The 91,374-nt window shown below is 55.8% G+C and carries 90 protein-coding genes; 29 read left to right on the top strand and 61 right to left on the bottom strand.

What is annotated here, in order from left to right:
- Window positions 1-165 precede the first annotated feature (165 nt).
- From VGM55_RS02305 to yfbV, 3 genes are all read right to left on the bottom strand, one after another.
- Window positions 166-861, bottom strand: a complete 696-nt coding sequence (locus tag VGM55_RS02305) for a sugar phosphatase (protein ID WP_331634462.1) — start codon at window positions 859-861, stop codon at window positions 166-168.
- Window positions 839-1,333, bottom strand: a complete 495-nt coding sequence (locus VGM55_RS02300) for a YfbU family protein (RefSeq protein WP_038480843.1) — start codon at window positions 1,331-1,333, stop codon at window positions 839-841. The genes VGM55_RS02305 and VGM55_RS02300 overlap by 23 nt, the downstream gene beginning before the upstream one ends.
- A 95-nt stretch (window positions 1,334-1,428) precedes the next feature.
- Window positions 1,429-1,884, bottom strand: coding sequence for a terminus macrodomain insulation protein YfbV (gene yfbV / locus VGM55_RS02295; protein ID WP_038480841.1), 456 nt, complete (start codon window positions 1,882-1,884; stop codon window positions 1,429-1,431).
- A gap of 337 nt (window positions 1,885-2,221) precedes the next feature.
- Between yfbV and ackA the strand changes: the two genes are divergently transcribed.
- Entirely contained in the window at window positions 2,222-3,424 is a 1,203-nt protein-coding gene (gene ackA / locus VGM55_RS02290) for an acetate kinase (RefSeq protein WP_331634461.1), read from the top strand.
- Window positions 3,425-3,509: 85 nt separating this feature from the next.
- Window positions 3,510-5,651: a phosphate acetyltransferase gene (pta, locus tag VGM55_RS02285; protein WP_331634459.1), complete on the top strand. Its 2,142-nt coding sequence runs from the start codon at window positions 3,510-3,512 to the stop codon at window positions 5,649-5,651.
- A gap of 57 nt (window positions 5,652-5,708) precedes the next feature.
- Here the strand turns inward: pta and VGM55_RS02280 are convergent, their stop codons facing one another.
- The 5 genes from VGM55_RS02280 to VGM55_RS02260 form a co-directional block, all read right to left on the bottom strand.
- Window positions 5,709-6,662 carry a transketolase family protein gene (locus VGM55_RS02280; protein ID WP_154188128.1) on the bottom strand — a complete coding sequence of 318 codons (954 nt, stop codon included), beginning with the start codon at window positions 6,660-6,662 and terminating at the stop codon, window positions 5,709-5,711.
- Window positions 6,655-7,488: a transketolase gene (locus tag VGM55_RS02275; protein WP_331634458.1), complete on the bottom strand. Its 834-nt coding sequence runs from the start codon at window positions 7,486-7,488 to the stop codon at window positions 6,655-6,657. The genes VGM55_RS02280 and VGM55_RS02275 overlap by 8 nt, the downstream gene beginning before the upstream one ends.
- Window positions 7,488-8,879 (bottom strand): PTS ascorbate transporter subunit IIC, encoded by a 1,392-nt coding sequence (locus tag VGM55_RS02270; protein WP_154188130.1) that lies wholly within the window; start codon window positions 8,877-8,879, stop codon window positions 7,488-7,490. The genes VGM55_RS02275 and VGM55_RS02270 overlap by 1 nt, the downstream gene beginning before the upstream one ends.
- Before the next feature lie 21 nt (window positions 8,880-8,900).
- Window positions 8,901-9,173 (bottom strand): PTS sugar transporter subunit IIB, encoded by a 273-nt coding sequence (locus VGM55_RS02265; RefSeq protein ID WP_038480825.1) that lies wholly within the window; start codon window positions 9,171-9,173, stop codon window positions 8,901-8,903.
- 84 nt (window positions 9,174-9,257) lie between these two features.
- Window positions 9,258-9,701, bottom strand: a complete 444-nt coding sequence (locus VGM55_RS02260) for a PTS sugar transporter subunit IIA (RefSeq protein WP_331634457.1) — start codon at window positions 9,699-9,701, stop codon at window positions 9,258-9,260.
- 256 nt (window positions 9,702-9,957) lie between these two features.
- Between VGM55_RS02260 and VGM55_RS02255 the strand changes: the two genes are divergently transcribed.
- On the top strand, window positions 9,958-10,965 hold the full coding sequence (locus VGM55_RS02255; RefSeq protein WP_331634456.1) for a LacI family DNA-binding transcriptional regulator: 1,008 nt from the start codon (window positions 9,958-9,960) through the stop codon (window positions 10,963-10,965).
- Window positions 10,966-11,021: 56 nt separating this feature from the next.
- Here VGM55_RS02255 and yfcD read toward each other — a convergent pair whose 3' ends face one another.
- From yfcD to yfcF, 3 genes are read right to left on the bottom strand one after another with little or no spacing between them, the layout of a single operon-like run.
- On the bottom strand, window positions 11,022-11,570 hold the full coding sequence (yfcD, locus tag VGM55_RS02250; protein WP_061274940.1) for an NUDIX hydrolase YfcD: 549 nt from the start codon (window positions 11,568-11,570) through the stop codon (window positions 11,022-11,024).
- 58 nt (window positions 11,571-11,628) lie between these two features.
- Window positions 11,629-12,180, bottom strand: a complete 552-nt coding sequence (gene yfcE, locus VGM55_RS02245) for a phosphodiesterase (RefSeq protein WP_154188132.1) — start codon at window positions 12,178-12,180, stop codon at window positions 11,629-11,631.
- A gap of 57 nt (window positions 12,181-12,237) precedes the next feature.
- Window positions 12,238-12,882 (bottom strand): glutathione transferase, encoded by a 645-nt coding sequence (yfcF, locus tag VGM55_RS02240; RefSeq protein ID WP_331634466.1) that lies wholly within the window; start codon window positions 12,880-12,882, stop codon window positions 12,238-12,240.
- A gap of 152 nt (window positions 12,883-13,034) precedes the next feature.
- Between yfcF and yfcG the strand changes: the two genes are divergently transcribed.
- From yfcG to VGM55_RS02225, 3 genes are all read left to right on the top strand, one after another.
- Entirely contained in the window at window positions 13,035-13,664 is a 630-nt protein-coding gene (gene yfcG, locus VGM55_RS02235; protein ID WP_154188133.1) for a GSH-dependent disulfide bond oxidoreductase, read from the top strand.
- 77 nt (window positions 13,665-13,741) lie between these two features.
- Complete coding sequence (gene folX, locus VGM55_RS02230) at window positions 13,742-14,101, top strand: dihydroneopterin triphosphate 2'-epimerase (protein ID WP_331634465.1); 360 nt, start codon at window positions 13,742-13,744, stop codon at window positions 14,099-14,101.
- 23 nt (window positions 14,102-14,124) lie between these two features.
- Window positions 14,125-15,018 carry a TIGR01777 family oxidoreductase gene (locus VGM55_RS02225; protein ID WP_331634454.1) on the top strand — a complete coding sequence of 298 codons (894 nt, stop codon included), beginning with the start codon at window positions 14,125-14,127 and terminating at the stop codon, window positions 15,016-15,018.
- Between the two features lie 36 nt (window positions 15,019-15,054).
- Here the strand turns inward: VGM55_RS02225 and VGM55_RS02220 are convergent, their stop codons facing one another.
- The 3 genes from VGM55_RS02220 to dalD all read right to left on the bottom strand — a co-directional run bounded on the left by VGM55_RS02220 (window position 15,055) and on the right by dalD (window position 19,264).
- Window positions 15,055-16,332: an MFS transporter gene (locus VGM55_RS02220; protein ID WP_331634453.1), complete on the bottom strand. Its 1,278-nt coding sequence runs from the start codon at window positions 16,330-16,332 to the stop codon at window positions 15,055-15,057.
- Window positions 16,333-16,393: 61 nt separating this feature from the next.
- Window positions 16,394-17,860 (bottom strand): xylulokinase, encoded by a 1,467-nt coding sequence (xylB, locus tag VGM55_RS02215; RefSeq protein WP_331634452.1) that lies wholly within the window; start codon window positions 17,858-17,860, stop codon window positions 16,394-16,396.
- A gap of 9 nt (window positions 17,861-17,869) precedes the next feature.
- Window positions 17,870-19,264, bottom strand: a complete 1,395-nt coding sequence (gene dalD, locus VGM55_RS02210) for a D-arabinitol 4-dehydrogenase (RefSeq protein WP_331634451.1) — start codon at window positions 19,262-19,264, stop codon at window positions 17,870-17,872.
- A gap of 195 nt (window positions 19,265-19,459) precedes the next feature.
- On the opposite strand from dalD, the gene VGM55_RS02205 reads away from it, so the two are divergent.
- Complete coding sequence (locus tag VGM55_RS02205) at window positions 19,460-20,410, top strand: sugar-binding transcriptional regulator (protein WP_154188799.1); 951 nt, start codon at window positions 19,460-19,462, stop codon at window positions 20,408-20,410.
- Window positions 20,411-20,519: 109 nt separating this feature from the next.
- Here the strand turns inward: VGM55_RS02205 and hisP are convergent, their stop codons facing one another.
- The 15 genes from hisP to pdxB form a co-directional block, all read right to left on the bottom strand.
- On the bottom strand, window positions 20,520-21,293 hold the full coding sequence (gene hisP, locus VGM55_RS02200; protein WP_331634449.1) for a histidine ABC transporter ATP-binding protein HisP: 774 nt from the start codon (window positions 21,291-21,293) through the stop codon (window positions 20,520-20,522).
- Window positions 21,294-21,303: 10 nt separating this feature from the next.
- Complete coding sequence (locus VGM55_RS02195) at window positions 21,304-22,017, bottom strand: ABC transporter permease (RefSeq protein ID WP_038480783.1); 714 nt, start codon at window positions 22,015-22,017, stop codon at window positions 21,304-21,306.
- Complete coding sequence (locus tag VGM55_RS02190; protein WP_038480779.1) at window positions 22,014-22,700, bottom strand: histidine ABC transporter permease HisQ; 687 nt, start codon at window positions 22,698-22,700, stop codon at window positions 22,014-22,016. Before VGM55_RS02190 ends, VGM55_RS02195 begins: the two co-directional genes overlap by 4 nt.
- A 77-nt stretch (window positions 22,701-22,777) precedes the next feature.
- Window positions 22,778-23,560, bottom strand: a complete 783-nt coding sequence (hisJ, locus tag VGM55_RS02185) for a histidine ABC transporter substrate-binding protein HisJ (RefSeq protein ID WP_331634448.1) — start codon at window positions 23,558-23,560, stop codon at window positions 22,778-22,780.
- A 193-nt stretch (window positions 23,561-23,753) separates the two neighbouring features.
- A complete protein-coding gene (gene argT, locus VGM55_RS02180; RefSeq protein WP_331634447.1) occupies window positions 23,754-24,536 on the bottom strand; it encodes a lysine/arginine/ornithine ABC transporter substrate-binding protein ArgT in 783 nt (260 codons plus the stop codon).
- Between the two features lie 291 nt (window positions 24,537-24,827).
- A complete protein-coding gene (locus tag VGM55_RS02175; protein ID WP_154188795.1) occupies window positions 24,828-25,397 on the bottom strand; it encodes a UbiX family flavin prenyltransferase in 570 nt (189 codons plus the stop codon).
- A gap of 124 nt (window positions 25,398-25,521) precedes the next feature.
- Window positions 25,522-27,039 carry an amidophosphoribosyltransferase gene (gene purF, locus VGM55_RS02170; RefSeq protein ID WP_154188794.1) on the bottom strand — a complete coding sequence of 506 codons (1,518 nt, stop codon included), beginning with the start codon at window positions 27,037-27,039 and terminating at the stop codon, window positions 25,522-25,524.
- Window positions 27,040-27,077: 38 nt separating this feature from the next.
- Window positions 27,078-27,563, bottom strand: coding sequence for a colicin V production protein (gene cvpA / locus VGM55_RS02165; protein WP_039295575.1), 486 nt, complete (start codon window positions 27,561-27,563; stop codon window positions 27,078-27,080).
- Window positions 27,564-27,861: 298 nt separating this feature from the next.
- Entirely contained in the window at window positions 27,862-28,578 is a 717-nt protein-coding gene (gene dedD, locus VGM55_RS02160) for a cell division protein DedD (RefSeq protein WP_331634446.1), read from the bottom strand.
- On the bottom strand, window positions 28,568-29,836 hold the full coding sequence (folC, locus tag VGM55_RS02155; protein WP_331634445.1) for a bifunctional tetrahydrofolate synthase/dihydrofolate synthase: 1,269 nt from the start codon (window positions 29,834-29,836) through the stop codon (window positions 28,568-28,570). Before folC ends, dedD begins: the two co-directional genes overlap by 11 nt.
- A gap of 65 nt (window positions 29,837-29,901) precedes the next feature.
- Window positions 29,902-30,822: an acetyl-CoA carboxylase, carboxyltransferase subunit beta gene (gene accD, locus VGM55_RS02150; RefSeq protein WP_331634444.1), complete on the bottom strand. Its 921-nt coding sequence runs from the start codon at window positions 30,820-30,822 to the stop codon at window positions 29,902-29,904.
- A gap of 138 nt (window positions 30,823-30,960) precedes the next feature.
- Entirely contained in the window at window positions 30,961-31,620 is a 660-nt protein-coding gene (locus VGM55_RS02145) for a DedA family protein (protein ID WP_154188790.1), read from the bottom strand.
- Between the two features lie 25 nt (window positions 31,621-31,645).
- On the bottom strand, window positions 31,646-32,461 hold the full coding sequence (gene truA, locus VGM55_RS02140) for a tRNA pseudouridine(38-40) synthase TruA (protein ID WP_331634442.1): 816 nt from the start codon (window positions 32,459-32,461) through the stop codon (window positions 31,646-31,648).
- Window positions 32,461-33,474 carry an aspartate-semialdehyde dehydrogenase gene (locus tag VGM55_RS02135; protein WP_331634441.1) on the bottom strand — a complete coding sequence of 338 codons (1,014 nt, stop codon included), beginning with the start codon at window positions 33,472-33,474 and terminating at the stop codon, window positions 32,461-32,463. The genes truA and VGM55_RS02135 overlap by 1 nt, the downstream gene beginning before the upstream one ends.
- Window positions 33,475-33,543: 69 nt before the next feature.
- Entirely contained in the window at window positions 33,544-34,680 is a 1,137-nt protein-coding gene (gene pdxB / locus VGM55_RS02130; RefSeq protein WP_331634440.1) for a 4-phosphoerythronate dehydrogenase PdxB, read from the bottom strand.
- Window positions 34,681-34,998: 318 nt separating this feature from the next.
- Here pdxB and flk point away from each other — a divergent pair, with 318 nt between their 5' ends.
- Entirely contained in the window at window positions 34,999-36,003 is a 1,005-nt protein-coding gene (gene flk / locus VGM55_RS02125) for a flagella biosynthesis regulator Flk (protein ID WP_154188786.1), read from the top strand.
- 715 nt (window positions 36,004-36,718) lie between these two features.
- Here the strand turns inward: flk and ggt are convergent.
- On the bottom strand, window positions 36,719-38,461 hold the full coding sequence (ggt, locus tag VGM55_RS02120; protein WP_331634439.1) for a gamma-glutamyltransferase: 1,743 nt from the start codon (window positions 38,459-38,461) through the stop codon (window positions 36,719-36,721).
- Window positions 38,462-38,583: 122 nt separating this feature from the next.
- Here ggt and VGM55_RS02115 point away from each other — a divergent pair, with 122 nt between their 5' ends.
- Window positions 38,584-38,949 carry a DUF2756 family protein gene (locus VGM55_RS02115; RefSeq protein ID WP_154187506.1) on the top strand — a complete coding sequence of 122 codons (366 nt, stop codon included), beginning with the start codon at window positions 38,584-38,586 and terminating at the stop codon, window positions 38,947-38,949.
- A gap of 4 nt (window positions 38,950-38,953) precedes the next feature.
- On the opposite strand, the gene ugpQ is transcribed toward VGM55_RS02115, so the two are convergent.
- The 11 genes from ugpQ to livK form a co-directional block, all read right to left on the bottom strand.
- On the bottom strand, window positions 38,954-39,694 hold the full coding sequence (gene ugpQ / locus VGM55_RS02110) for a glycerophosphodiester phosphodiesterase (RefSeq protein ID WP_154187505.1): 741 nt from the start codon (window positions 39,692-39,694) through the stop codon (window positions 38,954-38,956).
- Window positions 39,691-40,761: a sn-glycerol-3-phosphate import ATP-binding protein UgpC gene (locus VGM55_RS02105; protein WP_154187504.1), complete on the bottom strand. Its 1,071-nt coding sequence runs from the start codon at window positions 40,759-40,761 to the stop codon at window positions 39,691-39,693. Before VGM55_RS02105 ends, ugpQ begins: the two co-directional genes overlap by 4 nt.
- Before the next feature lie 9 nt (window positions 40,762-40,770).
- Window positions 40,771-41,616 (bottom strand): sn-glycerol-3-phosphate ABC transporter permease UgpE, encoded by an 846-nt coding sequence (gene ugpE / locus VGM55_RS02100; protein WP_154187503.1) that lies wholly within the window; start codon window positions 41,614-41,616, stop codon window positions 40,771-40,773.
- Window positions 41,613-42,500, bottom strand: coding sequence for a sn-glycerol-3-phosphate ABC transporter permease UgpA (gene ugpA / locus VGM55_RS02095; RefSeq protein ID WP_154187502.1), 888 nt, complete (start codon window positions 42,498-42,500; stop codon window positions 41,613-41,615). The genes ugpE and ugpA overlap by 4 nt, the downstream gene beginning before the upstream one ends.
- A 117-nt stretch (window positions 42,501-42,617) precedes the next feature.
- Window positions 42,618-43,934, bottom strand: coding sequence for a sn-glycerol-3-phosphate ABC transporter substrate-binding protein UgpB (gene ugpB, locus VGM55_RS02090; protein ID WP_038477935.1), 1,317 nt, complete (start codon window positions 43,932-43,934; stop codon window positions 42,618-42,620).
- Between the two features lie 301 nt (window positions 43,935-44,235).
- Window positions 44,236-44,481, bottom strand: a complete 246-nt coding sequence (locus VGM55_RS02085; protein WP_331634438.1) for a hypothetical protein — start codon at window positions 44,479-44,481, stop codon at window positions 44,236-44,238.
- A 420-nt stretch (window positions 44,482-44,901) separates the two neighbouring features.
- The gene (gene livF, locus VGM55_RS02080; RefSeq protein WP_331634437.1) at window positions 44,902-45,615 is read right to left on the bottom strand and encodes a high-affinity branched-chain amino acid ABC transporter ATP-binding protein LivF; all 714 of its coding nucleotides are present in this window, start codon (window positions 45,613-45,615) and stop codon (window positions 44,902-44,904) included.
- A 1-nt stretch (window position 45,616) separates the two neighbouring features.
- Entirely contained in the window at window positions 45,617-46,384 is a 768-nt protein-coding gene (gene livG, locus VGM55_RS02075; RefSeq protein WP_154187500.1) for a high-affinity branched-chain amino acid ABC transporter ATP-binding protein LivG, read from the bottom strand.
- Complete coding sequence (locus tag VGM55_RS02070) at window positions 46,381-47,661, bottom strand: high-affinity branched-chain amino acid ABC transporter permease LivM (RefSeq protein ID WP_331634436.1); 1,281 nt, start codon at window positions 47,659-47,661, stop codon at window positions 46,381-46,383. The genes livG and VGM55_RS02070 overlap by 4 nt, the downstream gene beginning before the upstream one ends.
- Window positions 47,658-48,584 carry a high-affinity branched-chain amino acid ABC transporter permease LivH gene (livH, locus tag VGM55_RS02065; RefSeq protein ID WP_154187498.1) on the bottom strand — a complete coding sequence of 309 codons (927 nt, stop codon included), beginning with the start codon at window positions 48,582-48,584 and terminating at the stop codon, window positions 47,658-47,660. The genes VGM55_RS02070 and livH overlap by 4 nt, the downstream gene beginning before the upstream one ends.
- Window positions 48,585-48,754: 170 nt before the next feature.
- On the bottom strand, window positions 48,755-49,864 hold the full coding sequence (gene livK / locus VGM55_RS02060) for a high-affinity branched-chain amino acid ABC transporter substrate-binding protein LivK (protein ID WP_154187497.1): 1,110 nt from the start codon (window positions 49,862-49,864) through the stop codon (window positions 48,755-48,757).
- 398 nt (window positions 49,865-50,262) lie between these two features.
- On the opposite strand from livK, the gene panM reads away from it, so the two are divergent.
- Window positions 50,263-50,643 carry an aspartate 1-decarboxylase autocleavage activator PanM gene (gene panM, locus VGM55_RS02055; RefSeq protein ID WP_331634435.1) on the top strand — a complete coding sequence of 127 codons (381 nt, stop codon included), beginning with the start codon at window positions 50,263-50,265 and terminating at the stop codon, window positions 50,641-50,643.
- A gap of 78 nt (window positions 50,644-50,721) precedes the next feature.
- Here panM and VGM55_RS02050 read toward each other — a convergent pair whose 3' ends face one another.
- From VGM55_RS02050 to VGM55_RS02040, 3 genes are all read right to left on the bottom strand, one after another.
- Window positions 50,722-51,825: a branched-chain amino acid ABC transporter substrate-binding protein gene (locus VGM55_RS02050; RefSeq protein WP_331634433.1), complete on the bottom strand. Its 1,104-nt coding sequence runs from the start codon at window positions 51,823-51,825 to the stop codon at window positions 50,722-50,724.
- Window positions 51,826-52,082: 257 nt separating this feature from the next.
- Window positions 52,083-53,327 carry an aromatic amino acid transport family protein gene (locus tag VGM55_RS02045; RefSeq protein WP_154187495.1) on the bottom strand — a complete coding sequence of 415 codons (1,245 nt, stop codon included), beginning with the start codon at window positions 53,325-53,327 and terminating at the stop codon, window positions 52,083-52,085.
- Window positions 53,328-53,459: 132 nt separating this feature from the next.
- Window positions 53,460-54,725 carry a 4-aminobutyrate--2-oxoglutarate transaminase gene (locus VGM55_RS02040; protein WP_331634432.1) on the bottom strand — a complete coding sequence of 422 codons (1,266 nt, stop codon included), beginning with the start codon at window positions 54,723-54,725 and terminating at the stop codon, window positions 53,460-53,462.
- A gap of 118 nt (window positions 54,726-54,843) precedes the next feature.
- Here VGM55_RS02040 and VGM55_RS02035 point away from each other — a divergent pair, with 118 nt between their 5' ends.
- Window positions 54,844-56,334, top strand: coding sequence for a PLP-dependent aminotransferase family protein (locus VGM55_RS02035; RefSeq protein WP_154187494.1), 1,491 nt, complete (start codon window positions 54,844-54,846; stop codon window positions 56,332-56,334).
- 61 nt (window positions 56,335-56,395) lie between these two features.
- On the opposite strand, the gene rpoH is transcribed toward VGM55_RS02035, so the two are convergent.
- From rpoH to ftsY, 4 genes are all read right to left on the bottom strand, one after another.
- The gene (gene rpoH, locus VGM55_RS02030; RefSeq protein WP_016538584.1) at window positions 56,396-57,250 is read right to left on the bottom strand and encodes an RNA polymerase sigma factor RpoH; all 855 of its coding nucleotides are present in this window, start codon (window positions 57,248-57,250) and stop codon (window positions 56,396-56,398) included.
- A gap of 258 nt (window positions 57,251-57,508) precedes the next feature.
- Window positions 57,509-58,564, bottom strand: coding sequence for a permease-like cell division protein FtsX (gene ftsX / locus VGM55_RS02025; protein ID WP_061277671.1), 1,056 nt, complete (start codon window positions 58,562-58,564; stop codon window positions 57,509-57,511).
- Window positions 58,557-59,225: a cell division ATP-binding protein FtsE gene (gene ftsE / locus VGM55_RS02020; protein ID WP_061277672.1), complete on the bottom strand. Its 669-nt coding sequence runs from the start codon at window positions 59,223-59,225 to the stop codon at window positions 58,557-58,559. Before ftsE ends, ftsX begins: the two co-directional genes overlap by 8 nt.
- 2 nt (window positions 59,226-59,227) lie before the next feature.
- Entirely contained in the window at window positions 59,228-60,862 is a 1,635-nt protein-coding gene (gene ftsY / locus VGM55_RS02015; protein ID WP_331634431.1) for a signal recognition particle-docking protein FtsY, read from the bottom strand.
- Window positions 60,863-61,043: 181 nt separating this feature from the next.
- Here ftsY and rsmD point away from each other — a divergent pair, with 181 nt between their 5' ends.
- Both rsmD and VGM55_RS02005 read left to right on the top strand, forming a co-directional pair.
- Window positions 61,044-61,631, top strand: coding sequence for a 16S rRNA (guanine(966)-N(2))-methyltransferase (gene rsmD / locus VGM55_RS02010; protein ID WP_331634429.1), 588 nt, complete (start codon window positions 61,044-61,046; stop codon window positions 61,629-61,631).
- 5 nt (window positions 61,632-61,636) lie between these two features.
- Window positions 61,637-61,906, top strand: a complete 270-nt coding sequence (locus VGM55_RS02005) for a DUF1145 family protein (protein ID WP_331634464.1) — start codon at window positions 61,637-61,639, stop codon at window positions 61,904-61,906.
- Here VGM55_RS02005 and VGM55_RS02000 read toward each other — a convergent pair.
- Window positions 61,894-62,265, bottom strand: a complete 372-nt coding sequence (locus VGM55_RS02000) for a DUF2500 domain-containing protein (RefSeq protein WP_154187490.1) — start codon at window positions 62,263-62,265, stop codon at window positions 61,894-61,896. The genes VGM55_RS02005 and VGM55_RS02000 overlap by 13 nt on opposite strands.
- 121 nt (window positions 62,266-62,386) lie before the next feature.
- On the opposite strand from VGM55_RS02000, the gene VGM55_RS01995 reads away from it, so the two are divergent.
- Window positions 62,387-63,013 carry a lysoplasmalogenase gene (locus VGM55_RS01995; protein WP_154187489.1) on the top strand — a complete coding sequence of 209 codons (627 nt, stop codon included), beginning with the start codon at window positions 62,387-62,389 and terminating at the stop codon, window positions 63,011-63,013.
- A gap of 2 nt (window positions 63,014-63,015) precedes the next feature.
- On the opposite strand, the gene VGM55_RS01990 is transcribed toward VGM55_RS01995, so the two are convergent.
- The 3 genes from VGM55_RS01990 to VGM55_RS01980 all read right to left on the bottom strand — a co-directional run bounded on the left by VGM55_RS01990 (window position 63,016) and on the right by VGM55_RS01980 (window position 66,723).
- A complete protein-coding gene (locus tag VGM55_RS01990; protein WP_331634428.1) occupies window positions 63,016-64,386 on the bottom strand; it encodes a PTS transporter subunit EIIC in 1,371 nt (456 codons plus the stop codon).
- Between the two features lie 56 nt (window positions 64,387-64,442).
- Window positions 64,443-65,513, bottom strand: a complete 1,071-nt coding sequence (locus VGM55_RS01985; protein WP_154187487.1) for an SIS domain-containing protein — start codon at window positions 65,511-65,513, stop codon at window positions 64,443-64,445.
- A 163-nt stretch (window positions 65,514-65,676) separates the two neighbouring features.
- Entirely contained in the window at window positions 65,677-66,723 is a 1,047-nt protein-coding gene (locus VGM55_RS01980; protein ID WP_154187486.1) for a LacI family DNA-binding transcriptional regulator, read from the bottom strand.
- Between the two features lie 154 nt (window positions 66,724-66,877).
- Between VGM55_RS01980 and zntA the strand changes: the two genes are divergently transcribed.
- The gene (gene zntA / locus VGM55_RS01975; protein WP_414648181.1) at window positions 66,878-69,121 is read left to right on the top strand and encodes a Zn(II)/Cd(II)/Pb(II) translocating P-type ATPase ZntA; all 2,244 of its coding nucleotides are present in this window, start codon (window positions 66,878-66,880) and stop codon (window positions 69,119-69,121) included.
- Window positions 69,122-69,158: 37 nt separating this feature from the next.
- Here the strand turns inward: zntA and tusA are convergent, their stop codons facing one another.
- Entirely contained in the window at window positions 69,159-69,404 is a 246-nt protein-coding gene (tusA, locus tag VGM55_RS01970; RefSeq protein ID WP_008458604.1) for a sulfurtransferase TusA, read from the bottom strand.
- A gap of 174 nt (window positions 69,405-69,578) precedes the next feature.
- On the opposite strand from tusA, the gene VGM55_RS01965 reads away from it, so the two are divergent.
- The 3 genes from VGM55_RS01965 (at window position 69,579) to VGM55_RS01955 (ending at window position 72,055) form a co-directional block, all read left to right on the top strand.
- Complete coding sequence (locus tag VGM55_RS01965; protein WP_016538599.1) at window positions 69,579-70,244, top strand: 7-cyano-7-deazaguanine/7-aminomethyl-7-deazaguanine transporter; 666 nt, start codon at window positions 69,579-69,581, stop codon at window positions 70,242-70,244.
- Between the two features lie 72 nt (window positions 70,245-70,316).
- Entirely contained in the window at window positions 70,317-70,874 is a 558-nt protein-coding gene (locus tag VGM55_RS01960; RefSeq protein ID WP_154187484.1) for a DcrB family lipoprotein, read from the top strand.
- Window positions 70,875-71,005: 131 nt separating this feature from the next.
- A complete protein-coding gene (locus tag VGM55_RS01955) occupies window positions 71,006-72,055 on the top strand; it encodes an AI-2E family transporter (protein WP_331634426.1) in 1,050 nt (349 codons plus the stop codon).
- A gap of 3 nt (window positions 72,056-72,058) precedes the next feature.
- On the opposite strand, the gene VGM55_RS01950 is transcribed toward VGM55_RS01955, so the two are convergent.
- A complete protein-coding gene (locus VGM55_RS01950) occupies window positions 72,059-72,565 on the bottom strand; it encodes a phenolic acid decarboxylase (RefSeq protein ID WP_154187482.1) in 507 nt (168 codons plus the stop codon).
- A gap of 97 nt (window positions 72,566-72,662) precedes the next feature.
- On the opposite strand from VGM55_RS01950, the gene VGM55_RS01945 reads away from it, so the two are divergent.
- On the top strand, window positions 72,663-73,520 hold the full coding sequence (locus VGM55_RS01945) for a LysR family transcriptional regulator (protein ID WP_154187481.1): 858 nt from the start codon (window positions 72,663-72,665) through the stop codon (window positions 73,518-73,520).
- Here the strand turns inward: VGM55_RS01945 and VGM55_RS01940 are convergent.
- Window positions 73,517-74,158 carry an FMN-binding negative transcriptional regulator gene (locus VGM55_RS01940; RefSeq protein WP_331634425.1) on the bottom strand — a complete coding sequence of 214 codons (642 nt, stop codon included), beginning with the start codon at window positions 74,156-74,158 and terminating at the stop codon, window positions 73,517-73,519. The genes VGM55_RS01945 and VGM55_RS01940 overlap by 4 nt on opposite strands.
- A gap of 96 nt (window positions 74,159-74,254) precedes the next feature.
- On the opposite strand from VGM55_RS01940, the gene VGM55_RS01935 reads away from it, so the two are divergent.
- Both VGM55_RS01935 and VGM55_RS01930 read left to right on the top strand, forming a co-directional pair.
- Entirely contained in the window at window positions 74,255-75,742 is a 1,488-nt protein-coding gene (locus VGM55_RS01935) for a PLP-dependent aminotransferase family protein (RefSeq protein ID WP_154187529.1), read from the top strand.
- A 19-nt stretch (window positions 75,743-75,761) separates the two neighbouring features.
- The gene (locus VGM55_RS01930) at window positions 75,762-76,367 is read left to right on the top strand and encodes an ATP-dependent Clp protease proteolytic subunit (RefSeq protein ID WP_154187479.1); all 606 of its coding nucleotides are present in this window, start codon (window positions 75,762-75,764) and stop codon (window positions 76,365-76,367) included.
- Between the two features lie 35 nt (window positions 76,368-76,402).
- Here VGM55_RS01930 and VGM55_RS01925 read toward each other — a convergent pair whose 3' ends face one another.
- Window positions 76,403-77,305, bottom strand: a complete 903-nt coding sequence (locus tag VGM55_RS01925; RefSeq protein WP_154187478.1) for a DMT family transporter — start codon at window positions 77,303-77,305, stop codon at window positions 76,403-76,405.
- A 234-nt stretch (window positions 77,306-77,539) separates the two neighbouring features.
- Here VGM55_RS01925 and VGM55_RS01920 point away from each other — a divergent pair, with 234 nt between their 5' ends.
- The 6 genes from VGM55_RS01920 to VGM55_RS01895 all read left to right on the top strand — a co-directional run bounded on the left by VGM55_RS01920 (window position 77,540) and on the right by VGM55_RS01895 (window position 84,205).
- A complete protein-coding gene (locus tag VGM55_RS01920) occupies window positions 77,540-80,092 on the top strand; it encodes a TonB-dependent receptor (RefSeq protein WP_154187477.1) in 2,553 nt (850 codons plus the stop codon).
- A gap of 157 nt (window positions 80,093-80,249) precedes the next feature.
- The gene (locus VGM55_RS01915) at window positions 80,250-80,762 is read left to right on the top strand and encodes a sigma-70 family RNA polymerase sigma factor (protein WP_414648179.1); all 513 of its coding nucleotides are present in this window, start codon (window positions 80,250-80,252) and stop codon (window positions 80,760-80,762) included.
- On the top strand, window positions 80,759-81,745 hold the full coding sequence (locus tag VGM55_RS01910; protein WP_331634423.1) for a FecR domain-containing protein: 987 nt from the start codon (window positions 80,759-80,761) through the stop codon (window positions 81,743-81,745). The genes VGM55_RS01915 and VGM55_RS01910 overlap by 4 nt, the downstream gene beginning before the upstream one ends.
- Window positions 81,746-81,883: 138 nt before the next feature.
- Window positions 81,884-82,681, top strand: coding sequence for an energy transducer TonB (locus VGM55_RS01905; protein WP_154187474.1), 798 nt, complete (start codon window positions 81,884-81,886; stop codon window positions 82,679-82,681).
- Between the two features lie 170 nt (window positions 82,682-82,851).
- On the top strand, window positions 82,852-83,370 hold the full coding sequence (locus VGM55_RS01900) for a phosphoribosyltransferase (RefSeq protein WP_331634422.1): 519 nt from the start codon (window positions 82,852-82,854) through the stop codon (window positions 83,368-83,370).
- A 34-nt stretch (window positions 83,371-83,404) separates the two neighbouring features.
- Window positions 83,405-84,205, top strand: a complete 801-nt coding sequence (locus VGM55_RS01895; protein ID WP_154187473.1) for an HAD-IIB family hydrolase — start codon at window positions 83,405-83,407, stop codon at window positions 84,203-84,205.
- Between the two features lie 36 nt (window positions 84,206-84,241).
- On the opposite strand, the gene VGM55_RS01890 is transcribed toward VGM55_RS01895, so the two are convergent.
- The 3 genes from VGM55_RS01890 to VGM55_RS01880 form a co-directional block, all read right to left on the bottom strand.
- Entirely contained in the window at window positions 84,242-85,006 is a 765-nt protein-coding gene (locus VGM55_RS01890) for a DeoR/GlpR family DNA-binding transcription regulator (protein ID WP_331634421.1), read from the bottom strand.
- Window positions 85,007-85,182: 176 nt separating this feature from the next.
- Window positions 85,183-86,571, bottom strand: a complete 1,389-nt coding sequence (locus tag VGM55_RS01885; RefSeq protein WP_331634419.1) for a hypothetical protein — start codon at window positions 86,569-86,571, stop codon at window positions 85,183-85,185.
- A gap of 233 nt (window positions 86,572-86,804) precedes the next feature.
- Window positions 86,805-87,995, bottom strand: coding sequence for an NAD(P)/FAD-dependent oxidoreductase (locus VGM55_RS01880; protein ID WP_331634417.1), 1,191 nt, complete (start codon window positions 87,993-87,995; stop codon window positions 86,805-86,807).
- A gap of 229 nt (window positions 87,996-88,224) precedes the next feature.
- On the opposite strand from VGM55_RS01880, the gene pitA reads away from it, so the two are divergent.
- Complete coding sequence (gene pitA / locus VGM55_RS01875) at window positions 88,225-89,721, top strand: inorganic phosphate transporter PitA (protein WP_154187471.1); 1,497 nt, start codon at window positions 88,225-88,227, stop codon at window positions 89,719-89,721.
- 77 nt (window positions 89,722-89,798) lie between these two features.
- On the opposite strand, the gene uspB is transcribed toward pitA, so the two are convergent.
- A complete protein-coding gene (gene uspB, locus VGM55_RS01870; RefSeq protein WP_016538621.1) occupies window positions 89,799-90,134 on the bottom strand; it encodes a universal stress protein UspB in 336 nt (111 codons plus the stop codon).
- Window positions 90,135-90,500: 366 nt separating this feature from the next.
- Here uspB and uspA point away from each other — a divergent pair, with 366 nt between their 5' ends.
- Complete coding sequence (uspA, locus tag VGM55_RS01865) at window positions 90,501-90,938, top strand: universal stress protein UspA (protein WP_008458645.1); 438 nt, start codon at window positions 90,501-90,503, stop codon at window positions 90,936-90,938.
- A 201-nt stretch (window positions 90,939-91,139) separates the two neighbouring features.
- Here uspA and VGM55_RS01860 read toward each other — a convergent pair.
- Window positions 91,140-91,374 (bottom strand): hypothetical protein (locus VGM55_RS01860; RefSeq protein ID WP_331634414.1); only part of this gene is annotated, 235 nt, incomplete at its 5' end.

Here is a 91,374-nt window from a genome sequence, read left to right as displayed (position 1 = left end):
GACGTTAGCGGAGAATGTCTTAAGACACTCCCCGCTAATTTTAAAGCAAACGGTGCTGAGCACCGTTCTTAATCACCTCGCCAAAACCTACCGAAATATGGTGTTGGTTTATTAGCGCTGATTTATGGGGATCCCTCAGCGCAAATGCGGGGTTAAATCATGGGATTAGTGTTTTCTTAGCACTTCGACCGTGCCGTCCGGCGATTTCTGGACCAGCAGTTCGGTAAGGGAGGTGAGGACGTAATCCACGTGTTCAAGCCGTGGCGTATCCGCCGGCGCGTTAACCGCAATCACGTGGCAGCCTGCAGCAAGTCCGGAAAGCACGCCGGCGGGCGCATCTTCAACGACCACGCATTCTTCCGGCTCAAGCCCGAGCAGCTGAGCCCCAAGCAAATAGGCATCAGGTTCAGGTTTGCCGCGGGCCACTCGCTCAGCCGTAACAAACACTTCCGGCTCGGGTAAGCCACCCGCCCGGCGACGAGCGGACGCTACCGGCACAGAGCCTGAAGTGACGATAGCCCACGGAATACCCGCTTCGTTCAAGTGAGCCAGCAACTCAGCCGCACCGGGCAGAGCAACAATGCCATCGGTATCTTCGGACTCCAGCTTCTCCAGGCGCAGGAACTCCTGCTGGATCTCTTCCTCGGACGCCCCGGCCATAAAGTGGCGCAGTGAGGTAATCGCCTGCTTGCCGTGGATGAAGCCCAAGACTTCTTCCGGGGAAATATTAAAACGCTTTGCCCAGTTCACCCACGCGCGCTCGACGGCAGGAAGGGAGTCAACCAGCGTACCATCCAAATCAAACAAGAAACCTTTACACTTCACTACGCGTCTCTCCTCAGGCGTTAATAATCTGCGCAATCTCGTTGGCGCTTAAGTGATACTGACGCGGGCAGGCATGCCACACCTTCAGCATTCGTTGATATTTGTCCCACATTGGGGTTTGGGCGTTAAAGCCGTGGGTGCCGGCATCGAAATGGGTATAGCGGCCTTCAATATTCACCATAAAGCGAACATAGCCGAGGAAGCGTGCTTCGGTGGCGGCATCAAAGCCCATAAAGGTGACGCGGCGTTCGTCGATGTCCTGGCTGTCTTTCAGGTTGGTCCAGGAAACATGCAGCGCGTGATACATCTCCATGATGTCGATAACGATACGACAGGTCTCTTCTTTCAGTTCGCCAAACTCGCGATCCAGCTCGCGCATTTGCAGGCCATAGCCGCGTTCGATGATGGTTTGCAGGCGACGATAGCGCTCGGCGTTGTCCGGGTCCATCATCGTCATCATCTTATACTGGTTGGATAAAATCAGACGTTGCGCGTTAGTCATTTCCATTTCCTGACTCCTTTGGTGCATGGAAAAATCCAGGTTATGACAGAGATAACCTGTAAGAAAGTATGCCTTCCTTTATATGCGCAACCGTAGGGTAATTACAAATCATCCAGGAAAGTTTTATCCAGCTGTTTGAACGCGCGCTTCAGCACGTCCGCCAGCGCCTGGTAGTCCGGCTTGCCTTCAACCGGGGCCAGCGCCTGCCCTGCTTCCTGCAGTTTCATACGAACTTCATAAAACCACTGTAATGTTGACGGCGGTAATGGCGTGACCGAGCGTTTGCCGAGCCACCACAGCCCTTGCATTGGCAGGCTGCAGGCAAAGAGTGCCGTTGCTACCGCAGGGCCAAGCTGGCCGCCCAGCGCGATTTGCCAGGTCAGCGTAAACACCGCCAGCGGCGGCATAAAACGTATAGCGTACCGAGTGGCACGAATCACGCGGTTTTCAATAAATACCGGTGACAGGCGCTTATCCAGCGGCCACGTCTTTGAGTAATGCTGCCCACGTCCGAACAGGCTAAACCAGCTAACATGGCTATTCTGGGGTGTCGACATGGCTCATACCTCAACTCTACATATAAAAAATAAAATAATTTTGCAACTCAGCAACTCTAAATGACATCGTTCAAAAAATTTTGTCTTTACGAGCCTCTATCTGCTACCCTGTGCCGGCCTTGATGGCCGTAGTGGGGAAACCACACGCTGTCAAACATTCTTTTACATCGCCGTGACCTGCAGCTTCGGTAATATGGCGTAAACTCTGAGTAATTTTATTCGCCATGCCAAAAAACGTTCCTGGCATGACGTTAATCATAAATGTCCGCGTCATCATGCGCTACGCTGATAGACCAACTGACGTTTTTTTAGCCACGTATTTAAAATAGGTACTTCCATGTCGAGTAAGCTAGTACTGGTTCTGAACTGCGGTAGCTCATCACTGAAATTCGCAATTATCGATGCTGTAAACGGTGAAGAGTACCTTTCTGGTTTAGCAGAGTGTTTCCACCTTCCTGAAGCCCGCATCAAGTGGAAGCTGGACGGCGCTAAACAAGAAGCGGCTCTGGGTGCAGGTGCCGCTCACAGCGAAGCTCTTAACTTCATCGTTAATAAGATTCTGGCAGAAAAACCAGAATTGTCCGCTCAGTTGACCGCTATCGGTCACCGTATCGTACACGGCGGTGAAAAATACACCAGTTCCGTTGTTATCGATGATTCCGTAATTCAGGGTATCAAAGATTCAGCCTCTTTTGCACCGCTGCATAACCCGGCTCACCTGATCGGTATCGCTGAAGCACTGAAATCCTTCCCTAACCTGGCTGATAAAAACGTTGCCGTGTTTGACACCGCGTTCCATCAGACCATGCCGGAAGAATCTTTCCTCTACGCGCTGCCATACAAACTGTACAAAGAGCACGGCGTTCGTCGCTACGGCGCACACGGCACCAGCCACTTCTACGTGACTCAGGAAGCCGCAAAAATGCTGAACAAGCCGGTTGATGAACTGAACATCATCACCTGCCATCTGGGCAACGGCGGTTCCGTTTCTGCAATCCGTAACGGCAAATGCGTTGATACTTCCATGGGTCTGACCCCGCTGGAAGGTCTGGTCATGGGTACCCGCTCCGGCGACATCGACCCGGCTATCATCTTCCACCTGCACGATGCCCTGGGCATGAGCGTGGAAGACATCAACAAAATGCTGACCAAAGAGTCCGGCCTGCTGGGTCTGACCGAAGTCACCAGCGACTGCCGCTATGTTGAAGACAACTACGCGACTAAAGAAGACGCTAAACGTGCGATGGACGTTTACTGCCACCGCCTGACGAAATACATCGGCTCCTACACCGCGCTGATGGAAGGTCGTCTGGACGCAGTCGTGTTCACCGGCGGTATCGGTGAAAACGCCGCGATGGTGCGCGAGCTGTCCCTGGGCAAACTGGGCGTACTGGGCTTCGACGTTGATCACGAGCGCAACCTGGCTGCACGTTTCGGCAAGTCTGGCTTCATCAACAAGGAAGGCACTCGCCCGGCGGTGGTTATCACCACCAATGAAGAGCTGGTCATCGCTCAGGATGCATCCCGCCTGACCGCCTGATTCCCTCACCGCCAGCCTTAGCTGGCGGTGTTGTTTTCTGAGTCGAGTGAGCATACCTGCTCGCGAAAACGAAAGAGGTTATACCGTGTCCCGTACTATTATGCTGATCCCTACCGGAACCAGCGTCGGCCTTACCAGCGTAAGCCTTGGCGTTATCCGTGCTATGGAACAAAAAGGCGTTCGTCTGAGCGTCTTCAAACCTATCGCCCAGCCGCGTACCGGTGGCGATAGCCCGGACCAGACTACCAGCATCATTCGTGCTAACTCCACCATCCCGGCCGCCGAGCCGCTGAACATGGGCCACGTAGAGTCCCTGCTGTCCAGCAATCAGCAGGACGTGCTGATGGAAGAGATTATCGCCAACTACCACGCCACCAGCAAAGATGCTGAAGTCGTGCTGGTTGAAGGCCTGGTGCCGACCCGCAAACACCAGTTTGCTCAGGCGCTGAACTACGAAATCGCCAAAACCCTGAACGCGGAAATCGTCTTCGTAATGTCTCTGGGCAATGACTCTCCGGAGCAGCTGAAAGAGCGTATCGAACTGACCCGCAGCAGCTTCGGCGGCAGCAAAAACACCAACATCACCGGCGTTATCATTAACAAACTGAACGCCCCGGTTGATGAGCAAGGCCGCACCCGCCCTGACCTGTCCGAGATCTTCGACGACTCCAGCAAAGCGAGCATCGCGAACATCGATCCTAAGCAGCTGTTTGCCGACAGCCCGCTGCCGGTTCTGGGCTGCGTGCCGTGGAGCTTCGAACTGATTGCTACCCGCGCAATCGACATGGCTCGCCACCTGAACGCGACCGTCATTAACGAAGGTGACATCAACACTCGCCGCGTGAAGTCCGTGACCTTCTGTGCGCGCAGCATTCCGCACATGCTGGAACACTTCCGCCCTGGCTCCCTGCTGGTCACCTCTGCAGACCGCCCGGACGTGCTGGTTGCTGCCTGCCTGGCCGCAATGAACGGCGTGGAAATCGGCGCTATCCTGCTGACCGGCGGTTACGAAATGGACCCACGCATCAGCAAGCTGTGCGAGCGTGCTTTCGCCACCGGCCTGCCGCTGTTCATGGTTGACACCAACACCTGGCAGACCTCTCTGAGCCTGCAAAGCTTCAACCTGGAAGTCCCAACCGACGACCATCAGCGTATCGAAAAAGTGCAGGAATATGTGGCAAGCCACATCGATGCTAACTGGATCGAATCCCTGACCGCGACCTCCGAGCGCAGCCGTCGCCTGTCTCCTCCAGCGTTCCGCTACCAGCTGACCGAACTGGCTCGTAAAGCCGGTAAACACGTTGTGCTGCCGGAAGGCGACGAACCGCGTACCGTTAAAGCCGCCGCTATCTGCGCTGAACGTGGTATCGCGACCTGTGTGCTGCTGGGTAACCCGGATGAAATCACCCGTGTTGCTGCGGCGCAGGGCGTTGAGCTGGGCGCAGGCATCGAAATCGTCGATCCAGAAGTGGTTCGCGAAAGCTACGTTGCCCGTCTGGTTGAGCTGCGTAAGAGCAAAGGCATGACCGAAGCCGTTGCCCGCGAACAGCTGGAAGACAACGTTGTGCTGGGCACCCTGATGCTTGAGCAGGACGAAGTTGACGGCCTGGTTTCCGGCGCAGTTCACACCACCGCCAACACCATCCGTCCACCGCTGCAGCTGATCAAAACCGCACCGGGCAGTTCTCTGGTGTCTTCCGTGTTCTTCATGCTGCTGCCTGAACAGGTTTACGTTTACGGCGACTGTGCGATCAACCCGGATCCAACCGCAGAACAGCTGGCAGAGATCGCGATTCAGTCCGCTGACTCCGCTGCCGCTTTCGGTATCGACCCGCGCGTTGCAATGCTCTCCTACTCCACCGGTAACTCCGGCGCAGGTAGCGACGTTGAGAAAGTGCGTGAAGCGACCCGTATCGCGCAGGAAAAACGCCCTGACCTGGTCATCGACGGTCCACTGCAGTATGACGCTGCGGTCATGGCTGACGTTGCTAAGTCTAAGGCACCAAACTCCCCTGTTGCGGGCCGTGCGACCGTGTTCATCTTCCCTGACCTGAACACCGGTAACACCACCTATAAAGCGGTACAGCGTTCTGCAGACCTGATCTCCATCGGGCCAATGCTGCAGGGTATGCGCAAGCCGGTTAACGACCTGTCCCGTGGCGCGCTGGTTGACGACATCGTCTACACCATCGCTCTGACCGCGATTCAGTCCGCTCAGCAGGCGTAAGCCAGCTGAGACGCAAAAAGGCAGCCACCTGGCTGCCTTTTTTATTGCTTTAACCCGCTACAGCAGTTCTTTAGCCGCCTTCACGATAGCTTCCGCCGTCAGGCCGTACTCCTGCTGCAGAAAATCCTGCGTCCCCACCTGGCCATAACGCTCCTTCACGCCAATCCGACGCATCGGTACCGGACAGGTTTCCACCAACACCTCGGCCACCGCTGACCCCAGCCCGTTGTGGATACTGTGGTTTTCGCAGGTGACGATGCGGCCCGTTTTCTCCGCGTAATTCTTCACCAGCATGCGGTCGATAGGCTTGAGGGTGAACATGTCGATCACCGCCGCGCTGACGCCCTCCTGCTCAAGCTGTTGAGCCGCTTTTAGCGCTTCTGCAACCATAATTCCGTTGGCTATCAGCGTGACATCCGTGCCTTCACGCAGCACGTTGCCTTTGCCGATGGTGAAGGTCGAATCTTCCTCATAAACGGTAGCCGCCTGCTTGCGAATAGTGCGTACCCAATAGAAGCCTTCGAGATCGATCAGCTGACGTAGAATGTCTTTAAACATCACCGCGTCGGTCACCTCCAGCACGATGGAGTGCGCCAGCCCACGCACAATGCCCATATCTTCGAACGACATATGGGTCCCGCCGTTGTGGCAGGCCGTGACCCCGGCGTCAGAAGCGATAACCTTGACGTTATTGCGCTGGTAATCCAGCGACATAAACAGCTGGTCAAAGCAGCGGCGGCTGGCGAAGGCGGTAAAAGTATGAACAAACGGCTTACGTCCGGTTAGAGACAGGCCTGCCGCCACGCCAATCACGTTGGCTTCCATGATGCCGCAGTTAATCACGTGCTGCGGGTTATCTCGCTGTACGCCGTCCATCGCCATCGAACTCATCAGGTCAGCTTCAAGCGCGATAATGCCGCTCTCTGCATTGATCTGTTGCTGAACAAAACCGGCGTAGACCTTACGCATTTCAACGGCGTCCTGAGCGCCGGACTGGCTTACCTTAATCATGTGCCGCCTCCAGTTGCGCGATGGCCTGCTCCAGCGCCTGTTTTGACTGCTCCGTCAGGCGGAGATGGTGGGAGTTACCCAGCTGTTCAAGATACGGAACGCCCTGCCCCTTCACGCTGTCGAGGATCACCAGCAGAGGACGCTGCTCGCCGCTGCAAACCGGCTTCACCGCCGCCAGCAAGCCAGCAACGTCATCGCCTTTCACCTGCACAACGTCAAAACCGAAGGCGCTAAACTTCTCTTCCAGATCGAATGCACAGATGATTTCGTCCAGCTCGCCGTCCAGCTGCTGCTTGTTCCAGTCGACAAAAACCGTCAGGTTATTGAGGCGGTGATGAGCAATAAACTGGAAAGCCTCCCAGCACTGCCCCTCGTTCAGCTCGCCGTCGCCGACGATGCTGAATACCCGGTTACGGCGCTGCGCCAGCTTGTGGGACAGCGCAATACCGGCGGCGATCGAAATCCCCTGCCCCAGCGAACCGGTAGTGGCGTCCACGCCGCGAGTTTTCAGGCGATCGGGGTGGCTCGGCAGGCTGGTTCCATTCTCATTCAGAGTGGCCAACTGCTCGACCGGGAAATATCCCTTAAGCGCCAGCGTGCTGTATAGCGCCGGTCCAGCATGCCCTTTCGACAGCACAAAGTAATCGCGCTCAGCCCAGTCAGGGTCGCCCGGATCGATATTCATCACATCGCCGTACAGTACCGCCAGCGTTTCAACCACCGACATGCTGCCGCCGTAGTGACCGAACCCCAGCTGGGTGAGCGCCTTCAGCGTCTCCACCCGGATATCGCGCGCAAACCGCGTGACGTCTGCCAGTTCATTCATTATTTAGCCCCCGTATTGTCTTCAGTGTGTACGGCAGGAGTGCCTTTTCCTTTGCCCAGATAGTTGAACCCGACCAGTACCGCAAACACGGCGACCACTACTGCGGTAATCGCCGCAGGTGACAGGAAGCGTGCCAGGTTGCCGAGGATAATCCCCACCACGCCGAAATCAGCGTCGGAGAAGGTTGTGTTGGCGAAGCCCAGCGCCCCCAGCACAGGCAGCAGCAAGACAGGCAGGAAGGTAATCAGCAGTCCGTTGGCAAAAGCCCCCACCATTGCCCCGCGACGACCGCCGGTAGCGTTACCAAACACGCCGGCGGTAGCCCCGGTAAAGAAGTGAGGCACTACGCCCGGCAAAATCAGCACCAGCTTCATCTGCCCCAGCAGGAACAGGCCGACCAGGCCACCGAGGAAACTGAACAGGAAGCCCACCAGCACGGCATTCGGCGCGTAAGGGTAAACCACCGGGCAGTCAAGCGCCGGGCGAGCATTAGGCACCAGCTTCTCGGAGAAACCGGTAAATGCCGGGACGATTTCCGCCAGAATCAAGCGCACACCCTGCAGGATGATGAACACCCCGGCCGCAAAGGTAATCGCCTGAATAATGGAGTAAACCAGGAAGTTCTGGCCGCCGCTGAGCTTCTCTTCTACATAAACCTGGCCCGCACAAATCGCGAGGATCATGTAAATAATTATCATGGTCAGGGAGATGGAGATTGAGCTGTCACGCAGGAAGCTGAGGTTCTTCGGCAGATTCATCTCTTCCGTTGAACGCGAGCCTTTCCCGCACTTGCTGCCGATCCAGCCGGACAGGACGTAGCCCAGCGTGCCGAAGTGGCCAAAGCCGATATCATCGGTACCGGTGATACGACGCATGTAGCGCTGAGCAATCGCCGGGAAGAACGCCATAATCAGGCCAAGGATCAGCGACCCGGTAAACACCAGCGCCACGCCTTCAAAGCCTGCCACGGTCAGGATGACGCTTATCATGCACGCCATGTAGAACGTGTGGTGCCCGGTCAGGAAGATGTACTTCAGGCGGGTAAAGCGAGCCACAATGATGTTCGCCACCATCCCGAAGGCCATAATCAGCGCCGTGGATGCCCCGTATTTTTCCAGCGCGATGGAAACAATCGCTTCATTATTAGGAATAATGCCCTGGATATTAAAGGCGTGCTCAAACATACCGCCCAGTGGATTCAAAGACCCTACTAATACGGTGGCACCGCCGCCCAGAACAATAAAGCCTAATACGGTTTTAATTGAGCCTTTGACCACATCAGAAAATGATTTCTTTTGTGCCACCAGGCCAATTAATGCTATCAACCCGACGAGAATGGCCGGGACCTTTAGAATATCAACAATAAAATTCAGCGTACCAAGGATAAACATATCCGCCTCCGCTAATTATGATTAACGGCCAGCAAAATAAGCGCTCAGCTTATTTTCCAGCTCATTGATATCGATGATGTTGTTGATAACCACCAGCTGACTGTCCGGCAGGCTTGCGCTGGCGGCAATGTCTTTCGCCATCACAAATACATCAGCCGCACCCGGCGTGGCGGAAGATAAATCAGAATGTTCCACTTCTGCTTCAATATTGAGTTTTTTAAGCACCTTTTTAATGTTCATTTCGACCATAAAGCTACTACCCAGGCCGGAACCGCAGATTGCCATTATCTTCATCGTATTTACCTTATATTTTTAGTAGAGTACGAGCGCATCGCATTTTTCAATGCAACGTAAAACCTATGGTGTTAAATTAAAAAACTAGAATCGATTAATTATTTTTTGTATTTCCTCCAGGTTATTGGCCTGATGCAATAACGCCATATCTTCGTCGCTGGAAAATAGCTCAGCGAGCGCGGAAATCATTTCAATGTGGCTGTGGCTGTCCGGGGCCGCCAGCATAATAATGACGTCCACCGGGTCGTTATCCTCAGAATGAAAGCTAACGCCCTGCTTCAGCTTTAACAGAGACAGCCCAAGCCCGGTGGCGCCTTCTTCCGGCCGCGCGTGAGGCATCGCCAGGCCCGGCGCCAGCACATAATAAGGCCCCAGCTTTTGATGCTGTTGCATGATGGCCGTCAGGTAATGCGGGGCAATAATCCCCGCACTCAGCAGCGGCTGGGCGCTAATTTCCAGCGCCTGCTGCCAGCTAGCGGCGTTGTCGTGAAGCTGGATAGTCCCCTGATGCAGCCATTGGTTAAGCACGATACCCTCTCAAAATCGACGTTGATGATGGGCAAACTTTATTCAACGGCCTCGGGTTTAACTGTGACTAGCATCACAAAGATAGCGCTACCAATAACTATCACTCGGTTTTGTGATAGCGCTATCAAATTGCAATCATTGTGTTAAATCGCATTAAGGCGCACGATTTCAGGCGTATACTTGAGCGATATTTCCCCTTCTTTTTCAGGGGCCAACGTCAGCCTGGCGTTTTTCAGGCCGAGAATCAGGAATCATAATGTCCATAACCCGAAAGCGGCGAAGTACCGGTAAGGTGACGCTTGCAGATGTGGCTCAGCTCGCGGGAGTCGGTACCATGACCGTTTCGCGAGCGCTAAGAACCCCGGAGCAGGTTTCCGACAAATTACGCGAAAAAATCGAAGCGGCGGTTTCCGAACTGGGCTACATGCCCAACCTGGCGGCAAGCGCGCTGGCCTCAGCCTCCTCGTACACCATTGCGATGGTGGTCCCAAGCCTGGCGGAATCCGGCTGCAGTGAAATGTTTGCCGGCCTGCAGCAGGTACTGCAGCCTGCGGGGTATCAGATAGTGCTTGCGGAGTCTCAGCATCGGCTGGAGCAGGAGGAAAAGCTGCTGGCGTCTAATATTGCCGCGGCGATACTACTGAGCGTTGAGCACAGCGACACGGTGCGAGGCTGGCTGAAGCACGCCAGCATTCCTGTGCTGGAAATAGGCGCCACCCGCGCCGACCCGCTGGACATGAACATCGGTATTGATAACGTCGCGGCGATGTTTGAACTGACGGAAATGCTCATCCACCGCGGGTATCAGAACATCGGGCTGTTGTGCGCGAACCAGGAACAGTGGATTTTCCAGCAGCACCTTCAGGGCTGGTACAAAGCGATGCTGCGCCACCATATGTCACCCAACAGGGTGATCAACGCCGCCGCCCCGCCGAATTTCTCCACCGGGGCAGCACAGTTACCCGAATTTTTGCTGGCCTGGCCGGAGCTGGACGCGCTGGTCTGCGTGTCGGATGAGCTGGCCTGCGGCGCGCTGTACGAATGCCAGCGCAGGCGCATCAAAGTCCCTGACGACTTAGCCATCGTCGGGTTTGGCGACAGCGACGTAAGCCGCGTGTGTCAACCCGCGCTGACGACCATTGCGGTACCACATCGTAAGATTGGGATTGAAGCAGGAAGAGCGTTGCTGGCAAGAATTAACGAAGAAGAATGGGATCGGAGCCCGACTATCGCGTCCTCGCTGTGTATGCGGGACAGTTGCTGATTTTCCCTCACCCTGGTCCCCTCCTTGCAGGAAGAGGATCGGGGTGAGGGTAAAAATTACTCGCTCTCTTCGCTTTGCGTTTGTGACTCATTTTTGGCGTTGCGGGTCATCCACAGCGCCAGCGCTTTCAGCGAATCAGGGGTAAATTCGTCGCAGCGCGCGGTGATCTCTTCCGGGGACATCCAGCTCACTTCGCTGACTTCTTCTTCCTGCAGCGCGAAAGGCCCGTGGGAAACGCAGCTAAAAAGCCCACCCCAAACGCGGCAGCTATCATCTTCGAAGTAGAACTGACCGTGTTCCGCGAACGGTACGCCGGCAATGCCAAGTTCCTCTTCCGCCTCGCGGCGAGCCGACTCGAGCATCTGTTCATCCGCCTGCACTACGCCGCCTGCGGTGGCATCCAGCATGCCTGGCATGAAGTCTTTAATTTCGGTGCGACGCTGCACCAGAATTTTGCCCATACCATCGTGAACGACAATATAGGTCGCGCGATGACGCAGCCGCTGCGCACGCATTTGCTCGCGGCTTGCCTGTGCGATGACCTCATTGTCCTCATTAACAATATCTACCCATTCCGTGCCGACAAAATGACTCTGTTCCACCATCGGGGAAACCTTATTCAGGGGCGCTCTTACGGCGCGTTATTGGATTAACCTGTCAACGTTACGGGGTAATACGCACCTGCGCAATAACCCCATGACTCTCGAGCGTGCGAACGGTCAGAACGCCATCATCCAGCATCCCGTAACTGGCCTCAAAACCGCCCTTCGGTATGCTGACAGAGCCTGGATTAAACAAATAGATCTGTTCGTGCTTTTCTGCAACCGGAAGATGCGTATGGCCGAAAATCAGAACATCGCCAGCGGACAGCGGCGGCAACTGCCCCGGATGATAGAGATGCCCGTGGGTCAGAAAAAGCCGCTGCTGTGCCAGCAAAACCTGCTGCCAGGGCGCGGTGATGGGAAACTGCAGCAGCATCTGGTCCACTTCGCTGTCGCAGTTTCCACGCACCGCAATAATTTTATCGGCAACGCTATTCAGGCTCTGCGCTACCGCTGAAGGATTGTAGCCTTCAGGGAGCGCATTTCGCGGGCCGTGATTCAGTAAATCGCCCAGAATGACCAGCCATTTCGCGCCGCTGTGCGCAAAGCGTTCCAGCACTTTTTCCGTGGCGGGTAGCGAACCGTGAAGGTCCGAGGCAAACATCAGTTTCATTTATCCCTGGCTCCTGTAATGACAAGCAGCCAATGATATCGAATTATCAGCCCGCTATCAGCCTACGTTTTTTGCCGATAGCGCCAGCCAAAGCTGGACGGAAGCACGCTGCCACTGGAAACTCGCATATTCTTTCAAGCGTTCAGACACTTCGTCACCATTAAGAATCAAACGGTTGAGCATCAGCGCCAGATCGGTATCGGCAATTGACCACTCACCAAATAAGTTCTGCTGCCCTTCAGGGAGCAAGCGTTCTGCGGTGGCGATTAACTTCTCTGCGGCCTGTTGGCCTGCGGGGCTTAGCGCGGGTTTCTTCTCGCCGGCAAAGACAACGGCCGTGGAGCGCTCTTCACGGATGGGCATTAAGTCACTGCGCAGCCACGCCTGCACCTGCCGCGCCCGGGCGCGTTTTTCAATGTTATGAGGATAAATGCGTTCCCACGTCGGCGGGGCAAAACGCTCCTCCAGATACTCAGCAATGGCGGAGGATTCACTGAGCACAAAATCCCCTACGGCCAGCACAGGCACGCGACGAGTGAGTTCGAAACCTTTCCAGCCCGGTTTTAAATTCTGGCCGCTGGCAAGATCGACCGTTTGCAGCGAAAAGGCGAGCCCCTTCTCTTTCAGCGCAACAAAAACCGAAAGCGCATAGGGGCTGAAACACTGGCTATCGGTCCACAATGTAATGGCAGGCTGGCTCATCATATCCTCATTTATTCGCGCGTCAGGTTATTGAACATAGAGCGAAAAAAACCTTTTGTCATCCGCTTAAAACGCACCATTCCGGTGCAGCATGAGCAAAAACGCCTATACTCGAAGCGTTTGTTAAAAATGTGCTAACCACTGGAGTGACCATGATCGATCTTTATTATGCGCCGACCCCAAATGGCCATAAAATTACCCTGTTTCTCGAAGAAGCCGGTCTCGATTACAAAATCCACCGTATCGATATCGGTAAAGGCGACCAGTTCCGCCCGGCTTTCCTGACTATCTCACCGAATAACAAAATTCCAGCCATCGTCGATAACAAACCGGCTGATGGAGGGGAACCCCTGAGCCTCTTTGAGTCCGGTGAGATCCTGCTTTATCTGGCCGATAAAACCGGGCTGCTGCTCAGCAAAGAACTCCGCGCTCGTCATGCAACGCTTCAGTGGCTGTTTTGGCAGGTCGGCGGCTTTGGGCCGATGTTGGGTCAGAACCACCATTTCAACCACTTTGCTCCTCAGCCTGTCCCTTATGCTATTGAGCGCTATCAGGTCGAAACCCAACGCCTTTACGGCGTACTCAATAAACAGCTTGAGAAAGCCCCGTGGCTTGGCGGCCACGATTACAGCATTGCGGATATCGCGACTTATCCCTGGGTGGTGTCCCATGAGCGCCAGCGCGTTGACCTGGCCAATTTCCCGGCGGTGCGAAACTGGTTTGAACGGATCCGCACCCGACCTGCTACCGTGAAGGCTTATCAGCAGGCAGAGAAGGCGTAATCCCCGGTTCAGGTTTTTTCCCGCGCTGGTGTATCCTGTGGCGGGAAAAGACTAATAAGGAACCTGCAATGTCATCCATGCAACCAGACGCCATTATTCGCATTAAAAACCTGCGCCTACGGACTTTTATTGGTATCAAAGAAGAAGAGATCGCCAACCGGCAGGACATCGTGATTAACGTCGCCCTCCACTATCCTGCAGGCAAAGCAAGGGAGAGTGAGGACATCAACGACGCGCTGAACTACCGCACCGTCACCAAAGAGATCATCCAGCTGGTTGAGAATAACCGCTTCTCGCTGCTGGAAAAATTAACTCAGGATGTGCTGAATATCGCATGCGCTCACCCGTGGGTGACATATGCTGAAGTAGAAATCGATAAACTTCACGCGCTCCGCTACGCCGACTCGGTATCCATGACCCTGAGCTGGCGGCGGTAAGCGCTTCCTGGTGGGAGGAATGTATGGAGATCCTGATTACCGGCGGCAGCGGATTAATTGGCCGCCACCTGATATCTCGCCTGCTTGAGCTTAACCATCGAGTGTCGGTCGTGACGCGTTCGCCGGAAAAGACCGGCAAGCGGCTGGACAAGCGCGTGGCGCTGCTCAAAGGGCTCGACGGTTTACAGAATCTCGACGCCTTTGACGCAGTCATAAACCTGGCCGGTGAACCGATAGCCGATAAACGCTGGAGCGAGGAACAAAAGCAGCGTCTGTGCCAGAGCCGCTGGCAAATTACCGAGCGGCTGGTCGAACTGTTTAAGGCCAGCCAGCAGCCTCCCAAAACATTTATTTCCGGCTCAGCCACCGGCTACTATGGCGACCTTGGCGAAGTGGTCGTCACCGAAGATGAACCGCCCCACAACGAATTTACCCACAAGCTTTGTGCCCGCTGGGAGCAAACTGCCTGCGGCGCGCAAAGTGAAAAGACGCGAGTTTGCCTGTTACGCACCGGCGTTGTTTTAGCTCCCAAAGGCGGAATTCTGGCCAAAATGCTGCCGTTGTTCCGGCTTGGGCTCGGTGGCCCCATCGGCAATGGCAGGCAGTATCTGGCGTGGATCCACATCGACGATATGGTCAACGGCATTCTCTGGCTGCTGGATAACGACCTGCGCGGGCCGTTTAATATGGTTTCCCCTTACCCGGTGCGCAACGAGCAGTTTTCCCATGCCCTGGGTCATGCCCTTAAGCGCCCGGCTATTCTTCGTGCCCCGGCCACGGCCATTCGTCTGCTAATGGGGGAGTCTTCCGTGTTAGTGCTTGGCGGGCAGCGGGCGCTGCCTAAACGCCTGGAAGAGTCAGGTTTTGGCTTCCGTTGGTTCGACTTAGACGAAGCGCTGGCGGACGTGATTCGCTAACAAAAAAGCCGGGGTTGTCGCCCGGCTTACTCTTTTCTATTGCTCTACGGTGCTCATCTTTCGCGCGCCAGCTTTACCCTTCACCCGCTTCGGCTGCGGGACTTTGATAATAAACGTCAGCACGCCCGCAAACAGATACAGCCCGCTATACGCCCAGACCACGCCCACAATATCGAAGAACGGCAGGATCAGCGAGGCGATAGCCGGCGCCACAAAGTTGCTCATTCCCGCCGACAAGTTATAAATGGAAATGGCTGCTCCGCGATGATGCGGCTCCAGAGTCGGAAATACCGCCGTCATCGGCACAAACGCCGCGACAAAAGTGCCAAGCATCACAGCCGGGATCAGCGCGACCCAGAAGTTATGCCCCACCCACACCGGCAGGTAATAAAACGTCAGGCTGGAAATCGCCATGCCTAAACAGCCAAACCAGCGCACCTGGCGGATCCAACCGATGTACTCCCCCATAATTCCCCAAAAGATATTGGTGAAAATGGTGACAAAGAAGAACACCGCCCAAATCTGCAGCCATTCAGAAATCGTGAAGCCGAGACGGTCAACAAACAGCAGCGGCATCACTATCGCGAAGCCAAACAGAGACAGCGTGTTGATAATGCGGATCAGGCAGGCATAAAACACGTCACGGTTGCTGAACAGGATGGTCACCGCCCGCGACATCTCCGTCATTTTCTCGCGCAGCGGCAGATTGACCCGCGAGCGGTCAACCGGCACATTACGCAGGCTGAAGAAGGCAATAAGCCCGCCGCCCGTTACCCAGGCAATGGCCATCCACAGCGTGCCCGTTTCGCCAAATGCCGGGATAGTCAGGCTTGGCAGATAGCTCCCCACCACGCCGATACCGATAGAGTACATAGCCCAGAACCATCCGGTCGCCGCCGCCAGCCTCTCACGCGGTACCACCTGCACCAGCATCAACATGAAGGAGTAGATAAACAGCGGATAGGCCAGACCGCGAATGCCGTAGAACAGCAGCATCAGCGGGTAGTTACGCATCCCGAGGCCGAGCGTCATAAACAATGCATGCATGACTACCCAGGTTACAAAGCCAATCAGCATCGCCTTTTGCGGGGTGATTAACTCGGCTACGACGCCAGATGCCCAGGCCGCCAGCCCCGCCGCAAGGCCATACAGGGTAAACACCATCGCCGATTGCGCGGGCGTAAAGCCCATGTCGGTAATGTGCTTAGACAAGAACGCCATCTCGAAACCATCGCCGCTCATAAAGATGGCAATGGCGATAAATCCCCACAGCAGATGTTTAGGTAAACCAAACCAGTAGCGTGTAGATTGCATAACACTCTTCCTCGTTCACGGGTACAGGGGTTCCCGGCGACAAAAGCCGCCGGGCAGGCAGTTAAGACAGCAGCTTACGAGCGGCTTTTTGTTGTTGGTAAAGCAGGTGGAATACGGATAAGCGCTGGTGCAGCACGCTCTGAGCGGCTTTGCACGGCGTGAAGCGCTGCTGGACGGAAGGCTTGCGGCAAACCACCTCCTCCACGCCACCATCGGCCAGCCAGCCAAGACGAGCTGCGCCGAGCGCGCCGGAAGAGCTGGCCGGATGTGTCACAATCGGCACATCCAGCACGTCAGCAATCAGCTGCGCCCAGATGGCGCTGCGCGCCCCTCCGCCGGTCAGGCTGCATTGGGTAATCTGGCTGCGGGACGTCTCCAGCACCGCCATGCCATCCGCCAGGCCAAAGGTCACGCCCTCAATCACCGAATACCCCAGCAAGGCACGGCTGGTTTCATGGTTTAGCGCAAAGAAACTCCCCATGGCGTGAGCATCGTTGTGCGGCGTGCGCTCCCCTGACAGATAAGGCAGGAAAACAGGCGCATGCTTTTTCTGCTCGTCGCTGAGCCCTGCCATCTCCTCCATGAGCTGGCTTTCAGTGACCGACAGCAGATTGCACACCCAGCGCAGACAGCTGGCGGCGCTGAGCATCACGCTCATTTGGTGCCAGCGCTGAGGTAAAGCGTGGCAAAAGGCATGCACACCGGATTCAGGCCGGGTTTGCAGCTCGTCGTTAACCACGAAGATAACGCCGGACGTGCCGAGCGAAATAAACGCGTCGCCGTTATTGACCGCGCCAACGCCTACCGCTGAGGTGGCATTGTCGCCGCCGCCGCCGGCGATTTTGACGCCGGAGCTAAGCCCCCACTCGGTCGCCAGAGCGGAACGTAAAACAGCGCTGACTTCGCTGCCCTCCACCAGCCGCGGCATCTGGCTGCGGGTTAGCCCGGTAGCCGCCAGCAGTTTGTCTGACCAGTCGCGCTTTGCCACGTCGAGCCACAGCGTTCCGGCGGCGTCTGACGGGTCAGAGACAAACTCATCGCTCAGCCGCCAGCGCAGGTAATCTTTCGGCAGCAGAATCTTATCCACGCGGGAAAAGATTTCCGGTTCATGCTCCGCCACCCAGCGTAGCTTCGGGGCGGTAAAACCGGGCATCACCAGGTTGCCGCTGATGGTCAGAAATTCCGGATGCAACTCAGTCAGTTGTACGCACTGATCTGCACTGCGTGTGTCGTTCCACAATATGCAAGGGCGCAAAACCTGGCCCTGTTTATCCAGCAGCACCGCGCCGTGCATCTGTCCGGACAGGCCAATAGCGCGGACCTGCGCCCAGGCATCGGGTCTTTGCTGGCGCAGAGTAGAAACCACCTGCTGCGTCGCCTGCCACCAGGCCTCAGGATCCTGTTCAGCCCAGTGCGGATGCGGGCGCTGAACGGTTAATGCCGCATGGGCCGAAGCCAGAATTTCGCCCTGCCCGTCGATGAGCAAAGCCTTTAGTTCAGACGTGCCAATATCAATCCCGAGATACATAGCGCCCCCTTAAGCCGTCGCCAGCGGCTGCTGCACAGAGGCGATCCACGCTTCCAGCCGAGTGACCGTCCGCGCCATCAGCTCATGGAAAGCTGAGGAATGGGCGAGTTCGGCAAACAAGGTTTCATCGCTGACAAAGGTCTTGAGCGGCTCAGGAGAAGCGAATAAGGCGCGAATAGCATCGTCCTGCATTACGCCGTCCTGGTACTGGTAAGGCAGTTGGCCCTGCGCCCAACGCTGCAGAAACAGGAAGAACAGGGCGGGCAGAACCGCCGTTGCCGCAGGTTCCTCACCTCGCTGGTAGCACTCAATCAACGTTGGCGTGATAAAACCGGGGATCTTGGACAGGCCGTCGGCCGCCACGCGCTGGTTGGTATCTTTTATATACGGATTGCTAAAGCGGGCCAGCACAACGTCGCGATACCCGGCCAGGTCCAGCGGGCTGGGTGACAGCGAAGGAATGACATCTTCCGTGACGTAATCCCACGCCATCTGCTTAATCGGCTGCTGCACGGTGCTTTCATCGATGTAGCTCAGGCCGGTGAGCGTCCCCGCCCAGGCAATGCAGCTGTGGCTGGCGTTCAGAATGCGGATTTTTGCCTCTTCATACGGCAGCACGGATTTCACCATTTCGACACCAACGTTCTCTAACGCCGGACGGCCGTTAATAAAATCATCCTCAATAACCCACTGGATAAAGGACTCTCCCATCACCGGCACTTTGTCGTCGAACCCGGTAGCCGCTTTCACCCGCGGGGCAATATCCGCCGTAGGGCGTGGCGTAATGCGGTCAACCATGGTGTTAGGCGAAACGGTATGGGTGGTCACCCAGTCAAACAAAGCGAGGTCGCCCTTTGCCTTCAGGAACGACAGGAAACCGTGGCGGAAGCGTTCGCCGTTGTGGCGCAGGTTATCGCAGTTAAGCAGCGTTACCGGCTCGCCGCCGTTGCTCATACGATGATGCAAAATGCGGCTCAGCGCGCCGTACAGCGTAGTAATGCTTCCGGCGAGATCGGCTTTGACATCCGCCTGATTAACGTCCAGCTCATGCTGCGGGGTGAGGTAGTACCCGGCTTCGGTCACGGTGAAGGCAATCACGCGGGTCGACGTTTTGGCGCCCTCTTCAACCAGGGCAGTAATCTCTTTATCCCACGGCAGTACTTTGCGGATAGAAGAGATCTTTTCGTAGGCACGCTCGCCTTCCGGGGTAACGGTTTCCAGCACGTATTCGCCGTGCTGCGCCGCCAGTTGGCTCAGCAACTCGCCGGCATCATTACGGATGTTGCCCAGCGAAATACTCCAGCCGTCATCGCCCTGCTTGATCAGTTGATTGAGATACCACGCCTGATGAGCACGGTGGAAAGAACCTGCGCCAATATGCATCCATACCGATTTCGTCGTCATGATTCACCTCATAATTAAGCATTTGTCATTTTAAAGGGCATTTGCCCGTTTGTTATAGTCTAGTTGCGGCCAGCCCCGACTTTCTGAGATCAAACTCACACTGACAACATTTGCCCATAAAAATGACTTTTGCCCAATGACCAACGAAGCACGCGCGGGGTAGAATGCGCTGCAATAGAGCCATAAGGTGCCGCCATGAGCAGAGAAGAGAAAAAGCAAGAACAAGCCGCGCGCGTCGCCTGGATGTATTACGTGGCGGGCATGACGCAGCAGGATATCGCCCGTGAGCTGGGGATTTCTCGCCAGGTCGCCCAGCGGCTGGTTTCTTCCGCCCGCGAGCAGGGTATGGTGACGGTGAAAATCGCCCATCCGGTTGCCCGCTGCCTGAAGCTGGCGCAGCAGGTCCGGGAACGTTTCGGTCTGGAAATCTGCCGCGTGGTGCCCTCGGAAGGGCTGGACGATGAGGCCATCCAGCAGATGCTGGCGGTGGAAGGCGCCGAAGTGATGTCGCAGTTTATCGCCGACGAGCAGCCTCAGGTCTTCGGCATTGGCTCCGGCAAAACGCTGCGCTCAATCATCGACGTCCTGCCGTGGGTCGAACGCCCGCAGCACCACTGCGTATCGATGATTGGCGCGATTGCGCGTGATGACTCGGGGACGCGCTATGACATGCCGCTAAAAATGGCGGAGAAAATGCAGGGTAAATACTTTTTCATCCCCGCCCCGCTGTATGCCGATAGCGAAGAAGACCGCGACATGTGGTGCCGCCACAAAGTGTACCAGCGCGTGACCGACCGGGCGCTGGCGGCCAACGTCGCGTTTCTCGGCGTTGGCGAAGTGGACATCGGCTGCCCGCTAAATGCCGAAGGATTTATTACCGACGAGCAGGTCAACATGCTGCACGGCCAGGGCGTTGCCGGTGAAATGCTGGGACATTTCTTTAACCACGACGGCCAGCGCGTCTACAGCGAACTGGATGCCCTGCTGACCAGCGTGCCGCTGCAAAGCGACAACCCGCGTAAGATCATCGCCTTTTCCGGCGGAGAGCGTAAGTTTGCTGCTATCAAGGCGGCATTGACCGGCCGCTGGATGTCAGGCCTGGTGACGGATGAGAGTACGGCGGTGAGGTTGTTGGGCGAGGAGTGATGCATTCTTCACCCTCACCCCGGCCCTCTCCCAAAGGGAGAGGGGGGAAACAGCTGACGTGGAATCATGTTTATGCCCTCTCCCTCTGGGAGAGGGTTAGGGTGAGGGATTACTTCAGCGAACCCGAAAGGAACTGCTGCAGGCGAGCGCTTTTCGGGCTGCCGAACAGCTCGGATGGTGGCCCTTCTTCTTCAATGCGGCCCTGATGCAGGAAGATAACGTGGCTGGACACGTGACGGGCAAAATCCATCTCGTGCGTCACAACGACCATCGTTTTCCCCTCTTCTGCCAGCTTCTGCATAATGCGCAGCACTTCTCCCACAAGCTCTGGGTCAAGCGCCGAGGTAGGCTCATCAAACAGCAGCACTTCTGGCTCCATCGCCAGCGCACGGGCGATGGAAACACGCTGCTGCTGACCACCGGACAGATGCACCGGGTATTTAACGTACTGGCGTTCGTCGATGCCGACTTTTGCCAGGTACTTAATCGCCCGCTCTTTCGATTCCTGCTTGCTCAGCCCCAGCACCTGAATAGGCGCTTCCATCACGTTTTCCAGCACCGTCATGTGGCTCCACAGGTTAAAGTGTTGGAACACCATCGTCAGCCGCGTGCGCAGCAGGCGCAGCTGGTTTTTATCGGCCACTTTGAGCTGGCCGTCTTTATCCCGCACCAGATTGATGTTCTGGTTGCTGACCACAATCGTGCCTTCGCTCGGTTTTTCGAGAAAGTTAATGCAGCGCAAAAAGGTACTTTTGCCCGAGCCAGACGAACCGATGATGCTGATGACATCTCCGGCGTTAGCCTTCAGTGACACCCCTTTGAGCACTTCATGTTCGCCGTAGCGTTTGTGCAGATCCGTTACGTTTAATTTATTTTCAGCCATCAGAAGTCACTCAGTGCGAAGCGGGTTTAACGTGCTGCAGCCAGCGTTTTTCCGCTTTACGGAACAGGCTTATCAGCACATAAGAGATAATCAAATACAGCACGGCCGCGATGCCAAACGCGGTAAACGGCTGGTAGGTTGCGGAGTTAATATCACGGGCAATCTTGAGCAGATCCGGCACCGTGGCGGTAAACGCCAGCGCCGTGGAGTGCAGCATCAGGATCACCTCGTTGCTGTAGGCTGGCAGCGCAATACGCAGTGCGGAAGGCAGAATAATGCAGCGGTACATTTTTACTTTTGAGAAGCCGTAGGCGCGCGCCGCTTCAATGTCACCATGCGGCACCGAGCGAATGGCTCCGGCAAAAATCTCCGTGGTATAAGCACAGGTGTTCAGCGTCAGCGCCAGCACGGTACAGTTGAGGCCGCTGCGGAAGAAGGCATTCAGCAATTCAGTGCCTTTGACTATCTCCAGCGTGTACATCCCCGAGTAGAAAACCAGCAGCTGTACGTAGAGCGGCGTACCGCGAAAAATGTAGGTAAAGAGCCAGATCGGGAACGCGATAAATTTGTTACTGGAGACGCGCCCGATGGCGAGGAACAGCGCCAGAATCCCGCCCATCACCACCGACAAAATCAGCAGCCACAGCGTGATCGCCACGCCCGTAAAGCGGTAACCGTCGGTCCACAGCAGGGACTGCCAGTAATCGTGAATAATATCAATCATAGCTCCGCCCTCTTCACGCCAACGGAATAGCGACGTTCAAGCCAGAGCAGCACCCCGTTTGAAACCGTAGTAAAGACCAGATAGATAATCCCGGCGACAATGGCGAAGTAGAACGGCTGCCAGGTGCTTTTCCCGGCGAGCTGCGTGGCCTTCACCACATCTTCGAGGCCGAGCAGGGAAACCAGCGCGGTTGCCTTGAGAATAACCTGCCAGTTGTTACCGATCCCCGGCAGCGCGTAGCGCATCATGGCCGGAAACAGAATACGGCGGAAGGTTTGGGAGCCGGTAAAGCCAAACGCGGTTGCCGCCTCAATATGGCCTTTCGGCACCGCCAGAAATGCACCGCGGAAGGTTTCGGTAAAATAAGCGCCGTAGATAAAGCCGAGGGTGATAATGCCCGCCACCATCGGGTCGATATCAAACTGCGCCATGCCCAGCGCATCGGTAATGCTGTTGAGCAGCATCTGCAGCCCGTAGAAAATTAACAGCATCAGCACCAGGTCCGGCACCCCGCGAATCAGCGTGGTGTAGCCCTCAAACAGTAATGCGAGCGGGCGGTTTTTGGACAGTTTTGCGCCTGCGCCGGCAAGCCCAATCAGCACGGAAAGGACAACCGAGGCGAGCGCCAGCTCAAGCGTAACCAGCGCCCCTTTAAAAATTACTTCGGAAAAGCCATACAACATGGTGCGTATCCTGTCGTCAGTGTTTGCTGCTGCTTACTGGGCCCCGTCTGACGCGGGGCCTTTATCACCGGTAAGGGTTATTCACCATACACATTAAAATCAAAGTACGGCTTCGCTAACTTCTCATACGTGCCGTCTTTACGCATCTCCGCAAAGGCCTTGTTCAGCGCCTCACGCAGCTCGTTATCTTCTTTACGCAGGCCCATGCCGGTGCCGACGCCAAATAGCTTGTCGTCTTTAATGGACGGGCCGCCGAACTGGTAATCTTTGCCGACAGGCTGTTTCAGGAAGCCTTCGCTGGCGGCCACTTCATCCTGGAATGCGGCGTCAATACGCCCGGCGGCCAGGTCGGCGTAAATCGAGTCCTGCCCCTGATAGGAAACAATCTCGATGCCTTTTGGCGCCCAGTGCTCATTGCCGTAAGTTTCCTGCGTTGTGCCCTGCAGCACGCCGACGCGCTTGCCTTTCAGCGACTCAATCGTTGGCTGGATCGGAGAACCTTTGGCTACCACCAGGCGAGAGTCAGCCGCATACAGCTTGTCGGTGAACGCGATTTCCTGCTGACGCTTCTCGGTGATGGACAGAGAAGACATGATGGCGTCGATCTTCTTCGCCTTCAGAGATGGGATCAGCGCATCTAATGGGTTTTCAACAAAAGTACATGGGGTGTTAATGCGCTTACAGAGTTCTTTAGCCAGGTCGATATCGAAACCGACCAGCTCACCCTGAGCATTTTTGGATTCAAATGGCGCATAGGTTGGGTCCGTGCCAATCCGTAAATTTTTCGGAATAGCAGCGAATGCTGTGGTCACGCTGGAAAATGCCAGCACCAGAGAAAGAGACAAAACCAGCTTTTTCATAATTATCCTCAATAGACTGTCCGTTACTTAAGGCTCACACCCACTACGTGAACAGGGAAAACTTACGCAACGCGTTGCGAACACAACGTCTTCGCACCATAAAGGTGCAGCCGGAACGTGACTGCACCACTGCATAGTTATCCTGCCCGGTTAAGAATATATTCAGAACCGGGCTACAGACTAAGGGATAAACTTATTCGCCGTAAACATTAAAGTCGAAGTACTTCTTCGCTAATTTGTCGTAAGTACCGTCTTTACGCATTTCGCCCAGCGCTTTGTCGAACGCGGCCTTCAGCTCAGTATCATCTTTGCGCAGACCGATACCGGTGCCGTCACCGAAATACTTCTTGTCCTTCACTGAAGGCCCGGCGAAGGCAAAGTCTTTACCGGCAGGCTGTTTCAGGAAACCTTCGCTACCGGCAACCTCATCCTGAAATGCAGCGTCCAGACGCCCCGCGGCAAGATCGGAGTAGATCAAGTCCTGGTTGGCATAGGCCACCACATCCACACCTTTAGGGCGCCATTCGGCGTTGCCATAGGTTTCCTGAATAGAGCCCTGCAGCACCCCAACGTGTTTGCCTTTCAGTGACTCAAGGGTCGGCTGAATTGGGGAGCCTTTCGTCGCAATCAGGCGAGAATCGGCCGCGTACAGCTTGTCGGAGAAGAGGATCTCCTGCTGACGTTTTTCGGTGATCGACAGAGACGAGATAATGGCGTCGATTTTCTTCGCTTTCAGCGACGGGATCAGGGAGTCAAAGTCACTGCCCACCCACGTACATTTGGCCTGAATGCGCTTGCAAAGTTCATTGCCAAGGTCGATATCAAACCCGACAAAATCCCCTTTCGCATCTTTCGAGGAGAATGGGGCGTAGGTCGCGTCGGTCCCAATACGGACGTTTTGCGGAATCGCTGCGAACACGCTGGCTGCGCTGGACAGGCCGAGCAGTAAAGACAGTGCAAGAACCGACTTCTTCATACGATACCCTCAAGTTTGGCTTTCTTATTTGTGATGTCTTGTTGTGTGGTAATACATTGGCAAACGGAGAGTTGCAGTTCTCATGCCACTTTTCCCTGCGTGGAAAAAAGTCGCTGATTTATGTTAATAAAACGTTGCAACTTCGCGCTAGTTTGAAAGATAGCAGTTCTGGGAAGCGGGAATAGAGGGGAAAGGGGTTTTCGCGGATTAAATCTTCTAAAAGCGATCGGCGTTGCAGAATTGCCCCATTATGAGGCAATTAATTTGTGATGCACCGCGCCAGGGCATGACCTATGCCCCGCCCCAGCGGACGAACAGGTCTTCAGGCAGCTCAAGGTCAAACTGATCCAATACCCTGTTCACCGTCTGGTCGACAATATCCTGCAGCGTTTGCGGGCGATGATAAAACGCGGGCACCGGCGGCATGATCACCGCACCCAGTTCGGATGCCTGGGTCAACAGGCGCAGGTGACCCAGGTGCAGCGGCGTTTCGCGAATACAAAGCACCAGCGGGCGGCGCTCTTTCAGCACCACGTCCGCCGCGCGGGTCAACAGGCCGTCCGTATAGCTGTGTACGATGCCCGACAGCGTTTTAATCGAGCACGGCAGCACCGCCATGCCCATTGTCTTAAACGAACCGGAGGAGATGCTGGCGGCGATATCACGCGAGTCATGAACAACATCCGCCAGCGCCTGAACATCGCGCAGCGAGTAATCGGTTTCCAGCGCCAGGGTCTGGCGTGCCGCGTTGCTCATCACCAGATGGCTTTCTACCTCCGGCAACTGCTGCAGGATTTGCAGTAAACGCACCCCGTAAATGGCGCCGCTGGCTCCGGAAATACCGACGATCAGTCGTTTCATTGAATTTGCCCATAAAGAATATCTGGGCTGACTTTGCCGCAAGATGAGGTGGGATGCAAGGCTCCCCGCGGGCGGGGAAGCGTAGAACATGCCTCTCCCCTTTCCAGGAGAGAGGCGGGGGAAATCAGCCTTCGTTGTGCATCTCTAAATTTTCCACTTCGTTCTGACGCGCCAGCGCTTTGGAGTCGTCGTTACGCAGGGACTCGAGATACTGCAGGTACTTGTGGTCAACGTCTTTCGTCACGTAGATACCGTTGAAGACCGAACACTCAAACTGGGTGATATCCGGATTTTCCACGCGGACCGCTTCGATAAGGTCGTCCAGATCCTGGAAAATCAGGCCATCGGCGCCGATGATTTGGCGAATTTCATCCACTTCACGCCCGTGAGCAATCAGCTCGTTAGCGCTTGGCATGTCGATGCCATAAACGTTCGGGAAGCGGATTTCCGGCGCGGCGGAGGCCAGGTAAACCTTTTTGGCTCCGGCTTCACGCGCCATCTCGATAATCTGCTCAGATGTGGTACCGCGCACGATGGAGTCGTCCACCAAAAGCACGTTTTTATCACGGAACTCGGCGCGGTTGGCGTTCAGCTTACGGCGCACGGACTTACGGCGCAGCTGCTGGCCCGGCATGATAAACGTGCGGCCAACGTAGCGGTTTTTCACAAACCCCTGGCGATAAGGTTTATCCAGAATGTGGGCAATTTCCAGCGCAATGTCGCAGGAGGTTTCAGGAATGGGAATGACCACGTCGATATCCAGGTCTTCCCATTCGCGGGCAATCTTCTCGCCAAGCTTTTTACCCATCTCAACGCGCGCGCTATAGACGGAGATCTTGTCGATAAACGAGTCCGGGCGCGCAAAGTAAACATATTCGAACAGGCACGGGTTGCTGACCGGGTTATCGGCGCACTGGCGGGTGAACAGTTGGCCTTTTTCGGTGATGTACACCGCTTCTCCCGGCGCGATATCGCGCAGGAACTCAAAGCCCAGGGTGTCAAGCGCCACGCTCTCGGAGGCCACCATGTATTCGGTGCGGCCATCGCCCAGGTCACGCTTGCCGATAACCAGCGGACGAATGCCGTTCGGGTCGCGGAAGGCCACCATACCGTGGCCGATAATCATCGCCACACAGGCGTAAGCGCCGCGGATTTGGCGGTTAGTGGCGGCGATAGCGGCAAAAATATTGTCTGCTTCCAGCGGATAATGGCGGAAGTTATCCAGCTCGCTGGCAAAGATATTGAGCAGGATTTCAGAGTCAGAAGTGGTGTTAATGTGGCGACGTTTTTCTTCAAACAGCTTTTTACGCAGCTCGTGGGCATTGGTCAGGTTACCGTTATGCGCCAGAGTAATTCCGTAAGGAGAGTTGACGTAGAAAGGCTGAGCTTCAGAAGCGCTGGAACTGCCGGCGGTCGGGTAACGCACGTGGCCGATACCCATATTCCCCTGCAGACGCTGCATGTGGCGGGCTTCAAACACATCGCTCACCAGGCCATTCGCTTTACGCAGACGGAAGCAATTTAAAGCGTCGATGGTGACGATGCCTGCGGCATCCTGGCCACGGTGCTGAAGCACCGTTAACGCATCATAAATCGACTGGTTTACCGGCATGAAACCGGCGATACCGACAATACCGCACATGTTGTCTTTTCCTCATTAAGCCACACCCCCCGCTACGATTAGCGGGGCAAGAAACTTGACGAGCTTTGCAGATAGTCAAAGAACCATCTGATGATGAAACTGAATTGCGGGATAAGCTGCGACTTTTGCCAGTCATCGCTTTTTGAAAAACCGGTAAAAGTATCCAGGAAGAACAGAATGGCAGAGACGATCAGTACGCCACGCAAGGCGCCAAAACAGATCCCCAACACCCTGTCTGTACCCGACAGGCCGGTTTTTTGCACCAGCGCGCTAATCACATAATTGACTATCGCACCGACAATCAGCGTCGCGATAAACAGCACCGCGATAGCTATCCCATTACGTACCAGTTCGTCTTCAAAGCCAGTGAACCAGACTGACAGATAAGTGTAGTAATGACTGGCGACAAAGAAAGCACATCCCCAGGTCACAAGCGATAACGCTTCCTTCACAAACCCACGTATTACGCTTACCAGACAAGAAAAACCGATAACCGCAATGATGGCGTAATCTATCCAGACCATGAAAAAATCTCGTGACAAATTGCCCTGACGTCCAGTTCGGGGCGAATTCTAACAGAAAAAGAAAACGTTTGCGTAGGGATTTCCTTCCCGCGCGTAAATAAATAATGGCGTTGAAAAAAGCATCAACGCCATTAAAAAAGTGCCAGTTTTCCCCTCACCTTTTAGAGGCGAAGTGACGGTATGGCGTTGTTTTCCCCTCACCCTAACCCTCTCCCCAGAGGGGCGAGGGAACCGCTCGGTGTAATGGCTTTTCCCCTCCCCCTTCCAGGGAGAGGGCCGGGGTGAGGGTCACAAACCGCTACCGTGGCGAGTAGTTCATCACCACGCCCTTCAGGCCAGAAAGCGAACTCAGCTCGCCAAGCGAAGACTTCAGCTTATCTTTCGAGGCATCCGGCCCAACCAGAATACGGGTGATTTTCCCCTGCACAGGCGTTGTCGGTGAGGTATAAACCTTGAATCCGGCACCGCGCAGTTTACCAACAATTTCATTCACTTTGTCCGCATTTTTCAATGCGCCAAGCTGCACCACGTACGCTTGCCCGGTCGGTGCTTTGTCGGCTGGTTTTTCCGTCTTCGTCGGCTGCTCAGAGGCCATGGCAAGTTGCTGCCCGGTCTGATCATCAGAAGCTGGCTTAGGCTGTGGCTTTTCCACCGGCTTCGGTTTTGGTTTTTCCTGCACCGGCTGTGGCTTAGGCTGTTCGCGTGCCACAGGCACTTCATCAACGCCCGCAGAGCCTTCGTTCGGGATGGTCCTGTTATTCAGACCCGGTGGCGCAGCAGCCCCGGCCCTCACCTCTTCTGCCGCCCCTTCAGGCGGCTGAGACGGCAGCGCCTGGGTAGCCGCAGGCAGCATATCCGGCTCATCGCTGTCCCCTGGCTTGGGCACCAAAGGAATAGCTGCGAATTCATCCTGATAATGCTTTTTCTGCCCGTCCAGCAGACCCGGCAGCACAATGACCCCCAGCGCCACCAGAATAATGGTTCCGACTAATCGGTTTTGAAACTTACTCGCCACCTGCTCTCCCCGCGTCCAGTACTTCCATTACATGGGCCACCGTGTGGAACGAACCGCACACCAGCACGGTATCTTCAGCCGTCGCTTCAGCCATTGCTGCATGCCATGCGTCAGCCACCGTTGCAAATGTTCTGCCGTTGCCAAGATGCGCGATGAGTTGTTCTGCGCTTGCACCTCGTGGCCCCTCCAGCGGAGCACAATACCAGCTATCGACCTGAGGCGACAAACAGGCAAGCGTCCCGGCGATGTCTTTATCGTGCAGCATACCGATAACCGCGTGTACCCGCCCCTGCCCGGGTAACGCCGTCAGGCGTCCGGCAAGGTAAGCTGCCGCATGCGGATTATGGGCAACGTCCAGAATAACGCGTGGCGACTCAGAAACAATCTGAAAGCGTCCTGGCAGCGTGGCATGCTCAATGCCATAACGTATCGCGTTTTCACTGATGTTCAGTTTACTTGCCCGCATAGCGGCCAGCGCCGTTGCAGCATTTGGCTGCGGTACCCGCGGCAGCGGAAGTTGGCCCAGCGCGCCGTGAGCGTCACGGAACGTCCAGCCGGTTGCGCCCACCTCATAATCCCAGTCCACGCCGCGGCGCAGTAGCTGCGCCCCTTTTTCCTGTGCTACATCGGCAATCGTGTATGGCATATCCGGCTCGCCCACTACCGCCGGGTGATCTCTACGGAAGACACCGGCTTTTTCGCGACCGATGCTCTCACGATCCGGGCCAAGCCAGTCGGTGTGGTCGAGCGCGATACTGGTGACAACGGCCACATCAGAGTCCACGATGTTAGTGGCATCAAGGCGACCGCCAAGACCCACCTCAAGAATAACCACATCTACCGCCTGCTGCTTAAACAATAGCAATGCGGACAGCGTTCCGTATTCAAAATAGGTTAAGGAAATATCACCACGGGCAGCCTCTATCTCTGCAAAGGAGGCGGTATGCAGGTCCTCCGGTAACTCTTCACCCTGAATGCGTACGCGCTCGGTGTAGCGCACCAGATGCGGCGAGCTATAAACCCCTACCCGGTATCCGTCCGCCATCAGCGTGGTTTCTAGCGTACGGCAGGTGGTGCCTTTGCCGTTGGTTCCGGCAACCGTGAACACCGTTGGCGCAGGTTTCAACACGTCCAGTTTAGCCGCAACTTTGCTGATGCGCTCAAGGCCCATATCGATGGTGGTGGAGTGAAGGTTTTCGAGATAGTAAAGCCACGTGGCCAGAGGCGACGTGGCTTGAGGGATAAGATCTTTTTCCATGATGCCCACTTAACATGCACATAAAGAAAAAGGGCAGAGCCTGCTGGCCTGCCCTTAGTGACGAATCAGGCCTCTTGACCCTGTTCCGGCGCTGGCGGAACCACAATCGGCTCGCGCGGCGCTTCCGGGTTTGGCGCCGGCAGATTCATAAACTTCGCCAGCACGCTCGCCAGCTTCAGGCGCAGCTCCGGGCGACGGACGATCATATCAATCGCGCCTTTTTCGATCAGGAATTCACTGCGCTGGAAGCCCGGCGGCAGTTTTTCACGCACGGTCTGCTCGATAACGCGAGGGCCAGCAAAGCCAATCAGCGCTTTCGGTTCGGCAATGTTCAGGTCGCCCAGCATCGCAAAGCTTGCCGACACGCCGCCCATGGTTGGGTCAGTCAGCACGGAAATGTACGGCAGACCACGCTCCTGCATTTTTGCCAGTGCGGCGCTGGTTTTCGCCATTTGCATCAGCGACATCAGCGCTTCCTGCATACGGGCACCGCCGGAAGCGGAGAAGCACACCATCGGGCAGTTGTCTTCCAGCGCCTGCTCAACGGCACGAACAAAACGCGCGCCGACCACAGAACCCATTGAGCCGCCCATAAAGGAGAACTCAAAGGCCGCCGCAACAACAGGCATACCGTGCAGGGTACCTTTCATTACTACCAGCGCGTCTTTCTCACCGGTCTCTTTTTGTGCCGTTGCAAGGCGATCTTTGTACTTTTTGGAATCACGGAACTTCAGCAAATCTTTTGGCTCAAGCTCACTGCCCAATTCCACCAGTGAGCCTTCGTCTAACAGGCTATGCAGGCGATCGCGGGCCGCCATACGCATGTGGTGGTCGCACTTAGGGCAAACGCCAAGATTGCGTTCCAGCTCGGCGCGGTACAGGACCTGGCCGCAGCTATCGCACTTGGTCCACACCCCTTCAGGGATGCTCGCCTTACGGGTGGGAGTAATATTGCTCTTATTGAGAATTCGTTCAATCCAGCTCATTGATGACCTTTCTGCTTGAACCTGGTCGATGCCAGTTTTTCTGCGGCAGTTTTCCCTGCCCCAGACCATAAATGGTGCTCATTAAAACACAACGGCCCGCGACTTTGGATAAAAAAGTGGTCGAACCGCTGCCGCGTATTATTTCGACTGCCGCGCCGCAGCGCGTTTGTGGCGAATAACTTCCACCACGCCGGGCAGAACAGACACCACGATTATCGCCACAATCAGCAGCTTCAGGTTTTCCTGTACCACAGGCAGGTTACCAAACAGATAGCCCGCGTAGGTGAACAGCAATACCCACAGCAGCGCGCCGACCACGTTATAGATCGCAAAATGGCGATAGGACATATGCCCCATCCCGGCGACAAACGGTGCGAAGGTTCGCACAATCGGCACGAAGCGCGCGAGGATAATCGTTTTTCCGCCGTGACGCTCGTAAAAAGCATGAGTTTTATCAAGATAACTGCGGCGGAAGATTTTTGAATTCGGATTACTGAACAACTTCTCGCCAAACAGCCGGCCGATAGTGTAGTTCACCGCATCGCCGATGATGGCGGCAATCACCATCAAAATGACCATGTAATGCACGTTCAGGTCGTTAGTTTCCAGCGAAGCCAGCGCGCCCGCCACAAACAGCAGCGAATCACCCGGTAAAAACGGCGTCACTACCAGCCCGGTTTCGCAGAACAAAATCAGGAACAAAATAGCGTAAACCCAGACGCCGTATTGTGCCACCAGCTCGGCCAAATGCACGTCGATATGCAAAATGAAGTCGATGATAAAACGGATGAAATCCATCAAAGTTTCCTTTCTTAAGCAGCAATCAGTCGGCTAAAAAAAGCTGCCCCATCGGGAGACGCGGCAGCGCAAAGTGGTCGGGATAATCCACCGACACCAGGTACAGCCCTTCCGCCTTCGCGGTAGCAGCAGCCTTGGTGCGGTCCTTCATTGCCAGCAGGTCAGCCATCCAGGTTTCAGCCTGGTTACCGCAGCCGACTTCCAGCAGGCTGCCGACGATATTGCGCACCATATGGTGAACAAACGCGTTGGCCTTAATGTCCACCACGATGTAAGCGCCGTAGCGGTTTACCGTAATGTGCATCATATTGCGCCACGGAGTGCGGGACTGGCACTGCACCGCACGGAACGAGGTAAAGTCATTCTCCCCCAACAGGCTCTGGGCGGCACGGTGCATTTTGTCCGCATCCAGAGGCAGGTGAAAATGCGTTACTCCCTGCTGTAAAACGGCCGGACGCAGCCGATGATTATAAATCACGTAGCGATAACGTCGGGCCGTGGCGCTAAACCGGGCGTGAAACTCGGCCGGCACATCTTTTACCCAACGAACGGCGATGTCACCAGGCAAATTCGTATTTACGCCCATCGTCCAGGCAGCATCTTTGCGCACCGCGCTGGTTTCAAAATGCACCACCTGGCCTGTGGCGTGAACGCCCGCATCGGTGCGCCCCGCGCAAAACACGTTAATCGGCTCATTGGCCACCTGAGACAGCGCTTTTTCCAGCTTTTCCTGCACGCTGCGCACTTCGTTCTGGCGCTGCCAGCCGTAATATTTACTGCCGTCGTACTCAATGCCGAGCGCGATTTTATGAAGCGGAATTTCGCTTAGCACTTCGGACATCAGTACATATACTCCTGCACCAGTTTCTCAGCGGTTTTTATCGCCATCAGCGCGCCGCCAAAGCGAACGTTATCGGCCACCGACCAGAACTGAATTTGCTCCGGCATGCCGTAATCGTTGTGCACACAGCCGATAGAAAGATGGCCGCTGCCGGACGCATCCGCAACCTGAGTCGGGAATTCGCCCTCTTCAGACAGCTCGATATCTTCTGCCTGAGCAAACGCATCACGGGCTTCTTCAGCCGCCAACGGACGCAGCGCTTCAAAATTAACCATCTGCGCGTGGCCGTAAAATACCGGCGACTGCACGATGCTTGCGGAGATCATCAGGCCGTCATCCTGCAAAATCTTACGCACCTCGTTCACCAGACGACGCTCTTCGCGCACGCTGCCTTCGGCATCCGGCACCAGCGGCAGCATGTTGAACGCTAGCTGGCGGCCAAACAGATCTTCTTCATCGATAGGAATACCGTTCAGCAAACGCGCGCTCTGCCCGGCAAGGGCGTCAACCGCCACTTTACCGCGAGCGGAGGCGGACAGCAGGCTGGTCACCTGAATGCGTGACAGGCCGCCCTGCTCGATCAGCGGTTTTAAGGCGCTCAGCAGCTGGCTGGTCAGGCTGTCCGCCACGGCAACCAGATTGCGGTTGCGGTAATCACTCAGTACATACGGGTTAACGTCCGGCACTACCAGCGGCACGTCCGGCTCCATAGCAAACAGGCCGCTGGAGTCGATAACCAGGCAGCCAGAATTGGTTGCTTCTTCCACGTATTGAGCAGACGCTTCAACGCCCCCGACGAAGAACGCAAGCTGGGCCTGAGTCCAGTCGAACTCTGCCGCGTCCTGCACCATTATGGTTTTGCCTTCATAACGCAGGTTTTCACCGGCGCTCTCGCTACGCGCCAGGGCATACAATTCACCAACCGGGAACTGACGTTCAGCAAGCAGTTCAAGCAAAGCTGAGCCTACGGCACCGGTGGCGCCTAAGATGGCAATATTCCAGCCTTCGGACATGTTGGTTTACTCCAGAAAATAAAACAGATACTCCCCGAAGCCGGGCCTCGGGGAGCCAGAAGATTAAACTTAGCGAAGCGGGTGATGAACCGCGCTAAAGCCCAGTTTTTGCAGCATGGCTGCCGCATCGGCATCATCGCACTGCACATAGAGCGATGACCACTCGCGGCGTTCGAGGTAGTTTTTACGCAGCTTGTCGAATTCGCCAGGCTGACCGGCTACCTTACGCAGTGGGGCATCGTCGCGGCGCACATCATACACCAGATGCACCAGTCTTTTGAGCGTCGGTTGATCGAGCGGACCGGCCAGAGTGATACGGCCAAACTCCGGCGCGGGCAGCAGTGAATCCAGCGCGACCTGTTGCGACTGACCGATGAAATCGCTAAAGGCTTCAAAGACCTGCGTCGTACCCCGAGCCTTGCCCTCAAGCGTGTAGCCCGCAATGTGTGAGGTGCCGATGTCCACCTTGCTCAGCAGCTCAACGTTGAGATCCGGCTCCGGCTCCCAGACGTCCAGCACAACGCTGAGATTCTGCCCTGCTTTTAAGCATTTCAGCAACGCGTTGTTGTCCACAACCGGGCCACGACAGGCATTAATCAGAATAGCGCCAGGCTTCAGGCGGCTAATCAGCGCCTCGTCCGCCAGATGCAGCGTTTTGTACTCACCGGATTTAAACAGCGGCGTATGGAAAGTGATGATGTCAGCTTCCTGCACCAGCGTTTCCAGCGAAATGAAATCGCCTTCGTCACCACGATCGGCACGCGGCGGATCGCACAGTAAAGTACGTACGCCCCAGGCTTCCAGGCGAGCCTGCAGACGAGAGCCTACGTTACCAACGCCAACGATGCCCACGGTGCGGTCTTTCAGTTCAAAACCATCGCGTTCGGCCAACATCAATAAGGAGGAGAACACATACTCAACAACGGCAATCGCGTTACAGCCAGGTGCGGCGGAGAATGCCACCCCGGCGCTTTGTAAATACGCTTCATCAACGTGATCGGTCCCGGCCGTTGCGGTACCAACAAATTTGATCCCTTTTCCTTCCAGCAGCCCGGCGTTCACTTTCGTGACCGAACGCACCATTAATGCGTCAGCATCCGTTAACGCATCGACCGGAATTGGGCGCCCCGGCACGGCGATAACCTCGCCCAAACGGCTAAAAAGATCGCGAGCGTAGGGCATATTTTCATCAACGAGGATTTTCACCTGAGTACCTGTCTGTTAATCGTCGAGATAAGGCCGGATAGTGTGCCATAATCTGACGTCCGGGCATAACGAACTATGCTCGTCATACTTCAAGCTGCAGGCGCGTTGGCTGCACCCGTTCACCCCAGTCACATAGTTAGCTATGCTCCTGGGGACTCACGGTCTTGCCGCCTTACTCGGTAAGCCTCGCCCCTTCGGGGTCAGCGCAATGCGCTGTTCAAAAAGACTTAAAGTCTTTTTGTCCTGCAGCCCGAATTATATAGAGCCTATTTGTTAATGTTTTGTCGTGTTTAAGGCGAGCTTAAGGATTTCACTATAATGCAACCCATTCAGGGCGCTACGCCGCGTCCTCCGGGGGAACCTCCCTCCGCGCCGTCTGCCGCCGGCGAACAACCGCTTTCTACCCAGCAACGTACCGTGCTGGAGCGTTTGATCACCCGGATCATTGCGCTTAGCCAGCAGCAAAGCGCCGAAGTCTGGGCCGGGCTGAAGCACGACCTGGGGATGAAAAACGATGCCCCCCTGCTGTCTCGCCATTTTCCGGCGGCCGAACAGAATCTCAGCCAGCGCCTGACCAGCGCGCAGACCACGCTCGCCACGCGCCAGATAATCCAACAGCTAACCGATTTGCTGCCGCAGGGCAACAACCGCCAGGCAGTGAGCGACTTTATTCGCCAGCAGTTTGGCCAGACGGCGCTTAGCCAGCTCACGCCGGACCAGTTAAAAACCGTGCTAACGCTGCTGCAAAATAACCAGCTAACCATTCCTCAGCCTCAGCAGCGCCCGGCAACCGATCGCCCGCTGCTGCCCGCCGAGCACAATAGCCTGAACCAGCTGGTCACCAAACTGGCCGCGGCAACAGGCGAGTCTGGTAAACAAATCTGGCAGTCTATGCTTGAGCTGTCTGGTGTGAAAACCGGTGAACCGATCCCGGCCAGACACTTTACCCTGCTGACCACCTGGCTACAGGCAAGGCAAACGCTGAACCATCAGCCTGCGCCAACGCTGCACAGCGTTCAGGCCGCACTTAAGCAGCCGCTTGAGCCACAGGAGTGGAAAGAGATGGTGGATTACAGCCAGCAGCGCTTCCAGGCCACGCCGCAGAGCGTCCTGACGGCGGCGCAGGTACAGGACATTCTTAACCAGGTGTTTTTAAAACGTGCAGAACGCCAGCCGGGCGCAACAGAAGTGCGGGATATCCAGCCCATCTACAACCCGATGTTCAGTGCGATTATCGAGCCGATAAAAGCGCTGAGCGCAAGGCCCGGACTGGCGCTGATTGCACTGGTCGTGGTGATGATTTTACTCTGGTTGGTGATATAGCGCTCTCAAGGCTGGCTTTTAGTCAGATTTCCGTTCAACTTTCCCGAGAGATATCTTTCGCTCCGCCGCTATTCCGTTCACCCATAAATCTGTTTTCCCTATAAGTTCCCAGCACGGTGAACGTGTGAGGGGGAAATACGCCATTCCCCCTCACAACCCCCGGCGCCCGGCGAGCTCATCGCCGCTAAAGCGGTAAACCCACCGGTTATCACCCAAACATTCGGGGTCGTTCGCGATTCGTTCCCGACGATCGCTCTCTTTCGCTGCTCCCGGCAGCTCAACCCCGCCTGAGTTGGGTCATAACCGGGGGCGATGAGAGCCGGGGACAAGGGCGTGGCTGTGAGACTTGCAGCGACTGTGACGCTCTGTGTAGCTACGGGTTTGAAGCGAGGCTCGGTTCCGGCTTAAATCGCCTCCGTTTTCTCTCCGACTGGCCAGGGTCCGGACGTCGGGAACGGCCGGAGGCTGAGAGCGTCAGGAACGCGTCTCAGCCGACCCAGGACTGGGAGATAAAACGGAGGTTTGCCGCTTCAGCGGTCGATTTATTTGGCCGGGAGTCCGGGGTCTCGGGGGAATGACGGTGATTCTCCCGAGACGTTCACCGATACAGTGGCTAAATATGAAACAGCGCTGGAAGTGAACGGAATATTAACCAGCCCTGCATAATCGTCGGTATTGGCGTCTAAGAAACAGCCCCGTATGGAGAAGAAGGCAATCAATACCCCGCGGTTAAATCATCCACTGAACGCGGATCGGACGCGCCATACAGCTTCCCATCGGGCGCAATCATAATGCTCTGCGTGCTGCCCATCGCGGCCTTCACCTCGACGTTCTGCCCCTTCTCTTTCAGCAGCCTCAGCGTATCCGGGCTAAAGCCCTTCTCCACCCGCAGCTCGTCCGGCAGCCACTGGTGATGGAAGCGAGGCGCGTTGGTCGCTTCCGCCACGTTCATGCCAAAATCGATGCTGTTAACCACCATTTGCAGCACGGTGGTGATGATGCGGCTCCCGCCCGGACTGCCGGTCACCAGCCAGGTTTTCCCGTCTTTTACGACGATGGTTGGTGACATAGAAGAGAGCGGACGCTTATGCGGCCCTACTGCGTTAGCTTCTCCCCCCACCAGCCCGTAAACGTTCGGCACGCCCGGTTTGGCGGAGAAATCATCCATCTGGTTGTTCATCAGGATGCCGGTGTTACCGGCGACAATCCCGGTGCCGAAGGTGGTATTCAGCGTATAAGTCACCGCCACCGCATTGCCGTCTTTATCCACAACCGAGAAATGCGTGGTCTGGTTGCTCTCATACGGGGCCAGGTTGCCCGGCTTGATTTCGCTCGACGGGCGAGCCTTGTTGATATCAATTTTCCCGGCCAGCGATTTTGCATAGGCCTTGCTGGTCAGCGCCTGCCACGGCACCTTCACGAAATCCGGGTCACCGAGATATTCCGAGCGATCCGCGTAGGCATATTTTTCCGCTTCGGCCATGATTTGCAGCGTGTCCGCGCTGCCAAAGCCGTATTTCGCCAGATCGAAGTTTTCGAGGATATTGAGGATCTGCACGATGTGGATCCCGCCGGAGGACGGAGGAGGCATGGAATACACTTCATAGCCACGGTATTCGCCGCTGACGGGCTTACGCTCAATCGCCTTGTAGTTGGCTAAATCCGCCTTGCTTATCAGCCCACCGTTCTTTGCCATCTCTTCGGTAATCTGGTCGGCAATCGCCCCTTTATAGAAGGCATCAGGCCCCTGCTCGGCAATCATCTCGAGGCTTTTCGCGAGATTGGCCTGCACCAGCTTGTCGCCTTTCTGCAGCGGCTCTCCGTCCGCTTTCCAGAAAATAGCCTTGCTGTTGGCGTGATTCGGGATCACTTCCGCGCCGTACTGTTTAAGGTCATCTGCCAGCGCATCGTTAACAATGATGCCGTCCCGCGCCAGCGTAATCGCGGGCTGCACCACTTTGTTTAGCGGCATGGTGCCGTATTTTTCCAGCGCCAGGCTAAACCCGGCCACCGTGCCTGGGGTACCGGAGGCGAGGTGCGACGTCAGCGACTTCTTGCTGTCGGCATTGCCTTTATCGTCGAGGAACATATCCCGACTGGCCTTTTCCGGTGCCATTTCACGGAAGTCGATAGCGGTCGTTTTGCCGTCTTTGGTGCGCAGCATCATAAAACCGCCGCCGCCGATGTTGCCCGCCTGCGGGTGCGTGACCGCAAGGGCATAACCTACGGCGACCGCAGCATCCACCGCGTTACCGCCCTGCTTTAAAATATCGACGCCAACCTGAGTCGCCGCCGCATCCACCGAAGCTACCATGCCGTGCTCAGCGCGCACCGGATGGTAAACATCCATTTCCACGCCATAAGAGACCGGCGGAGGAGCGGCAATCACCGTCAAGCACAGCCCGATTGTCAGGGCCGGAATGGCAACCCAGCGCAAAATTTTCAACTGCTTTATCATCGTTATATCCTCATTTACCCGGGGAAAGTCCCCGCTTAATCCTGGTTCACAAATCCGAAATAATCATCGTGATGAAGGAAACCGAGTAAACTTAGAGGAACCCCTGATGGGAGGAGATAACGATGAAAAAGGTATGGCTTCTGGCAGCCTTGCTGCCGCTAACCGCGCTCGCACAGCCGCTCAACACCACCAACAACCCTAACCAGCCGGGCTATCAGAACCCGAGCCAGCAGCGGATGCTGACGCAGATGCAAACGCAGCAATCCCAGCAGCAGGGGATGTTAAAACAGCAGATACAAACGCAGAGCAAGCTACAGCAACAGCAGCTTCAGACGCAGTTGAACAACAATCAGCAGCGCGTCCTGCAGTCGCAGCCAGGCATAAGCCAGCAGCCGTTGCCGAACACCAATGGTGGGATGCTAAAAGGAAATAACGGCGGCATGCTGAAGCAAAGTGGTTCAACGCTGCCGCCGCCGGTCACGCCGTAAGGCGTTATGCGGAGAAGTTCGGACCTATCTCGTCGATGCGATCGGTACAGATAGCATCGACGCCCCACTGTAGCAGCACGGCCGCGCGGTGGGGAACGTTCACGGTATACACCAGAATGTACAACCCGGCGGCTTTCAGCGCCTTCACCCGAGCCTCATCCAGCAGCTGATGGTTCAGGTGAATAGACACGCACTGTAAGCGGGTGGTCAGTTCCTGCCAGTCATCACGCCATTCATCCAGCAGCAGGCCACGAGGCAGTTCAGGTGCAGCAAGCTGGGCGGCTTCCAGGGCTTCAATCTCGAAAGAAGAAAGCAGCGGTGCCGTTTGCCCGGCCCACAGTTCCCGAGCCGCCAGAGCGACCACTTTCCCGGTTTCTGTTTCCAGCCCGGTGGTTGGTTTAATCTCGATATTTGCCATCATGCCGTGCTGCTTACAACGCTCAGCCACCTGAGAAAGCAGCGGCAGCGGCTCGCCGGCAAATTCGCGGCTAAACCAGCTTCCGGCGTCGACTTTCAGCAGTTTGTCCCAGGCCAGCTCGCCGGCAATTCCCCAGCCGTTGCTGGTGCGTTCGAGCGTGTCGTCGTGCAGCAGGAAGATTTGCCCGTCACGCGAAAGCTTAGCGTCAAACTCGATCATCGTGTGGCCGTAACGTGCCCCGACGTCGATTGCCGCGAGGGTATTTTCCGGTGCCAGCTTACCGCCGCCACGATGGGCGACGATTTTTGGATAAGGCCAGTTGCTCATAAACGTTGTCCGTTTTTGCCATCAAAGAAGTGCAGATGTTCTTCCGGCAGATGAACCCAAAGCGTCGTCCCCGGCTGCGGACGTTCCTGATGCCCAAGGCGGATCACCACCTTTTGACCACCCCAGCGACCGTGTACCAGGTTATCCGCACCCAGCATTTCAAGGGTTTCCACGACGATCGGTATGCCACCGGCTTCCTGAGAGCTTATCGCAATATGTTCCGGGCGGATACCCAGCGTCATCGGGCGGCCAACCCACTGCAGGCGCTGGCTACCCATCGGCAGCGCATCGCCGCCGTTCAGCTCAAAGCGTGAACCGTCAATGCTGATGTTTCCATCCAGCAGGTTCATCGCCGGTGAGCCAATAAAGCTTGCCACAAAGCGGCTGGCCGGGCGCTCGTAAACTTCAACCGGCGTGCCAATCTGCTCCGCTACGCCTTTGTTCATGACCATCACACGCTGGGCGAGGGTCATCGCTTCCACCTGGTCGTGCGTCACGTACAAACTGGTGGTTTTCAGGCGGCGGTGAAGCTGTTGAAGTTCAAGGCGCATCTGCACACGCAGTTTGGCATCAAGGTTGGACAGCGGTTCGTCGAACAGGAATACCGCCGGGTCACGCACGATGGCGCGCCCCATGGCGACACGCTGACGCTGGCCGCCGGAAAGCTCGCGCGGACGGCGGGTCAACAGCGCATCCAGTTCCAGAATACGGGCAGCTTCCAGCACCTTCAGACGGATCTGTTCTTTGCCCAGGCCACGGATTTTCAGGCCCCAGGCCATGTTCTCTTCTACCGTCATGTGCGGATAGAGGGCGTAGTTCTGGAACACCATCGCGATACCGCGCTCTTTGGGTTCCATGTCGGTGACGCGCTGGCTGTCAATCCAGATATCGCCGCTGGTCACCTGCTCCAGCCCGGCCACCATACGCAGCAGCGTAGATTTACCGCAGCCGGAAGGCCCGACCATCACGATGAACTCGCCGTCCGCAACGTCAACCGTCAGCGGCTGAATGACCTGGGTTTTACCGTCCCAGCTCTTGGTTACTGCCTGTAATTTTAAACCAGCCATGAAAGATTCCTACTTCTCACTGTCCACTAAGCCACGCACGAAGGCGCGCTGCATAACTAAAACGATAACAACCGGTGGGACAAGCGTCAGCAGCATCGCTGCCATGACCTGGTTCCACTGCGTGACGCCATCACCGCTGGCAATCATGCCCTTGATCCCCGCCACGGCGGTGCCGAGGTCAGCATCGGTGATAATCAGCAGCGGCCAGAGATACTGGTTCCAGCCGTAGATAAAGGTGATCACGAACAGCGCCGCCAGGTTGGTTTTGGACAGCGGCAGCACGATGTCGAAGAAAAAGCGCATCGGCGAGGCGCCGTCGATGCGGGCCGCTTCCATCAGCTCGTCTGGCAGCGTCATGAAAAACTGGCGAAACAGGAACGTGGCCGTGGCCGACGCCATCAGCGGCAGCGTCAGGCCGGTGTAGCTGTCGAGCATTTTCAGGTTAGAGATAACCTCAACCGTCGGAAAAATACGCACTTCGACCGGCAGCATCAGGGTGATAAAGATCATCCAGAAGAATAGGTTACGCAGCGGGAAGCGGAACCAGACGATGGCGAACGCCGACAGCATCGACACGGCGATTTTACCGATGGTGATCACCAGCGCCATCACCGTGCTGTTAAACAGCATGCGGCTGAACGGCGCGCTGTTGACCGCCACGCCGTGGGTCCAGATGTCGCTAATGTTTTCCCACAGATGGGAGCCAGGGATAAGCGTCATCGGCGTGTCGAATACCGCTTTGTTATCCAGCGTCGCGGCAACAAACGCCACGTACAGCGGGAACAGAATGACGATGATGCCCAGAATCAGCATGGTGTGGCTGAAGATAGTCAGCCCGCGACGGTTCTCAATCATTGGTAGCGCACCTTACGTTCAACGAAGCGGAACTGAACCACCGTCAGGACGATCACCAGCAGCATCAGCACCACCGATTGTGCCGCCGAGGAAGAGAGATCCAGCCCGGCAAACCCTTCGCGATAAATCTTGTAGATAAGCGTGGTGGTTGCCTGCACCGGGCCACCGCCGGTTGCCGCGTCAATCACCGGGAAGGTGTCGAAGAAGGCATACACCAGGTTCACCACCAGCAGGAAGAAGCTCACCGGGGCGATAAGCGGCAGCGAAATAAAGAAGAAGCGGCGCACGGGGCCAGCTCCATCAATCGCTGCGGCTTCCACCAGTGAGCGTGGGATCGACTGCAGGGCGGCGAAGAAGAACAGGAAGTTGTAGCTGATCTGCTTCCACACGGAGGCGAACACCACCAGGAACATTGCCTGGCCGCTGTTTTGCGCGTGGTTCCAGTTATAGCCAAACTCTTCCAGCACGTGGGTAATCAGCCCGCGCCCTGGGTTGAACAGGAAGATCCACAGCACCGCGGCAATGGCGGGCGCGACGGCGTAGGGCAGCAGCATCAGCGTCTGATAGAGACGGCTGCCGCGCACCACATAATCCACCAGAGCGGCAAAGAACAGCGAAACCAGCAGGCCGCTGCCCGCCACCAGGCCACTGAAGATCATGGTGGTGTAGAAAGAGTCCAGATAGTAGCTATCGTGGAACAGCTGCACGAAATTATCCAGGCCAACAAAGTGGCTGGACAGACCAAACGGGTCAAGGTTTTGCAGCGAGTACCAGAGGGCTTCGCCCGCCGGCCAGATAAAGAAAATGACGGTGATGATCAGCTGCGGCAGGACCAGCGCATAGGGTAGCCAACTTGAACGGAACACCGGGCGAGATGATGACATAGGGTTACTCGATTAATGTTATTACAGGCGGTGCTTTGCCCCTCAGCACAACGCTCTCCTTTGACAAAGAGCGCCGTACTCTGTTCTCTCCCTTTCGGGAGAGAACAAGGGTAGAACTTAAGACTTGGTAGACTGCTCGAAGCGACGCAGCAGCTGGTTACCACGCTCAACGGAAGCGTCCAGCGCCTGCTGAGGCGTTTTCTTACCGGTCCAGACAGACTCCAGCTCTTCGTCAACCACGGTACGGATCTGAGGCATGTTGCCCAGACGCAGGCCTTTGGTGAACGGCAACGGTGGCTTGTTCAGCATCTGGCGAGTGGCGGTATCCGCACCCGGGTTCTTGTCGTAGAAGCCTTCTTTACGAGTCAGGTCGTAAGCGGCGGTGGTGATCGGCAGGTAGCCGGTTTTCTGGTGCCATTCAGCGGCGATTTCTGGCTTAGCCAGGAACTGCATGAACTCGGCCACGCCGGTATAGGTAGGCTTGTCTTTGCCCTGCATCACCCACAGGCTTGCACCGCCGATGATGGCGTTCTGTGGAGCGCCTTTCACGTCTGCGTCGTAAGGCATCATGCCTACGCCGTAGTTGAATTTCGCGTACTGACGGATGTCAGCCAGGGAGCCGGAAGACGCGGTAGTGATCGCGCAGTCGCCGTTGTAGAACTTCTCGGTGGACTCGTCTTTACGCCCGTAATAGGTGAAGTCGCCTTTCTTGTTCATCGCTTCCAGCAGGGCAATGTGTTTCACCTGCTCAGGTTTGTTGAACTCCAGAACTGCGTCAGTGCCGTCAAAGCCGTTGTTTTTGGTCGCAAACGGCAGGCCGTGCCAGGCGCTGAAGTTCTCCAGCTGGATCCAACCCTGCCAGCCGCTGGCGTAGCCGCACTTCATGCCCGCTGCGCGCAGTTTGGCGCTGTAGTCGGCCACATCCTGCCAGGTTTTAGGCGGCTGATCCGGGTTCAGGCCAGCTTTCTTGAAAGCGTCTTTGTTGTAGTACAGCACCGGAGTGGAGCTGTTGAAAGGCTGGGACAGCAGGTGGCCCGTTTTGGAATCGGTGTAGTAACCGGCAACGGTCGGCACAAACTGAGACTCGTCGAAGCTGATACCCGCATCTTTGAACACTTCGTAGACCGGCTTGATAGCTTTAGAAGCCATCATGGTCGCGGTGCCGACTTCATACACCTGCAGGATGGCCGGGGCGTTACCGGAACGGTATGCCGCGATGCCCGCCGCCAGGCTCTGTTCGTAGTTGCCTTTATAAACCGGCACAATTTTGTAATCAGGGTGCGTTTCGTTGAAACGGTTTGCCAGAGAATCCACTTCTTTACCCAGTTCCCCGTCCATTGAATGCCAGAAAGGAATCGTGGTAACGGCCATCGCCTGGGAGGCAAATGCCAGACCAAGCGTCAGCGCTAAAGCTGTGTGTCGTAACGATGTCATTCGGTTATCTCTCTTGTTGTGCCGGATGCGCGAAATCACGCGTTTTATGCTCGCGAGGTAACATGACACGCTCGAATGACAGAAAAATAACGGCTGGATGACAGAATAGTTACAGCGGAGTGAATGAAATGTTTCGTCGTCGACGGGAGATATATTTTCTTTCTGCCTGCAGGGGGCTACTTCTTATACACATTTTCCTTCCAACATCTTCCGGGGGAGATCTGTCGCTCCGCAGTTATTCCGTTCACCCATAGATCGGTTTTTCCTGCACGTTCCCGGCACGGTGAACGTGCCAGGGAGATTACGCCATCTCCCTGGCAACCCTGGCGCCCGGCGAGCTCATCGCCGCTGAAGCGGTAAACCCACCGGCTATCACCCTAACATTCGGGGTCGTTCGCGATTCGTTCCCGACGATCGCTCTCTTTCGCTGTTCCCGACAGCTCAACCCCGCCTGAGTTGGGTCATCACCGGGGACGATGAGAGCCGGGAACAAAGGCGTCGCTGTAGGGCTTGTAGCAACTTTAACGTTCAGCGTGGCGATAAGCATGAAGCGAGGCTCGGTTCCGGCTTAAATCGCCTCCGTTTTCTCTCCGACTGGCCAGGGTCCGGCCGTCGGGAACGGCCGGAGGCTGAGAGCGTCGGGAGCGCATCTCAGCCGACCCAGGACTGGGAGATAAAACGGAGGTTTACCGCTTGCGGCGATTTATTTGGCCGGGAGTCCGGGGTCTCGGGGGAATGACGGTGATTTCCCCGAGTCGTTCACCGTTACGGTGGCTGCATGTAAAGCTGCAATTGAAGTGAACGGAACATTAGCCGAACTTTCATAGAACATATTGTAGCTAAGGAACAGCCCACAGGGAGAGGGTGCAAACAAAACGGGGTTGCCTGATGCCCTCACCCCGCCCCTCTCCCACAGGGAGAGGGTGCAAACAAAAAAACGGCAACCGAGGTTGCCGTTTCGCTTTTATTAGCCGCCCAGATAAGCGCTTCTTACTGCCTCATTCGCCAGCAGCGCATCGCCGGTATCTTCCAGCACCACGTGACCGTTTTCCAGCACGTAGCCCCGATCGGCCAGCTTCAGCGCCTGGTTTGCGTTCTGCTCGACGAGGAAGATGGTCATCCCTTCGCTGCGCAGCTGCTCGATGGTGTCGAAGATTTGCTGGATGATGATCGGCGCTAACCCCAGCGACGGTTCATCTAACAGTAACAGACGCGGTTGGCTCATGAGCGCCCGGCCAATCGCCAGCATCTGCTGCTCACCACCAGACATGGTGCCCGCCCGCTGAATACGGCGCTCGTACAGGCGCGGGAACAGATCGTAGACGCGCTTAATGCGGTCCTGGAACTGGTCGCGCTCGGCAAAAAAGCCGCCCATCGCCAGGTTCTCTTCTACCGTCATGCGGGAGAAAACGCGGCGCCCTTCCGGCACAATCGCTACGGCCTCACGCATGATGCGCGCGGTATGCCAGTCTGTAATATCCTTGCCATCAAACACAATGCGACCGCTAGTGGCGCGAGGGTCACCGCAAAGCGTCCCGAGCAGCGTGGTTTTCCCCGCGCCGTTAGCGCCGATGAGCGTAACAATTTCGCCTTGTTTGATATGCAGACTGACGTCGTGCAGCGCCTGGATTTTCCCGTAGTGGGCGCTCACCTTGTCAAACGACAGCATTACATTTTCCATCTTAAGCCTCACCCAGATAGGCGCGAATGACGTCAGGGTTGTTGCGGATTTGCTCCGGCGTGCCGTTGGCTAACGGCGTTCCCTGGTTCACCACGTAGATACGGTCAGAAATCCCCATGACCAGCTTCATGTCATGCTCAATCAGCAACACCGTGGTGTTGTGGTGATTACGCAGCTCCATGATCAGCTCATCCAGCTCATGGGTTTCTTTCGGGTTAAGGCCGGCGGCAGGTTCGTCCAGCATCAGGATCTCCGGCTGGGTCACCATGCAGCGAGCAATCTCAAGGCGGCGCTGGTCGCCATAGGCAAGGTTACTCGCCTGGCGGTTAGCGTGCTCCAGCAGTCCGATACGCTCAAGCCAGGTTGCCGCTCTGTCCAGCGCTTCGCTCTGGGCGCGGCGGAAGCCAGGGGTTTTCAGCAGTCCGGAGAAAATACCGGTTTTCAGCTGCTGATGCTGGGCCACCAGCAGGTTCTCAATCACCGTCATCTCGCGGAACAGGCGCACGTGCTGAAAAGTACGCACCACACCCATACACGCAATCTGCTGGCCGGGTAAGCCTTCCAGATGCTGGTCACGCAGCATAATGGTGCCGCCGGTCGGCTTATAGAAGCCGGTCAGGCAGTTAAACACCGTGGTTTTACCGGCCCCGTTCGGGCCGATAAGCGAAACAATTTCCTGGGGATGCAGCTCGAGCGAGACATTGTTGACAGCCAGCAGGCCGCCGAAACGCATCATCAGACCGCTTACGGATAACAATGGCTGACTCATGCCTGCTCTCCTTTCACGACTTGTTCTTTCTTCAACTTCAGGTGCGGGCGCGTCATCGGCAGCAGGCCCTGCGGACGCCAAATCATCATCAGCACCATCAGGCCGCCGAGCACCAGCATGCTGTACTCGTTCAGGTCACGCATCAGCTCGCGGGAAACCACCAGCAGGATGGCGGCAAGAATAACCGCAAACTGCGAGCCCATCCCGCCCAGCACCACAATCGCCAGCACAAACGCCGACTCGGCGAAGGTGAACGATTCCGGGCTGACAAAGCCCTGGCGCGCGGCAAACAGCGTCCCGGCAAAGCCCGCAAACGCGGCGCTGATGGTGAACGCGGTCAGCTTAATGCGGGTTGGGTTCAGGCCCAGCGAGCGGCAGGCGATTTCATCTTCGCGCAGCGCTTCCCAGGCACGACCCAGCGGCATACGCAGCAGGCGGTTAATCACAAACAGCGACAGCACCACCAGCAGCAATGCGACCAGATAAAGGAAGATAACCCTGTCGCTCGGGTCATAGGCCACGTTGAAGAAGTTGCTGAAAGTATCCCACCCGCCTTCACGCGCCGTGCGGCTAAATTCAAGGCCGAAGAAAGTCGGTTTTGGGATCTGGCTTATGCCGTTAGGGCCACCGGTAATCTCGGTATTGTTCAGCAGCAGGATACGGACAATTTCGCCGAAGCCCAGCGTCACGATCGCAAGATAGTCACCGCGCAGGCGCAATACCGGGAAGCCAAGCAGGAAGCCCGCAGCGGCAGCGACCAGGCCCGCCAGCGGCAGGCAGGTCCAGAAGCCCAGGCCGTAATAGTGGTTCAGCAGCGCAAAGGTGTAGGCGCCGATGGCGTAGAAACCGCCGTAGCCCAGCACCAGCAGGCCGGACAGCCCCACCACCACGTTCAGCCCCAGGCCGAGGATGATGTAAATCATGGTTAACGTAGCAATGTCTACGGTGTCGCGTGAAACCAGGAATGGCCAGGCAACAGCCGCAACCAGCAGCGCCACCAGGAACAGTTTCTGCTTAACCGTTGAGCCATCCAGCGCCGGCAGCACAAACTTCGGCCCGGACACTTTCTTCATGCCCTTCTGGAAAAGCGGGCGCAGCAGCTGGAACACCAACACCGCCGCCGTGCCGATAAACACCCATTCCCAGCGCACGGAAGGCGCGCTGTTAACCACCAGTTTGGTGCCGTCCAGGCTCAGCTGAACGCCCATAAATACCGATGCTAAAACGAAGAACATAGCCGCGGAGAGCAGCGAAAAGACAACATGCATCGGTTTCATACTTTCTCAACCTCCGGACGCCCCAGGATCCCGGTAGGCATCACCAGCAGCACCACAATCAGCAGCGCGAAGGAGACGACGTCTTTATATTCCGTGCTCAGATAGGCAGAGGTCAGCGCTTCAGCCACGCCGAGGATCAGGCCGCCAATCATCGCGCCAGGAATACTGCCGATACCGCCAAGTACCGCCGCAGTAAAGGCTTTCATGCCCGCCATAAAGCCGATGTACGGGTTGATAACACCGTAGAACTGGCCAAGCAGCACGCCAGCCACCGCCGCCATCACCGCACCAATGACAAAGGTCAGAGAGATTACGCGGTCGGTGTTAATACCGAGCAGGCTGGCCATTTTCAGGTCTTCAGCACAGGCGCGGCAGGCGCGGCCCATACGGGAATAACGAATGAACAGCGTCAGCGCCAGCATAGCGAGGAAAGTCACCACCCAGATAACCAGCTGCATGGTGGTAATGGTGGCAGTGAAATTCTCGCTTGCCCCCACAATCCACTGGCCGTTAAACAGGCTTGGCAGCGCGATGTCGCGCGAGCCTTCCGTCAGGCTGACGTAGTTTTGCAGGAAGATGGACATCCCGATGGCGGAAATCAGCGCAATCAGGCGCTTGGAGTTGCGCACTGGCTTATAGGCTACGCGTTCAATGCTCCATCCATAGGCGCTGGCGATGATAATCGCACCGATAAAGCCTGCGCCCACCAGCATCCAGCCCACATCAATTCCGAGCATCATTAGCGCGGCGATGATCATGAAAGAGACGTAGCTGCCGATCATATACACTTCACCGTGGGCGAAGTTGATCATGCCAATAATGCCGTACACCATCGTATAGCCGATGGCGATCAGCGCATAGGTACTGCCCAGCGTGACGCCGTTAAACATCTGCTGAAGGAAGTAGAGAAACTGCTCGGACATAACTTAACCTTTCCAAACCCGCACGGGCGGGATATTGAATCCACTCTAAATAATTCGAGTCGCAGGAAGGCGGCAAGCTTGCTCATCCTCAGGAGCATACATAAGTATGTGACTGAGGTGAGCAAGCGCAGCCAACACACCTGCGGCTCGAAGTATGACGAGTGGTTGCCTTATTTGGCGACGGTGGACGACCCATCGGCGTGCCACTGGAAGACACCAAATTCAAATCCTTTCAGATCGCCTTTCTCATCCCAGTTCAGCGGCCCAATTACGGTGTTCGCACCGTGTGCTTTTAAATCTTTCACCAGCGCAGCAGGATCTTTGCTGCCGCTGCGATCCATAGCGGTCGCCAGAGACTGTACCGCCGCGTAGGTGATCCACACGTACGGGCCGCTCGGGTCTTTCTTCGCCGCTTTCAGTTCATCAACGATAGCTTTGTTGCCAGGCTCCTGGTCGTAGCGCTTAGGCATGGTGACCAGCATCCCTTCACCCGCCGGGCCCGCGATATTGGACAGTGAAGCGTTACCCACGCCTTCTGGCCCCATAAACTGGGTTTTCAGGCCAACGGCACGTGCCTGGCGCAGGATCTGCCCCATTTCGGGGTAGTAGCCGCCGTAATAAACGAAGTCGATGTTTTCTTTCTGCAGGCGCGCGACCAGGGTGGAGAAGTCTTTGTCCCCGGCGGTGATCCCGTCGAAGAACACGATGTTAGCGCCGCCTTTTTTCAGGCCGTCCTGCACGGAACGCGCCAGGCCTTCGCCGTACTGCTGCTTATCGTGGATGATAGCGATGCGCTGCGGCTTAACGTGCTCCAGAATATATTTGGACGCCGTTGGGCCCTGGGAGGAGTCGAGGCCAGCGGTACGCATGATCATGCCGTAGCCGCGCTGGGTCAGCTCAGGGTTGGTCGCACCCGGGGTTATCATCAGGATGCCTTCATCTTCATAGATGTCGGAAGCCGGCTGGGTGGAAGAAGAGCAAAGGTGACCGATAACGTACTTCACGCCATCGTTAACGATTTTGTTGGCAACCGCTACGGCTTGTTTAGGATCGCACGCGTCGTCATATTCAACGCCGACCAGCTTATCGCCTTTGATCCCGCCTTTGGCGTTGATGTCTTTGATAGCCTGGCGCGCACCGTTAAATTCCATGTCGCCCCACTGCGCTACCGGGCCTGACATTGCCCCGACAACAGCCACTTTAATGTCTCCAGCGGTTGCCGCGTGAGACACAGCCAACGCCACCAGCCCGGCCAGTAATGTCTTCGCGTTCATCTTCATTCGTTCCATCCCCATAACGTGGTTAAAAAGCACGCAGTACTTTTTATAATCAATGACCATTTTTATCAGTGCCTTGAAGGAGTTAGCGGTAAAATTTACAATTTATCAGGCTAAACTCCCTATTTTTCAGGCGATTAAGTAGAGATAATATTCTGTATTTCGCCATAGTTAAACAAAAAAAAGCACCAAAATCAGCATAAAATAGTGGTACAAAGAGCCGAACAATTCACTGGATTTTAGTGCTTTATCCTGGTCACGATTCAATCTGCCGCGTTTAAGGCTGGCTTACCTTTGCGACAAAAAGCAATCAACTGCTGAACGGCATAAAAAAGATAAAGCGTCTGAGGCAAATAAATTGGTTACACTCGTGGTTTTCCCGCTTTTTGGTTAGGTCACTTATGAAACTCACCATCATTCGTCTGTTTGAGTTTAGCGCTCAGGATAAAATTGACCTCGGCAAGATCTGGCCGGAATACTCCAGCGGTTCGCTAACGCTTAGCGACAACGAAAGGATCTATGCGGCTAAATTTAACGATCGCCTGCTCGGCGCGGTTCGCGTGACGCTCACAGGCGATGCCGGGGCGCTGGATTCACTGCGAGTGCGCGAAATTACCCGCCGCCGCGGCGTAGGGCAGTATCTGCTGGAAGAGGTGATGCGGGATAACCCAGCGATAACCCACTGGTGGCTGGCGGATGTTGGCGTAGAGGATCATTCCGTGATGACGGCGTTTATGCTGGCTTCCGGGTTCCGCGAGCAGAGCGGCGGTTGGGGGAAATAAACTGCCCTCACCCCGATCCTCTCCCAAAGGGAGAGGGAGTAAACACTAAAACGGCAACCCAGGGTTGCCGTTTGCGGTTTATTTTGCGTCGGTGGCCGTGCCGTTGGCATGCCAGGTAAATACGCCGAACTCAAAGCCTTTCAGGTCGCCCTTCTGATCCCAGGACAGCGGCCCCATCACGGTATCCACGGTCGCCCCTTTCAGGTACTTGGAGATTGCAGCCGGATCTTCGCTCTGGTTCAGGCCAGCAGCCAGCGACTGCAGCGCCGCGTAGGTTGTCCAGACGAACGCGCCGCTTGGATCCTGTTTCTTGGCTTTGATGGCGTCCACAATTGATTTGTTGGCAGGAACCTGATCGTAGTTCTTAGGCTTGGTCACCAGCAGGCCTTCTGCGGAATCCCCGGCAATGTTAGACAGGGAAACGTTCGCCACGCCTTCCGGCCCCATGAACTGGGTTTTCAGGCCAGCGGCGCGGGACTGACGCAGGATCTGCCCCATTTCCGGGTGGTAACCACCGTAGTAAACGAAGTCGATATTTTCTTTCTTCAGGCGAGCAACCAGCGTAGAGAAATCTTTCTCACCGGCGGTGATACCGTCGAAGAAGACCACGTTAGCGCCACCTTTTTTCAGGCCGTCCTGCACGGAACGCGCCAGACCTTCGCCGTACTGCTGCTTATCGTGGATAACGGCAATGCGCTTAGGCTTCACGTGTTCCAGAATGTATTTCGCTGCGGTTGGGCCCTGGTCGGAGTCCAGGCCAGTGGTACGCAGAGTCAGCTTATAGCCACGCGCGGTCAGCTCCGGGGCAGTAGCCGCCGGGGTGATCATCAGAATGCCTTCGTCTTCGTAGATATCAGACGCTGGCTGAGTAGAAGAAGAGCACAGGTGACCGATAACGTACTTGATGCCGTCGTTCACCACTTTGTTGGCAACCGCTACCGCTTGTTTCGGGTCACAGGCATCGTCATATTTCGTGATAACCAGTTTGTCGCCTTTGATCCCGCCTTTAGCGTTAATGTCGGCCACCGCCTGCTCGGCACCGGTGAATTCCTGGTCGCCGTATTGCGCAACCGGCCCAGACATTGCCCCTACTACCGCGACCTTAATATCTTTTGCCATCGCCGCGTGGCTCATTGCCAGTGCAATGCATCCTGCCAGTAAGGCTTTACCCGTCATTTTCATCCTGAGAGTCCCCATTGTTATGGTTATTGAATTTGTTGTGTTGTTGTTTGTTAGCGCATTATTCTGTTTGTAGGTATAAGAAAAGCATATGACAGCTAACTTAAGGGCGACAGCCGGCGCTACGGCAGCACACTATGCTAAACATAGCGCCATTTGCGATAATTTGGAAAGACATATTTGAAGGTTAGATAACGGGAATGTGACAAAAAAATAACCGCGCCGGAATGCCTCCAGGCGCGGGGGAGCAAGCATCAAAATCACCAGCCCGCAGGCAGGTATCCCAGAGCGGAAGCAACCGCATAAACGGCACTGCAGAGGTAAAGCAACACAATGAAAATCTGAATCAGCGGATGGGTCATAAACGGCGGGCAGGTCCAGCCCGGCGTGACATCACCGCTGCGACGAGCGCCTTTAATCATCAGAATCGGCATAATCGACAAAATCACGCCGCTGAACACGCCGGCAAAATAGAGCGCATTCACGAACGACACCAGCCCGCTGTAGGCCAGCACGAAAGGCGGAATCGCCACCACCAGCAGCACCAGGAAACGCTTCAGGGAGAGTTCGTCGCTGCCCAGGCGGAAGCGGTCAAAGATATTGGTCAGGAAGCTGCCGCCCAGCCCCCAGTACGACGTCAGCATGGCGCAGAGCGCGAACAGGTTCGCCGAGAAGAACGCCCACTCTCCCAGCGCTTTCCCCCAGGAAATAGTCGCCACCTCAGAGATATCGTCCAGGCCGTTAAGCATGATGACCGACATTGGTACCAGGGCCAGCAGCGCGAAGGTTACCACCATGCCAACGATAATCGCCTTCGGCAGCTTCTCAGGTTTATCGGCAAACCCTCGCGCCATCTCCGGCACGATGTACTGCGCCGAGAAGCAGAACACCACCACGTTGAACACCGGCACCATGTACAGCCAGTTGCCTTCCAGCAGGTAGCCGACGCTGGTCGTTTCTTTTAGCAAGGTGGCGATAACCAACACCGCGATCATCACCACCATGCCGATACTGATAAATTTCTCCCCGCGCCCGATGGCCTTCAGGCCCATGTACAGCACGCCCGCGGCCGGGATGAAAAACAGCACGCTGCCCAGCGCCGGAGAAATACCAAACAAGGAGTGCAATAGTTTGCCGCTGCCGGTCATATAGGCGGTCAGTGCGCCCACGCTGTTCACGCAAACCGAGAGGAACATCATCAGCGCGCCAAAGCGGCCGACGTAGCGCAGCGACAGCCCGCTAAGCTGCAAATGCTGGCGAGTGCGCAAGGTGGATTCGGCGACGTAAAGCATCGTCACGGTGGTCAGGCTGCCCACCAGCACCAGCCAGAACAGCAGCGGCCAGAAGCCTGCTTTACTCGACGCATAGGCGATGGAAAGCACGCCCGCGCCGATGTTGGTGCCGACGATCATCGACACGCCTTCGACGAAGCTCAGGGATTTACCGGGAACAGCCGTTCGCTCCCCGCGCGCGATGGCGGGAGAGAAGGTGGAGTTTTCAGACATAATATTTTCCGTATTACTCCGGCGGTAACGCCCGCCGGAAAACAGGGGATATCAGGGTGATAAACCACTTCACGCTGGGCAACAAAACCTTCTGTTATGACGGGCTTCCCTGCCGCCGCACTGTACGGGGCTTTAGCCCTTCAGCACCTGGGACAGAATGGCCAGCGCTTTGGTGAACTGAGCATCAGGAATGGTCAGAGGATAAAGGAAGCGGATCACGTTGCCGTAGACGCCGCAGCTCAGCAGCAGCAGCCCTTGTTCCTGAGCCTTCAGTTGGACCTCGCGGGTAAATTCCGGCGAAGGTTTCCCGGTCTGCGGATCGTTAAACTCCACCGCCACCATCGAGCCCTGCCCGCGCACGTCAACAATGGCCGGGCAGCTTTGGCGCGCCTGATTCAGGACTTCTTTCAGGTGTTCACCAAGCTGGGTGGCACGCTTGCACAGCTGCTCTTCTTTGATCACATCCAGCACCGCATGAGCCGCCGCAACCGCCAGCGGGTTACCCGCATAAGTACCGCCCAGGCCACCCGGCGCAGGTGCATCCATCACTTCAGCGCGACCCACAACGCCGGACAGCGGGAAACCACCGGCCAGGCTTTTCGCCATCGTCATCAGGTCGGCCTTAACGTCGTAATACTCCATGGCGAACAGCTTGCCGGTGCGCGCGAAGCCGGTCTGCACTTCATCGGCAATCAGCAGAATGCCGTGGGTGTCGCACAGCTTGCGCAGCGCCTGCATGAATTCAGGTGGCGCAACGTTGAAGCCGCCTTCGCCCTGGATCGGCTCCAGCACGATGGCCGCAACCTGATCGGCGGCGATATCCGCTTTAAAGATACGATCGAGGCTTTTCAGCGCATCTTCAGTGGTGACGCCGTGCGCGGCATTGGGGTAAACCGCGTGGTAAACGGAGCCTGGGAATGGGCCGAAACCGATTTTGTAAGGAGCCACTTTGCCGGTCAGCGCCATGGTCATAAAGGTACGGCCGTGGAAGCCGCCTCCGAAGGTAATCAGGCCAGGACGTTTGGTGTAGGCACGAGCAATTTTTACAGCATTCTCAACGGCTTCTGCACCGGTAGTAAAGAACGCGGTTTTGGCCGGGCCGGCGATGGGCGCCAGATCGTTGATGCGCTCTGCCAGCGAAACGTAGCTTTCATAAGGGACAATCTGGTAGGCGGTATGAGTAAAAGCCTGTAGCTGCTTTTCTACCGCGGCAATCACTTTTGGATGACGATGGCCGGTGTTCAGCACCGCAATCCCGGCGGCAAAATCGATAACCTCGTTGCCTTCCACATCCCACAGGGTGGCGTTCTCAGCCTTCTCTGCAAAGTAGCTACACATCACGCCCACGCCGCGCGGCGTGGCCTGTAAACGACGCTGATTCAGCTCTGCACTTTTCACCTTGGTCTCTCCTGTTATGCCAGTCACTTTATCGCAACAAATCAGAAACAATGTCGTTTATTTACACAGGTATTGGCCCTATAATCGAGTACCAATTCAGAATATCTGAGGGATCCAATTGCGAGATTTAGTGGGTGATTTGATTCTTGTCAGGCTGCAGGAAGAGACCGATATTCTTCTGCATAAGCGCCTTTACAACGCGCTACGCCGCTCTATTCTGGATGGTTCATTGCCGCCCCATGGCCGCCTGCCCGCCTCTCGCGACTTAGCCAGCGAACTTAACATTTCACGCAACACGGTTTTAACAGTTTACGAACAGCTGATGACCGAAGGCTATGTTGCCTCCCGCCAGGGCAGCGGAACATTTGTTGAAAAAACGCTGCCGGATCGCTTCACCTCAGCAGGCAACATTGGTGAAGGCGGCGCGGCGTCCGTCAGTGAGGCTTCGATTTCCCGCCGTGGCCAGTATCTTCTGTCGCAAGTTAGCGCCAGCCCGCGCCAGTGGGGGGCCTTTATTCCCGGCGTCCCGGACGTGAATGCCTTCCCCCACCCGCTATTCAGCAAGATCCAGGCACGCATCAGCCGCCGCCCTAAACCAGAGCGCCTCAGCTATAGCTGCAACGGCGGCACGCCGGAACTGCAGCACGCGTTAGTCGACTATCTGCGCGTTTCACGCGGCGTAAACTGTCAGGTCGACCAAATTCTTATTACCGAAGGGATCCACCAGGCTATCGATCTGGTGACCCGGATGCTGTGCGACAGGGGCGATCTGGCGTGGATCGAAGAGCCTTCTTACTGGGGAATTCGCCACGTGCTGACGATGAATGACGTGCGGCTCACGCCGCTAACCGTCGACGCGAACGGCCTCTGCCCGCCGGAGACGGTCAGCGAAGCGCCGCGCTTGATCTTCGTCACGCCCTCTCATCAATACCCGCTGGGCGCGGTGATGAGCCTGGAGCGCCGCCAGCGCCTGCTGGCCCTTGCCCGCCAGCACGGAAGCTGGATTATTGAAGATGATTACGACAGCGAATTTCGCTTCTCGGGCCAGCCGATCCCCGCTCTACAGGGGCTGGTCGCCGAAGCGCCGGTGGTTTACATCGGTACCTTCAGCAAAACGCTTTATCCGGGGCTCAGGCTCGGCTATGTGGTGCTGCCGCGCCCGCTGGTAAATGACCTGAAAACGGCGCATGCGGAGCTGTATCGCGGTGGCCACTCGCTTATCCAGCAGGCGCTGGCGGAATTTATTACCGCCGGGCACTATTCGGCCCATATTCGTCGTATGCGCCTGCTGTATGGCCGCCGCCGCGCCTTCCTGACCGAGCTTATCTCCCGCCACTGCGGGCCACAGGCGCTGTCTGACTTCAGCGACAACGCCGGCCTGCACCTGATTTTGAATCTGCCGGATGAGGCCGATGATGTGGCGATTGCGCAGCGCGCCAACGCCCGCAATATTCTGGTGCGGCCGCTGTCGCGTTACTACCTGACCGAGCAGCGCAAGAAGGGGTTATTGATGGGTTTTGCCAGCCTGCCGGAGAGCGAAATGGAGGCGGCGTTTGCCGTGCTGTTGGAATGTATGCCGGAGGCTAAAAAGCAAAACGCCCCAGCATAAAGTGGGGCGTTAGCGTTTCTGACAAAGAGGGGCGTTCTCGGTGCGCGGTACGGTATCGGCGTTAGGCTTCGATAGCGGCGCGCAGTTTTTTCATCGCGTTCTTTTCAAGCTGACGAACGCGCTCGGCGGACACGCCATAGCGGTCTGCAAGTTCCTGCAGCGTGCTCTTGTTGTCTTCATCTAACCAGCGCGCGCGGATAATCTGCTGGCTACGTTCGTCCAGGCCCTGCATCGCATCGCTCAGCTTGTCCGCGGCGTGAGATTCCCAGTTATCATCCTCAATGCCGTCGGCAAAGTTAGAGGATTTATCCTGCAGGAACAGCACCGGCGCCATTGGCTGACCGTCTGAGTCGTCGTCGTTCGACATGTCGAATGTCATATCCTGCGCCGCCATGCGTGATTCCATCTCAAGCACGTCTTTGCTGGACACGCCAAGCTCGTTGGCCACCATCTCGACTTCATCCTGATTGAACCAACCCAGACGCTGCTTGGTTTTACGCAGGTTAAAGAACAGCTTACGCTGTGCTTTGGTGGTGGCGACTTTCACAATACGCCAGTTACGCAGCACGTATTCATGAATTTCAGCCTTGATCCAGTGCACCGCAAAGGAGACCAGGCGAACACCCACTTCCGGGTTGAAACGGCGTACTGCTTTCATCAGGCCAATGTTGCCTTCCTGGATAAGGTCTGCCTGCGGCAGGCCGTAACCGGAATAGTTACGTGCAACATGAACAACAAAGCGCAGGTGAGACAGGATCAGCTTTTTCGCTGCTTCCAGACTGCCCTGGTAATGCAGCTTTTCAGCCAGCTCCTTCTCTTCCTCAGCCGTTAACATCGGCCAGGCGTTCGCAGCCCGGATATACGACTCCAGGTTACCAACAGGGGCTAAAGCTAAATTTTGCATTTCTTTGGTCATTCAAACCCTCTCTTAGAGACTTACGTACAGGCTGCCATTCTACTGACTTATGGCACACCGACAACACGTCAGGGGCCAAACCGTACCATTCACTGTACTCTCAGACAGTGATGTTATCCACAAGTTCAATGTAAAGCTGTGAATAGATTACACACAAAGTGTGACGGTTATTGCAGCATGGCAGGGGGCATAGCGCTATAAAATACATCCCCTGCTGACGACGTTATCGTAGCAGGGAATGATTATATCAAAAACTTTTTACTCCGGCGTAAAGCGGCGTAAATGTTGAACAGTGGCAAGCCAGGCTGCCAGCCAGCCGATCATCGAAGAAACCAGCAGCAGCAGCAGACATTCGTCAAAGCCCAGACCGCTGATATCAAACTTAGTCCCGAACACCTGCGCCACGTCCGTCACCGCCGAAGACAGACGCATCACCAGAATTTCAGACAGAATAAGCGACAGGAACGCACCGCTGAACCCGAGTAACGCGCCGCCATAGAGGAACGGCCGCAGAATAAAACCGTCGGTCGCACCAATCAGTTTTTGCACGTTGATGGTATCGCGGCGGGCAAAGATGCTCAGACGCACCGAGTTACCAATAACGAGGAATACCGCGGCAACCATCAGGATGCCAATCATCGCCGCCACGCGCCCGACCAGCCCGGTCAGCGCCGCGAGACGGGCAAACCAGCTGTCATCCATGCGCACTTCATCGACGCCATGAATCTTCGCCACGCGGTCACGCAGCGTATTCAGGTGGTCCGTGCTCTGGAAATCCAGTTTCGGATTCACCACCGCCACTGCGGGCAACGGGTTTTCTTCCAGCATATCCAGCGCGCCGCCAAAGCCCGACCAGTTACGAAACTCGCCCAGCGCTTCTTCGCGGGAGAGGTAGTTAACTTTATCAACGCCCTCCTCAGCCTGAATAGCGCCCACCACCTGCTGAGCGGCGTTGTCGTCCAGCGCCTTATCGAGATAAACGGTAATTTGCGGCGATGGATAATATTGGGTCGCCGCCTGGTTCACGTTCTTGTAGACCATATAGCAGACGCTAGGCAGCGTCAGGGAAATGGCAATCACCATCACCGTCAGGAAAGTCGCCAGCGGCTTGCTTTTCAGATCCTGAAGCGCCCCTTCCCAGGCATAGCGGAACTGCTCATTCACGCCACCTTTCAGGGATTTGCTTTTGGACTGCGGCCCTTTGCCACGTTTTTTCACTGAACGGCCAAGATCACCTAACTTGTTCAGTTGGTTGATTTTATCCAGCTTGTTACTGAAGCGCTTGATATGGTTGAGCGCACTGTGTTTATTCACCTGTCAGGCCTCCATGCAAATGGCCATCGCTGAGGGTCAACATTCGGTAATTGCGACGCGAGATAAGCCCCATGTCGTGGGTAGCCATCAGCACCGTCACGCCCACGCGGTTAAACTCTTCGAACAGACGAAGAATACCTTCCGACAGCGCATCATCAAGGTTACCGGTCGGCTCATCCGCCAATAGCACAGCAGGTTTATTCACTACGGCGCGAGCGATGCCCACGCGCTGCTGTTCACCACCGGAGAGTTGGATAGGAAAGTTCTTCGCTTTGTCCAGCAGGCCGACCTTATCTAATGCCGCAGACACGCGGCGGCGAATATCTTCGCCGCTGGCACCCGCGATGATCAGCGGGATGGCCACGTTGTCGTACACGGTTCTGTCCATTAACAGATGGTGATCCTGAAAGATCATCCCAATCTGACGACGCAGGAACGGTACTTCACGGCTCTTCAGGCGGCTAATGTCATGCCCGCTGAAAAAGATCTTCCCATCGCTGGGCCGCTCGATACCGCAGATAAGCTTGAGCAGAGTACTCTTCCCTGCGCCAGAATGGCCGGTCAGAAAGGCCATCTCGCCCGGTTGCATATGGAAGGTGACTCCCTGCAACGCTTGTCTCCCACCGAGATAGGCTTTACTGACGTGTTCAAAGCGAATCATTGTTAATCCTCTCGGGCAAAAAGTGCCTCTATAAAGTCGCCCGCATTAAACGGTCGTAAATCAGAAATTTGTTCGCCGACGCCAATGTAGCGAATCGGAATGCCGAACTGGTCTGCCACAGAGAAGATTACGCCACCCTTGGCGGTACCATCCAGTTTGGTCAGGGTGATGCCCGTCAGCCCCACCGCTTCGTGGAACAGTTTAGCCTGGCTTATCGCATTCTGACCGGTGCTGGCGTCGAGGGTGAGCATAACCTCATGCGGGGCATCCTCGTCCAGCTTTTTCATAACCCTGACAATTTTCTTCAATTCTTCCATCAGGTGCGATTTATTCTGCAAACGCCCTGCGGTATCGGCGATTAACACATCAATATTACGTGCCTTCGCCGCCTGGATAGCATCGAAGATAACCGAGGCAGAATCCGCGCCGGTATGCTGGGCCACAACAGGAATATTGTTGCGCTGGCCCCAAACCTGAAGCTGCTCAACCGCCGCCGCACGGAAGGTATCGCCTGCCGCCAGCATCACGGATTTACCCTGCTGCTCAAACTGACGCGCCAGTTTGCCGATGGTGGTGGTTTTACCCACGCCGTTCACGCCAACCATCAGGATAACAAACGGCGTTTTGCCTTCAATATTCAGCGGCTCATCCACTTTAGCGAGGATCTCGCTCATCTCTTCTTTCAGCAGGCCATACAATGCTTCCGCATCACGAAGCTGCTTACGGCTTGCGCCTTCGGTCAGATTGGTGATGATTTTACGCGTGGTTTCCACCCCAACGTCGGCAATCAGCAGCTGCTCTTCCAGCTCTTCAAACAGATCATCATCGATTTTCTTGCCGCGGAACAGACTGATAAATCCGGAACCGAGATTTTGTTTAGTTTTGACCAGGCTGCGCTTCAGGCGAGCAAAGAAGCCTTCTTTGGTCGGTTTTTCCTGCTCTTGCAGCGCGGCAACCGGAGCAGCCTCTTCGACAGCCTCTTCTTCCGGTTCGTCATCAAGGACTGCTTCCGCAACGGCTTCATCTTCAACGGCAGCTTCGTGTGCGAACAGTGCTTCTGCTTCAGCCACTTCTTCGTTGACGATCTCGTCCTGCTCGGCCTGCCATTCGTCCGGCTGCTCTGCGCTTTCGGCTACTTCTTCCGGCAGCGGCAGCGTTTCGTGCTCAACGGCGGCAGCCGGCTGTTCGACGGCTTCAGGCTCTTCAATCAGCTCGGGCTCAACAGCGGCTTCCGGCTCGATAACGGCAACGGGCTCTTGCTCAACGACAGGCTCAGGTTCAATAACCGCAACGGGCTCTGGATCGGCCACAACCTCGGGCTCAACGACCCCTTCCGGTTCAGGAATAATCTCCGGCTCGGCAACCAGCGCTTTTTCTTCCGCGGCTTCTACAAGCTGGGCGTTAACCTCCACGACCTGCGCAGCAAACTTATCGGACTCCTCCAATGAGTGCTCACTAACTGAATCCTGCGATTCCTGCTCGGCAGCCTGAGGCTGTTGAGGTTCATCCTGTGTGGGAGCCTGTTCAGTAACCGGTTGTTCTTCTATTACTTTTTGTTCTGTTTCTGCTTCCGGCTGCTGCTCTTTCTGGCCAAATCCCAGCCAGGAAAAAAAGCCACGTTTTTTCTCTTTCGCCATTTGCGACTACACTCCTCGCTGTTAACTCATGGCACAGACCCGATTCTGCTTGCCACGGGCATAAAAAATAGTGCGTTAGTCTATCACTTTCCCGGCGCGGCATCACGCCGGCGGATTAAGGTTTCCTGGCCGGGCGAGCACCGTTAGAATAGCCGCAAAATTTAGCATCGCAGTGAGAGCAATGAAGAAACCCCAATCCGCTGGCTCCGGCCAGATTCGCATCATCGGCGGCCAATGGCGCGGTCGAAAACTTCCGGTGCCCGACAGCCCCGGCCTGCGTCCGACGACTGACCGTGTACGTGAGACGTTGTTTAACTGGCTGGCTCCGTCGATGGTGGATGCGCATTGCCTCGACTGTTTTGCCGGCAGCGGCGCACTCGGCCTGGAGGCGCTCTCCCGCTACGCCGCGAGCGCTACGCTTATCGAGATGGATCGCGCAGTCTCCCAGCAGCTACAAAAGAATCTTGCCACCTTAAAGGCCAACAACGGCAAGGTGCTCAACGCCAATACGCTTAACGTGTTGGCTCAGCCCGGCACGCCGCATAACGTGGTGTTTGTCGATCCCCCGTTCCGTAAGGGACTGCTGGATGAAACGCTTGCTCTGCTCGAAAAAAACGGCTGGCTGGCCGATGACGCGCTAATCTACGTTGAAAGTGAAGTGGAAAATGGTCTGCCGGTAGTGCCTGCAAGCTGGGCGCTGCACCGTGAGAAAGTGGCCGGTCAGGTCGCTTACCGCCTGTTTATTCGTGAAGCTCAAGGAGCCGCATAATGCCGATTCTGATTAACTTTGGCCGCCTGCTGATGCTTTGCGTCTGGGGATTTTTGATCTTTAACCTGATTCACCCTTACCCACGTCCGTTAAACATCTTTGTTAACGTCGCGCTGATCTTTATGGTGATTATGCACGGACTGCAGCTCAGCCTGCTGAAAGCGACTCAGCCCAAAGACGGCCCGGCGCTGCCTCGCAGCGAGCAAATTAAAATTTTCGTTTTTGGCGTGTTTGAGCTGCTGGTCTGGCAGAAAAAGCTGCGTCAGGGCAAGTGAGTTTCTTCGGGGACGAAGCTGACAAAGCGCGTCCCCTTATAGCTCAGCGTGCCTTTATCTCCCACCGTTACCGCATTGTATTCCGCCGCTGCTACCCGCATTTTCATGTCCATCCCGCCGCTCTGTGGCGCAAACCAAATCTCATAGCGTATTGAGTCTTCCGGCGGCGTCACTTCACGCTGGCGCGAACGCCTGTCATTGGATGGCTTTTCACGTTTGGTCGCCACCACCACTTTTTTTACGCTCAGCGGTGCCGCGTCGTTTTCGATGTTCTGGCGACGCTGCTGCAGGTAGCGGAAAGAGGCGGCAACGGCTATCACTACAACGATCGCGATAATGAAAATGGGAGGCTTACTCATGGCTTTTTCTCTAATTGTCAGACACTTTTAAGCATAACCCTGGCGCCGCGCCGTTGTCATCCGCGCCGCTTAGCCACTAGACTGAATACTGTTACGCCAACAATTAGAATAAGGATATGCCATGCTTTGGTCATTTATTGCTGTTGCGTTATCTGCCTGGATTTACATTGATGCTTCCTGGCGTGGGTCCACCTGGCAGCGCTGGATTTTCAAGCCGGTCACCCTGCTGCTCCTGCTGCTGCTGGCCTGGCAAGCGCCGATGTTTGAAGCAGCGGGCTACCTGATTGTGGCGGGTCTTCTGGCGACGCTTGTCGGCGATGCGCTCACGCTGTTACCGACCCAGCGCCTGCTCTATGCGGTGGGTGCTTTCTTCCTTTCGCACCTGCTGTATACCATCTATTTTGCCAGCCAAATGACCTTAGCCATCTTCTGGCCGCTGCCGCTGGCCCTGCTGATTATCGGTGCGCTGCTGGTGGCCACTATCTGGACGCGGCTTGAAGCCCTGCGCATGCCCATTCTGACGTTTATCGGCATGACGCTGGTGATGGTGTGGCTGGCGGCCGAGCTTTACTTCTTCCGTCCGACAAGCGCCAGCTTCTCCGGGTTTGTGGGTGCCAGCCTGCTGCTGCTGGGCAATATCGTCTGGCTGGTCAGCCACTATCGGCATCGTTTCAGAGGCGACAGCGCGATTGCCGCCGCCTGCTACTTTGCCGGGCACTTTATGATTGTTCGTGCCCTGTATATCTGAGGTTAACGCCTGTCTTCCGCCAGGGAGGCAGGTTCCAGCCTGCGGGTTTTGCCGTAGATAATGGTCAATACCGCAGGCACCGTGAACGCCACCGCTATCGCAATCACCTCATAAATCATCTTTGAGTCCGGGCCGCTAAACAGCCCCAGCTCGAACACGTTCAGCACCGGCAGGAAACTGTAGGTTTTCACCCCCAGCAGGCCGGTAATGCCGCCGCCCAGCGCCGCGCCGATGCAGCCAAACACGAAGAGCATGCGGTATTTCAGGTTCACACCGTACAAAGCAGGCTCGGTAATGCCGAAGAAGGCGGAAAGCGAAGCAGAAATCGCAATCTGCTTATCTTTCAGGTTGCGGGCAATAAAGATAGCGCCGAACGCCGCACCAAACTGCCCCATCACCGCCGACATAAACATCGCCATAATGGTGTCGTAGCCGTTGACCTGAATGTTAATCAGCGCCAGAGGAATAATGCCCCAGTGCACGCCGAACACCACAAACAGCTGCCCAATCCCCGCCAGCAGCGCGCCGGAAATCACCGGGCTGAGGTTGTACAGCCAGGCATAGCCGTTAGCGATACCAACGCCAACATAATCGGCAACCGGGCCAATCACGGTGAAGACCACAAAGCCGCTAATGATCAACGATAAACAAGGCACGAACACCAGCGCGGCAATCTCCGGAATCACCTTTTTCAGCCAGCGTTCGACATGACTCAGGAACAGGACGGCAAACACCGCCGGGATCACGGCGCCGCCGTAGATTTTCACGTTCAGCGCCAGGCCCATGACGTGGAATGCGCCGGGGACGCTGGCATCCGTCAGCGGGAAGATCATCGCCGCCGTCAGCGCCAGGGCGCTAAATTTATTGGCCTTAAAGCGTTCCGCCGCGGTGACCGCAATAAACATCGGCAGCATAACGAAGACGCCGCTCGACAGCGCATTAAACACGGTGAACACATACGAATGAGTATCCACCAGGTTCATCGTTTGCAGCAGAACCACGATACCTTTCACAACCCCAACGCCCGCCAGCACGCCGATGTAAGGGGTGAAAATCGCCGAAAGCGTGGCCAGCAGGCGGTTAATCACCGAACCCTGCGGCGCGGCAGGCTCTTCTGCGGAAGACTCGCCCATCTGCGCCGTTATTGCCTGAAAGACTTTTTCAACCTTTGGCCCAATCACAATCTGGAATTGCCCAGGGTTTTCAACCAGCTTGACTACCTCCTGCAACTTATAAAGCTCGTCTTTATTAATCTTACTTTTGTCTTTGATGGTAAAACGCAAACGGGTTGCGCAGTGGGTAAGATGCTCTATATTTTCTGCCTCGCCGACGTGCTGAATTATCTGCCGGGCAAGTTGACTGAAGGTAGCCATAATCATTCCTTAGTAGCAAGGTATGGAAATTATTGTTGTGTAGGGTACAGCCCGTATCAGGCGTAATCGCCCGGTTTCGTTTTGCTTTTCACCGCGACGCCAAAGTCGGTGAAAATTCGCTGAGGAAGATTATTCCCCTTCGCCTCGGCAATATGGTGAGCCAGTATCTGGAACGGGATAACCATGATCAGCGGAGCAATAAACTCATCAACATCGGCTTTCACCGCCAGCGTGCGCGGGTCATGCTCCTCGCCTAATTTAATGGTGTACACGTAGTCGGTATATTTCTGCTCATAGGCTTTCAGCAGCAATAAACGTTCGCGAGCCAGGCCTGGCGTATCAATAAAGAACATCCGGTGAGTGCCGTTCACTTCGAAATAAGGCCCGTGCATGAAAGTTTCCAGCTCAACGCCCTGAGAGGGAACGCGAATTGTCTCGGCAAACTTGGTTTCCATCTCTTTGATAACGCCGACGCTCGGCCCGTAACCAATCGAGGTAAAACGTGGGGAGGCAACCAGCTCATCCTGCCATTTGCTGAAGAAGACTTCGGTATCGGCGATAATGCCCGGGATGGCCTGCACCGCGACGTCCAGTTTCTTCAGTTCGGACGCTTCCTGTTCGGCGTCGATCTTACCGCTGCGGCGAGCCGCAAACACGCCCAGCAGCATGAATTTCAGGATGGTGGCAACGTATCCTTTGGTCACGTAGCCCACGCGCTCTTCGCCAATTTCAATATCAACCACATGGTCAACGTTTCGCGCCAGTTCACTGCCCATTTTGCTGGTGATGCCCAGCGTTTTTACCGGGTGACTCTGGCGAATATGCTGAATCGCATTGATGGTGGAGGTACTTTCCCCGCTCTGGGAAACGCCTATCACCAAATCAGCCGTCTCGCTGAATTTTTCATAGTGCTGGAAGTGGAAGGGTTCCTCGACCGTGATACGCACGTCCGCCAGTCTTTCCACGTAGTACTTCGCGCTTTTGATGGCGTTAATGCTGGAGCCCGTAGCCAGAACCAACCACTCCTTTTGCCCCTCCAGGACCGGAAGATCGGACGGATAGCGGGCAATCATGGCGCTTAACGTCGCCTGCTCTTCATGGATGTAGGTCATCATTGTCGGTTTCATCGGCTCTCCTGTAATCAAAACCTGAAAACGTTTTCAGGTTTTAGGCTAGAGGAGTCGGGCGAGGCTTGTCAACGCCAGATCGCGCAACTGTTAGCGGGATCAAAAAATATCGCAGAAGGGAAAACGGGCGGATGCCGAGAAAAACGTTATCCGCCGTTGAAAACTAAGAGGATTCACCGTTTGTCAGGCAAAGAGGAATTTTTTCCGCTGCGGCCACGTCAGCATCCTGATTAAGGATGGCCATTAATCGCCGCATAATCTCTTTGCCAATTAACGCATTTTGATGGTCAACGGTGGTAATTCGGGGAATAAAATACTCGCTACCAGGAAAATACTCGCAGCTCACCACCGCAATATTTTCGGGCACCGAGAGGCCGTTATCCTTTAACGCGCGAATAGCGCCTTTGGCTACGTGATCGTTAATCGCCACAATCGCATCAGGTAACACGTCATTCGTTGAGAGCAATGTTTTAATCGCCTCATAGCCATGCTGTAAATAAAAGTTATTCAGCACAACGAAGCTGTTTTCTACCGGCAAACCTGCCGCTTCCAGTTCCGCGCGAAATACCGCTTCGCGCTCGCGAGTAATATACACATTCTTTGACCCGCCGATAAAACCAATCCGCCGATAGCCTTTATCAATAAGATGGCGAGTCGCTAACCTCACGCATCCGGTCTGGTCACGTTCAACGCAGGCATAGTCCACGCCCGGAAGCTTACGCCCCACCACCACGACCGGCACGGTGGCGATCAGCTTTTTCAGCTCCTGCAGATAGGTCGCTGAAATATCGTTGTAGTCGATGTTGCCGCCCAGAATAATCACACCGTCTATCTGGCTGTCGGTGATGGAATTAAAAATATGCTCTTCGGGCACCACTGGCGCTTCGCGAGAAGTTCTGTTTGCCGATTGAGTGTCGTACAGCGTGACCTTGTAGCCCAGCCGCAAACTTTCGTGCTCAATCTGCGCCACCAGCATCACAAAGTAGGGGTTGCTGATGTCCGAAACAACAATCGCCAGCGTCTGGGTTTTCTTAGAGATCATCCCGCGCGCGAGTAAATTCGGGCTGAAATTATATTCCTGAATCACTTTTTCGACTTTGCTACGGGTTTTGTCCGCCACCCAGCTGTTGTTGTTCAGCACGCGGGAGACCGTGGCGATCGAAACCTGCGCCAGCTCCGCAATATCCTTGATTGTCAGTGGTTTTTTCATCGACTCATTCTCATCCCGACCTGCGGATAATACTAGGGGAAGCGCCCTGGGGAAGCAAAGGCCAATGCTGAAAACTGCCGCCCGTCAGCCAGAAACGTTAACAGGCAAAAAAGCCGCTTGACTCTGGAGTTGACTCCAGAGAGTAACATCTGTAATGAGAAAATTATCATTACCGGAGGGCGCCATGCTCAACACACCTCAAGACGGCAAAAAGCCACCTCAGTTTGCGTTTGCCAAACTTAACCCGTTACCGGCAGAAGGCCCCTCCTGCTGCGCCGACGACAGCTGTTCTGCGCAAAAACCGGAGCCGGAAATCGTCGACAACGGCAATCGATACAGCTGGCACGTAGCAGGCATGGACTGCGCGGCCTGCGCCCGCAAAGTGGAAAATGCGGTGAAACAGGTGAGCGATGTCCAGCAGGTTCAGGTGGTGTTTTCGACAGAAAAGCTGCTGGTCAGTTCGGCGCGCGACGTTCGCAGCGATGTAGAAAAAGCGGTTAAAGCCGCAGGCTACACCCTTAATGCAGGCAATGCGCCGAAACAAGAAAAAAGCAGCGGCCTGCAAGAGAACTTGCCGCTGATCCTGCTTATTGTGCTGATGGTGGTTAGCTGGGGGCTAGAGCAGTTCAACCACCCGCTCGGCAATCTGGCGTTTATCGCCACCACGCTGGTTGGCCTGTGGCCGATAGCTCGCCAGGCGGTCCGCCTGATCCGCAGCGGCAACTGGTTTGCCATTGAAACACTGATGAGCGTCGCCGCCATCGGCGCGCTGTTTATCGGCGCTACCGCCGAAGCGGCGATGGTCTTACTGCTGTTTCTGATCGGTGAACGTCTCGAATCCTACGCCGCCAGCCGTGCGCGCCGGGGGGTAAGCGCCTTAATGGCGTTAAAGCCGGACGTCGCTATTCGCCTCCGGGACGGCGAGCGCGAAACCGTCGCTCAGGCCGATCTTCGTCCCGGCGACGTTATTGAGGTCGCCGCCGGTGGCCGACTGCCCGCCGACGGTCGCCTGCTCAGCGGTTTTGCCAGCTTTGATGAAAGCGCCTTAACCGGGGAATCCGTGCCGGTAGAGCGCCAGCGGGGCGAAAAAGTCGCCGCAGGCAGCACCAGCGTGGATCGCCTTGTTCAGCTGGAGGTGATTTCCGAGCCCGGCGACAGCGCCATCGACCGCATTCTGCGGTTGATTGAGGAAGCCGAGGAGCGCCGCGCGCCCATCGAACGCTTTATCGATCGCTTTAGCCGGATTTACACGCCGATCGTCATGCTTCTCGCGTTACTGACCGCCGTCGTTCCCCCTTTGCTGTTCGGACAAACCTGGGAACCGTGGATCTATAAAGGGCTGACGCTGCTGCTTATCGGCTGCCCGTGCGCGCTGGTTATCTCCACGCCTGCGGCCATTACTTCCGGCCTTGCCGCAGCCGCACGCCGTGGGGCGTTGATTAAAGGCGGCGCGGCGCTGGAGCGTCTCGGTCAAATCCAGCAGGTCGCCTTCGATAAAACCGGCACGCTAACGGCGGGTAAACCGCAGGTCACCGCCATTGCGGCGGAAGAAGGGATAGAAGAAGACCAGCTTCTGGCGCTCGCCGCCGCGGTAGAACAGGGTTCCACGCACCCGCTGGCTCAGGCCATAGTGAATGCAGCACAACAGCGTAATTTGCCCACTGTCGTCGCGGAAAATCACCGCGCGCTGGCCGGGGTTGGCGTTGAAGCGAATATCCAGGGTGAAACGCTGTTGCTCAGCTCACCGTCCAAACTTGACGCTCAGATACTCAACGAAACCTGGCAACAACGTATCGCGAAGCAGGAAGAAGAGGGCCAGACGGTCATCGTGGTACTGCGTTCAGGGCAGCTGCTGGGCACCATCGCCATGCGTGACACTTTGCGCAGCGACGCGCGTGAAGCGGTTACCGCCCTTCATCAACTGGGCATTCAGGGCGTGATGCTGACGGGGGATAACCCACGCGCGGCGGCGGCAATAGCCAGCGAACTGGGCATTGATTACCGCGCCAGCCTGCTCCCGGCAGACAAAGTGGCGGCGGTGAACAAACTGAATGCCACCGCGCCGCTGGCGATGGTCGGCGACGGCATTAACGATGCGCCGGCGATGAAAGCGGCCACCATCGGTATTGCCATGGGCAGCGGTACCGACGTCGCGCTGGAAACCGCAGATGCCGCCCTGACCCACAACCGCCTGACCGAACTGGCAAGCATGGTGCGGCTCGCCAGAGCCACCCATAACAACATTCGCCAGAACGTGACGATTGCGCTGGGGCTGAAGGGGATTTTCCTGGTCACCACCCTGCTCGGCCTGACCGGCCTGTGGCTGGCGGTGCTGGCAGACTCAGGGGCTACCGCGCTGGTAACGGCGAACGCCATTCGCCTGCTGCGGAAGAAATAGTTTTCGAAAGATAACGGGGCGCGAACATGCGCCTCGTTTAATGGCTCTTACGCAGCAAATAGCGGTAAGGCAGCGCGTCGGTTTCGCTGGCGACCAGCTCGTGTTCCATAAAGCGGCAGAAGCCCGGGATATCGCGCGTGGTGGCCGGGTCGTCGGCTATCACCAGCAGCGTTTCGCCTACGGGCATATTGCGCACGGTTTTGCGCACCATCATCACCGGCTCCGGGCAGCGCAGGCCAAGGGCGTCCAGCGTATGGTCGGGGGTTGCGAACAAATCGGTCATAGCACTCTCAGGTCGTCAAAAACCGCGCTAGTTTACGCCGGGGAAAATCTGGCGCAAGCCGCGTGAACGATTGCGTTAAAATTAACCATTGCAATGAAAAGCTAAAGCAGTATCATCCCCGCGCTTTACATTTTTGACTGGGTTCCCTCACCCCACTACTAAAAAGGCTACAACATGATGCAGTTCAGCACTCGCCAGCGCACTAATGCGCTGTTTTGGCTATCGCTTTTTCATTTGCTGGTGATCACCTCCAGCAACTATCTGGTTCAGCTTCCGGTCTCCGTCTTCGGGTTTCATACGACCTGGGGCGCCTTCAGCTTCCCGTTTATCTTCCTGGCGACCGACCTCACGGTGCGTATTTTTGGCGCTCCGCTGGCGCGACGCATTATTTTCGCGGTAATGATCCCGGCGCTGGTTATCTCCTACGGCATCTCAGCGCTGTTTTACATGGGAAGCTGGCAGGGCTTTGAAGCGCTAACCCACTTCAACCTGTTCGTCGCCCGTATCGCAATCGCCAGCTTTATGGCCTATGCGCTCGGCCAGATCCTCGACGTGCACGTCTTCAACCGCCTGCGTCAAAACCGCTGCTGGTGGCTAGCGCCTACCGCTTCCACGCTGTTTGGCAACGTGAGCGACACGCTGTCGTTCTTCTTTATCGCCTTCTGGCGCAGCCCGGACGCCTTTATGGCCCAGCATTGGGTGGAAATCGCCGTGGTCGATTACTGCTTCAAAGTCCTTATCAGCCTGATTTTCTTCCTACCGATGTACGGCGTATTGCTGAATATGCTGTTGAAACGCCTCGCAGATAAATCCGAAATCTCCGCGCTACAGCCAGGTTAAACGCGGGCCGAATATCTTGTGTTAAGATGCAGGCATCGGCCTTGTGGCTTGCTAACGGAAAGGAATAACGCGATGCGCAACCTGGTAAAATATGTCGGTATTGGCCTGCTGGTAGTGGGTCTTGCCGCCTGTGACAATAACGACAGCAAAACCGCTACCGCCGGTAGTCAGGCAGCCAGCAGCGCCAGTGGCCAGCCTATCGAACTGCTGGACGGCAAGCTGAGCTTCGCCCTGCCGGCAGACATGACCGATCAGAGCGGCAAAGTGGGCACACAGTCCAACAACATGCACGTTTATTCTGACGCGACCGGCCAGAAAGCGGTGATCGTGATTGTCGGCGACAACACCACTGACGACCTTGCCGCGCTGGCAAAACGTCTGGAAGATCAGCAGCGCGCGCGTGACCCGCAGCTTCAGGTCGTGACCAACAAATCCATCGAGATTAAAGGCCACACGCTGCAACAGCTGGACAGCGTTATCTCTGCCAAAGGCCAGACCGCCTACTCTTCCATCATCCTTGGGAAAGTGGACGACAAGCTGCTGACCATGCAAATAACGCTGCCTGCGGATAACCAGCAGCTGGCGCAGACCAACGCGGAAAACATCATCAACACCATCGCCATCAAGTAATCGCTGCGCGATGCATCAATGGCTCCGCCTCTCGCGGGGCCATTTTTTTTCTTCATTTTCAGACAGGCTGCCGCAGCCTCGCGCCCGGGAAGCACTACACTAAAAGCACCCTTTCCTGACAGGACGTCTGCATGACTCCCCCTCAACTCGATAAAACCGGACTGCATATTCTGCTAAAACTTTCGGCACTGGTGATTATTCTCGCCGGCATTCACGCCGCCGCCGACATCGTCGTTCAGTTGCTGCTGGCGCTGTTCTTCGCCATCGTTCTCAACCCGCTGGTCACCTGGTTTATGCGCCGGGGCCTCAACCGCCCCCTGGCCATTACTATCGTGGTATTTGTGATGCTGATAGTGCTCACGCTGCTGGTTGGCGTGCTGGCGACCTCAATGAATGACTTTATGGAACAGCTGCCGCAGTTCAACAAACTGCTGACCCAGAAGGTCCGCGAAATTGAGTACGCCATGCCGTTCCTCCACCTGCCGCTGTCGCCGGAACGCATGCTGCAAAAGCTGGACTCCGACAAGCTGATGACCTTTGCCACTACCTTAATGACCGGCCTTTCCGGGGCGATGGCCAGCATTTTGCTGCTGGCGATGACGGTGATTTTTATGCTGTTCGAAGTACGCCACGTGCCCTATAAGCTGCGCTTCGCGCTGGCTAACCCGAAGATCCATATCGCCGGAATGCACCGTGCGCTGAAGGGCGTCACTCACTATCTGGCGCTAAAAACCTTTATCAGCCTGCTGACCGGCGTCGTAATCTGGCTGGGGTTAAAGCTGCTGGGCGTGCAGTTTGCGCTGATGTGGGGCGTGCTGGGCTTTCTGCTCAACTACATTCCCAACATCGGCTCGGTTATCTCTGCCGTTCCGCCGATGATTCAGGCCTTTTTGCTAAATGGCACCTATGAAATGCTGATGGTCGGGGCGCTGTTCCTGGTGGTGCACATGGTGCTGGGGAATATTCTGGAACCCCGCATGATGGGGCGCGGGCTGGGGATGTCGACCTTTGTGGTGTTCCTCTCACTGCTGTTCTGGGGCTGGTTGCTCGGCCCGGTTGGCATGCTGCTCTCGGTGCCGCTGACCAGCGTCTGTAAGATCCTGATGGAGTCAACTCAGGGCGGAGCCAAACTGGCTATTCTGCTGGGGCCCGGCAGGCCCAAAAGCCGTCTGCCGGGATAACGCTTATTTCAGATTTTCTGGAAAGTCCGCCGGCAGATCGCTGGCGGCACAGGCAATAACGTCTTCGTTATTCTCACCGCAGTCGCGAACAAAGGTGATAGTCGCAAATTCATCGATCACCTCAGTCGGATAGGCCGGGCCAGCTTCGCGTAGCGATTCCATTTTCTTGATATGGTCATTCTGAAAACAAACTGTTTTCTCCGGGTTATTGATCACCCAGCGCGGGAAGAAAATTGTCCCATGGAACAGCTTATCGCCGAGATTAACAATCAGGCTGACGTCCGTTCCGGTAGGCTCTGTCCAGGAGATTTTATACACGCTGCCTGCCACGCGAACGATATGTGCATACTGATTTTTCACCCAGCGGTCAGCCACAATACCGCTGTGAATACGGTAATCAAGCGTGGTCGAATTTTTTACATAAATCTCGTAGTTCCAGCCATTATCGTAGGTATAAACCAGATGTTTACCGACGAACTCGCTCAAATCGTGTTTATCAAAGTGACTCATGATTACGCTCCTCTGTGGGGTTAAACGCATCATAGGCCTTCACATTTTCGATGAATAACGCTAATTTCACATCAAATTAATCTACTTTTTAGATGATATGCATAAGACAACGCTTGAGCAGTGGGTACTTCTTGATCGGGTTATTGAGCTTGGCAGCTTCGCCAAAGCGGCAGAAGCAACCTTCCGCAGCCAGTCTTCCGTCAGCTACAACCTCTCCCTGCTTCAGGAGCGGCTTGGCGTTGCCCTGCTTAAGACAGAAGGGCGCAGAGCAGTGTTGACCCCCGAAGGGGAACTGCTGTTGACGCAGGTTCGCCCGCTACTGAAAAGCTTTCACTATGTTGAAAGCCACGCAGCTTCGTTAAAAAAGGGCATCAGAACCCGCATTGATTTAGTGGTGGACAGCATTTTTCCCCGCTCCAGGCTATTCGCCATCCTGCACCAGTTCCAGCAGTTGCACGCCAGCACGCAGGTTCACCTGACGGAAATTCTGGAAAACGACGGTGCCGATATGGCAGAGGCGGATGTCATGGTGTTAACCCGTCGCCAGGACCTCACGGGCCGCGGGCAGTGGCTCAGAAACGTTGATTTTGTTGCCGTAGCGCACCGCGATCACCCCCTACACCAGCTTCCAACGCCGCCAGAAGAAGCCGATCTGGCTAACTATCCGCTGATCCGCATTGCCGGGCAAAGTGGGAATGACTCCCCGCAAACGGCAGGTTGGACGTTCTCCACGCTTGATGCCGCCTGCGAGGCTGTCACCTGGCAGGTTGGCTACGGCTGGCTGCCGGAAGAACGCATTGCTTCGCAGCTTGAGAACGGCACCCTCAAGCCGCTGCAGCTAAGCCACGGCGCAAGACGAGCCACCCCCTTGCACCTGATTGTAAAAAAGGATTTAGCCCCGCTGGATGAGCAAATTACTACCCTGCTGGCGCTATTCCAGCAGCCTGAGCATTAATCCCCGCTGCGCTTAGCCAGGCTTGCCAGCATCGCCTCGCCAATTTCACACTCGCCTTTCGCCATCAGCCCCTGAGCGGCTCCGGCCTGATCTTCAATCTTTTTGTTCTGCCCGAGTTTTGTCTTGCCGATAAGCGAGGCCAGAGGAATTTCTATTCCGACGATGGCCTTCAGCATCGCCTCGATAAACGCCGGCGGCGCATCGCTGACCTGCCACGGCATTTCCATCGGCGCTTCCTGCTGGCGCGTCAGGCTGGTTATCTGCCGAAGCACAAAATCCGCATCATCCTGCACGGTGATTTTCCCCCGCGCCTGCACGGTCTGATAGTTCCAGGTCGGCACCTCTTTATGATGTTCCAGCTTGCCCGGATACCAGCCCGGAGAGATATAGCCCTGCGGGCCGCGAAACACCACCAGCACTTCCTGTGCCGGCTGGAGCGCGCGCCAGAGTGGGTTAGCGCGGGCGATATGCGCCCGGAGCGTACCGAGTTCGCCCTCATCCGGGCAAAGCGCAAAGGGGATATCAAAAGCCTCCAGCACGCCTTCACACTGCACAATCAGCATGCCCAGAGGATTGGCCCTGATAAGCCCCTGAAGCACATCAATATCGTGCTCCTGGAAATGACGAGGAATGTACATTTGCAGCCCTTTATTAGCGGTGATTTTACGCAGCTTATGGCCAAAGTGGTTTATGATAAAGAACCAGATTCTCGCAATATGACCGAGCCACAATTCATGTCACGTAAAGCCCGAGCCGTAGATATTCCCGCCATCGGCGAGCTTGATCGCCGCAGCGGGCAGCTCAGTTTGCAGTTAGCCAAAGCGCTGAAAAACGCCATTCATAAAGGCGAGTTAAAAAGCGGCGACCTGCTGCCCTCCACGCGCGTGCTGGCTGGCGCACTTAACGTGGCGCGCGGCACCGTCCTGGAAGCATTCGAGCAGCTGGTCGCGGAAGGGTTTCTGGAATCCAGACACGGCTCCGGCACCCGGGTAACCTACGCGCCGGAAATCCCGCGGCCGGTTCAGCAAGCACGCCCTGGGGCAACAATCCCGCTTTCTGCCCAGGCCCTGGCATTTGCTAAAGTGGGTGAGCAGCTAAAAACGCTGGCCCCCAGGCCGTTTGCCGTTTCCGTCCCGGTCGGCGACACCGCGCCGGACGACGTGTGGCGCAGGCTCGGCAACCGTATTCGCGCCCGTGGGGCTGGCGCACCGTCGGGCTATGGCGACCCGCAGGGCGCGCTGGCACTGCGTGAGGCCATCTGTGAATACGTGAGGAAGTCACGCTCGGTGCGCTGCACCCCGGAGCAGGTCATCATCACTTCCGGCAACCAGCACGGCCTGTACCTTACGCTGCAAATCCTGCTGGATGTGGGAGATTCGGTGTGGATGGAGGAACCCGGCTATCCCGGCGCCACGTCGCTGTTTGAGACCATGTTCCATGACCGTAAGATGGTCAGAGTGGCCGTTGACGACGAAGGGCTGGACGTTGAGCTGGGCAAAAAGCTGGCCCCTGACGCCCGAGCCGCATTCGTCACGCCCTCGCATCAGTACCCGCTAGGCATGCCGCTCAGCATGTCGCGTCGTGCCGCTTTGCTGGCGTGGGCGCGGGCTAACCATGCCTGGATTATCGAGGACGACTACGACAGCGAGATGCGCTACGCGGGTCACCCTTTCCCGGCGTTGCAGGGGCTGGGGCCGGAGAACGTCATTTACCTCGGCACCTTCAGTAAAATCCTCTTCCCGTCTTTGCGCCTCGGCTATGCCGTGGTACCAAAACAGCTGGTTTCGGCCTTTTGCGGGGCACGTATCCTGATGGACAGACAGCCACCGGGTGCAGACCAGCACGTGCTGGCGAGCTTTATTTCAGAAGGATATCTCGATCGCCACCTGCGGAAAATGCGCGGAGTCTATGCTGAAAAACGTCGAGTGCTAATGGCCGCCGTAGAACAATACATTTCCCCGGACGTGGCCTGGCTTCAGCCCTGTGACCAGGGCATGCACATGGTGCTTTGGCTGCGCCACGGCCTGGACGATCATCAGGTTGTGGAGCGGGCGATGCAGGCCGGGATTGCCGTCCGTGCGGTGTCGCATATGTTTACGCCAGACAGGCAGAAATCCGGTATTTTGCTCGGACTCGGCGGCTACAGTGACGAAGAGATCGTTCATGCCGTGCAGCGCCTGAATGAAGTGCTATGCTCTAGTGCATCCCTGATTACGCCATAAAACTGGCAGGAGCCTGATTATGCTTACGTTTTTAGAAAAAGATGAACCTGAAGAAAGCGCTACCCCCGCCAATGCGTCAGGGCTAATGCAGCAAAAGATGCTGGATTCCCGCTCGATCATTATCTCCGGCGAAATCACTCAGGCGATCACCAAAGAGGTGGTTTCCCAGCTGTTGCTGCTGCAAAGCATCAACGACAAGCCAATCAAACTGTACCTCAACAGCCAGGGCGGCCACGTTGAGGCGGCGGACACCATTCATGACGTGATCAAATTCATCAAGCCGGAAGTTCATATTATCGGCACCGGCTGGGTTGCCAGCGCCGGGATAACCCTCTTCCTTGCGGCGGACAAAAAGCACCGCTATTCGCTGCCAAACACCCGCTTTATGATTCACCAGCCGCTGGGCGGCGTGCGCGGCCAGGCAACGGACATTGAGATTGAAGCCAGAGAGATTATTCGCATGCACGAACGCGTGAACAAGATGATCGCCGAGGCTACCGGCCAGCCGCTGGAGAAGGTGAAGCAGGACACCGACCGCAATTACTGGATGTCGCCGAAAGAAGCTATCGACTACGGCATTGTCGGGAAAATCATTACCCGCTTCCCGGAGCTGAATATCGACTAGCAGCCAGATAAACCGCCTTCATCGGCGGTTTTCTTTTAGCGGGAAAAACGCTTCGCGCCGAAAACGCAAACCAGCACGCCCAGCATCACCGCAATCATCGAGGCATGAACCTCCTCGTGCAGCACAAGTCCGGCGAGCAGCAGGCCAAAAAACGGCTGCAGAAGCTGCAGTTGCCCAACGGCGGCAATTCCCCCCATCGCCAGACCGCGATACCAGAAGATAAAGCCTATCCACATGCTGAACAGCGACACATAGCCCAGCGACAGCCAGGCCTGAGCGCTGATAGCGGCTCCCGCCGCCGGAACGGTGAAAATAGCGGCTACGGTGCTAAGAGGCAGGGAAATCACTAAAGCCCACGAAATCACCTGCCAGTCTCCCAGCCGCCGGGTCAATACCGCACCTTCCGCATAGCCCAGCCCACACAGCGCAATTGCCCCCAGCATCAGCGCATCACCCTGCCAGCCGCTGGCCGAGCCGTGGCTCAAAGCAAAGCCCGCCACCAGCGCCGCACCGGCAAGGGAGAATAGCCAAAAAACGGCTTTTGGCCTTTCCCCTCCGCGCAGAACGCCAAAACAGGCGGTCGCCAGCGGCAGCAGGCCGATATAGACCAGCGAGTGCGCCGAGGTCGTGTGCTGCAGTGCCAAAGCCGTCAGCAGCGGGAAGCCCAGCACCACGCCGAGCGCCACCAGGCCTAGCCCCATCCAGTCACGGCGCTGTGGACGAGGCTGCCGCACCATCAGCAGCGTCCCGCTCGCCAGCAGCGCCGCAATAACTGCCCGTACCGCCGTCAGGAAAAGGGGATCAAGCTCCAGCACCGCAACCCGCGTGGCTGGCAGCGAACCGCTAAAAATTAACATCCCTAAAAAACCGCTGATCCAACCTCGGGTTTGCAGGTTAGTCGTGGGCTGGCTAAGCGGCAGCGCGCTTTTATTTTGCATGGTGGCTCCAGATACTCAGATTGGCTTCCTATTCTGCGCAAACCCGCCACGGCAGACAGATCCACAATGAACAAGAATCACCAGGCCACCCAAATCCACCTCAAAAGCGCGGCGGCGTAAAAGCGAGTCAGGGCAACATCCCTGCGTCTAATTAAAAAATTTTCTGCCTGATTTTCCGCCTCGCGTGACCTCTCTGAAGCAGTACTTCTCGTTACTCACCTTCAGGGATACATCATGACGATAAAAAATAACGGAAAGGCTACGGCCATTTCCGAAGCGAGCCAGCCTGCACGGCTCCCACGCGCTCGGCTTGCGCCAGGCATCGCCTTATCCGGCCTGCTGGCGCTCGCTGCCGGTTTACCTGTGACGTCCTGGGCGGCAGAGTCACCCTCCGCGGCAAACCACACATTTTCAGTGCCCGCCGGGCCGTTGAGCGGCGGCCTGCAAGCGCTGGCGAACGACGCCAACGTGATGCTCGTCTTCACCCCGGATCAGGCCGCGAATAAAACCACTTCTGGCCTCAAGGGAAACTACTCCGTGCAAAGCGCGTTTGACCACCTGCTGGCGGGCAGTGGCCTGAAAGCCGTTCGCGAAGGGAACAGTTATAGACTGGTCTCAACGAGGGTTGCCGCCGGTGAAGCCACGCCGATTAGTGTCCCGGAGCTTTCCGTGGTCAGCGGCCTGGATGACAGCGTGGTGGCCGGGCGTTCAACGCTGAAGAAAGAGAATATCGAACGCATTCAGGCCGACAACGTCGCCGAGCTGCTGGATAAACTGCCGGGCGTCTCTTCTGCCGGTTCACCACGCCCGGGCGGGCAAAGCCTGAATATCTGGGGTATGGGCGGCATGGAAGACATCAACGTGACGCTGGACGGTGCGCCCAAAGGGTTTGAGAAGTACCGCCAGGGCTCGGTCTTTATCGAGCCGGAGCTTATCAAGCAAATCGACGTCGATAAGGGCCCGTTTAATCTCGCCAACGGCAACGGCGGCTTCGGCGGCAGCATTAAAATCGTCACCAAAGACGCGGCAGACCTGCTGCAACCCGGCGAAAATTTTGGCGGGATGCTGAAATACGGCTTCCATACCAACGATAATCAAAACATCTACAGCGGGGCGCTGTACGGCAAAACGCCGGAAGGCTTTGCCGACGGCATGATCTACGCCAGCAAACGCGATGGCGGCAATATTACCCGCCCGGACGGCACCCATTTTGACTACTCCGCCAACCGCCAGGGCACCTGGCTTGCTAAAACCAACCTCTACCTGACCGACGCGCAGACGCTGACGCTCTCGGCCATGCATTCCGACTCCACCGGCTGGCAGCCCTTTGCCGCCAAGCGCGACGACATCGCGGCACCAAGTCAGGCGGATGTCGACAAATACGGGTTAGACGAGGCCTGGCGCAGAAAGCTGGTTTACCGCGATCAGACCGATGAAAACTACTCCGTGAAGTGGAACCTGGCGCCGGCGGATAACCCGTGGATAGACCTGACGCTGAGCTACGCTTACTCCAAAACCAAACAGCATGACACGCGCCCTGACTCCGCGGGCACGTCCAGCTTCCTCGGCACACTCGGCAATGAAAGCTGGGTGGACTACAAAGACAACCTGGTGGAGGCCAGCAACAAGAGCCGTTTCAGCACCGGGCCGGTGGATCACCTGCTGGAAATCGGCGCGAGCTGGCATAAAAATCAACGCGACGCGCTGATGTACTACCCTGGCTACAAGAAGAATGCGGCCTACAATTATGGCTACTTCCAGCCGTATTACATGCCTGCCGGGGAGCAGCAAACGCGCGGGCTATACATTCAGGACAGCATGACGCTCGGCAGCGTCACCGTGACGCCGGGCGTGCGCTACGACAGCGTGACGAATACCGGCGAGCCAAACATCGCCTCAATGTACAACAGCAGCGATCCTAAAGTCGGCCACGACTACAGCAGCAAAAGCTATCACGGCGTTACGCCTGCGCTTGGGCTGGTCTGGAAGGCCACGCCGACTATGTCGCTGTTTGCCGACGTCACCCGTACATGGCGTGCGCCGACCATTGATGAGCAGTACACCGTGCAGTACGCGCTGTCTAACGTGTCCGGCTCCAGCCGCGATCTGAAAGTAGAAACCATCAACAGCGTTCGCGGCGGCATGATCCTGAACTTCAATAATTTGCTGGCGGACGACGACAGCGTACAAATTCGCACCACGCTATTCCGCAACCGTGGCAAAGACGAAATATTCTACCGTCGGGGCGTGCTGTGCGAGGCGCAGTCGGTGAACAGCAATGCCAAATGCGGATCGCCGCTGTCGAACTACCGTAACCTGCCGGGGTACACCATCCAGGGACTGGAAATTGAGTCGTTTTACGACAGTCACCGCATGTTTGGCAGCCTCTCGTTCTCCACCATTCGTGGCCAGCGTGATGCTTCCCCGCGCGACCCTTGGGGCAACAAGACCTGGATCGCAGAAATTCCGCCCGTCACCGCACACACCACGCTGGGCGTAAAAGCCCCCGAATGGAACATGACGTTCGGCTGGACGATGGATATGGCGCGCAAGCAGGATCGCTCCCCGCAGGACGACGACCCGTTAGCGGGCATCTGGGCGCTGCCAAAAACCAAAGGCTATGCCCTGCAGGGGCTGTTTGCCACGTGGCAGCCGGAACAGGTGAAGGGTATGGAGGCTCGCGTAGCCGTCGATAACCTGTTCAACACCGACTACTACCCGTATCTGGGCGAGTCCGTCTCGGGCATCGGGCGCAACATCAAGCTGAGTATTTCTCAGAAATTCTAATGTGTTACCCGCAGCGCCGCCGCAGGCGCTGCTTTCTTATCACCTGCTTCCCCACGCAAAAGTACATTAATACTCCGCAATCTCTTGACATAAAAATAGAGAAATGAAAATAATAATGATTATCATTTCAGTATTTATCACGCCCTGATAAAGATCAATGGTGAGTAACATAATGTCCCGTGCCCAACAGGTTGCGCAGCAGCTTTACTGCGATCATCAGCGCTGGCTGTACCACTGGCTGCGCAATAAGGTCGGCTGTCCGGAACAGGCACAGGATCTGACTCAGGATACCTTTATCAACATCCTGGTCAGCCCCGATCTGGCCGCAATCCGCCAACCACGGCCTTTCCTCGCCACGGTAGCCCGGCGTTTAATTGCCAACCATTACCGCCGTAAGAAAATCGAAGAGGCCTGGCTCGATGCCCTGGCCTTACAGCCGGAACAGGAGCACCCTTCTCCCGAAGCAAAACTGCTGATCCTCGAGGTGCTGGAACACATTGACACAGCGCTGGACGGGTTACCTCCCCAGGTCAGAGAAGCCTTCCTGCTGGCTCACTTACAGGGCATGCGCTACTGCGATATTGCCGAGCGCCTGCACGTCTCCAGTAGCTCCGTTAAGCAATACCTCCAGCGTGCCAACCTGCACTGCTTCTTCGCACTAAGCTCATGATCCCACGACCTTTAGTTGACCGCCATGGTCAAGCGCTTAGCCGCGAAAGCGCACACGCTGCGGCATCCTGGCTTACGCTGATGATGTCTGACGAAGTCAACGAGCAGGACAAAGTTAACTGGCAAAAATGGCTGGCGGAGAGTGTCGATAACCAACGCGCATGGCGGCATATTGAAGCGGTTTGCGCCGGGTTCAGGCAGGTTGACGACAAACTGGCGCAGCAAAGCCTCTCTTCGCTAAAAAACAGCGGCAGACGTCGCGCTTTAAAAGGGCTAGGCGCTCTGCTGCTGGTCGGAGGCTCACTGGAATGGGGCAGACAGCAGCACGGCTGGGAAGCATTTACCGCCGATTACCGCACCGCAACGGGTGAACTGCGCAAGGTTGAGCTAAGCGAGGGGAGCCAGCTGCTGTTGGATACCCAAACCGCGCTAAACGTCCACTATACGGGGCAGCAGCGCCAGATTGAGTTACTCAGCGGCGACCTGCTGATTACCACCGGGCAGCGTGAAAAGCTGTCGGCCTGGCCCCGACCCTTTAGCGTGACGACACCTCACGGCAAAGTGCTCGCACTCGGCACTCAATTCCGGGTAAAGCTGGAGCCGGAACGCACCCATATTGCCGTTTACCACGGAGCCGTGCGCCTTTATCCGCGCAGTTCAGGACTGGCCGGGCTTCAGCTCGGTGCGGGCCAGGGAGCATGGCTTACGCGTGAACAATCCGGTGGCCTGCACGACGGTGAAAAAGAGCCCGGCTGGTCTCGCGGCAAACTGCTGGCTGACGATATGCCGCTCGGGGATTTCCTGCGGGAAGTGAACCGCTATCGCCCAGGCGTTTTACGCTGCGACGAGGACATCGCTTCCCTGCGGCTGTCGGGCGTTTTCCCGCTGACGGATACCGATGGGATTCTGGCCGCCTTACCGCGCGTCTTACCCATCAGGATAAATACGCTGTCGCGCTACTGGGTCAGCCTTTCACGGCAGTGAATAATGCTTCGCCGAGGGTTTATCCATGCTGATTGTCTCGTTATTCATTCGAGGCTGCCCGTTTACGCAGTTCGCGTGTCCTCTCTCTTATCTCTCCTGAAACGACAACCAGCCGCCCGGCTGCGGAGTAATTTGGTCATGCCTTCAACCCTGCCGATAAGACAACCTCTTCCTGCCTGGCCCGATAGCCTCCCAACCTCACGCCGGGGCATCGGGCTACTGCTGGCGCTTTTGCTGCACGCTGGCGTATTCCTCTGGCTCACTTACCGGCCCACGCAGGAACAGCCGGCCACCGCGCCACCGCCTATTGCACTGATGATTTTACCCTCCACCAACCCGGCATCCACGGCAACGCCGGAGAAGCAGCCAGACAAGATCAAACAGATACGGTCGGCGGCGCCTCAGGAGAAAGCGGAGCCAAAAGAAGAGGTGAAAAGCGTGGAGGCACCGAACCCGGAAATCGTGGTCGCCAAAAAAGTGCGGCACAGTGCCAAAACCAGACCTCAGCCGGTTAAGCCACACGATGCCGAAGTACCGCCGGCACCCACGCCACCCGCGCCCGAAACCCACGCACCCGCCAGCCATCCTCAGCAAAGCGCCGGTACCGCAGGGAGCAGCGCCGTCAGCGCCCCAAGCCCAGGCGAAGTGAACTGGGTCAGCCTGCTGCGCCAGCGCCTGGACCGCTTTAAACGCTACCCGGCTCAGGCCTTACGTCAGCAGGCGCAGGGCGTGGTTTATCTGAGCCTGACGCTCGACAGGCATGGCGGGGTGCTCAGCGTGGCGTTGGACAAAAGCAGCGGCACGCCAACGCTGGACAGGGAAGCGCTTGCCCTGCCGGCTCGCGCGACGCCTCTGCCCGCCCCCACCAGCGATATCGCCCCAGGACAGGCGCAAATTACGCTCACGCTGCCGATCCGCTTCGATCTTCGCCCATAACGTCTCTGGCCCAATGCTCGGTCCTGCAGCATTGGGCGCGTAACCCTCTATGCGATCGTTAAAGATCACAAAATCACGGCATTAATTCGTCTTCACATTGCACAATCGAGCATTAGATCTTATGTTAACCGAGCAACATCAAGCATAAGATAACGAATGAGGATACCGCAGTGAGAAATAACCATGTTGGGCAGATAGTGATGAATGAATCGACGATTGCCGATGGCGTAACCAAAGTCGCCAGACAGCTTAATAGTCGCTATCACGAGGCGGTGGTGATAACGGTCGTTCCCGGTGGGATCCTGTTTACTGCCGACCTGGTCAGGCAGCTAACTTTCGATATATCAATGGACTACATTTCCTGCCCGCACACGCCGGGCGACAGAAATAACGGCTCTACCATCGTTTACCACGACAACATTGGCATCAAGGGGAAAGACGTGATTTTGGTGGATGATGCCATCGAGTCCGGCGGCACCATGAAGCGCCTTGTCGAGCATTTAACCGAGAACTACGCCCCGAAATCCCTTTCCATTGCCACGTTGTTTGTGAAGCCGGGCCGCGTAGAGATCCCCGTGGAGCAATTTCATGCCTACATCATGGACAACGATGACCTGCTCATCGGCTACGGCATGCCGTGGGAAAATAAGTACCGTAATCTGCCCTTCGTCTCAAAACTAAAAATATAAACGCCTACAGAACGCTTACCGATGGGATAACAACATGATAAAGCTGATCATTACCGACCTGGACGGCACTTTCCTCAATAGCCACGGCGACTATGACCGTGAATTATTTGCCCAAACACACCGCTTAATGACGCAAAAAGGCGTCCACTTCGCCGCCTGCACCGGCAAGCAGTGCCAGCGGGTAGAAGAGCTGTTCGCCGATTACCGTCAGGATTTATGGATAATCGGCGACAGCGCCACGCGCATCAAAAGGAACGGCGAGTATATCTACGAGTCGCTTATCAATAATGCGCTGGGATTACGCATTATCGACACGCTGGAGGCCGCCAGCGACAGCCACGTGATTATTGCCTGCGGCAGCGAAAGCGCGTTTATTCGCAAAGATGTGCCGCAGCGCCTTACAGACAAAATGCGCCAGTCCTACGCCAGCCTGGCGCAGGTGGACTCTTTTGCCGAACTCGATTGTGATTTCGTGAAGATAAGCGTCTATGACGAAGCCGGAAGCTGCCCGCAGACCCGGCCGGTGCTCGCGCCTTTTGAGCAGGATGTTTATATCGTGGTGTCTGAAGCGGCGTGGATCGATATTGCCGACTACGGTGTTCACAAAGGGACGACGGTGCAAAAGCTCCAGCAATTACTGCACGTCAGCCAGGCAGAAACCCTGGCGTTTGGCGACGGTTATAACGACCTGGAGCTGCTGGCTCAGGCGGAATACAGCTTCGCGATGCGCAATGCGTTTGAGGAGACGAAGGCCGCTGCGCGATTCATCACCGGCAGCAATGACGAGAGCGCGGTCCAGCACACGATAAAAAGCCTGCTGGCGCTGCAAAACTGAATGTGAAGATGGGCGGCAGACGCGTCGCCCGTTTTGCTAGCCGGCGACTTCGATATGCAGGTTAACGCCGCTGAAATCGGCAATGTTGGTTTCGGTGCTGACCACCGCCACATCAATGTCTTCGCAAGGCGCCACTTTATAACGTGCCACCTGGGACATCTTATTGGCCGTTACGGCGGCGACCACCTCGTTGCTCTGGCTCAGCAGTTCTCGCTTAAAACAGGCATCTTCGTAATAAACCGCGCTCAGGCCAGCCTGCGGATCCAGCCCACAGACGCCGATAAAGGTCTGATCGAAAACCATGCCTCGCAGCTGGTTCACCGTGTCGGATCCCAGGGTGCTGCCGGTCAGCGGATTCACTTTGCCACCCAACAGAATCAGCTCGCCACGGGTACGGCCGCTTAGCGCGGCGGCAATCTGCGGAGAATTGGTGACAATAGTGAGATCCAGCTCTTCGGGAATAAACTCCACCATCGCCAGATAGGTTGAACCGGCGTCGAGAAACACGCAGGTATTGGCTTTGATCATCCCGGCACACTTTCTTGCCACCTGGGATTTCTCCCCCACATCCTGCGACACGCGAGTTTCGAAGCTGGCAGACTGCTGGAACTGGCTGATGGCGCCGCCATAAACCTTTTTACACAGGCCACGGCGCGCCAGCTCCTGCAGGTCGCGGCGAATAGTGTGCTCAGACACGCCCAGCTTCCGCGCCACGTCAGCCCCAATCACCCTGCCTGTTTCGGTCAGGATCTGGTGGATCATCGCCTGGCGCTGTTCAGGCAATGCGTCATAATCTGTCACGTTTAGCCCTCAAATAGCTGCAATTGTGCATAACATATCACAATCTATCATTCCCATGATGACAGTGAGTCAGCATTCTCCTTGACTCCTATAAAATTTAATTTCGCCCATTCCTGACGACAGACAATAATCAGGAAGAAACTTTCCGCTAAATTTTTCTACACCATTCAGATTTATTAAAGCCTTTTTCTTTTTTTCTTACTCATTTCGGGTGAAATAACGGTAAGTCCGGCGTGTAAAGCAAGCGTGGCCGAATTCACTTTATCCACCTGTATCGGGTTATAATTCCAGAAATCTTTTGCCACATCAGAATGTGGATGGCCAGGTGAGGATAGACTCGGATCAGAGCTAAAAAGGCTATACTCAGGATTCAAAATCTTTGCCAATCCCGAACGCCAGTTACCTTTCGCACCATGATGCATAACCTGTAGAAGATGAATGTTTTTCATTCTTTTTTCTCCTAAAAAATCAATCAGCGAGTTTATTCTTTTTAATGTATTAAGATAACCATCACCGGTATACAGAACACCTGATTTTGTAGGTGGCCAAAAATACAATGTTGATTTTTCAGTAACAACTCTAAGCTGTAAATTTTGCTGCTTCCAGATATATAACTCTGAATGAATAACCCAAGAGCAAAAATTTCCTGAAAGAATAGGTCCTGTATAGAGAAATAATGATATGACATTTCTTCTGTATGGCTTACACCCGAAAACATCATCATAAATCTCTTTCAGCTCAGTAAGGATTGAATGTCTTTCAGCGTTATTCTTCCCCAAAAGCAAGCTCTTTGACTTAAGTAAGACCTTCTTCTTAAACTTTGCATTTACTAAAGAAACCAGACAAGAATCATTATAGGGTACAAATTCCCATACAGAAAAAATTTGCAAGCATGCCCCCACCTCAAGAGTAAGAACCTGAGCTTTAATACCCGCGTTTTTATTTTCTCTGTCCTCAGCAGTCAACATACTATCATCTGGGTTTACTGCTTTATAGTTACCCTCAATGAGAGCCTGTCCAGAAATTGGTAACTCTTCATCAAAATTATATTCATTAGGTTCTAGCTTTCGTGGAGATATGAAATTATCAGGTATATCTGAAATCTCATCAGGCGCATCGTTAGGAGATGAAACATAAATAATCCGCCCAATCCCTCTTGTTGCTTTACGCTGAAGAAACGCTACAGGATCAATTAAAAAATCCATTAGATAGGAACCTGATCGGCAATTTTCCTCAAAAGCTATAACTAATCTTTTCCACATTGGAATATAAGGAAGAAGAACGTCTCCGACCTTAAAACGAGAAAGAATATCAACAACCCCGCTAATATGATCATGATCGAAATGTGACAAGCAAATTAAATCAATGAAATTACTTCCATTTAAATCATTTGTCTTAACAGCATAATGGTTTATTTTTTCATGAAGAAGGTCTTTCTTAGAGTTCGTGCCACAATCGTAAATCCATTGGTATACCACTTTGGATTCATTATTTAATAAAGCCCCAGTACAAAATAACCCTTGACCTACTCCATAAAAATCATAATTTACTTCCCACATTTTCATATCTCTTTCAGCCAATAAAGAAAAAATATTTATCTGACAATATACTTTTACATTTAAATGGAAAGATTGTATCTAACAACAACTGTGACCTACCATTAATAGTAGGGGAAAATATAGGCGAACATAAAATGCTAAATAAAAGAGCATCACAGTTCACGAGTATCATGAAATCATTCCGTGCTATAAACGGAATGCATAGACCGAAACGAAGATGCACATCTTTTTGATTAGTTTTATTCCACCAGCGCCTGCGCGCACGCCCAGGCTGAACTCCAGGCCCACTGGAAGTTATAGCCGCCGAGCCAGCCGCTGACGTCCATCACTTCGCCGATAAAATAGAGACCCGGCGCTTTTTTGGCTTCCATGGTACGCGAGGAAAGTTCGTTGGTGTCCACGCCGCCCAGGGTCACTTCTGCCGTGCGGTAGCCTTCGGTGCCGTTGGGCTGAACGCGCCAGCTCTGCAGAGTATCAACCAGCTCGCTTTGCTGGCGGCTATTCAGTTGCTTGAGCGTGACGTCCGGGATTTGCTCCAGCTGCTGCAAGCATTCCACCAGGCGCTTGGGCAGCACCATCGCCAGCGTGTTTTTCAGGCTCTGATTTGGGTGCGCGTTGCGCTGCTCGTGGATAAAGCCGTCCAGATCGGTGTCCGGCAGCAGATTCACGCTGACGAATTCGCCCGGCTGCCAGTAGCTGGAGAGCTGTAACACGGCTGGGCCAGAAAGGCCCCGGTGGGTAAACAGCAGGCTTTCCCGGAAGCTGACGCCGTTTTCTGCGGTGATGACGGACGGCACCGAGACGCCGGACAGCACCTGCAGTTGCTCCAGCAGAGGTTTATGCAGGGTAAACGGCACCAGCCCCGCACGGGTCGGCAGCACCTTCAGGCCAAACTGCTCCGCCACTTTATAACCGAACGGCGTCGCGCCCAGCCCCGGCATCGACAGGCCGCCGCTGGCGATAACCAGTTTGGCCCCCTGAACGCTGCCGCCGTTAAGCTGTAACGTAAAGCCCTGCTCGTCACGCTCAATGCCCAGCACCTCGCTGCGCAGGCGCATCGTCACTTTGCCTTTCTCGCATTCGGCCACCAGCATATCGACCACCTGCTGCGCGGAGTCGTCGCAGAACAGCTGACCAAGGGTTTTCTCATGCCAGGCAATACCGTATTTGCCCACCATGTCGATAAAGTCCCACTGGGTATAACGCGCCAGCGCTGACTTACAAAAATGCGGGTTCTCGCTAAGATAGGCCGCTGGCTCAACATAAAGATTAGTAAAGTTGCAGCGGCCGCCGCCGGACATGAGGATTTTACGGCCCGGCTTTTTACCATTATCAATCAGCAACACGCGGCCACCAGCCTGCCCGGCCAACGCCGCACAAAACATTCCCGCTGCACCCGCACCTATAATAATGGCATCAAACTTTTCCACGACCGACTCCCAACTATACTTAAGGCAACGGATTGTAAAGACCCGCGGCTGGTCACACCAGCTTTATGGTGAATAACAAATGCAGGTTATTGATAAACAAAATGTAAATCATTCCACTTGTTTGCCTGATGGCGACTAAAATCAAAAAAAGTCCAGATTTCACTTTGCCGCGGTGGAGGTTGTCTTACATAATGCGCCGCGTTCATGTCCTCAAAATGGCGTAACGTCTATGCTACATTTGTTTGCCGGCCTGGATCTTCATACCGGGCTTTTACTTTTGCTTGCTCTGGCATTTGTGCTGTTCTACGAAGCTATTAATGGTTTCCACGATACGGCCAACGCAGTAGCAACGGTAATTTACACCCGCGCTATGCGATCGCAACTTGCGGTGGCAATGGCTGCGTTGTTTAACTTCTTCGGCGTTCTGCTCGGTGGGCTGAGCGTAGCCTATGCCATTGTGCATATGCTGCCTACAGATCTGCTGTTAAACGTAGGATCGGCACATGGTCTCGCCATGGTGTTCTCTATGTTACTGGCCGCTATTATCTGGAACCTCGGCACCTGGTATTTCGGTCTGCCGGCCTCCAGCTCCCATACGCTTATCGGTGCCATCATCGGTATCGGTTTGACCAACGCGCTGCTGACCGGCACCTCGGTTGTCGACGCGCTGAATATCCCGAAAGTTGTTGGGATCTTCGCTTCATTAATTCTGTCCCCGATTGTCGGGTTGGTGATTGCCGGTGGGTTGATTTTCCTGCTGCGCCGTTACTGGAGCAACACCAAGAAAAAGCAGCGTATTCACCTGACGCCTGCGGAACGTGAAAAGCAAGACGGCAAGAAAAAGCCGCCTTTCTGGACGCGAATCGCCCTGATCCTGTCCGCTATCGGCGTGAGTTTCTCTCACGGCGCTAACGACGGTCAGAAAGGCATTGGCCTGATTATGCTGGTGCTGATTGGCGTGGCTCCGGCGGGCTTCGTGGTGAACATGAACGCCTCCGGCTACGAAATCACCCGGACCCGCGATGCGGTGAACAACGTCGAAACTTACTTCCAGCAGCATCCTGAACTGCTGCAGAAAGCGACAGGTTCGGAACAGCTGATCCCGTCTCCGGAAGCGGGCGCAACTGAACCGGCTCAGTTCCACTGCCATCCGGCTAACGCGATCACCGCACTGGACCGCGCGAAGCTAATGCTGACCGACATCGAAAGCTACGACAAGCTCAGCATTGAGCAGCGTAGCCAGCTGCGTCGCATCATGCTCTGCATCTCCGACACAACCGATAAAGTGGCGAAGCTGCCGGAAGTGAACGCGGACGATCAGCGCCTGCTGAAGAAACTGAAAGGCGACATGCTTAGCACCATCGAGTACGCGCCGGTCTGGATTATTCTGGCCGTTGCGCTGGCGCTGGGTATCGGGACGATGATCGGCTGGCGCCGTGTGGCGACCACCATCGGTGAGAAGATCGGTAAGAAAGGCATGACCTATGCGCAAGGGATGTCCGCGCAGATGACGGCCGCCGTTTCTATCGGTCTGGCAAGCTACACCGGGATGCCGGTTTCCACCACTCACGTGCTCTCTTCCTCCGTGGCGGGGACGATGATCGTGGACGGCGGCGGCCTACAGCGTAAGACGGTAACCAATATCCTGATGGCCTGGATATTCACCTTACCGGCTTCGATTCTGCTCTCCGGCGGGCTGTACTGGATTGCGCTGCGCTTCGTGTAAGCGGCAGCCAAAAGAAAAAGCGGGTCAGGAAACTGGCCCGCTTTTTTTATGCTTATGCATAACTCAGCCCTGATAACCTAGTGCCAGATAATCAGCCCAACAAGGCTAATTACCACCAGCCCGCACAGCGAACTCGTCAGAATAAACTGGCGGCGCAGGCGCTCACAGCGGCGAATAAATTCCTCGTCGTGGTGGTCCAGATAGCGCTGACCGTAAATATAACGCACCAGCCGTACCTGTTTGCTGGGTTGACCGTGCGAGGTGAAAAAACCGCCGCCGTCGACATACTGATACAGCAGTGGATCGCACCCGCGCAGCACCACCAGTAACGCGCGCAGTGAAGAGTAATAGCGCGCCATATTCACCACACAAACTACACAAAGCGCCCAGAACAGCGCGACGGTGCTGATCATGTACCCCTCCCGGCGAAGCCCTCGAAGCGTTTGCTCCGGGACAACCGCTCTCCCCGAAAACCCTGTCAGACAATCCTGCAGCGAATAACCGATACAGGTCACAGCAATCTTCCCGTCCGGCTCATTTAATAGTGTAGGAGATCCCTTAATTTTTTTACCACCGCGTTAATCTTTATCAAAGTGGCCAGATTCATTTTTCGCTTGAATGAGTTTGAGGGATAGCGCATTGTCGGGCTGAATAGCTCGTTATAAGATAGAAATACCATCTACAATTTAAGTCTTTAGATCGGGTGACCGTAGCTCATGCCGCTGCGGTTTAGACGATGACGGCGAGAGTCATCGATAACTTATGGAAGGAGTAACATTATGGCTTACAAACACATTCTGATCGCAGTTGACCTCTCCCCTGAGAGTAAAGTCCTGGTAGAAAAAGCCGTGTCCATGGCTCGTCCTTATAACGCGAAAGTTTCCCTGATTCATGTCGATGTAAATTACTCCGATCTGTATACCGGGCTGATTGATGTCAATCTGGGCGATATGCAGAAACGCATTTCCGAAGAGACTCACCACGCGCTCACCGAGCTCTCCACCGGCGCGGGTTATCCTATCACCGAAACGCTGAGCGGCAGCGGCGACCTGGGCCAGGTGCTGGTAGACGCCATTAAGAAATACGATATGGATTTGGTGGTTTGTGGGCACCACCAGGATTTCTGGAGCAAGCTGATGTCCTCGGCGCGCCAGCTGATCAATACCGTGCATGTGGATATGCTGATTGTTCCGCTGCGTGATGAAGAAGACGAGTAACACTTTCCCCTCACCCTAACCCTTAGCCCCAAAGGGGAGAGGGGACTGAATTGCGGTAAGCGTTAACCCTCTCCCCACAGGGGAGAGGGGACTGAATAGAGCATAACTCTTTGATTTTCCCCCCTCTCCCTTCTGTGTCTCTTTGTCACATTCTGGTTTCAAAGTTTTCCGGAAGAACTCTTTAGCCTTCAACCGTTCCGTTCACCCGTAAATCTGTTTTCCATATAAGTTTCCAGCACGGTGAACGTGTGAGGGGGAAATACGCCATTCCCCCTCATAACCCCCGGCGCCCGGCGAGCTCATCGCCGCTGAAGCGGTAAACCCACCGGCTATCACCCAAACATTCGGGGTCGTTCGCGATTCGTTCCCGACGATCGCTCTCTTTCGCTGCTCCCGGCAGCTCAACCCCGCCTGAGTTGGGTCATAACCGGGGGCG

It is taken from the genome of Cedecea sp., from assembly GCF_036500665.1.
Classification (GTDB): domain Bacteria; phylum Pseudomonadota; class Gammaproteobacteria; order Enterobacterales; family Enterobacteriaceae; genus Cedecea.
Note: the sequence above shows the minus strand (reverse complement) of the source record. Positions and strands in the feature narration are given on the sequence as shown.

Coding starts and splice junctions, on each gene's coding strand:
- uspA (WP_008458645.1), top strand. CDS start 90,501: ATGGCTTACAAACACATTCTGATCGCAGTTGACCTCTCCCCTGAGAGT.
- VGM55_RS02115 (WP_154187506.1), top strand. CDS start 38,584: ATGAAAAAGGTATGGCTTCTGGCAGCCTTGCTGCCGCTAACCGCGCTC.
- ugpB (WP_038477935.1), bottom strand. CDS start 43,934: ATGACATCGTTACGACACACAGCTTTAGCGCTGACGCTTGGTCTGGCA.
- pitA (WP_154187471.1), top strand. CDS start 88,225: ATGCTACATTTGTTTGCCGGCCTGGATCTTCATACCGGGCTTTTACTT.
- VGM55_RS01915 (WP_414648179.1), top strand. CDS start 80,250: ATGGTGAGTAACATAATGTCCCGTGCCCAACAGGTTGCGCAGCAGCTT.
- VGM55_RS01925 (WP_154187478.1), bottom strand. CDS start 77,305: ATGCAAAATAAAAGCGCGCTGCCGCTTAGCCAGCCCACGACTAACCTG.
- VGM55_RS02225 (WP_331634454.1), top strand. CDS start 14,125: ATGGAGATCCTGATTACCGGCGGCAGCGGATTAATTGGCCGCCACCTG.
- ggt (WP_331634439.1), bottom strand. CDS start 38,461: ATGATAAAGCAGTTGAAAATTTTGCGCTGGGTTGCCATTCCGGCCCTG.
- VGM55_RS02045 (WP_154187495.1), bottom strand. CDS start 53,327: ATGTCTGAAAACTCCACCTTCTCTCCCGCCATCGCGCGCGGGGAGCGA.
- yfbV (WP_038480841.1), bottom strand. CDS start 1,884: ATGTCGACACCCCAGAATAGCCATGTTAGCTGGTTTAGCCTGTTCGGA.
- VGM55_RS02190 (WP_038480779.1), bottom strand. CDS start 22,700: ATGTTGTATGGCTTTTCCGAAGTAATTTTTAAAGGGGCGCTGGTTACG.
- VGM55_RS02175 (WP_154188795.1), bottom strand. CDS start 25,397: ATGAAACGACTGATCGTCGGTATTTCCGGAGCCAGCGGCGCCATTTAC.
- livG (WP_154187500.1), bottom strand. CDS start 46,384: ATGAGTCAGCCATTGTTATCCGTAAGCGGTCTGATGATGCGTTTCGGC.
- VGM55_RS02145 (WP_154188790.1), bottom strand. CDS start 31,620: ATGGATTTCATCCGTTTTATCATCGACTTCATTTTGCATATCGACGTG.
- ackA (WP_331634461.1), top strand. CDS start 2,222: ATGTCGAGTAAGCTAGTACTGGTTCTGAACTGCGGTAGCTCATCACTG.
- VGM55_RS02195 (WP_038480783.1), bottom strand. CDS start 22,017: ATGATTGATATTATTCACGATTACTGGCAGTCCCTGCTGTGGACCGAC.
- rpoH (WP_016538584.1), bottom strand. CDS start 57,250: ATGACCAAAGAAATGCAAAATTTAGCTTTAGCCCCTGTTGGTAACCTG.
- VGM55_RS01945 (WP_154187481.1), top strand. CDS start 72,663: ATGCATAAGACAACGCTTGAGCAGTGGGTACTTCTTGATCGGGTTATT.
- VGM55_RS02205 (WP_154188799.1), top strand. CDS start 19,460: ATGAGCAGAGAAGAGAAAAAGCAAGAACAAGCCGCGCGCGTCGCCTGG.
- VGM55_RS01950 (WP_154187482.1), bottom strand. CDS start 72,565: ATGAGTCACTTTGATAAACACGATTTGAGCGAGTTCGTCGGTAAACAT.
- livK (WP_154187497.1), bottom strand. CDS start 49,864: ATGAAGATGAACGCGAAGACATTACTGGCCGGGCTGGTGGCGTTGGCT.
- panM (WP_331634435.1), top strand. CDS start 50,263: ATGAAACTCACCATCATTCGTCTGTTTGAGTTTAGCGCTCAGGATAAA.
- VGM55_RS01995 (WP_154187489.1), top strand. CDS start 62,387: ATGCTTTGGTCATTTATTGCTGTTGCGTTATCTGCCTGGATTTACATT.
- folC (WP_331634445.1), bottom strand. CDS start 29,836: ATGGAAAAAGATCTTATCCCTCAAGCCACGTCGCCTCTGGCCACGTGG.
- flk (WP_154188786.1), top strand. CDS start 34,999: ATGCAACCCATTCAGGGCGCTACGCCGCGTCCTCCGGGGGAACCTCCC.
- ugpE (WP_154187503.1), bottom strand. CDS start 41,616: ATGATTGAGAACCGTCGCGGGCTGACTATCTTCAGCCACACCATGCTG.
- VGM55_RS01920 (WP_154187477.1), top strand. CDS start 77,540: ATGACGATAAAAAATAACGGAAAGGCTACGGCCATTTCCGAAGCGAGC.
- accD (WP_331634444.1), bottom strand. CDS start 30,822: ATGAGCTGGATTGAACGAATTCTCAATAAGAGCAATATTACTCCCACC.
- folX (WP_331634465.1), top strand. CDS start 13,742: ATGCAACCAGACGCCATTATTCGCATTAAAAACCTGCGCCTACGGACT.
- VGM55_RS01935 (WP_154187529.1), top strand. CDS start 74,255: ATGTCACGTAAAGCCCGAGCCGTAGATATTCCCGCCATCGGCGAGCTT.
- truA (WP_331634442.1), bottom strand. CDS start 32,461: ATGTCCGAAGTGCTAAGCGAAATTCCGCTTCATAAAATCGCGCTCGGC.
- ugpA (WP_154187502.1), bottom strand. CDS start 42,500: ATGTCATCATCTCGCCCGGTGTTCCGTTCAAGTTGGCTACCCTATGCG.
- livF (WP_331634437.1), bottom strand. CDS start 45,615: ATGGAAAATGTAATGCTGTCGTTTGACAAGGTGAGCGCCCACTACGGG.
- VGM55_RS02300 (WP_038480843.1), bottom strand. CDS start 1,333: ATGGAAATGACTAACGCGCAACGTCTGATTTTATCCAACCAGTATAAG.
- VGM55_RS02255 (WP_331634456.1), top strand. CDS start 9,958: ATGTCCATAACCCGAAAGCGGCGAAGTACCGGTAAGGTGACGCTTGCA.
- hisP (WP_331634449.1), bottom strand. CDS start 21,293: ATGGCTGAAAATAAATTAAACGTAACGGATCTGCACAAACGCTACGGC.
- VGM55_RS02280 (WP_154188128.1), bottom strand. CDS start 6,662: ATGATTAAGGTAAGCCAGTCCGGCGCTCAGGACGCCGTTGAAATGCGT.
- ugpQ (WP_154187505.1), bottom strand. CDS start 39,694: ATGAGCAACTGGCCTTATCCAAAAATCGTCGCCCATCGTGGCGGCGGT.
- VGM55_RS01885 (WP_331634419.1), bottom strand. CDS start 86,571: ATGAAAATGTGGGAAGTAAATTATGATTTTTATGGAGTAGGTCAAGGG.
- VGM55_RS02220 (WP_331634453.1), bottom strand. CDS start 16,332: ATGCAATCTACACGCTACTGGTTTGGTTTACCTAAACATCTGCTGTGG.
- VGM55_RS01910 (WP_331634423.1), top strand. CDS start 80,759: ATGATCCCACGACCTTTAGTTGACCGCCATGGTCAAGCGCTTAGCCGC.
- VGM55_RS02000 (WP_154187490.1), bottom strand. CDS start 62,265: ATGAGTAAGCCTCCCATTTTCATTATCGCGATCGTTGTAGTGATAGCC.
- purF (WP_154188794.1), bottom strand. CDS start 27,039: ATGTGCGGTATTGTCGGTATCGCCGGTTTCATGCCGGTAAACCAGTCG.
- dalD (WP_331634451.1), bottom strand. CDS start 19,264: ATGACGACGAAATCGGTATGGATGCATATTGGCGCAGGTTCTTTCCAC.
- VGM55_RS01940 (WP_331634425.1), bottom strand. CDS start 74,158: ATGTACATTCCTCGTCATTTCCAGGAGCACGATATTGATGTGCTTCAG.
- VGM55_RS02265 (WP_038480825.1), bottom strand. CDS start 9,173: ATGAAGATAATGGCAATCTGCGGTTCCGGCCTGGGTAGTAGCTTTATG.
- VGM55_RS01980 (WP_154187486.1), bottom strand. CDS start 66,723: ATGAAAAAACCACTGACAATCAAGGATATTGCGGAGCTGGCGCAGGTT.
- VGM55_RS02085 (WP_331634438.1), bottom strand. CDS start 44,481: ATGCTTATCGCCACGCTGAACGTTAAAGTTGCTACAAGCCCTACAGCG.
- VGM55_RS01905 (WP_154187474.1), top strand. CDS start 81,884: ATGCCTTCAACCCTGCCGATAAGACAACCTCTTCCTGCCTGGCCCGAT.
- VGM55_RS01985 (WP_154187487.1), bottom strand. CDS start 65,513: ATGAAACCGACAATGATGACCTACATCCATGAAGAGCAGGCGACGTTA.
- VGM55_RS01955 (WP_331634426.1), top strand. CDS start 71,006: ATGACTCCCCCTCAACTCGATAAAACCGGACTGCATATTCTGCTAAAA.
- VGM55_RS01965 (WP_016538599.1), top strand. CDS start 69,579: ATGATGCAGTTCAGCACTCGCCAGCGCACTAATGCGCTGTTTTGGCTA.
- tusA (WP_008458604.1), bottom strand. CDS start 69,404: ATGACCGATTTGTTCGCAACCCCCGACCATACGCTGGACGCCCTTGGC.
- VGM55_RS01895 (WP_154187473.1), top strand. CDS start 83,405: ATGATAAAGCTGATCATTACCGACCTGGACGGCACTTTCCTCAATAGC.
- rsmD (WP_331634429.1), top strand. CDS start 61,044: ATGAAGAAACCCCAATCCGCTGGCTCCGGCCAGATTCGCATCATCGGC.
- uspB (WP_016538621.1), bottom strand. CDS start 90,134: ATGATCAGCACCGTCGCGCTGTTCTGGGCGCTTTGTGTAGTTTGTGTG.
- VGM55_RS02105 (WP_154187504.1), bottom strand. CDS start 40,761: ATGGCTGGTTTAAAATTACAGGCAGTAACCAAGAGCTGGGACGGTAAA.
- livH (WP_154187498.1), bottom strand. CDS start 48,584: ATGTCCGAGCAGTTTCTCTACTTCCTTCAGCAGATGTTTAACGGCGTC.
- VGM55_RS02270 (WP_154188130.1), bottom strand. CDS start 8,879: ATGTTTATCCTTGGTACGCTGAATTTTATTGTTGATATTCTAAAGGTC.
- yfcE (WP_154188132.1), bottom strand. CDS start 12,180: ATGAAACTGATGTTTGCCTCGGACCTTCACGGTTCGCTACCCGCCACG.
- ftsY (WP_331634431.1), bottom strand. CDS start 60,862: ATGGCGAAAGAGAAAAAACGTGGCTTTTTTTCCTGGCTGGGATTTGGC.
- xylB (WP_331634452.1), bottom strand. CDS start 17,860: ATGTATCTCGGGATTGATATTGGCACGTCTGAACTAAAGGCTTTGCTC.
- hisJ (WP_331634448.1), bottom strand. CDS start 23,560: ATGAAAAAGCTGGTTTTGTCTCTTTCTCTGGTGCTGGCATTTTCCAGC.
- argT (WP_331634447.1), bottom strand. CDS start 24,536: ATGAAGAAGTCGGTTCTTGCACTGTCTTTACTGCTCGGCCTGTCCAGC.
- yfcF (WP_331634466.1), bottom strand. CDS start 12,882: ATGAGCCAGCCTGCCATTACATTGTGGACCGATAGCCAGTGTTTCAGC.
- cvpA (WP_039295575.1), bottom strand. CDS start 27,563: ATGGTCTGGATAGATTACGCCATCATTGCGGTTATCGGTTTTTCTTGT.
- yfcD (WP_061274940.1), bottom strand. CDS start 11,570: ATGGTGGAACAGAGTCATTTTGTCGGCACGGAATGGGTAGATATTGTT.
- VGM55_RS02135 (WP_331634441.1), bottom strand. CDS start 33,474: ATGTCCGAAGGCTGGAATATTGCCATCTTAGGCGCCACCGGTGCCGTA.
- VGM55_RS01960 (WP_154187484.1), top strand. CDS start 70,317: ATGCGCAACCTGGTAAAATATGTCGGTATTGGCCTGCTGGTAGTGGGT.
- yfcG (WP_154188133.1), top strand. CDS start 13,035: ATGATCGATCTTTATTATGCGCCGACCCCAAATGGCCATAAAATTACC.
- zntA (WP_414648181.1), top strand. CDS start 66,878: ATGAGAAAATTATCATTACCGGAGGGCGCCATGCTCAACACACCTCAA.
- ftsE (WP_061277672.1), bottom strand. CDS start 59,225: ATGATTCGCTTTGAACACGTCAGTAAAGCCTATCTCGGTGGGAGACAA.
- VGM55_RS01990 (WP_331634428.1), bottom strand. CDS start 64,386: ATGGCTACCTTCAGTCAACTTGCCCGGCAGATAATTCAGCACGTCGGC.
- VGM55_RS02275 (WP_331634458.1), bottom strand. CDS start 7,488: ATGAATGAACTGGCAGACGTCACGCGGTTTGCGCGCGATATCCGGGTG.
- VGM55_RS02050 (WP_331634433.1), bottom strand. CDS start 51,825: ATGAAAATGACGGGTAAAGCCTTACTGGCAGGATGCATTGCACTGGCA.
- VGM55_RS02070 (WP_331634436.1), bottom strand. CDS start 47,661: ATGAAACCGATGCATGTTGTCTTTTCGCTGCTCTCCGCGGCTATGTTC.
- VGM55_RS01930 (WP_154187479.1), top strand. CDS start 75,762: ATGCTTACGTTTTTAGAAAAAGATGAACCTGAAGAAAGCGCTACCCCC.